The organism is Pontibacter coccineus (assembly GCF_030546575.1).
Lineage (GTDB): Bacteria > Bacteroidota > Bacteroidia > Cytophagales > Hymenobacteraceae > Pontibacter > Pontibacter coccineus.
Genome location: NZ_JAUOTN010000003.1, coordinates 519,042 through 634,023 on the forward strand (window position 1 = coordinate 519,042; position 114,982 = coordinate 634,023).

Here is a 114,982-nt window from a genome sequence, read left to right on the forward strand (position 1 = left end):
GTGGCAGCACCTGCCGCACCGCCTATCACGGCGCCTTTCTTTTTACTGCTCCAACCGTCTGAGCCAGCACAACTACCTAGTAGAAATACTGACATTATTGCAAAAGATAATATTCTTAAATTGTTCATAGTTCATTGATTTTCAAGTGAGTTTTATACGGATTATGAGTGACGGTTGTTCTCGGTGTCATCTGAAATAGTGCAATTCCAGTCGGTGTGGTAGGCCGGCTCCGGGAGGGAGAGTGAAATAATTACGGTGGGAATAAGAAATTTAAGCTTCCGGGCAGCAAAAAAACAGCTGCTGCGTAGTATATTGGCTTGAGCAATTTCTTTTACTGACACTTTATGACCGACATTGCCATATCACCCTGCCTGCTTGCAGACCTGACCGACTTACAGAACATAGCCATAGAGGCTTACAACGACCATTATACCTACCTCTGGCACGACGGCGGCGCCTGGTATCTGAACCGGTGCTTCTCGGAGGAGGCGCTGCGCGATGACCTGGCTAATCCCAATGCTTCTTATTTCATGATCCAGTACCAGGACGAGCCGGTGGGCTTTATGAAGTACAACAAAGACAAGGCGCTGGAAGGCTATACCGATGCTGAGTGCCTCGAGCTGGAGCGGCTATACCTGGTCGACCGCGCTTCCGGTATGGGTATCGGCAAATGGGCGGTGGATTTTACGGTGCAGTATGCGCTGGAAAGTGGCAAGCGCGTTGTCTGGCTCAAAGCCATGGACAGCAGCCGCTCTGTGGACTTTTATGAACAGAACGGCTTTGTGCGCTGGGGGACCGACGAACTCGATTTCGAGCAGATGAAGGAAATTTACCGCGGCATGGTCATCATGAAAAGAGACATCGCCTGATACGTTGAAACGTTTCTCATTATACCTTTGAGTCCGACAAAACCGCTCTGTATGAAGCTCCGCTTTTTAGTTGCCCTATTCCTGTGCACGCTCGTGGCCTGCAGCCAGAAAGAGGAAGCGCAGTATGAGCGGCTCGAGCAGGAAAACGCCGTTGGCGATGTGAACAGCTGGGTGAAAGCAGACCTGCAGTGCGAGGAAATCCAGAATGCCGACGAGGAAAATCCGCTGGCGGTGGTATACCTGAGTCAGATGGAGATGCAGTACGTGCTCGATACGGTCTATACCTGCTCCGTTATTGCGCCGCAGATGTTTACCTCTTTCGGGGTGCCGCGCGAGGCGCTTTCAGCCTGTGGCGGCTGGTGGGCCGGGCAAGGCAATTTTTACTATACCCTGCACGAAGGCGACAGCATCTCCGTGATGCATGCCAGCCCTATCCGAAGCGACTCTGTGGACTTTCAGTATACCTTGCTGCGCCGCGTGCCGGTTTCGCACAGCACCACCGACCTGCCCGAAGAAAACTATATGCCTTAGGCTGTTTTTTTGAGGGCGTGTTGTTTGGTGTGACTCACCAGGTATACCCCGGCAAATATCAGCAGAGCGAAGGCTGCTTTCTGCAATGTGAAAACATCCTTACCCATCGCAATCGCAATCAGAATAGCCATTACCGGCTGCAGGTAAATGTAAGCGCCCACCAACGAGGGGTTGGCATAGCGTAGCGCCCAGGTATTGAGGAGGTAGGCCACGATGGTGACAGCAAAGACCATGAACAGAATAGCCAGCCAGATAGACACCGGGAAGGCACTGTAGTCAGGCGCTAGCAGCTGTTGCCAGCCGAATGGAACCACCAGCACGGCACCCACCGTAAAGATGCGGCTCACAATGGTGATGGCCTGGTACTTCTGCATCAGCGGTTTTACCAGCACCAGGTACAGGCCAAACGAAGTGGCGTTGAGAATGATGAGGAGGTCGCCCCACAAATTACCGGTTGCCTGCCCCCCCTGCGAGGTATAGATGAGCAGAAAAGCACCCACGCAGGCCATGGCTATACCTGACACCTTCCGCTTGCCGATGCGCTCCCGCAGCAGCAGGGCCGAAAAGACCAGCACCACCACCGGCACAATCACCATCAGGAGCGCCGCATTGATCGGAGCAGTCAGGTTCAGTCCGGCAAAGAAACAAAGCTGGTTAATGGCCACCCCGGTCACGCCGCACAGAATCACCCGGATGTTGTCGGCACGTCCCACGATCTTCTCCTTCACCACCAGGCGGGCGAACAGGCCGAAAAACAGCGCCGCCGATACCACCCGGATCAGGATCAATCCGAAGGGGCCCACGTACGCGGGCATCACCTCTTTGGCGATGCTGTAATTGCTACCGTAGATCAGTGCCACCAGAAAAAGCGAGGCGTGCACCTGTACCTGTTTATTCATGCCGCAAAATTACGTGCTTATTCGGTTTGTGCCGTATAAGGAGGCAATTAAAACCCGTACCCTCAAGCTACATTACTGCATGAATCAAATACCTCTGACGGTGAGAAGAGCCATCGAAATAACAGGACTGTTTTTTCTGGGCTGGATTATAGTATTGGGAAAGGGACTGCTGGCGCCGCTGCTCATGGCCTTTTTCATCAGCATCATGCTATTGCCGCTCTTCCGTTTTTTCAGGAACAGGAAAATGCCGGAGGCGTTAGCGATTGGACTCAGCCTGTTAGCGATGATTGTGGTGCTGGGCGGCATTATCTGGTTTTTCTCCTCCCAGATCAGCGTGCTGATACGTGATTTTCCGACCATCCAGAAAAACGTGATGAACCACCTGAACGCGCTGAGTACCTGGGTCGGGAGCAAGACACCCTTTTCGTCGCAGGAGCAGATCAATTTCGTTAAAGAGCAGAGCAACAACCTGCTGACCTATGCCGGTACCCTGTTGGGCGGTGTGGCTGGGGGCGTGACGGGCACGCTGATATTCCTGGGGCTGTTGCCGATCTACATCTTTTTGCTGCTCTTTTACCGCAACCTCCTGCTGCGCTTCGTGTTCCTGTGGTTCCCCCGCGACAACCACGAGAAAGTGGAAGAGACACTGCGCGAGATGCAGGTGATCATCAAAAGCTACCTGTTCGGCCTGCTCATACAGGTTACTTATATGACCGTGCTGCTGGGCGGCCTCCTGATGATCATCGGTATTAAGCACGCGCTGCTCATCGGTATTATTTTCGCCTTTCTCAACCTTATACCTTACGTGGGAGCGTTGTTGGGCAACATCATCGGGGTGCTGCTCACGCTGGCCTCGTCACCTGAAATTTGGCCGATCTTTGTGGTATTGGGTACCATTGCCGGTGTGCAGTTCCTGGATAACAATATCCTGATGCCGCGCATCGTGGGCTCAAAAGTTAAGATCAATGCCCTCGCCACCATCGTGGGGGTGGTCGTGGGCGGCGAGATAGCAGGTATAGCAGGCATGTTCCTGTCGCTCCCCATTATTGCGGTGCTGAAGGTAGTGTTCGACAGAACGGACCAGTTCAAGCAGTGGGGCGTGCTGTTTGGTGATGAGCGCCCCTCCCGCAGCCCCATGGAAGTGTCGGTGCTGCGCTGGAATACAAAAGCCATCCGCCGGAAACTGGAGAAGGAAAACGAGATAGAGTCGCCACATGATGGAGAGGAGAAGAAGTAGCGGTCGCGGTAATTCAGTCCTTCGGCTTTGCCCTCAAATTCGTAACTTTGTTTAGACCGAACTCCCAAGAGAGAATAAGAGCAGATGAATCACCCGAACGTACCGTTGGCCGAGCGCATGCGGCCACACAACCTGGACCAGTATTACGGACAAAAGCACCTGGTGGGGCCTACCGGCATCCTGCGTCGCTACATTGAGGGCGGCGTGATACCGAGCATGATCTTGTGGGGGCCTCCGGGTGTGGGCAAAACTACCCTGGCCAACATCATTGCCAACCAGATGAAGGTGCCTTTCGTGGCGCTGAGCGCCATCAATGCAGGTGTAAAGGACATCCGGGAAGTGATTGAGCAGGCCAAAAAACGGCAAGGTACGGTACTTTTCATCGACGAGATCCACCGCTTCAACAAGTCGCAGCAGGACGCTTTGCTGGGCGCTGTCGAAAAAGGAACAGTGACATTGGTGGGCGCTACTACCGAGAACCCTTCCTTTGAGGTGATCTCGGCCCTGCTGTCGCGCTGCCAGGTATACATCCTCAAGCACCTCACCAAAGATGAACTGATCGAACTGGTTGACAAAGCCCTGGAACAGGACGAATGGATGCGCCACCGCAAGGTGCGGATAGAGGAATACGAGGCGCTGCTGACTATTTCGGGTGGAGATGCCCGCAAGCTGCTCAACCTGCTCGAGATTGTGGCCGAAGGCATCAAAGCCGACGAGGTGGTGGTAACCAACGAGTTGGTGAAGCAGGTGGCCCAGCAGAACATCGTGATGTATGACAAGTCCGGTGAGATGCACTATGATCTGGTGTCGGCCTTCATTAAATCCATCCGCGGCTCGGACCCCAATGCGGCCGTCTACTGGCTGGCCCGCATGATCGAGGGTGGCGAGGACCCTAAGTTTATTGCCCGTCGTTTGCTCATCGCGTCTTCTGAGGACATCGGTCTGGCGAATGCGAACGCCCTGCTTATGGCCACCAACTGTTTCCAGGCGGTGCAGATGATCGGTTATCCGGAAGCAGAGATCATCCTGTCGCAATGCACAGTATACCTGGCCACTTCGCCCAAGAGCAACGCGAGTTACAAGGCCATCAAGCAGGCAAGGCAGCTGGTGCAGCAGACCGGCAACCTGCCCGTGCCGCTGCACATCCGCAACGCCCCGACCAAACTGATGAAAGAGATTGGCTACGGCAACAACTACAAATACGCCCACGACTACGAAGGCAATTTCGTGCAGCAGGAGTTCATGCCACAAGAGCTTACCAACACCGCCCTCTACCAGCCTGGCGATAACGCCCGCGAGCGTGACTTGCTCAAGCAACTGCAGGCACAGTGGGGAAAGAAGTATCGGTATTAGAAGTTTGGGAGTTGAGGAATTAAAGAGTTTCGGAGTTAGAATTGTATCGACTTTACACAGTAACTTCTTTCATGCATGAACCCAACTGAACGCTCTTCCGGACATCTGTGTCCGGAAGCATTTCTGCCGGGGACATCCTTGTCCCCGTGTACCTGCAAAACAGGCAAATGGACAACAGGCCTCAACAGGCTCATTCGGATTTATCAATCCGAAAGCAAACGGCAGGGGATTTCCTAATCCCCGTATACCTGCAGACCCACGCACGGGGATGTGGACATCCCCAACAGAAAACTTCGGGACATGGATGTCCCGAAGAGCCTTTCAGAAAAGAGCGCAAGACAGATCGCGGTCTGTCCGAATCGTGCAACAGCAATTATGCCCCCGTATACCTGACCGAATCGGTGTACCTCTATACCTGACAAAGTCCCGCACTAACACAACTGCCTGAATCGTGCAGGAAAATCCCCTCCTCTGAAAGGCAGGTTAATCGTGCACCCAACAATTAGCAATCAACAATCCAACAATTTAGCATTTCAACCACCAACAATTCAATTAGTCTATGAAAAGGCCCGATTGGTCGAGATTGCTGTATATTGGGGTTTGGTATTGAACTTTAAGCGCTATTTTTGTTTATTGTATGCAGGGACCTATACTTTCTGGTGCCTTAAAACAGAACCTTAAAAATAAGTAGAACCTATGTTGAATTTCCTCAGATATGTGCTGGCGACCATCCTTGGCCTGTTCATATTTTTCTTTCTGGGCCTCCTGATCATGGTCGGCGTTATTGCGGCATCTGCCTCTAAGGGGGATGTCACGGTAGCCGAAAACTCCGTGCTGGAGCTTAAACTGGACAAAGCAATTGTAGAGCGCGAGCAGGAGAATCCTTTCGGTGATTTTTCCTTTGGCTTCTTCTCTATGAGTAGCGGCGACGGATTGGATCAGATCAAAGCCTCTATTCGCCGCGCCAAAACAGACGACAATGTAAAAGGCATCTTCCTGAACATGCGTTTCGTGGATGCCGGTATGGGCAAGCTGGAAGAGATCCGCGACGAGCTGATCGACTTCAAGGAGTCGGGCAAATTCATTGTATCGTACGGTGACATGACCAACGAGAAGGCTTACTACCTGTCTTCTGTGGCCGACAAAATATACCTGAACCCGATGGGCACGCTGGAGTTTAACGGCATCAGCTCTGAGGTGTTCTTCTTCAAAGGCACCCTGGAAAAACTTGACATCCAGCCTGAAATTTTTAAAGTAGGCGATTTTAAAAGTGCGGTAGAGCCTTTCTTCCTCGACAAGATGAGCGAGGCCAACCGCGAGCAGATGACCTCCTTCCTGAACTCGATCAACGACTACCAACTGCGCAAGATCGCAAAGGCACGCGGCAAGACCTACGAAGAGCTGAAAAAAGTATCGGATGAGGTGCTGGTGCGCGAAGCCGAAGACGCTAAAACGCATGGTCTGGCCACTGACATTGGCTACTACGACGAAGCCATCGATTACATGAAAGAGCAGCTTGGTGTCGAGACTGACAAGAAACTGCAACTGATTAGCCTGGCCAAATACAAAAAAGTGAAAGACGCTGAGAAGACTGGTTCCGCTAAAAACCGCATTGCCGTGATTTACGCGGAAGGCGATATTGTGGACGGTGAAGGCGATGACGACCAGATTGGTAGCACTCGTTATGCAGAAGCGATCCGCAATGCCCGTATGGACAAGAACGTGAAGGCGGTGGTGCTGCGCATCAACTCTCCGGGTGGCAGCGCGCTGGCGTCTGATGTGATGTGGCGTGAAATCCAGGAGACCCGCAAAGTGAAGCCGGTGATTGCCTCCATGTCTGACATGGCTGCCTCCGGCGGTTACTACATGGCCATGGGCTGCGATACGATCGTGGCGCACCCGAACACCATCACAGGCAGTATCGGTGTGTTTGGCATTGTTCCGAACTTCGAAGGCTTCTTCAAGAACAAGCTGGGCATCACCGTGGACCGCGTAAGCACTGGCAACCACTCAGATCTGCCAACAGTTACCCGCGCCATGACGCCGTTTGAAAAAGAGATCGTGCAGCGCGAGATCAACAAGATCTACGAGGTATTCACGCAGAAAGCGGCTGACGGCCGTGGCATGTCGCAGGACGAGCTGAAGAAATTCGCTTCGGGCCGTGTGTGGTCAGGTATAGAAGCCAAGGAGCGCAACCTGATAGACGTACATGGTGGCCTGGAAAAAGCCATCGAGATTGCCGCTGCCCGTGTAGGTATAGAAGATGACTACCGCATTAAGGAGCTGCCGCGCCGCAAAAATTTCTTCGAAGAGATGCTCGGTGAGGCTGGCTCACAGGTAAAAGAGCGCGCTGTGAAGGCCGAACTCGGTCAGCTATACCCTGTGTACAACATGTACAAGAAAGTAGAGAATATGCAGGGTATCCAAACCCGCATGCCGTATGAGCTGATCGTACAGTAACAAAGCTGGCCAGGTATAACCTGCTGCAAATGCAATATTTGAAAGCCCGTTGGTGTAAACCAGCGGGCTTTTTGTTTCAGGTCCGTTCCTTTTTTTGCAAATTGCGAAGAAGAGCGAAATCAGAGTGTCATGCCCACACATGATTAAAATCATTTATTCTCTCAGGATAAATGCCCTATTTCGCGAACCTTAAAACAGCATAAAAAACGATGAACGATATGATGCAGCAATTACGAGAGTCCGCTTCTTATATACAGGACCAGACAGGCAATTTCCAACCTGAGTTCGGAATTATACTGGGCACGGGCCTGGGCGCTTTGATCAAAGAAATTGAGATAGAATATAGCCTCGATTATGCCGATATCCCGCACTTCCCTGTGTCAACGGTGGAGAGCCATACCGGCCGCCTGGCTTTTGGAACGCTGGCCGGGCGTCGCGTGATCGTGATGCAGGGACGCTTCCATTTCTACGAAGGCTATACCATGCACCAGGTGGTGCACCCGGTGCGTGTGATGAAATTGCTGGGCGTGCAGAAGCTGTTCATCTCCAATGCCTGCGGCGGCCTGAACCCTGCTTTCAGTACCTCTGACCTGATGGTGATCACCGACCACATTAACCTGCAGCCATCCAACCCGCTGATCGGTCCGAACCTGGACGAACTGGGACCTCGCTTCCCAGACATGAGCGAAGTGTACGATGAGCAGATGGTGCGCCAGGCAATGGTCATCGCCGAAGATGCCGGCTTCACGCTGCAAGAGGGTGTTTACGCCAGCGTACCAGGTCCTATGCTGGAAACTCTGGCTGAGTATACCTACATTGCCCGCATAGGGGCCGATGTTGTAGGTATGTCGACCGTGCCGGAAGCCATTGCGGCCCGCCACATGGGCATGAAGATTTTTGGCATCTCTGTCATCACCGACATGGGTACGCCCGACCGCATCAAGAAAGTGAACCTGGCCGATATTCTGGAAGCCGCCGCTATTGCGGAGCCACGCATGACCCTGCTGATAAAAGAACTGGTGCGTCAGCAATAGTAGCCTTAACAATTAAGTAAAGCATATAAGCACAAGCAGGGGCGGCCAAATTGGCTGCCCCTGCTTGTTTTGAGACTAGTTATAGGGTTAAGAATGCGAGGGAAAGGAGTAAGGTTTTGACACGCCTTGCCTGATTACCTCCCAGGTCAGGTTGAAGCAGTGCCGGATGTAGGTCCGGTACAGAACTGGCCGGGAATAAAAATGCCTCCTAATGATTCTTACTTTTCTATCACCACTGTTTTGCGGTTATAAGAGAGGTTCGTAAAGATGCCGATGCCGCCTTTCACCGAGGAGACAATGCGCGAGGGCTGCGCAAAGGGGTTACCGTTGGCATTGCGCGCATCCGATATAGAGCCTAAGAAATCGTAGTACTGCTGCTCGATGTGGAAGAGCGAAACGACCAGTGTATCGCCCTGCTCGTAGTCGTAGCCCGAACCGTAAGATACGCGCTGGCCATTCGTGAGCTGGTCGCTGGATATGAAATCACGCTGAGAGGAATTGGAAAGGCTGTCGCGGTGCACCATGTAGCGGTAGAAGTTAACAGCATCCGGGTCGTCCTGGTAGGAAGTGAGCAGATAGGCTTTGTTCTTTTCATTGAACTTCCATTCCACTGCCTCGATCGGCACCTGGCCCAGGATGGTAGTGGTGCCAGTTACGTGGCGCCCTTTCTTGTCTTTTACCTCCAGCGTTACTACATCGCCGGGCTGCAGGTCCAGCTTTTCGCTTATGCGGTGAGTGTAGTACTTGCCGGTTTGCTTGTTCTGAACAGGGCTGAAAGGCAGCTTGATCGTTCTGCCCTTGTGCGTAATAAATACCTCAGCATCAGGTACAAGCGGCAGCTCCGGGTCGTTAAAGTAGCTCACGCTTTCCAGTACCACGGCCCGTAGAGTTTTGCCGGGCTCCAGATAGCACTCCACTACCAATTGTGACTCGTGGGGTGGCAGTTTTACTTCCACTTCCTGCTCCATGTCGCAGGAGGCCAGTAGCAAAAGCAGGGGCAACAGCAAGGTATAGATCGTAGGTCTGGTCTTCATCAGAACTTGAAATTATAAGTAACAGAAGGTATAACCGGAAACAGGGACACCTGCTTGGCCCGGAAGCCGAGCGTCTCATTGTCATCCTCATCCTTCACCTGTTCAAAATACACAAAGTACGGGTTGCGACGGTTGTAGGCGTTGTAGGCACTGAAGGTCAGGTCTGCCTCGCCGCGCTTCGGGTTGAGCTTAAGCACCAGGCCCAGGTCCAGGCGGTGGAAAGCGGCCAGCCGGAAGCTGTTGCGGTCGCTGTACACGGGCACTACGGTAGCACCTTTGCCCTGCACATCCTGAAACGCAAAGCGGGCCACGGGGAGCGAATAGGCATTGCCGGTGCCATACACAAAGGCGCCGGTCAGGTGGATGCGCTTGCTCAACTCGTGCAGCACTACCACGCTTACGTCATGACGGCGGTCGTGGCGGGTCGGGAAGCGGCGCCCCCCGTTGATGTCATCGAACTGGCGGTAGCTCCACGACAAGGTATAGCCCACCCATCCCGTGGTGCGGCCCTTTATCTTTTCGAGGTATACCTCATTACCGTAGCTCTCGCCTTTGCCAAACAGGAATTCGTCCTCCAGGTTGTCATTCACAAACAGGTTGGCGCCGTCGCGGAAATCGATCTGGCGGTGCATCCACTTGTAGTACAGTTCGTTCGTGATCATGTAGCGGCCCCCGCCAAAAAGATGGCTTATACCTGCGGCCACCTGTTGCGAGCGCTGCGGCTTCACGTAGTCGTTGGAAGGATACCAGATATCGGTCGGTAGCGAGGCGCCGGAGTTGGCTACCAGGTGAATGTACTGCATCATGCTGGCATAGCTGGCCTTCAGCGACGTTCTTTCGCTCAGGCTATACCTGGCAGAAGCCCGGGGCTCAAGTGCGCTGTAAGTCTTGCCTCCGCTGTTGAAGGCTGAGAGCCGCACACCGTAGTTGAGCGAAAACTGGCTGTTTACCTGGAAATCATCGGCTACATAGGCTGCAGCTTCCGTGGCCTCATAGTCGTTGCCTGCACTGAAACTTTGCCGGTCGTCGTCAGAGTCGAAGTTGAGGCGGCCGATGGTAAAATCGTGCTTAGTGGCCATGGCGCCGAATTGCAAGGTATGGCCCTTGTCCAGGATCAGGCTGAAGTCCGTTTTCAGGGCCAGGTCGCGGATGTCGGAGGTCAGGTTAAAGCTGAACACGTCGATCTTGTTGCTGACGTTGTACTGGTAGCTGCTGCCCGAAAGCGTGGTGTTTACCCGAAAGCGTGGATTGAACTTATGCTGCCAGCGAAGGGAGCCCACTTTGTTACCCCAGTCGAAGCCAAACTCAAAATCAGCGTCATTGAACCCAAAGAAGTCGCGCCCGTAATAGCCGCTTATGAACAGTTCGTCTTTCTCGCCCAGCTTGTAATTGGCCTTGCCGTTGAGGTCGTAGAAGTAGTAGTCAGGTATAGGATTGAAGTCTTCCTTGCCCTCCTGCAGGCGGTTAATCTGGCGTGTGAACACATCGACATACGTGCGCCGGCCGGAGAGGATGAACGAGGACTTGTCTTTCACGATCGGCCCGTCCACCGTCAGGCGCGAGGCAATCAGGCCGAGGCCGCCGGTTACGCCGATGCGCTCCTTGTTGCCCTCCCGCATCTTCACATCCAACACAGAAGACAGCCTGCCGCCAAACTGCGCCGGAAAGCCCCCTTTGTAGAGCTCCACACTTTCCACGGCATCCGGGTTGAAAACCGAGAAGAAACCGAACAGGTGAGAGGCATTGTACACCACGGCATCATCCAGCAGCACCAGGTTCTGGTCCGGCCCGCCGCCGCGCACGTAAAGGCCCGATGCGCCTTCACCACCCGACTGCACCCCGGGCTTGAGCTGCAGTACCTTGATCAGGTCGACCTCCCCGAAAAGTGCCGGCAACAGCTTGGCCTCCCGCGTGGTCAGCGTCTCGACGCTCATCTGACTGGCATTGAGCTTCTGCTGCAGGGAATTGGCCTCAATCACGACTTCGCCCAACTGGCTGTTGGCAGGCAGCAAGGCAAAGTTGACGGTCAGGTTTTGGCCAGAGACTTCGATGCTGCGGGTAGTGGCTTCGTAGCCGATGTAGGTGGCCTGCAAGGTATAGCTGCCCTCGGGCAGTTGCAAGGTATAGAAACCACGGCCATCCGTTACAGCGCCGGTGCGCAGCTCAGGAACCGATACCGTAGCCCCGATGAGTGCGTCTTCATTGCCGGTGCCGCGCACGTAACCACTGATGGTATAGGTGCTCTGAGCAAACACATCGGCGGTTATGAGACTGAGTAAGCAGAAAAGGTATACAGCAAAAGCTGGTAAGCGCATCTAACTAAATTTAAAACGGGAGGCTTTGAAAATCAGGTACAAAGGTACACAAATAACCTGATCGGCCCTGGTAAAACGATCATTGTCAGATCATTTAAGACAAATTCGCTTTGTTGAAACAGCGGGATAGTTAAAATGTTGCTTTAAGGTATGGTTTCTTAGGGCATGGTCTCGTTCAGCCAGGAGGCACGCAGGCGAAGCTGTCGTTCGGTTGGCGACTCCACAGGCTCGAGCAGGTGCAGCACTTCCCGCTTGACAGGGGTTACTTTACCCGTGAGTTTTTTGGGCTTCACAACACCCTTGGCATCTTTGCGCCCTACGGTGATCTCTATTTTGCTGCCCGGCTTGGCCTCTTGCAGCTCTTCGCCTATGATGTCGCGGATATTCATCGTGGTCACTTCCTTACCATTGAAAGCCAGCAACTGATCGCCTTCCTTGAAGCCCATCTGCTTCCCGAACTCGTCCATGTCGTCGGCCTCGGCCACTGTGATCTTGTCGGCCTCCCGGTCATAGCCCGGCACAAATCCTCCATAGGAGTTCACCAGCTGCACGGCCACTGGCTCATACTTCACGCCCACTTTTTCGAACAGCTCCCCTAAAGGCAGGGGCTCACTGCCTTCCACATAGCGGGCAAAAAAGGTCCGTATCTCGGGATAGGTCAGTTCGGCTATTTTATCGAAAAGCTCGTCGTCTTTGAAGGGTTTGCCTTTGCCATAGGTTTTGGCCAGGTCCTGCATCAGGTTCACCAGCCCGTATTTGCCATCCGACAGGTCGCGCAGCTGTATGTCCAGTGCCATCCCGATCAGGGCACCTTTCTGGTACACGTTGCCATACTGGTTTTCGTACTCATCCAGCACTTTGGCACTCATCTCCGTGAAAGGCAGCGTGTCGTTAAAGGCCATGGAGTTGAAAATATACTCCCGGATCTTCTGCATGAATTCGTCCACCGAGATCAGGTTTTCGTGTACCTGCACATGCGAGGCAAAGTATTCCGTTACGCCCTCATAAAGCCACAGGTGCTTCGACATGCGGGGGGTGATGAAGTCGAAATCATGGATCTCCTCGGACTGGATGGAGAGCGGCGTCACGATATGAAAGAACTCGTGGGCCGCCACGTCGCGCATGGTGCTGTTGAAACGCTCCTCAGGCATTTCGGGCAGATAGTAGACAGAAGAATTTGAATGCTCAAGCGCCCCATAAGAGCCCGACTTGCCCGGCCGCTCCGGCACGTAGATCAGGAAAGCGTACTTATCGACGGGCAGGGTGCCGCCGAGGTAGCTGCGCTGCGCTTCGAGTATGTCGCGGATGTTATCGGCGATGGGCCTGGAAGTAACCCGACCGGTCGGGGAGTAGACGGACACCAGCACTTTGGTTTCGCCCAGATGGAGCACCGTGGTGTCAGGTTTACTATACATCAGCGGCGAGTCAGCCAGCTCCACGTAGTTGGGCAAGGTATAGGTGTCGGTAGTGGCGGTACTGGAACTGGCCTGCAGCGCCGTGGAGCCATAAAAGCCCTCAGGTTTGGTGACGGTAAGTTCGTAAGGCACCTGCTTGAGTCCGTCGAAATAACCCACGAAGCCAAAGGTGTTGAGCAGGAAATTCTGGCCTTCTTCGATGTTGGTGCCGCCCGGCTCAAACACCACATCCTGCCGTCGGGCAGCATCGAAGGTGTCATCTACCCAATATGTGATTTTATCCAGGTTCTGGGCCTCCGAAATGCGCCAGCGGTTGGTGTCGATACGCTCGACTGGCAACGGCTTGCCCTGCTTGTCCAGTGCCTGAAACTCGGACACGAAATTGCCGAAATTGGATACGGAGTAAGTGCCGGGCACGATCTTGGGCATGTTGTAAACGGCCTCGCCTTGCTTGATGGCCGGCGGGCGCACGCTGACCGGCACCTTGTCGCCTTTGACTTGCGTGAGGTCGATCGAGACAGTATAGTGAGTTTCTGAACTCGACTGTGTGGCAACGGAAGAACAGCCGAAATGCAGGCTGAGCAGCAGCAACAGGATTGTTTTGGTTAATTTCATGTATGCGGACCTGAGTTAACAAATTAGTTAACGGTCACAGGCTGCTTTTGGGTTTGCACTTGCCTTTTCTCCAGCAAAGAATCGACGAAAAGAGGGCCGGCGCCCCCTGCCTCCCGCTATCGGAGGGCGCTGATTACTTTGTTTTTCTCATAATCAGAGCCGATGGTGTTGGCGGCTTTCTCAACCTCTGCCCGCAGGCCCTTGTCATCGGCAGGTATGGCGCTGGCAATGTTGCGGAGCACTTTGCCCTTCTCATAGTCAGAGTTGATGCGGCTTACAACCGGCAGTAGCTCCTTGTACTGGGCCTGTGACAGTTTGTGGTTCTTTAGAAGGAAGTTGACGATTTTGGCCTTCTCATAATCTGACGAAAACTTATCGATGATGGAGAAGGTCGGTTTGTAATTGTGCTGGATGAATTCAGGCTGATTGGCGAGTTGCTGCAGTACTTTAGCCTTTTCGTAGTCGGAGGAGATTTTGCCAGACTGCTCCAGCGCCATTGCCGTGCTCTCTTTGCTCAGATCAGGCGTCTCCAGCAGGTAAAGCAGGGTCTTGCGACGTTCATAGTCAGATTGGATTTTATCGCTCACTTGCAGATAACTGCCTGTAACGTCTTTGTTTTTGAGGTGCGAAGCTGACACACTCCCCAAGGCCTTGCGGCGTTCGTAGTCAGAGGTTATGTGCTTGTCCACAAACTGCAGCGACTGCTTCACGTCGGTAGGCTTCAGGCCAGGTTGCTGGAACAGGTAATTCACAAAGCGCATCTTAGCATGTTCGCTGCCAGCTTTTTCGGCCTCTGCCAGCACTCCTTTCGCACCTGATTTACCGTATAGGTCGCTCACCAGTTCGGCTATGCCTATACCCGTATTTGCCATCAGGTCTGGCATTACCTGCTGCAGCCACTTTCTGCCAGCTGGCTCATAGGCCACCTGTTTACCGTTCTCCGAGTAGGTGCGGGTCAGTTTGCCATTAGCATCGCTTTTGATCTCCAATCGCTTGGTGTCGTCATTGACAGAGCGCATGTACTGGATGTAGCCGTTCGGAGAGATACTTTTGATGTCTTTCAGGTCATCGGTGAGTGTTACAGTTCCCTGGCTTTTCAGTTCTTCCCGCTTGTTGTCATTCGAGTTGATGTATACCTGCTCCCCGTTCTTACCGTCTTTGCCCTTGCCGCCTACCTGGATCCGGACGCTCTCGTTTTTCTTCTTTGTCCTGATTGTATCCTGCTGCATAACTTCCACGCCGGTTATGAGTCTAAGGCTGGTAGAAGCGGCAGGGCGCAGGTCAAGCATACTGAGCACACCGGCGGCAAGCGAAGCAAAAAAGACAGTAGATGGCTTTGTCATAGTTTTTATTTTCAAAGATGCTTTTTTGTGTGAAAAGGATGCTTCAGCGGGTATATTTAATTAACAACCCGCTGAATTCACCTTTCAATTAACAATACAAACACAAACTCAATCAGATTACTCAGTGCGCAGCGCCTGCACCGGGTCTTCCAGTGCGGCACGCATAGCTTTGAAACTAACAGTAAGAATGGCAATGAAAAGCGCCAGCAGCCCGGAAACGATAAACACCCAGATACTGATCGGCGTGCGATAGGCGAAATCCTGTAGCCACTGCTGCATGCCGTACCAGGCGACCGGGCTCGCGATAAGGATAGCCAGGCATACCAGCACGACAAAGTCTTTGGTTAGCAGCACCACTATACCTGAAACCGAGCTGCCCAGTACCTTGCGGATGCCGATCTCTTTGGTGCGCTGCTCTGTGGTAAAAGAGGCAAGCCCAAACAGGCCCATACAGGCAATGATGATGGTGAGGAACGTGAAGTACCCGAAAATGGTCAGCATCTTCTCTTCTGCCCTGTACTGCTCATCAAAACTCGCATCCAGAAAAAAGTAGTCCATCGGGTGAGAAGGAGCCAGGCGCTGCCAGACGTTTTCCACGTGGGCCAGGGTTGCCTCCATGTTCTCGGGGTTGATGCGTGCCATCAGGTAGCCATTGTTCTGAGGGGCGAGCATGATCACGAGCGGTTCTATCTGGCTGTGCAGCGAGGTATAGTTGAAGTCCTTCACCACCCCGATCACTTTGGCCCGTGTTGTATCGGAGCCCCCGATGCGCTTGCCAATCGGATCAGTCCAGCCCATCACTTTGGCGGCGGCCTCATTCACCATAATACCGTACTCCAGGTCGGTGCTCATGTCTTTTGAGAAGTTCCTGCCGGCTACCACAGGTATAGCCATCAGGTCGAAGAATTCATAATCCACCCAGATGGTGTTGAAGGTCTTTTCCACCATCTGGTTATCGCGCTCCACATTGAAAATGATAACCCCTGTGCTTGTACCCGGAATCATGGCGCTAGTGGTAGCGCTGGTGATGCTCGGGTGCTTGAGCAACTCGGATTTCACGACAGGCATTTTGTTGACAATGGTTGTATCCCCGCTTGGAATGTCAATCACCAGCACCTGCTCTTTGTCGAAGCCGAGGTCCTGGGTTTTGAGGTAATGCATCTGGCTGTACACCACCACCGTGCCGATGATGAGTACCAGCGAGATGGTGAATTGCACCACCACCAGTCCTTTTCGTAGATAAGCACCACTGCCCGTTGGCATTTTGCCGGTTTTCAGGATGTCAACCGGTTTGAAGTGCGACAGCACCAATGCTGGGTAACTGCCTGCCACCAAGCCGATGAAAAAGCCTACCCCCAGCAGTGTGAGGGCAAATGAAGACTCAAGGAAATAAGTGCCGGGTATATTTTTATCGGCAAGTGTGTTGAAAGTGGGCAGTATCAGTTCGACCAGCACCAGGGCCAGCAGCACGGCCAGCAGGGTCACCAGGACCGACTCACTGAGAAACTGCGCAATGAGTTGAGAGCGGTTGGCCCCCACTACTTTGCGTAACCCTACCTCTTTTGCTCGCTTGGTTGCACGCGCCGTAGCCAGGTTCATGTAGTTGATGGAGGCAATCAGGAGAATGAACAGGCCAACAAAGGAGAAAATGTAGATGTAGGATTTTTTGCCAACCGGAAACACCTCCCAAAGATAGTCTGTGTTCAGGTGAATGTCTGGCAGCGCCTGCAGGTGCAGTTGCACCCGCTCCGTCGTGTTGGGGCGCCCTGGCGCCACCCGGCGCTCCACAAAGGCCGGTAGTTGTGCCCGAAGTGCCGTGGCATCGCCAGCGTTTCTTAGCAGCACATAGGTATAGCTATTCGTGTTGCCCCAGTTTGTGCGCATGCTGCTACGTAAATCCGCAGGGATGGTGCTAAATGAGGTAAGCACGTTGGGCCGCATATGGGCCGCATCCACAGGCTCGAATATACCTGTCACTTTATAGGATTGGCTGCCAATACGAAGGGTACTGAACATGGCATCCAGCGGATCGCTAAAGAACTTCGCCGCCACATCCTTCGAAAGCACCATCGTGTTTGGCTCCATCAGGGCTGTCTTCGGATCGCCCTCCAGCATTTTGTAGTCAAAGAGCTGGAAGTAGTTGCTGTCCGCCCAAAAGGTGTGGTCTATGGTGATGGCTTTGTCCTCTAAGCGGAGCACCTGCTTGCCGCGGTTGATCATGCGGGTAGAAGCTTCCACTTCGGGGAAGTCTGCTGCAAGGGCAGGAGCCAGGGCCGCGTGCGTAACGGAGGCTTTCTCGACCTCATCCTCTACGATCAGGTCGTTGACGACGCGGTAAATCCTGTCGTGCTTAGAAAAGGCCTTGTCGTAGCTGAGTTCGTGCTGCACATACAGGTAAATGAGTATGCAGGAGGCGATGCCGATTGCCAGGCCCACAATATTGATGGCCGCATACACCTTGTTCCGTGTCATGTTGCGCCAGAAGATGAGAAGGTAATTCCTGAGCATAGATGTTTGCCGCTTTAGTCACGCATTAATTTGGTCGAGAGTCCAAGGCTATACCTGCTCTACTGTCCAGCTTCCGGCGCCTCCGTTCACATGGCTGCGAGGTGTAGGTTCGGCACTGCACAAGTTGCCGCTATCAGCCTTAGAGCAGCTCTGCAGCCTGCCTTCTGGCATTGAGGCTTTCTGTCACGATCTGACCGTCAAACAGGTTCACGATGCGGTGTGCGTATTCAGCATCCGACGGCGAGTGCGTAACCATGACTACCGTGGTTCCTGCGTCGTTGAGCTCCGACAGCAAAGACATCACCTCCCGGCCGTGTACCGAGTCCAGGTTACCGGTCGGTTCGTCAGCCAGGATCAGGCTGGGGTCGGACACGGTGGCGCGGGCAATGGCCACACGCTGCTGCTGCCCACCGGAGAGCTGCTGCGGAAAGTGGGCGTGGCGGTGGGCGATGCCCATGCGCTCCATAGCCTCTTTCACACGTTTGCTTGCCTCAGCGCGCGGAATACCCAGGTAGTCCAGCGGAAGACTGATGTTTTCCTCTACCGTCAGCTCATCTATCAGGTTGAAGCTCTGGAACACAAAACCCAGGTTCTGCTTGCGGATCTTGGCGCGCTGCCGCTCCGATGCGTGGCTTATGTCCTGGCCCAGGAAGCGGAAAGTACCACTTGAAGGACTGTCAAGCAAACCAAGAATGTTCAGCAGCGTGGACTTGCCGCAGCCGGATGGCCCCATCACCGCAACAAACTCCCCTTTTGCAATGCGCAGGTCCACCCCCGCCAGGGCGGTGGTTTCTACCGTGTCGGTAATGTATTTTTTCTCCAACTGCTGTGTCTCGATGATGAATTCTTCCTTGCTCATGATTTCTATATCGTTAATTGTTTAATTGCTATATTGTTGAGGGTTAGATTGTTGTAAGAATTGAGTGTTGTAGAGCTATCCACTTAGCCATTTATTTACTTTAACTCCAGCCTGTCTATGTCGCCATAGCTTTCATATGAGGACAGCACCACCCGTTCACCCGGCTTTAACCCGTCCAGCACTTCGTAATGCCTGGGGTTCTGGCGTCCTAGTTTGATGGAGCGTTTGGTCGCCTGATCACCAGACTCATTTACCACGAATATCCAACTGCCACCTGTACTTTGATAGAATCCACCGCGTGGCAGAAGCACCGCCTGGCCCCCATCATTCAGGTTCAGCCTGATCTGCAGGGTCTGACCACGGCGTATACCTTGCGGAGTAGCGGCATCGGCAAACTCCAGGTCTACCTGAAAAGTACCACCCTGCACTTCCGGAAACACTTTGGCTACTTTTAGTTTATAATTCTGGCCGTTGAAATCGAAGTTGCCCTCCAGTCCGGGGTAGATGCGGGAAATGTAGTGCTCATCTATAGCGGCTCTTACCTTGTAGCCGCTCATGTCATCCACCTGGCCGATGTTCTCACCCGCGCCTTTTGACTCGCCTACCTGCGCCTTCAGGGTAGACAGCTGACCGGAGATAGGGGCGGTGACATAGAGGTTGTTCAATGTGTTGCGGGCCATGTTGATGTTGGCCTGCATTCTTCTGATGGACTCATCCAGCTGGCGCAGACGGTCATCCAGCAGCTTTGCGTCCTGCTTTACGGAGCGGTCGCCGAGAGCCTTGCGTTTTTTGAGGAAATCGTACTGATCCTTGGAGGCTTCGAATTCCTCCTGCGAGATCGCTTTTTCAGCGATCAGCATCTTGTTGCGGTTGTAGGCCCGCTCTGCCAGCGCCAGGTTGTATTCGGTTTCGGCCAGTTGGTTCAGCTGCCTGATCTGGTCCTGCTTCATCGTGATTTCGGAGTTCTGACGCTCGTTCATCAGGTCGTAGAGCTGTGTTTCGCGGGTCATAAAGTCGATCTGGAGCGTTGTATTGGAAAGCTTCAGGATGGTATCGCCCTTCTCCACCATGCGGCCATCATCGGTATAGATCTTTTCCACGCGGCCACCTTCTGTTATATCCAGGTAAAATGTTTTGAGGGGCTCCACTGCACCGTCGATGGCGATGAACTCCTGAAACACGCCGTTCTCTACGGTGCCCAGGGTAATGCGCTTGCTGTCAACATTGAGTTTAGAGGAGTGCTCGGCGAATAGCAGGTTGTATAAAACCACCACCAGCACCAGTGTAGCACCGGCAACAGCAGCGATTTTTTTAGGCGTATATTTTTTCTTTTCTATGACGCGATCCATAGCGGGGAAAGGATTTCTGTATGATGCTGAATGGGGACGCCAATAAGTATGCCATTGTGTTTAATATGCTTGCTTTCAGTCGTTTACATGAATATGTAAAAGCGTTGATAGGATGAAGTGTACGGTATCGTACAGCCGGTTGTCTGTATGCGGACACTTAAACACGCGTAAAATAATACCGTGCTGTGCGCCTCTGGATTACTGGCCGGAAAGGTCTATTTTAACTTTTGGTATTGTGAACCAGAAAGTTTTTCTTTACCTCGAATAATTTGTGAATGCCCTTGTTGCTTATGCGGAAAATCGATTGTAAAATACTGGTTGTAGATGACGGAGAAGACATTCTGCTGGCAAGCAGGCTGCTGCTCAAGCAGCACTTTGCCACAGTGGTGACGACTTCGGATCCATACAGCATCCCGGCGCTGCTGCAGGAGCACCAATTCGACGTGGTACTCCTGGATATGAATTACAGCACCGGGGCCACCTCCAGCAAAGAAGGTCTGCACTGGCTGAAACAGATCCTACAACTGGCACCGGCAGTCAAGGTGATTCTGATGACAGCGTATGGCGACATTGAGCTGGCAGTCCGTGCCCTTAAAGAAGGAGCTACTGATTTTGTACTGAAGCCCTGGCAGAATGATAAACTTGTGGCTATTCTGAAAACTGCCTGTCACCCCAACAGGCAAGAAGGGAGACGCAGTGCAGGAACAGCTGACCAGAACAAGACAGCCTTCCACTACGCTGATTTTATTGGGGTGTCGGCAGCTATGCAGCGGGTGTACCAGACCATAGAAAAGGTGGCCGGTACGGAGGCCAATGTACTGATACTCGGGGAAAACGGAACAGGCAAGGAGGTGGCGGCACGTGCCCTGCACCGCAAGTCGAAGCGCGCCGACAAGGTATTTGAAAAGGTGGACTTAGGCGCCATCAGTGAAACACTCTTTGAAAGCGAACTGTTCGGCCACGCCAAAGGCGCCTTTACTGATGCCAAAGAAGAGCGCATGGGGCGGATGGAAGCGGCAAATGGCGGTACCTTGTTTCTAGACGAGATAGGCAACCTGTCGCTGCCGCTTCAAGCCAAGCTCTTATCTGTGCTGCAAACCCGCCAGGTGATCCGGCTTGGCTCCAACAAGCCCCGGCCCATCGATTTTCGCCTGATCTGTGCGACCAACATGCCCCTCTACGACATGGTGCGGGCGGGTTCCTTTCGGCAGGACCTGCTTTACCGCATCAACACTGTAGAGCTATACCTGCCTCCACTGCGGGAGCGTCGGGAAGATATCCGGTTGCTGGCACAGCACTTCCTGCGCGTATACAGCCAGAAGTATGAGCATGAAGCGCTGGGTATAGCGCCTGACACCATCCGCCGGCTGACCGAGTACCGCTGGCCGGGCAATATCCGGGAGCTCGACCACGCCCTGGAGCGGGCCGTCATCCTCTGTGACCAGCAGGAGCTGCAGCCAGAGGACTTTTACTTCGCGCCGGGCGATGTGCCAGGCAAGGCCGCCAGCAACGAAACTGTTCTGGAGAGCGACTATACCCTGGAGGCTCTCGAAAAAATGATGGTGCAGAAAGCCCTTGTCAAGCACGCAGGGAACATTACGCATGCAGCAAAAGAGCTCGGCATCACCCGAACCGCACTTTACCGCCGCATAGAGAAATATGGTTTATAACCGCTTCCGAGCGAACCTGCTGCTGCGGGTGGGGCTGCTAAGCATCAGCATTATTGCCTTGACGCTCGTCCTCTTCCGCACCGAATGGTATGTGACTGCCGTGTGCATTGGCTTGCTGCTGCTCCTGCAGCTTTACGACCTGGTGCGTTACGTGGAGCGGACTAACCGCGACGTAGCGGGCTTTCTGGAGGCCATCCGACACTCGGACTTCACCCAGCGCTTCGCTGTAGCAGGGAACAATCCGGCATACAAAGCGCTTTATCAATCATTCAACGATGTATCCGATGCCTTCCAGCGCATCAAATCGGACAAGCAGGCGCACCACCTATACCTGCAGACAATTGTGGAGCATATTGGCGTAGGCATCATTTCTTATGATGAGCGCGGTCATGTGCTGTTAGTGAACAACATGATCAAAGAAGCGCTGCACTTGCCCCATTTGGAACACATCGGGGCATTAAGCCGCATCAGTGAGGAGCTCGTGGAGGTACTGCAACATATCGGGCACCAGGAGAGGAGGCTCGTTACCCTGCAGGTGCGGGATGAGCAGTTGCAGTTGGCCTTGCATGCCACCACTATGGTTTCACAGGGGCGCACGCTGAAGATCGTGTCATGCCAGAATATCAAATCTGAGCTGGAGGAACAGGAACTGCAAACATGGCAGAAGCTGATCCGAGTACTCACCCACGAAATAATGAATACCATCACACCGGTCATCTCACTCACTTCCACTGTTTCGCAGCTGATGGAAGAGGAAGTCGTGCGCAAGGCTGTTGCCGGCCAGGTGCCTGAGGAGGAGGTGTTGGAAGATATACGGGCTGGATTGCAGACAATAGAGAAACGGAGTGCCGGGATGCTCCATTTTGTGAAGAACTACCGCCGCCTGATGCGGGTGCCAACACCAGAGGTCCGGACCGTGAAAGTAAAAGACCTGCTCAAAAGCGTCTATACCTTGTTGCAGCCTGAAATGGAAGCGAAGCGCACAAAGCTCACCATTTACCTGCGTGAAGAAAAAGCTGAGCTGCAGGTAGATCCGGAACTGATCGAGCAGGTGCTGATCAACCTGATCAAAAATGGGATGGAGGCAAGCCATCAGGCAGCGACTCCCCTGGTAGAGGTGTTTGCCTATCAGGATGAGCAGGACAGTAGTCGCTTCCGGATTGATGTGCAGGACAATGGCAGCGGTGTTTCCCCTGAGGATCTGGATAGGATCTTTATTCCTTTTTTCACTACCAAAAAGCAGGGATCAGGTATAGGCCTCAGCCTCTCCAGGCAAATCATGCGCCAGCACGGCGGCAGCATACGTGTCAGCAGTTCACCGGGCGGCCCCACCACCTTTAGCCTCACTTTCAGAAACAAGCATTAAGATTAGTTTTGAAAACGGTGCATGGGTTGGGATTACCGCCCGGGCACCTTTCAGTACTAGTCGCAGCTACAGATCCTGCCTGACGAAGACTTCTAACTCCTGACTAATCTAAATGTTTTGCTGTATAATCTGGCTGAGTTGGTGACCCGGGACGGCGCCGGCTTGTTTCCAGACTACCTGCCCGTTCTTGAAAAGCATGAAGGTCGGCACACCCTGTACGCGGTACTGCTGGGCAGCGGCCTGGTTCTTGTCCACGTTTATTTTGATGACCTTCAGCTTGCCCGAGAAGTCTTTTGCCAGTTGTTCTACCACGGGGTTCATTGTTTTGCAGGGGCCGCACCAGTCGGCGTAAAAGTCCACAAGTACCGGCATGCCCGGGCTCTTTATCAGTTCAGCGAATGATTTCTTTGCCATAGCTCTATTGTTTAACCTGTTTTTACGAAGCGCAAAGTTAAAGGATAAACTGCTTAGGCTCATCAAGTCCACTCTTTTACTATCCTTACAATACTGAATATACCGGACTGTTCGTGCTGCATTGCACAGGTCAGTTCATGGGTTGGCCGCAGCTTGTGATCGGGCTAAACCTTTGGCTGCCAATCGGGAACTATAGACGGCGTGGGAAGATTATTGTACTGACAAGATCCTCCCGATAAACATGACAAACCTAAAATATAAGCTGAGACGCTGGATCAGCACCCTTACCATTGTCGCCCTTTTGGTAGTTGCCACGTTCCCGCTCAGTTCCTGCAGCAAAAGCGATGCGGCTATACCTGAAGATTTGGCGGAGCGCGAACGACTCGTCTCAGCCGAGAAAGTAGGCACCCTGTCTGCGGGCATGCTCAAACAACTGGCCGGAGCCTATGCCGGCAGCTTCCAGAGCCAGATCAAGCACGACGTGGCCATTTACAAAGTGCATTACCGCACCACCTTTCAGGGCCGTGAAACCGAAGCTTCCGGCTTGGTAGCCCTGCCGATGAACCTGAGCACGCCAGCCCCGTTGCTGAGCGTGCAGCACGGCACCATCTTCGAGCACGACGAAGCGCCCTCTGCCATGAACGGCGGCCTCACGGGCTTTGAGGTCTTTGCATCAGGTGGCTATATCACCCTTATACCTGACTACCTCGGCTTTGGGGCTTCCAAGAACCTGTTGCACCCTTACTACCACCGGCAGTCCTCAGGTATAGCCGTGGTCGACATGATCAAGGCAGCAAAGACCCTGTACGCTCAGGAAGGTATAGCAGACAATGGCCAGCTGTTTCTGGCGGGCTACTCAGAAGGCGGCTACGTAACGCTGGCTGCACAGCAAGAGATTGAAACCAACCCGCAGCATGGCCTCAAAATCACCGCCTCTGGCGCTGGAGCCGGTGGCTACGACCTGACCGAAATGCTGGCTGATGTAGTGGCGGGCAAGCCCTATACCTATCCGGCCTACCTGGCGTATGTGCTGATGAGCTACAACAAAACCTACGGGTGGAACCGTCCGCTCAGTGATTTTTACCAAGAGCCTTACGCCACCCGGCTGGCTACTATGTTCAACGGCCAGCACAGCGGCAGCGCTATCAACAAACAGCTGACCACCCAGACAGAGCAGTTATTTGCAGCCTCTTTTCTGGAGGGGCTCCGTGGGGATGGCGAGCGGGCCCTCAAAAAGGCCCTGCAGGAAAATAGCTTTAACAGTTGGGTGCCGCAAAGCCCGACGCGCCTCTACCATGGCACTGCTGATGTGATCGTGCCGTTTGCTAACTCAAAGCAGACGTACGAGCGCATGAAAGCAGCCGGCGCCCCGGAGTTAGAACTTATACCTATCCGGAATGGCACACACAGCAGTAGCCTGATTCCGATGCTCACCGACCTGATCCCCTGGATGCAGTCATTTAGGACAAATCCGTAAAGGTGCATTGCATGATAGCTATGGCTGGTCTATGGCGCGAGCGTCCACGCTCGTGTCTACTATGGTGGGGCATCCCCGAGACTGCGCTCGGGGTAGGCTGGCCCAGGTATGGTTGCTTCTGCTTATGCCCTCGCTCGCGTCCCGCGAGTGTGCGGTATACGGCGGACTCTGGCCGCTGAAGCATGAAGGCAAGTTTGTAGCTGGTGTAGCTACTGCTGTTGCAGGTATAGCGAACTGTCTTGTCTTATAGCTTCGCCTGTGCAGCGGGCACCTACTTTTTTTCTTGATAAAAAAAGTAGGCAAAAAAATCAAGACGCTCCAAACTCGCTGAACGCTCGAACAGTGGAGCGTCATTTAGTGCACCTGGCTAATGCTAATTGTTTCATAGCTTACGGGGCAAGTTACTTTTGCTATACCTGCCAGCGGTGCGCTACAGTACCGAAACCTATAGTACTTATTCCTATGAATTGGCAGCTGCCAAAAGTCCCCCTTCGAAGGGGGCAGGGGGATGACAATCGTGCATAGAAAACCGGAGCTAAATTGGTTATAACTGGCAAATGGCAGTTACATGCTCCCCTCCTTGGATAAGGAGGGGCAGGGGTGGTTGGACCCGGTATAGTGAAAAAGCAACGCAGCTATACCTAAGAACTAGCAGCTACAGAAAAGTCCCCCTTGGGGGTAGGGCCCCTCGTTTTGGGAGAAATCTGATTGAGTGCGCAAATATTGAAAAGATCCAGATATCTCCTGTCGTCGAGATGACAGCTTGATTTAATCTTGGTTTAAGTTGATGGCTTTAGGGGTAGGTGATGTGTTCCCCTCTCGGGAGGGGCGGGGGTGGGTTAAATCAGAAGGAGCCTAAATTCCAGAAGCTACATAGTTATACCTGCACATTGCTCGCAACATCAGTGAGGTCCCCCAGGTGAAAGCTCCTCGTTAAAGAAGAGGGCAGCGGAAGATAACAACCGTGCAAGCCCTATACCTTGGTACATTTCAGCGAATACACCATCGGGATCAGATTTTGCAGGTGCCTGATGCGCCAGTAGCCGTCCGGGCCCTGCACGGTGTGGCTGAAGCAGTTGTAGGGGGAATAGGGGAACTCATGGAAAAGCTCCAGCTTCAGCCCCTGGTTCAGCAGCGCAGTGATCACTTCGCTCAGGCTGTGGTTCCAGGAGTATTCTTTGTACTGAATAGGTGCATCCCGGTCTGCGTAAGTGCCCGTCTGTACTTCTATAATTGGCTCGGGGATGTTGTGGTAGGGGTACTGCACTTGTGTAAAGTCGTTATCGAACATCCAAACCACGGGATGGAACTCGGCCATGTAAAAAGTGCCCCCCGGCTTCAGGAAATGCGCAATCACCTCAGCCCAGCGGTTCAGGTCGGGCAGCCAGCCAATTACGCCGTAGGAGGTGAACACAATATCGAATTGCCCCTGCAGGTTTTCTTTCAGATCATACACGTTGGAGCACACGAAGCGGGCATTTAGACCAAGCTCGTCGTTCAGCTTTTTTGCTTCCCTTATCGCCTCGTCCGACAGGTCTATACCGGTGACTTCAGCCCCCATCCTAGCCCAAGAAAGAGTGTCCTGGCCGAAGTGGCACTGCAGGTGCAGCAGGCGCTTGCCAGCAACAGGCCCCAGTTCTTCCAATTCGATGGCGTTGAGGCTGGATTTTCCTGCCTTAAAACCGGCGACATCATAAAAAGCGGAGTCCTTGTGCACGGCAGTGCGCAGGTTCCAAGCCTGTCTGTTCGCTTCAAAATATTCCTGTTCCATCCAGTCTCTGTGTGAAATGTTAGATTAGTTGAAAGATAAAAATACAATAAATAGCTTTATCTAAAATTTTATATATTTACATTTATTATTACCTACGAACAAATCAATTTACATGAAAATCACAGGAAATGAGGGCGGTCCGATAGACCGTGACCAGGCTATAAAATGGACAGCTAACTACAGATCGAGCGGCAGAGGAAAAACGAATTGCCATCTGTTTGGAGGTGAAACTGTACAGCAGCTTCTCGATCAGGAAGGGTGTGTGGCAATGCGCATCTATTATGCTCTGGATGACAATGGACAGCAACAGTTGCTGCTGGTAGGAACAGACGCAGAGGGAAATGATCTGACGGAAGGCCTGATTCTGGACTTATCCAGCCCATGCCCTCCAGACTGTTCAGTTAACAGCAGCGAGTTGGCTGGCTAATGGAGGTTTTTATAGGACATATTTATCCTTGGTTGAAATGGGTTGCTGTACTGAGCCCTCTTTTGCCTTTTGTGATTGGTCTGTGGTTGATCAGAAAACAGAAGGACACACGATTTACGCTGCTGTTTCTGTTCATAGCCATTGGGGTGCTGACAGAAGCTGTATCCAGGATTACAGTGATGATCGGTACGACAAATAATCTTTGGTTGGCCCCTGTGTATACCTTGCTGGGCTTCAGTGTACTTGCAGGTATATTTTATTATAGTTTTGATAAAATACTTCTGAAACGAGCCATCCTAGTTGGGATTGCAGGGCTATGTATACTCATTTATTATGATGCCTTTGTCACGTACGGAATAACGAAAATGAATTCAGTGTCCAGGATAGCGGCAAATGCGATGTTGATCGTGATGGCCATCACTTATTTTTACAAGGTCGCAAACAATGCTAAAGTCATTTACCTGGACCGCGACCCCATGTTTTTGCTGAGTTGCGCCATCCTTATTTACTACGCCGGAACAAGTATGTCGTATGCTATTTTTAACGAAGCACTGGCTATTTCAGACGATGCGGCACGCATCTGTTTAGCCATCATCATGGTACTGAATGTACTGTTCTACATAAGCCATGCATTTATATTGAGGAGAATGGCCGCATGATAGAAACGTTAACCCCGCTGCTGATCATCACACCGGTACTGCTGGTGCTCTCCATTGGCATCATCATGTTTGTGTTTGCCTACCAGCGGCGCATGCTGCAGCACCAGGAGCACCTGCGCGAACTGCAGGAGCTTCGCCAGAGACAAATGCTGGAGGCAGCCCTTGACGCGCAGGAAGAAGAGCGCCGCCGCGTAGCCCGCGACCTGCACGACGAAGTGGGCGGTATGCTGGCCCTTATCCGGCTCAACATCGGTCAGGTGGAGCGCAAGTGTGCCGAAAACGAAGCTGCCGCCGAAACTGCCCACCGTTCCAAAGAACTGCTCGATGAAGCAATACACAGCGTGCGCCGCATCTCCCACGACCTGCTGCCAGTGGTGCTAGACAAAATGGGACTGGTGCAGGCCATTAACAGCCTGGTGCACTCAGTGCCGCCCGACAGCGGCCTGGAAGTGAGGTTCACCCACAACCTGGAGAACTTCCGGCTACAAGCCCGGCAGGAATTGCTGCTGTTCCGCATTCTGCAGGAGCTCGTCAACAATACCCTGAAGTATGCCGAGGCGACGCAGATCACGATCAACCTACACCGCGAAGACGATAAGCTGACCCTGCGCTATACCGACAACGGCAAGGGCTTTGATTACGACGCTACCCTGGAGGCGGGAGGGGGAAGCAGTGGGCTTGGCCTGAAAAACATGCAAAGCCGCGTGGACCTGCTAAATGGGGCCATTCACTTCTTTTCGAAGCTGGGAGCAGGTATAAAGGCTGAAATAGTGGTCCCTGTTGCTTATCTTATCATTATTATTTATAACTTTGGTTTGCTAACCTAAGCTTTACTTTATGGAGCTGCAGCCACTTACACTTGCCATCGCGGATGATCATACCCTTTTCAGGAAGGGCGTAATCGAGATTCTGAAGAATTTCGAGGAGATCACGGTGATAAGTGACGCGGCTAACGGGGCAGAACTGCTTGAGAAAATAGAAGGCAACCTGCCGGACATCATCATGCTGGACCTCGAGATGCCTGATATGGATGGCATTGCCGTGGCCCGCTACGTGCTCAGCAAGTACCGCAAAGTTAAGATCCTGATCGTGTCCATGTATGGGGAAGAAGAGCTGGTTAAGAAACTGCTCGACGAAGGCGTACACGGTTACCTGCTCAAGAGCGCTGACCCTGAAGAACTGCGGGAAGTACTCCAGTTGCTACGGAACGGCAAAACACACTACCCGGTCTTCTCTCCGAATTATTTCACACAACGAACGCTCCGATAATAATAAAAAAAGCCGCCCTTACGAGCGGCTTTTTTTATACCTGTCAGCCTACCACCCGGATGCGGCTCACGGTCCACACGGCGACCAGCGTTACCACACACGCCATAATACCCACCCAGTTGAAGTGCGCGAGCGTGCCACTGGCTGTTTCCTCCACAATAAGACCACTCACGAAAGCCGCTATACCTGCCCCCAATTGCTGTACCGAAGAGTTGATGCTCATGAAACTGCCACGCAGCTCCGGCTCCACGCTGGACGTGACCAGCGACATGGCCGGCACAAAGCGGGCTCCAAACAGGATAAAGAAGAAGGTAGAAACAGTGAGTGCGAGCACCATGCCCACGGGCGGCAGGTTCGTAATGAGCACAATCGGGATAATGGAGAGAATGGCAGCCCACCGGAAAATGAGGTGCTTGCCATGCCTGTCAGCCAGGCGGCCCGCCCACTGGGAGGTGAAGACCGTGGCGAGTCCGCCGAACAGGTAGATGTAGCTCAGGTCACGCTCGGTAAAACCCACATTGGCCACCATATACGGACTGATGAACGGCACGACCAGGAAGCCTGCCATGGTGAGCGTCATCGTGAGCGCCATCGCCCACTGCAGATTAGGTTGCACCACCATCGCCTTGAGCGCACGAAACGGATTGCCGGGTCTGGCATTGGTCAGGTGACCGCGCATGGCCGGCAGAAAACGCACCGCCACCAGCAGGATAACCACGCTAAGACCCACGAGCAGGTAAAAGGGAGCATGCCAGCTCATTTCACTGGCCAGGTATAGCCCGATGGGTATACCGGCAATGGAGGCCACCGAAAATGCCGCCATTACGCGCCCGGTAGCCGCGCCACGGCGATGTTCCGGTATGGCATCGCCGATAATGGCCAGCACCAGCGCACCCAGCACACCGCCAAATCCGCCGGCCACCACCCTAGCCACCAGCAGCAGCCCATAGTTAGGGGCAATGGCGCAACCCAGCGTACCCACAATAAAGCCCACGTACAGCGCCAGCAAAGCATGCTTGCGGTCGAAACGGTCGATGAAGAGGGCGCTCACAAAACCGGCGATGGCCGCACTAAAGGTATAGGCCGACACGAGCAGGCCGAACTTGCTGGGGGAGATGCTGAAGACCCGCATCAGTTGCGGACCGAGCGGCATCATGATCACAAAGTCCATCATGTGCGTGAACTGGATCGCGGCCAGCAAAAAGATCAGCAGCCCCTCCCGGATCTGGTCTTTTGGTACCAGGGTTTCCTGTAGAGGAGCAGTTATCGGAGCAGGATTATTATCCTGAAATCTATTCATAGTTTAAACATTGAAATCAAAACAGGGCGCCAATGTACTAATAATTTGCGTCTGCATAGAGGTTAATTTTATTTCTGTTCACACTTAGCGGTTTCTACGGAGGGTGAACATTGTGTCGGTGCAGGCGCCCTATCAGTTGCTAACCAAAAACCTAGTGTATACGCAATTCGACCCCCAAGTGCTATACCTGTTCAGTAGATACTTATCTGTTCATGTTAACGGGCACTTGAGCATAACTGGATGTGATTGATGCTAGCTAGGCGCAGGTCTTGTAAACCTTGCAAGCGGGACAAATGTTTTAGACAGGGAAAGTGTAGTTACCCTTTAGAAATGAGGTGTGCAGGCTGACAATTGCCTCTTTCGTACTACATGATCGTAAACAGCAGCCGGGACGTGCGCGCTGTAGCATTTTCCGGCCTAAGCAACGCTCACGTGTAACTGAGGGCCTGCGCACAAAGTAAAAACCTTATGGCAAAGAAAGAAGAGGAACTGGTCTGTGAGCTCTGCGGCCGGGAGGTGCAGTACCTCACGCGGCACCACTTGGTTCCCCGCGAGGAGGGAGGCCGCTATGGGGCCACGGCCGAGCTGTGCCAGCCCTGTCACAGCACCCTGCACCTGACCTTCAGCAACCGCGAACTGGCCCTGCAGTACAACTCTATCCCTGCGCTGCAACAGGCCGAAGACCTGCAGAAATACCTCAAATGGGTGCGCAGCAAGCGTGTTGAGCGGATCTCCAACAGGCGCGGCCGCAGGCGCTAAGGTATAGCACCCGCTAATGTGCCTGGCGCTCCTTCAAAGCAGCCTCGCCTTTCTCGCGAATGGCCAGCACCAGGTCGGTTTTAAACTGGTGGAAGCCCGCCTCCAGACCGGCCGGATAGCTGTGCGGGTTCAACAGGCGGCGGATGCTTTCGTGCAGCTTGCCGATCTCTTCTTTACGGTGCTTCCGGATGGCTTTCAGGTCAGGCAGCTCCTGGATGAGCTCTCCCTTTGCCAGTACAGGCTGCAGCAGGTCTTTGTAAGAAGTGCCTTCCGGCACAGCTTTGCGGCGGGTGTTGTCGAGCGGATTCACGATGAGCATCTTTTCTGGCAGCGGTTCTGCTTCGTTGAAGATCATGTCTCCCACAAAGCCATCTTCATCGTAAAAGCGGCGCACCTGCTGTATACCTGGGTTAGAGGTTTTTTCGAGTTGCTCCGACAGTTTCAGGGTATAGTTCCACTCCCCGTTCTCCTGTTTAAAGGCTGCCAGCTTGTATACCCCGCCCAGCGCAGGCTGGTCATAGGCTGTCACCAGTTGCGTACCGATTCCCCAGACATTGATTTTGGCGCCTTGCTGTTTGAGGCTGTTCACAATGTTTTCGTCCAGGTCGTTGCTGGCTACAATGTTGGTATCGGTCATGCCCGCCTCGTCGAGCAGCTTGCGGGCCTCGATGCTGAGGTAGGTCAGGTCGCCGGAATCCAGTCGGATGCCCTTTAGCTTAAAGCCAGTAGCATACAGCTTTTTGGCTACCTCAATGGCGTGGCGCACGCCTTCCAGTGTGTTATAGGTGTCCACCAGAAACACCGAGTCGTGGGGGAAGGCCTTGCCGTAGGCTTCAAAGGCGTCTGCTTCGCTTTCAAATGCCTGCACCCAGCTGTGGGCGTGGGTGCCGCTCACTGGTATACCGAAGAGCTTGCCGGCCAGCAGGTTGGAGGTGGCATCCACTCCTCCCACATAGGCGGCTCTGGCAGCGGCCAGCGATCCGTCTATACCCTGGGCACGGCGCATGCCGAACTCACTCACCAGGTCATCTTTGGCCGCTTCTTTGATGCGGGCCGCTTTGGTCGCGATCAGCGTCTGAAAGTTCACGATCGTAAGCAGGGGCGTTTCCACGAGCTGCGCCTGCAGGAGCGGTCCGCGGACCCGGATCAGGGGCTCACTCGGAAACACGACACTTCCCTCCGGTATGGCATCCACGTCGCAGGTAAAGCGAAGGTCGCGCAGGTAGTCCAGGAAAGCCTGCTCAAACAGCGGCTCGTTGTGGCCGCTGCGCAGGCTGCCCAGGTATGCCAGGTCCTCTTCCGTGAATTGCAGCTGCTGCAGATACTCCACCACATGGGCCAATCCGGCCGCCACCGTATAGCCTCCTTTAAAAGGCGCCTTGCGGAAATAGAGATGAAAGACGGCCTCCCGCTCTGCTATACCTTCTTTCCAGTAGCCGTAGGCCATGGTAAGCTGGTAAAGGTCGGTCAGGAGGGAAAGGGAACTGCGGTATAGCTGCTGAAGGGTTGACATGTTGCTGTGTATTGATAATGCTGTAAAAAACGAAAGGCAGGATAACTGGATGTTCCGGCAATCTGGTACAATGGTCCTGCTGTTAAGAACGCCCTAATTTAAGGGATGACATCAGATTTAGCTATATTTAAGGCATGATAAAGCGACAGTTTATACCTTTTGGCGAAGTAAAAGAGAAGAAGGCCATCATCGTAGACAGCATGCACCCCAACGGACTGGTGCTCTCGCATTGGCGCGGTGCGCCCACCCCTGCTGAAGTGCGTGACGATACCAGCGCTGCCATGGTTCTGCATGCGCTCCGCCTCAACCTGCCCGGTTTGGAGCTGCCTTACGTCACGGCCAATCACTTCGACATCGACGGATTTGTGGGCGTGTGGAGTCTGCTGAACCCGGAGGTGGCGCTGGAGAACGAGGAGCTGCTGCGCCTGATGGCCCACATCGGCGACTTCCGGGAGCTGGACCTGAACCACCCGCTGGCAGGGGAGGCCCTGAAGCTGGTCTGCTGGCTCAACACCCGCGAGCGCGACATGTTCTACGCCCCCTTTGCCGCCGACGAGTCTGAGGAGAAAGAAGCGAAGCGCTGCGTCGATAAGTTCAGGTATTTCCTGCGGGAGTTCGGCCGCGTGCTGCAAGACCCGGACTGGGAAAAACCAGTTTGGGAAGAGGAAGTGGCGGACGTGCTGCTCGGCTACCGCGACATGTACAAGCCCGACACCAAACTGCAGCGCTTTCCTGACGTGGGCCTGATCGTTATCAATACCCAGAAACCGGTGCATTACTATGCCTTGTTTAGCCGCACGATCGGCTTTGACATCGTGCTGAGCTGCTACGAAGGCAACCGTTACGAACTGGAGTATAAGTACACCACCTGGGTGGACTTTACTTCAAGGCCTACGCTGCCCCGCATCAGCCTGAAGCCGCTGGCCGGACAGCTCAATGCCCTGGAAACCTCCGGCTATACCTGGACGGCGGACAGTTTTACCGAAACCGGACCGTTGCTGCGCCTCGAAGGAAAAGACCTCTCGCGTACGGAGCGCTACGACCATCCGACCACCCGTGAGATCTATGCCTCGTCTATACCTGCTGACGAAATGAAGCAACTGGTCGTGGACTACTTCCGGGAAAAGTACGCAGGTATAGTGCCAAAGCACTACTGGACCTGGGAGGAAGTGAAGGGACTGAACAAGGAGATAGGCAAATAGCAGCCATCCCTGGTGCCTCTACCTTAGCTTTTTCTAGAACAGAAGAAACTGGAAAAAAGGGCGTACTCATTGTCTCTTTAATAATGGATTTTTACAAGTTAAACTGTCTAGCCGCACAGCTGAGTTTTGTATTTGACTCGGGTCCTTTGTTCAGCTTTCTGTTATCATACGAACAGACCAAAGCGTCTATAAGTCAAGTATAGGCGGGCGGGCTTTTTGTGTCTGAGATGATGCCGGTCATTTTTATTGGCAAGATTAAAGCGCATTTTTGCTTCGGTACGTATACATAGTGAATCTCTGATATAGACCGCCTACCAACCACCAGACAACATGAAAAAAATACTTTGCCCCACCGACTTTTCTAAAACAGCAAACAAAGCGCTGGAATACGCTGTGCTGATCGCCCGTCAGTCAGGAGGGCACCTCACCCTGCTGCATGTGGTGCACCTGCCCATTGTCGATACTTCTGAAACCGCACTGGTGGCCAGCGAGTTGCTCGGGGAGCAGATGCGGGATGCCGAAGTGCGACTGGTAAGCCTTTGTCGCGAAATAGAGGAGCGGCATGGCGCAAACCGAGCTGACGGGTTTACCTGCGACTACATCATCAAGGAGGCCTTGTTAACTGACATTGCCGAGCACCTGACCAAGACCGTCGGGTACGACCTGATCGTGATGGGCACAACGGGCGGCGGCAATGCGCTTGAGGAGCTGTTGATCGGAAGCAATGCCGAAGCGGTGATGGAGCAGGTGAAATGCCCGGTATTGTCTATACCTTCCACAGTCGCACAACCGCACATCAGCAAAATTATTTATGCTTCGGACTATGCCGCCGATGATATAGCCACCCTGCGCGAAGTGTTGGACTTTGCAGCCATGTTCGGGGCTAGCGTCGATGTGGTGCACGTAAACAAAGCAGGACGCACGAGCGACAGGAAAACCGGTTTTATGCAGGAGATTGCGCAGGCTTTCCCGGGTGCTCCCATCCATTTCGAGGAAGTGGCCAGCAAGCACCGCACCGACGGTATAAAAGAATACTACAACGCGTCAGGCGGCGACATGGTCGCCATTCTGCGGCGTGAAAAAGGCTTCCTGCGGGAGCTCTTCTCGCAGAGCCTGGCCGAAAAAATGACATACCAGGCAGAAGTGCCTTTGCTGGTATTGAAAGGCAGAAAGTAAGGTATAAGCCGATAAAAAAAGTGGCCGCCCCGAAAGAGGCGGCCACTTTTTTTATATCCTTTTGCTAGTTTGGCGCTGCTCTCAAAGGCCTGTCTCAAACTGGACGGAATTCTCGTCGAAAACATAGGCAAGGTCGGCGCTGCAGGTTTCGCAGTTGTAGCGGTCAAAAGCCTCGACGGCGCGTGGCAGCGACAGGTTGCGGAAAGTGCTCGCGCAGCTGATCAGCACCGGGCAATCGTGTTTCTGGTGGAAAGTATCCTCGGCTGGGTCCATGCAAATGTATACCCGCTTTTTCTCCACTCCTTTGAAAGAATAGAACTCAGGCTTTGGACGGGGCTCGCGCTTTACTGTGTCGGCAATTGCACTTGTCTCTTGCACGGCAGTTTGCTCTGTTTGCGCGTTGTCAGGTGATTGGCAGCCAGCCAGCGAGATGAGCAGGCCAAACATACCTGCCAGGGTCTTCTTGAACATATCAGTGTTAGGTTGGATAGAATGCTATACCTAAAATAGGCGGAATTATTTAGGGCTGCAAGATTTATCAGCCCGTCTGTTGTGTTGGCGGATCGCCTCGGCTTCTGTAACCGTGATGACCTGCTCTTTGCAACGCTTCAACACGGAGCAGTTCGTGCTATAGTGGTAAACAGATGAGCCAGAGCTATCGCAAAGGTATACCTGGCGTTTGGAGGCGCCGGCAGGCACAGGGGCCTTGCTGTTGTCCACGGGAGCAGGCTTTTGCTTGCGGAAATCCCAGGGAGCTACCGGGTTCGGGTCCTGCCAGAGGCCACGCTTAAAACGGCGTGCATCCGCTTCCAGGTTAGCCAGGGTTTTGTCTTTGGAGTAGGCGGTGTAGTGCCAGGCAAAGCCTTCGCGCACCAGTTCCTCGTTCAGGCTTCGGCCATCCGGCAGGATGATCGTGCCCACGGTGCGGCCGTAGCGATCTTTGTTGCCTTCGATCAGGCGCACGTTTTTGCCAAAGGCCAGGTCAGAGGCGAATTGCTTGGCCCGCTGTCCGTAGGCCTGGTTTTTCTCAGGCGTATCGACGCCAAGCAGGCGTACCGTAATGGTTTGACCGTTGCGCAGCAGTTCAAAGGTGTCGCCGTCTTTCACACCCACCACCCGGTCGCCCGGCACCGTCGGAGCTTCCGTTTCCGGCACTGCCTCCGTTTTATCCCGTGGGACTACATCCGGCCTGGTAGGGTCTTCTGGTGGTGCAGTTGTTTCGGGTGTGTTTTGCTCCACAGCACCGCGGCGCTGACGGAATTCCTCCCGTGCTTTTTCATTGTCCTGCTTGCAGGCAGGCGCCGCCAGCAGGCTGGTGAATAGGAGTAGGTATAAGATGGACTTATTCATGGGGCAAAGGTGCTGCTATTCTCCTTTTACCGCAAACAGAAGTATTTGTTTTTATGGAAGCCTCCATTAAAAATGGCTGCCTCTTTTCAGAAGCAGCCATTTTTATAAATCTTAGAAAAGCCCCTAGGCTAGTTGCAGCTGTTCCGCTGCTTTTTCTTCTTTCTCCTGCACCGGAGGCGCATCACTTTCTTTCTCTTCTTTCTTAACGGAGCAGGGGAGTGTGAACATGAACGTGCTGCCCATACCTGGTACACTTTCCACCCAGATCGCGCCGCCGTTGTGCTCCACGAAGTCTTTGCAGAGCGCCAGGCCCAGTCCGCTGCCTTTTTCGTTGGCTGTACCCCGGCTGGAGTAGCTGCCGCCACCAAACAGCTTCTGCTGCACCTCCGGCGTCATGCCTATACCTGTATCTTTGACCGATACCAGCACATGGTCGTCCTGCAGCCTGGCTGAGAGCGTCACGATGTCGCCGGCCTTGCAGAACTTGATGCCGTTGGAGATCAGGTTACGCAGCACCAAACGAATCATTTCCTTGTCGGCACAGCCAGCCAGGCTCGGATCGATCCGGTTATCCAGCACCACCTCTTTACTGCTGGCCACAGGCTGCAGCAATCGGATGTTCTCGTCAGCCAATTCGCGCAGCGGAAGTGGTTTCGGGTCGGCCTCGAAGCCTTCCATTTGCGCCCGGGCCCAGTCGAATAGGTTGTCGAGCATCCAGAGTACGTTCTGCTGTCCTTTTACTAAGCTATTGAAAAGTCCTTCCTGTTTGTCGGCCGGTACTTTGCCCATGGCCATCACATGCAGCAGTCCTTTGAGCGCCACCAGCGGGCCACGCAGGTCGTGGGCGATGACGGAGAAGAGCTTGTCCTTGATAGTGTTGAGCTGCGTAAGCTTTTCCTTCTGTATGTTGAGCTGCTGGGCCTGTTCCGTCAGTGCCTTCTGGTGCTGGTTCAGTGCTTGGTTCTTGTGCATGATCAGCTCGTTCTTCTGGGTGAGCAGCTTGTTAATGCGGCTCTGGTGCTGTCGTTCTCTGAAGAACACATAAGCCATGGCACATACCAACAACAGCAGTGCAATCGTGAAATATTGCACAATGCTGCGCTGCTCCAGTTTGCGCAGGTTCAGTTCCTGCTCGGCGCGGAGCAGCAGGTTTTCCTTGTCTTTTTGGGCGGTTTCGTACTTCACACGCTCCTGCGCGATGCGATCTGCTGCCCGTTCGTTGTGCAGGCTATCGTTGTAGGTGGTGTGCAGTGTCAGGTAGTAGTGGGCCATTTCAAAGTTGCCCATGGCCGTGTAGATACGGTCCAGGATGGCGGCATTCTCGCGGAGCACATACTTGCCTTCGTACGCCCTGGCAAGTTCCATGCTGGCCAGCGCGTTATCGAGCGCTTTCTCGAATTTGCCGGCCTTTAGGTACGACTCGGCTTTGCCGCGCAGCACATACACCTCATCATGCTGACTGCCCAGGTCATTGGCTATCAGGTGGGCTTTGTTTAGGTAAGAGAGGGCGGTCTGGAAGTCGTTTTTGCCGTTATAGGCGTCTCCGATGTTGATGAGCGAGATCAGGATGCCCTGTTTGTCCTTCAGTTTTTCCTGGATAGGCAGTGCTTCCCGGTAGTAAACCAGCGCCAGGTCATACTTGCCCTGGTCCAGGTATACGCCACCGATATTGCTCAGGGCGCTGCTCATACGCAGGGTGTCCTGTGCCGTGGTGGCGAGTGAGAGTGATTTTTTATAGAGCGGCAGCGCCTCTTTGTGGTTATGCTGGTCGGCATACACATTGCCGATGTTGTTGTAGCTGGCACTCAGGTCTGACGGATCGCCCAACTTCTCGCGGATGCGGAGCGCCATGTAGTAAAACTGGACGGCCTTGTCGATATCGCCGAGCAGGTAGTGGCCGGAGCCGGTTTCATTGTAGGCCAGGGCCAGTAATTTGTCGTTACCCGCCTCCCGTGCCAAGTCCACCGCCTTGTTGCCGTACGCAATGGTGGTTTTCGGATTGATGCTGTTATGCGCCTTGCTCAGTTCACAGTACAACTCAACTTTACGGGTTATATCCTCCGTCCGGTCCAATTCAGTCTTCAAATCCTGGATCAGGATTTTTTGCTGCGGCTGAGTCAGGCCGATAAATAGGAATAAACGAGTCAGGAATAGTAGAAGCATAGGTACGTCTCTACAGTTTGGATTACCGTAAATGATTCATTAGCAGGGAGCAATATAAGAATTTAATGGTTAATAATGCTAATACGGATATGGGAATAGAAAGGCTCTTTGGAAAAATGCAATTTGCTAAAAGGCAAGGTGCCCTCACGCAGCACAAGAGGGTACAACTGCCGGATTCGGGCAGTTGTAGTCCTATGTTATGAAGTGGAAGTTTATGGGCCAGACCACGCCACGACGCGAACGGAGCTTAGGCCGCCCGGCTTTTTGGTCACCACGATCTGGGTGCTAATGCGCTCCTTTAATGCCTCCACGTGCGAGATGATACCGATCGTTTTGCCGGCCGCGTGCAGGTTGTCGAGCGTCGAAATGGCGGCTTCCAGCGTGTCGGCATCGAGGGTGCCAAAGCCTTCGTCGATGAAGAGCGAGTTGATCTGGGTGCGGCGACCGGCCAGGTCCGAAAGGCCCAGGGCCAGGGCCAGACTCACCAGAAAACTTTCGCCTCCGGATAGCGTGTTCATCGGGCGCACCGCCTCTGCCTGGTAGGTGTCGACGATCAGCAAGGCCAGGTCCTCGTCCGCTGACTTGAGGATACGGTAGCGGTCGTTTAGCTTGAGCAGGTGCCGGTTGGCCAGTTCCACGAGTCGGGCCAGGGTGAGACCCTGCGCAAAGCGACTGAACTTAGACCCGTCTGAAGACCCGATCAGGTCGGCCAGCTGGCTCCAGCGGTGGCATACCTGCTGCTGCGTTTTCAGCTGTTCGGCCAGTGCTTTGTTCTTCTCGCGCTGCTGGGCATCCTGATCCAACAATAATTGCTGGCGTGCCCGTTGCGAGATCAGCTCCCGCTGTAGTGCTGTTTTTTCTTGTAGCTGCTCCTGCAGCGTGGCTATACCTTCATCGGTCAGCTGTTTTTGCTGCAGCTGCGTCAGTTCCTGTTGCACATCGCTCAAACTTTTGCGGAGCTCGGTCAGGTGCTTTTCGGTCTGCGCTTTCTGGTTTGCCAGGCGGTCGGCTTCGTCGCGGTGGAGGAGCATCTGGCTCAGCACCTCGATGGTTTCAATGCCTTTCTGCTGCAGCACGTGGAGCAAGCCCTGGCGTAGCTCTTCCAGTACCGAGGTGTTCTGTTGGTGCTTCTGCTGGCACTCTGTCTGGCGGGCACGGGCTTCACGCAACTCCTGCTGTTTCTGCAGTTGGTTGCGACGGGCCTCTTCGGCATGCCGGGCCCTGGTGCTCAGTTCTTCATGGGCCGACTTGCGCTCCTGATCCGGGTCTTTGTCACCCAACAGGGTATAGCGTTCGGTCTTCAGCTGCGTCAGTTGCTCGTGCTCTTCGGTTAGTGCCTGCTTTCGCTCTTCCAGTTCTTTCTGCTTCTGGGCCAGGTTATCTTTCAGGTTCTTAACCAACTGCTGTAAAGCAATGTACGCTTCGCGCATCCCTTCCACCGCTTGCTGCTTTTGGGCATAGGAAGTGGCTTGCTGCTCTAACGTTTGCACCAAGCTGTGGCGCTCTTCAGCTTTGTAGCGCAACCCGAACGTAGCGGCAAAGGATTCGGCGGTTTCGGTATGCGCCTGCTGTTGCTCCAATTCGTCCGCCAAAGTCGCCTGTAGCTTCTGAAGCTGACTTTGCAGCATTTTGTCGGAGGCCTGCAACTGGTTAAAGGTCGACTGGGCCTGCACCTGTGCTTCGCGTAGTTGCTGCTGCTGCTGGTTTATACCTTCCAGTTCACGGCTCAGTGCCCGGGCCTGCGCCAGTTGATGCTGCAATACCGTGGCAGCTTCTTGCTGCTTATGCAACAAGAGCGCTAACTGGGCTACGTTGTCTATACCTGTTTCCTGTGGCAACCCTGCGGCCGCCTGCTTAAAGGTATGGCGGAGTCGCTGCAGTCCCGTTTCGGTTTCCGTTTTGGCAATCTGTTCCAGCTGCTGTTTTTGATCCAGGGAACTGCGTTGCACTTGTAGCTTTTGCAGGCCTTGCTCCAGCTCCTTCACCAGCGCCTGTTGCCTGTCGCGTTTCTGCACTTCTTCGGGCAGGTCGAAGGTATAGCCGCTCTCCGCAAAAGGGTGGTGGGTGGAGCCGCAAAGCGGGCAGGGCTCGTCCTGCGTCAGGGTATGGCGTGCCTCCTCGTACTGCTGGATCTGCTGTTGCAGTTGCACGAGTTTTTGAAGTGCCAGTAGGTGTTCGCTTGCCTGGCTATACCTGTTTTGGTTATCCTGAAGAGCGGTGTCGGTTTCTTCCAGCTGTTGCTTCAGCTGTGCCAGATTTTCATTCGTCAACTGAAGCTTTTGCTGTTGAGCAGCGTGTTGCTGTGCTACTTCATGCAGACGCTCATGGCGGGCGAGCAGGGCGGGCTGTGCCTGTGCCGCCTGCTCCAGTTCCTCCATGTTTTTATCGGCCAGTATACCTTGGAGGGCAGTAAGCTTTTCACTTTTTTGCTGCTGTAGTTGCTCCTGAAGTGTGTGCTGCTTTGCTTGTTGCTCTTGCAGGGTGGTTAACTGAGCTGCTTCTAAAGCTCGTTGCTGGGTCAGTTCCTGCTGCTCCTGCTGATGGCGCCGGATGCGCTGTTCGACCTCCTGCAGGTCGCGCAGCACGGCTTTGAATTCAGGCAGATGCTCTTTCAGATCCTGCAACTTTGCATTTTGCTCCAGCCAGTTTTTAATACCCGTTGCTTCCTGCGTCAGTTTTTCCAGTTCGGTTTGCCTGGTTTGCAGCTGCACCTGCTCCTGTTGCTGTTGTTGCTCAAAAGTGACGTAGGAGTTCTTATTTTTAGTGTAAGCATCACGAATGCTATTTAACTGATGGTCGAGCCGGACGGTCTGCGTCAGAATTGGGTCCAGCTTCTGGACAGCTTCCTCTTGCTGCTGAAATGCTTTGGTGGCCTCTATTGCAATTCTTCCGGCAGCTTCCAGCTCCGTCTCCAGCGTGGGCACTCGTTTTTGTAGGGTTTGCAGCTGCTCATGTGCTTCCACCACTTTGGAGTTGGCGCTTCGGATCTCGGCCAGTTCGCCTACAAACTGATGGGCCTGCTGGTGCTGGGCAAGTTTCACAAAGTCTGGCTGCAGTTGCTGTAGTTTCTGCTCTTGCACTGCGAGGGACTGCTCATGTTGCTGCCGACGTGTTTGCAACTGCGCTACCTGCTGCAGCCACTGCACCTTCGCCTGCAAGGCGGTCAGGTCTTGCTGAAGAGTTGCTTCCTGACTTGTTAGTTCCCGTATGCTGGTTTCGTAGGCTGCACGCTGCTCTTCGGGCAGTAGTTGTGTGTTCTGGAGCAGTTGCTCCAGGCTTTCGTATCTCAGTCGCTCCTGCTTGGCCTTTTCAAACGCAAACTTCGAGATGTCGGAATAAATGCCCGTATCGGTGATCTTCTCCAGCAAACTGCTGCGCTCGGTCGGGCTTGCCTTGAGAAAACGGGCAAAATCCCCCTGAGAGAGCATCACAGAACGCAGAAACTGGCTGTAGTCAAGACCACAGATCTCGGCCACCATGGCGGGCACTTCGCTGGGTTTCAGGTCCAGCAGTTCGTCTTTGTCGAAGTCGTACAATTCCATGTGTACGGGCTGTATCTTGCCATCGGCTTTCCCCCGGCTGCGGCGCAGGTGCCATTTCGAGCGGTATACCTTGCCGCCTGCCTCAAACTCCACCTCAGCGTAACACTCTGCCGTGTGGCGGGTCATCAGCTCCAGGGGGCGCTCGTTGTTATGCCGGTGCGCCATACCGTAAAGCCCTACCGTGATCGCATCCAGGATCGTGGTCTTGCCTGCTCCGGTCGGGCCGGTAATGGCAAACAGCCCCGCATCAGCCAGCGGGCTCTGGTCGAAACGGATCTCGTGCTCACCTTTCAGCGAGTTGAGGTTCAGGAAGCGGACGGCGAGGATTTTCATGGGGGTATAAGTAAAGTTCACAGCTCAGTTAGGATAGCACTAACTGTAAAAAATTAATGCTTCAGTGTCTTTATAGACCATCTTGTCCATATTATCATGAAGCGTATTGGATAGAGTATCGTGAATATGATGGAGATAAGTATTAGAAGGATTTTATGTTGAAGCAAATTTGAACCTAACATTATACTATCTTCAGAAATGAGTTCAGAGAAGTTTCTTATTTGTTGCTCAATTTTATTCTTCTTTTCAATGATTAAGATGTCATGATGAGTTAAAATATTCTCCTCTATCAATTCTTCAAACATATGACCATTGTAAAAGCCTTTTCCTTCTAATAATTCTTTAAACTGTGGGGTGAAATTATTGTCATAGGCATATATTAAACTATCCTTCTGAACTAAGGCTTCAAATCTTCCCCATAAACTGGCTACTGTGGGATAAGCACTATTTTTTAGGTCGAATTGTTGATCCATGTAAGAAAACAGCTTCTTCCTTAATAAGATTTTACTAAATGTAGCTTTAGGTATAGAATCTTTCTCCTCCTTCAAATTCAGGAGCATTAGCTGATTTTTTTCTATTCGACTTGTTAGATAGCCCTTGTAAGTATAATAACTTAAGACTAACAAGCTTACTAGAAGAAGGCTCCCGATAAAAATTAAGGATTCTCTAGCTATTGTTTTCTTTTCGATCATCATGTAAACCGGCAAGTAAATTTCTAGAATATCTATGTTTATAATTTAGGTGAGTACATCTGGATTGAATTGAATTTATGTTACTAAGTCAGGACTCCTCCTGCCGCATCAACTCCATCAACTCCGCGAAGGTATGGCGCAACTCCGTATGGTCGCTTTCCGGGAAGGCGCTTTCGCAGCGTTTCAGGAACACGTCTTGCTCGCTCAGGGTATGGAGGTCCACTTCCTCGCGCACTTCCTGCTCCAGGGTTTTTCGGCCGGTTTTGATGAGGGGCGGACGGTGGATCAGGAGTTGCAGCTCGTTGCTTTTCAGGCTCAGGATTTCATCTAATTGCTGGTTGAGATCAGGTATAGCGGCATAGAGCTCTACCTGCAGTTCGGCCCAGGCGGGCAAAGTATAGCTGCTGTTATCGTAGATCGCAATTTTCTGTTTTACTTCTTCGAGTTCACCCTTAAAGCGCACCAGTTTGCGGCAGACAGGTATAGCGATCTCTTTCAGGTCCGTGAGTTTTCCAGCCTCAAAGTCCAGCACATAGACTACTTTTTTGTCGGCCACTTCGCTGAAGCTGAGCGGAATAGGGGAGCCGGAGTAGCGGATGTGGTGCGTCTTGTTCACTTGCTGCGGACGGTGCAGATGACCGAGCGCTACGTAGTCGAACTCTTTTGGGAACTGATCGGCCCCGATCTGGCCGAGATTGCCGACATGTATTTCCTTTTCACTGTCGGAGGCCGAGCCGCCGGCAGCAAACAAATGGCCCATGGCCACCACCGGTATACCTTGCGCTTTGTAAGGCTGCACGTGTGGCACAAAGGCGGCGTAGTGGGCGGCTATACCTTGCTTGATGCGCTGCTCGCGCTCCTCGTAGCTTTCGCCAGGTATGGAAAGGCGTATGTCGCGGTCGCGCAGGAAAGGCACGGCGCAAACCACCAGCTCCAGTTCGCCGTTTTCGTCCCTTAGTTCGATTAGTTCGTCCAACAGGTCAGAAGTGGCGCCGCCTATCACTTTTATGTTAAAGCAGTCGAGCAGTTCTTTGGGTGCGTTGAGCGTGGAAACCGAATCGTGGTTGCCGCCCGTGATGATGATGTGGCGGCAGCAAGTGGCACATACCTTCGTCAGGAAATTATAATATTGTTTGAGGGCGGTGTTGGAGGGAGCGCCCGTGTCGAACACATCGCCGGCCATTAGCAGCACGTCAACTTTTTCGGCTTCAATGGTTTGCAGGAGCCAGTCCAGGAAATGCTGGTGTTCTTCGGTTCGTTCGAGGTTGACGAGTCGCTGGCCGAGGTGCCAGTCTGACGTGTGTAGTATGCGCATGTCCCTATTCCTTTCTCCTTTGCACCACAAGTTACATTAAGGCATAGCTATACTGCAAGTTTGTGATATAAATTTTTCCGGATCAGGTATAGCCGTTTTTCTATATAGAACCGGTTAGTTCGGGAATCAGAAAGGCGGCTAACAGGGGTTTGTGTCGCAGGCGGGCATCTTTGGGATCAGAGTTGTCGCTCTACTCGTTAATCCAGATCAGGGCGTCTTTCTGGTTGGAGAAGTTCTTGAACTGGAACCGGTTGATGCTTAGCGCCTCAGCGCGGGTAGCGACTGCCTCGAGGGACAACCTCGCGAAAAGGCTGCTTGGCAGTACTCTGGCCAGCTTCTCAAGTGGGGTTTGGGAAAGCAATTCGTAGAAATGTTTAGACATCCACTCCTTGGTAGGTGCGTCCAGCAAGATCAGACGTTCCGCATTGGCTACTGCTCTGGTGATGCCGGTGTCACGGAGGGTCTCGTATAATTTGGTACCGCCTATGACCATTTCTTCGTGTTTCACGCCCCGCAGCCACTCGGCCAGCAATAAATTATTTTCCCGGTCAATCTGTATCTTGTAGAAATCAGAGGAAAATATCGTTTGGTAAGAGGGGTACATCAACAGCATGTTATCAAATAAGTCATGTAAAGGTACGTGTAAATACTATGTGACGTTCATGCTGCTGTAATAATTGCCCCTACTATTCTTTTACCGGAAGACCGGCCGCTTTCAGGTTCTGGTACCCCCCGATATTATAGACATTTTTAAAACCGGCTTCTTCCATCAGTTTGGCCGCTTTTCCGCTGCGGTTGCCGCTGGCGCAATACAGGTAGTAGGTTTTGTCTTTGTCCCAATGCTGCATTTCTTTTTCAAACTCCCCGCTCAGGAAGTCGGCGTGCTGCGTCTTTTCGAGGTGTCCTGCCGCAAACTCAGTAGCAGTGCGCACATCAACCAGCATAATTTCTTTGTTGTCGATCTTTTCATGATGGGCTTTGTATTCGGTGGCAGATATGGTTTTCACTTTAGCATCGCCCTGCTGTGGGCTGCTGCAGCTCAGTAAGCCAGCTGCCAGTAAGTTTATCAGGAATAGTTTCATGGAGGTTGCGGTTTGACCTATGTTAAATAAACGTTTGCAAGAAGCTTTCAGTGCATCGGCTCCGTTGGGAGTTCAGTTTAAAAAGTAATGATATGAAAATAATTTCATTTTACTATGCTGTCTTCTGTACCGGTTTGCAGCCCTTAATGCAATCGATGATGTTGGAGATGCTGGAATCTGTCAGAAAATAAAACACATTTTTGCCCTGCCGACGGGTTTCCACCAGACCCTTGTCGCGCATGTTGGTGAGGTGATGGGAGAGGAGCGACTGCTCGATTTCCAGCACTTCCTGCAGCTGGCTCACGGTGAGCTGGTCCTGCTGCTCAAGTAAGTCAATGATGCTGATACGCACCGGGTGGGCCACGCATTTGAGTACATAGGCCGTTCGTTCCAGCTTCTTCTTGTCTACCCTTACTTTTAGGTCGTTCATGCGCGTGTTAATAATAGGTAATTGCAATACATGATCATTTATTCATGTATAAGTTTTAATACAATTCTCAGCGGCTTTAGGTTCCGGGAAAGTTGACAGTAGCACAGGCAGGTCGAAACGGGTCAGGTATAGCGAAACAAAGTGTTTGCAAGCCCGGCGAAGACCGTGGGGGGTATGGAGGGGACCAGGGTTCCTGAAACAGGAAAAGCCGGCACGGGGCCGGCTTTTCCATAGCACAAAATAGCGTGTCAACTTAGTGCGCTTGCACGCCGCCCGTGTGGGCGCTTACGTCAACGCCCAGGCCTTGCGCAACACCCAGTCCAAGACCGATGTCGGCGCGGAAGAAGTGACACAGCTGACGGTTTATAATCTCTGCCCGCTTCGGTCCGTCTATACCTTGCATGGCTCCCACGATATTGCTGATAGTGTTTTTCTTGTCCTCCGGCGTCATCAAACGGAACAGGTCACCCGGCTGGGTATAGTGGTCGTTCTCGCCCTCGGCGTTGCGGTCGTACCAGTCGGCCACTACGTTGGTGCCCAGGTTTTGCGCCGGCTCTTTGTAAGTTTCATCTGCCTTGATGTTGTCGAAAGAGTTCGGGAAATAGTTGGGGGTGCTGCCGCCGTTGCCGTCCACACGCATGGCGCCGTCGCGCTGGTAGTTGTTTACCGCAAACGGACAGCGGTTTACCGGAATCTGCTCGTAATTCGCTCCAATGCGGTAGCGCTGCGAGTCCGGGTAAGACAGGATGCGGCCCTGCAGCATGCGGTCAGGCGAGAAGCCGATGCCGTCCACGAGGTGCGCCGGAGCGAAAGCAGCCTGCTCCACGTGCGCGAAGTAATTGTCCGGAATCTCGTTCAACTCCAAAACGCCCACATCGATCAGCGGGTAGTCTTTCTGCGACCATACCTTGGTCAGGTCGAACGGGTTCCACTTGTAAGTTGCGGCTTCGGCCTCCGGCATAATCTGCACTTTCATGGCCCAGCGCGGGAAGTCGCCCCGGTCGATGGCCTCTACCAAATCGCGCTGCGCCTGGTCGGGGTCCATGCCCTTCATCAGAGTCGCTTCGGAGTCGGTGAAGTTCCGGATGCCCTGCAGCGTCTTGAAGTGGAATTTCACGAAGAAACGCTCGTTTTCTTTGTTGATGAAGGAGAAGGTATGGCTGCCGAAACCGTGCATGTGGCGGTAAGAAAACGGGGTGCCGCGGTCGCTCATCAGTATGACCACCTGGTGCAGACTCTCCGGGTTCAGGGACCAGAAGTCCCACATCATGGTGGCGCTCTTGGTATTGGTGCGCGGGTCGCGCTTTTGGGTATGGATGAAGTCCGGGAATTTTTTCGGATCCTTGATAAAGAACACCGGCGTGTTGTTGCCCACCAGGTCCCAATTACCTTCCTCGGTATAGAACTTCAGGGCGAAGCCACGTGGGTCGCGCTCCGAGTCGGCACTACCTTTTTCGCCGCCTACTGTCGAGAAGCGCAGAAAAACGCGGGTTTCTTTGCCGATCTCGCTGAACAGCCTGGCTTTTGTATATCGGGTGATGTCGTGGGTAACCGTGAAGGAGCCGTAAGCGCCGGTGCCTTTGGCGTGTACCACACGCTCTGGGGTGCGCTCACGGTTAAAGTGCGCCAGTTTTTCGTGCAGGATAAAGTCTTCGAGCAGAATCGGGCCACGTGGACCGGCGGTCATGCTGTTTTCGTGCTCGTAGTAAGGCTTACCGGAAGCGGTGGTTAATTTGGCAGGTTGATTTTCGCTGTTCATATCCAAGGGTTTTGAGGTTGCTGTGTTTGAATGCCTCAAAAGTATAGCCCCTAGCTATATAGATCAAATCAATTAAGTTTATGGTGTGATAGCTTTTGTCTATTATGTGCCAGGCTTAGCCTAATCCGTAGATAACGGCCAACGAAGTCACCGAAATAAAAAGCCAAAGAAGAAGGCCCTGCCAGAAAGGCTTTGGACTGATGGCTTTTAACGCGCTTAGGCTGATGTTAGCACCGATCAGGAAAAGGCTGAGCAGCAGTCCTTTTTTGGCCAGCATCACGAGGATGGGAGAAACAGCTTCCATGGCAGGTATAAACGTGCTAATGACCGAAGCCAGGACGAAAAGCAATATAAAGGTCGGGATGCTGAGTTTCTTTTCCCCGTCTTTGAACAGCAGGCTGGAGACCAGCACCAGGGGCACGATCCAAAGCGCCCGGGTCAGCTTGAGGGTGGTGGCGATCTGCAGGGCTTCGTCGCCGTAGCGCGTGGCGGCGCCTACCACCGAGCTGGTATCGTGTATGGCAATGGCTGCCCAGGTGCCAAACTGCTCCTGCGACAGGCCAAGTGCATTTCCGATGGGCGGGAAAACAAAAAGCGCCACCGCATTGAGTACGAAAACAATGCCGAGCGCTATAGAAATCTCCTGATCGTTGGCCTTGATGGCCGGTGCCACCGCTGCAATGGCGCTGCCTCCGCAGATGGCCGTGCCTGACGAGACAAGGTGCGTGAGGCGGGACGGGGTACCGAAAACCCTGCCAAGCAAGAGGCCAACCCCCATGGTGGTGGTCAGCGACACCAGGGTATAGACTGCCCCAACGAGCCCTGTTTCAGCCACCTGGTACAGGTCTATTCCGAAGCCCAGGCCTACCACTGCCGCCTGCAACAGGTATTTGGAGATTTTACCGGTATGCGCCTCAAACGGATTGCCCAATAGCAGCCCAACCACCAAACCTGCCCCCAAAGCCATCGCCGAATCGAGTAGTGATGTGAACAGGATCAGGAGTACAAAGGCAATGAAAATAGTTTTCTGGAGCAGGGGAGAAGGGAGCGGAAACAGCTTGGGCATGCTTTAGGAGCGAATAGGCTTGTTGCAGACAAATTTACGCTACTTTCTACTTAATGTAGGCAAATTTTGTCGCAATTAGACGGAATCCCATTCTGTATAGCCTCAGCATAGGTATGATCAGGCGAACTGGAGGCAGAGATCAAAGCGCCAGCCCGCTGCCGAAAACAGCTTTGTAATTTATAACCACAAGAAAAATGGTAATAGGGGAGGCAGTTAGGAACCAGTACATGATGATGAGGGCTTGTTGCCTGACTAAGGGCCATTTATAGATGGTTAAGCCAATGATAGCAAGCAAAGTGAGAATTGTAACGAAAAAGCAATGAAGTATAATGCCGAAATTGTCGTCATACGCATGGAACTGGGCGCTGTATAGTCCATGCCAGATATAGGGTATTTCTATAAACAGGAAAACAGGCAATATGTACTTTGTCAATTTCATTTCAAGGCACTACTTCATCTATTAAAACGCTTCTCCGATCATCACATAAAAATTCACGCCTTCACGCCCATACCCAATGTCAGCCCGGATGTTCAGTTTTTGCTCCGGGTTCAGGGCATAGCGCAATCCCGAGCCGATGGAATATTTCAAAGTGGAGAAGCTCACATCCCTTGGTTCGTCGAACACATCGCCCACACCGGCAAAAGCCGCCATGCCGAAGCGCCAGAACAGCGGGAAACGGTACTCCAGCTGCGTTCCGGCAAAGTTGTCTTCCAGGAAGCGGTTTTTGGCGTAGCCTCTCAGGATGCGGTCGCCTCCGGCCATGGCCATGCGCATGACGGGTATGTCGCCGCTATTGAGGTTAAAACTGGTGTTATGTGCCAGGATATGGTTCGGCTTCAGCTGGAAATATTTGCGGAAATCGAGGTTTAAGTTGTTGTAGCCAAAATCTCCCCCAAGTGTGCTGCCAAAGCGGTAGCCCGACATCTCGAGGTAAGTTCCGTTGCTGGCAAAAGCCACGTTATCACGACTGTCGAGCAGAAAGACAAGCCCCAGGCCGCTGTTCAACCCACCCTTGTAGCCTGGAATTTGCTGGGAGAGCAGCTGGCTCTCCCGATCTTCGTTGATCGGGTTAAGTTGCAGGTCGTAGTAGTTTGCGATCTGGAAGTCCGGCCCCAGGAAGGTGCGTGTGCCCACTTTTTTCAAGGCAGCCAGGCGTGCGCTCACATAGTCGTATTCATAAATCTCTTCGTCCGATAGCGGCGTGTCGTTGCCGATGCCATAGAAGCGGTCCGTGTATACCCGGTGGCGCAACTCGCCACGCAGCAGGAATTTTTCATCGCGCGTGAAAATGGCCCAGTCCAAGAGTTGGTCGGTTTGCTTGCGCAAGGTATAGTCGACTATCAGGCGCGCGGTGGAGAGACGGGTATAGCCTTCGTTCTCGCTGTTTTTCAGTTTGAAGAACCCCAGCAAGGCCGCCCCAAACCCGAGTTTCGTGTCGGGGGTATAGTAGAGCACCGGGATAGGTATAAGGCCTCGCGTTTTCTCCGCTTTAGGTGGGGTGGTATCAGGTATAGCATCGGCCTGTTGATCCTGCGCGAGAACACGGTTAGTCGTGCCCAACAGCAAACAGAGCCCCAGCAAGCAGCTGGCAAGTGCATGTGGTTTCATAAAGCTGATAAGGTATAGGGTGAGGGGCAGGTTCTGTGTTGTAACAGCTGTAAAGCAGGACTTTGCCAGTAGAAATGTAGGGAAGTTTCAGGGAAATCTGCTAATGAAAAGGTGGTTTTTTTCGTCTGGCTGGCGGGGGTGGATTGCTTTGTAGTTACTGGCTGTTGCAGGTATAGCAACCTGTGTTGTTTTATAGCTTGCCCTGGCCGGGCGGGCCTTACTTTTTGTCTTGACACAAAAAGTAAGCAAAAAAGTCAAGACGCTTTTAAACTCGCTGACCGCTCAAACACAAAATCGTCGATTATGCACCGGGCAGATGCTGTTTGTTCCATAGCTTCCGGGGCTAGTTAGCCTTGCTATACCTGTCAGTGGTCTGTGACACTCGCAATAAGACTTATACTTGACACTGACAATGGCCAAAAGGTCCCCCTTTGAAGGGGGTAGGGGGATGTTAATCGTTCCCTGATCTTCCTCTTAAGATGGGCAGGGGCATGTCAATCATGCACCGCTCCTTCCCCTGTTGTTAGGGGAAGGCCGGGATGGGGTGATTAACTACAACGCCTGTACCTTAAATTGGCAGTAGCAGAAGTTCTCCCCTCTAGGACCAGGAGCCCTCCATGAAGGGAAGAGCAGATCAATTATGCTTGAGAATCCTGAGAATCTTTTAATCCTGTAAATCCTGCTCCTAGAACGCTTCCCCGATCATCAGATAGATATTAATCCCTTCCCGTCCATACCCTACATCCAGCCTGGAGTTGAGCTTCTGATCGGGACGAATGGCGTAGCGTAGGCCGGCTCCTACGGAGTATTTCACAGTCGAGAGGCTGATGTCGGAGGGCTTGTCGAACACGTCACCTATACCTGCGAAGGCCGCCCCGCCCAGGCGCCAGAACAGCGGAAAACGGTATTCTGCCTGTGTGCCTGCGAAGTGATCGTCGTGGAAGCGGTTGCGGGCGTAGCCGCGCAGGATCTTGTCCCCCCCGGCGGTGGCCAGGCGCTGTACCGGTACATCCCCTTTGTTAAGGCGGAGCATGGTGTTGGTGGCCAGCACGCGGTCATTGCCCAGGCCGTAGTAGCGGTTAAATTCAAAGTTGATGTTGTTATACCGGAAGTCGCTGCCGAATGTCTTGCCGAAATGATAACCCGATAGCTCCAAGTAAAAGCCTTTGCTCGGGTAGGAGGTGCTGTTGCGGTGATCGATCAGGAAAACGGCGCCGAGGCCCACATTACGGCCCTTTTTGTAACCCGGTATCTGTTGCGAAAGCAGCTGACTTCCCTCTTCCAGCTTCACGTCGTAATACTCGGTGAACTGCAGGTCCGGGCCTAAAAAACTACGGAACCCCACATGTTTGAGTACCGCTATTTTGGCGCTGATCATGTCGTAGTCATACAGCTCGCGGTCCTCTTTGCGAGTGTCGTTGCCGATGCCGTAGAAGCGGTCGGTATAGATGCGGTGGCGCAGCTCGCCGCGCAGCATCAGGCGTTCCTCACGCGTAAAAATGTTCCAGCTCAGCCATTGGTCCGTTTGCTTGTTCAGGGTGTAGTCTACCACCAGGCGTGCCAGCGAGAGGCGGGTATAGGTGGTGTCGGTGTAGCTGCGCAGGCGGAAGTAACCCAACAGGGAAGCACCGAAGCCAAACTTGGTATCGGGGGTATAGTAAATGACGGGAGCAGGTATAAGGCCCTTTACGCTGCGCATGTCCGGCTTGGGCGGATCAACTGTTTTGTTCTCCACCGTCTGCTCCTGGGCCAGTAAAGGAGATGATTTCAGAAGGAAAAGTGCCAGAAGCAGAGAGGTGAGGTATAGGTATAGGCGCATGCAAACATTGTTTCTACAAGGGTTCTCAAAATATCAGAAGTACATACGTAATGCAGCGTTTCTGGTCTATACCGGGGTACTGTACCTGTAGATTATGGACGTTTCTATATTAGATAAAGTATATGGAGGCTGATCCTGAATATTTTATGAAGTTTTACAAGGAATTTTAAAGTGAAGATGTCTATATTGTGTGTTTAAACCTAAACTAACCTCTACTTCACCTTCACAGAACAATGAGAAAAATCTTAACCATTGCAGCCTGCCTGGCACTGGGAGCAGCAGGTAGTGCGATGGCGCAGGAGACCTTTCCGCGCAATGGCGTGTATGACGAGCGCACCGGGCTGGTAGCGCTTACCAACGCCACCATCCACACCGATTACAAAACCAAAATCGAAAACGCGACCCTCCTGATCCGCAATGGCAAGGTAGAAGCTGTGGGTACCAAAGTACAGGTGCCGGTTGGCGCCGTAGTAGTCGATGCCAAAGGCAAGCACATTTACCCGGGACTGGTGGATATGTTCACCAGCTATGGCCTGCCAGAGGTAAAGGCAGAGCGCCGCAGCTGGACCGCACCACCGCAGGAAGAATCCACGAAGCAGGGCGCCTACAACTGGAACCAGGCCATCCGCCCGGAAACCAATGCCGTGGAGCTCTTTAAAGTAGACAAGAAGCAGGCCGAGGAACTGCGCAAGCTGGGCTTCGGTACGGTGCTGGCGGTGCACCGCGACGGCATTGCCCGTGGTACGGCCACGCTGGTAACACTGGCTGACAAGCGCGAAAACGAGGTGATCCTGCTCGACAAGGCAGCTGCTGCACTGTCGTTCGAAAAGGGATCTTCGCCGCAGGATTACCCCAACTCCCTGATGGGTTCTATTGCCCTGTTGCGCCAGACTTACCTGGATGCGCAGTGGAACAACATGAACCCGGGCCGAGAGCAGAACATTTCATTGGCTGCTTTCACCGGCGCCAACAACTACCCGCAAATATTCGAGGCCAACAGCAAACTGAACATGCTGCGTGCCGACAAGGTAGGCGATGAGTTCAAAAAACAATACATCATCAAAGGTGGCGGCGATGAGTACCAGATGATCAAAGAGATCAAGGCGACCAATGCCCCGGTTATCGTTCCGTTGAATTTCCCGGAGGCTTTCAACGTGGAGGATCCGTATGATGCCCGCCGTGTGCCGCTTGACGCCATGAAGCACTGGGAAATGGCTCCGGCTAACCCGGCCGCGCTGCAGAAGGCAGGTATACCGTTCGCCTTCACCACAGCCGACCTCAAAGACAAAAAAGACTTCCTGCCCAACCTGCGCAAAGCCATTGAGTATGGTCTGTCAGAAGAAGAAGCCCTGAAAGCGCTAACCGCTACACCGGCGCAGCTTTTAAAGGCCGACAAGCACATAGGTAGCCTCGACAAAGGCAAACTGGCCAACTTCATCATCACAAGCGGCAGCCTGTTTGCCGAGGACAATGTGATCCTGGAGAACTGGGTGCAGGGCAACCAATACAAGATCACCGAAGTGCCAGCCGATTACCGTGGCGTGTATACCTTAAAGATAGGGCAGCAGCCGGAGCGCAAGCTGCAGATTGCCGGTACGCCTGAGAAGCCGGAGCTGAAAGTGATCGGTCAGGACACCGTGACAGGCAAAATCTCTGTGAGCGGCAACCTGGTGACGCTGTCGTTCAACAAAGACAAGAAAAGCAAAGAAGCCATCCGTTTGAGCGGCTGGTACGCGGATAAGAACCTGCAGGGCGAGGGCCAGTTGCCGGACGCCACGCTGGTGAAGTGGTCGGCTAAGTTCTCCGAAGCCATGACCGAGAAAGCCAAGAAAGACGCCGCTAAAGAAAAGCAGGCGATTGAACTGGGCAACATGATCTATCCATTCCAGGCCTTCGGTCAGGCTGAGCTGCCCAAGCAGGAAACGGTACTGATCAAGAATGCCACGGTATGGACGAACGAGAAAGAAGGTGTGCTGCAGAATGCGGACGTACTGTTGAAAAACGGTAAGATCGCGAAAGTAGGCAAGAACCTGAGCGAGTCGGGCGCCCGCGTGATTGACGGCACAGGCAAGCACGTAACAGCTGGTATCATCGATGAGCACTCGCACATTGCGCTGCAAGGCGTGAACGAAGGCACACAGGCTGTAACCGCCGAAGTGCGCATGATGGATGTGATAAATCACGAAGACCCGAACATCTACCGTCAGTTGGCTGGTGGCGTAACTACCTCGCAATTGCTGCACGGTTCTGCCAACCCGATCGGTGGTCAGTCCGCTATCATCAAGCTTCGCTGGGGCAAGAGTCCGGACGAGCTGTTTGTGGAGAATGCCGATGGCTTCATCAAATTCGCACTGGGTGAGAACGTGAAGCACTCCAACCGCGCTCCTGCACACAACGTGCGCTTCCCGCAGACCCGTATGGGGGTGGAGCAGGTATACGTAGACGCTTTCCAGCGCGCCAAAGAGTACGAGCAGACCTGGAAGAACTACAACAAGCTATCGAAGAAGCAGAAGGCCGCTGCCGGCGAGCCGCGCCGCGACATCGAGCTGGAGACGCTGGTGGAGATTCTGAACGGCAAGCGCCACATCACCTGCCACTCGTACGTGCAGTCTGAGATCAACATGATGATCAAAGTGGCCGATCAGATGGGCTTTAAAGTAAACACCTTCACCCACATTTTGGAAGGTTATAAAGTAGCCGACAAAATGCGCGACCACGGAGCCGGCGGCTCTACCTTCGCTGACTGGTGGGCTTACAAAATGGAGGTGAAAGACGCTATCCCGCAGAACGCCGGTATCATGCACCAACTGGGCGTGACCACGGCCATCAACTCCGACGACGCCGAGATGGCCCGTCGTCTGAACCAGGAAGCTGCCAAGAGCGTGAAGTACGCCGGTGTAAGCGAAGAGGACGCCCTGAAAATGGTGACCTTGAACCCTGCCAAACTCATGCACCTGGACGACCGCATGGGCAGCATCAAAGTGGGCAAAGACGCCGATGTGGTGCTGTGGAACAACCACCCGCTCTCGATCTACGCCCGTGCTGAGAAAACCTTTGTGGACGGCATCGCCTACTACGACCTGGCGCGTGACACGCAACTGCGCACCGAGTTGGAGAAAGAGCGCATGCGCCTGGTGCAGAAGATGCTGCAGGCCAAAACTACTGGTGCCAGAACACAGGGCCCGCCGATGCGCCGCGCTTCTGTAGTGCACTGCGAGGACGTAGAGCACCACGCGGAAGAGGACTACATGGCTTACTAAATTGTTAAATTGTTAAATGGCTAAATTGCTGTTTGGGGATTGTGAAAATCGCACTGCGGACCAACAATTTAACAAGGCAGCAATCTAACAATCAAAAAGATGAAAATTCACAAAAGATATATTTCGGCTTTCGTGGCGCTTATGCTGAGTGTGCCTGCGGTTGCGCAGGTGCCGGTGCCAGCCGCGAAGCAAAGTAAGCCGATACTGCTCTCAGGTGCCACCCTGCACGTGGGCAACGGCAAAGTGGTAGAAAACGCCGCCGTTGGTTTCGACAATGGAAAGATCACGTACGCAGGTCCGATGAGCGGGGCCAACCGCAACGGGCACGAGGTGATCGACGTGGCCGGGCAGCACATCTATCCGGGCCTGATTCAGCCGAACTCCCAGCTGGGTCTGAACGAAATTGAGAGTGTGCGTGCCACCCTGGACATGCGCGAAGTGGGGCAGTTCAACCCGAACGTGCGTGCCGTGGTAGCCTACAACACTGACTCCGATATCGCTCCAACCATCCGGGCCAACGGCGTTTTGATGACGCAGGTAACGCCGGTGGGCGGTACCATTTCCGGCTCGTCGTCGGTAGTGCAGCTGGACGCCTGGAACTGGGAAGATGCCATTGTGAAAGCTGACGTAGGGATACACCTGAGCTGGCCGAACATGATCATCAACACAGGTATGGCACCTAATCCGCGTATGGCCAGTATGGGCCAGGATCGCGAGCAGGCCATCGCCGAACTGAGTCAGTTGCTACGCGATGCGTCTGTGTTCAAGCAGGCCAAAAATGAAAGAGAGAATCTGAAGCTCTCATCGCTGACGGGTTTGTTCGATGGTTCCAAGAAGCTATACCTGCACGCCAACTATGGCAAGGAGATCATCGAAGGGGTGAATTTCGTGAAGCAGCACGGTGTGAAGGATATCGTGGTCGTAGGTGCCCGTGACGCGGTGGCCGTAGCCGATTTCCTGAAAGCCAACAACATCGCGGTGATCTACTCCGGTGTGCACGCCCTGCCTTCCCGCTCTGACGAGGATGTGGACATGCCCTACAAAACGCCCTACCTGTTGCAGCAGGCCGGTATCCCTTTCGCCCTGGACTATGATCTGAGCACGCACGGTATCCGTAACCTGCCGTTCATAGCCGGTACAGCCGTAGCCCACGGTTTGGATAAAGAGCAGGCACTATCAGCGATTACGCTGAATACGGCTAAGATCCTAGGTGTTGACAAAGAGGTAGGATCCGTAGAAGTTGGCAAGGACGCGACCATCGTCGTTTCTGCCGGCGATATCCTCGACATGCGCACCAATAATGTGACGCACGCCTTCATCCAGGGCCGCAAGATCGACCTGAACGACAAGCAGAAATACCTGTACGAGAAGTTTAATGGCAAGTACAAGACCGAGCAGCCTGCCACCACAGGTCCGAAAGCTCAGAAATAAGATATTTTACTCTCTCACCTTAAACTAAAAAGCGCTGCCCTGTTGGGGCAGCGCTTTTTGTTTTTTGTTGCTTTCGCATTTGCTATGTTAGCGACTGTTCTGCTGGCGCGAGCGTCCTCGCTCGTGTCTACTATGGTGGGGCCTCTGGCCTAGGTATAGGTATAGGAGCTTTGTAGCTAACGCCGTTTGTAGGTATAGCTTCCTTATTTGTTTTATAGCTTCGCCTGTGCGGCGGGCACTCACTTTTTGTCTTGACACAAAAAGTAAGCAAAAAAGTCAAGACCCTCCAAACTCGCTGAACGCTCGAACAGTGGAGTGTCGTAAAATGCACCTGGCTCAGGATACTTGCTTTGTAGCATCCGGGGCAAGTTAGTCTTGCTATACTTGCCAGTGGACTGTGACAGGTGCCACGAAGCTTATACCTGTAACATAGTAATTACAGATTCCCCTCCTTGGATAAGGAGGGGCAGGGGTGGTTGGACCCGGTATAGCAAGAGAATTACAGACATCACAAAGCTTACACCTTAAAATGGCAGTGTCAATAATTCCCCTCTTGAGAGTGGCAGGGGGCAAAGGTGTCGACTTAAGGCCTTTTTTGTCATTTCGACCCTTGGGAGAAATCTGAATTAGCGCATAACCTTTGAAAGGATCCAGATCTCTCCTATCGTCGAGATGACAGCTGGAGTTGATAATTGCTTAAGTTAATGGCTTTGGGAGTAGGGGATGGGTATAATCAGTGAGAATACTAAACTGCAGAAGCAACAAAGCTATACCTGTAAATTGATAACGGCCAAAAGTCCCCCTTGGGGGTAGGGGCCCTCGATAAAGAAGGGGGCAGGGGGATGACATTTATGCATCTGAATCCTGAAAATCCTGATCCAGACATCCCCTACAAATCCACAACCAGTGCCCCTTTTTCCGTCACATCATAAAACGCTATACCTGCCTCTACTAATTGGGGCTTTAAACGCTGCAGGTACCAAGGCGCATTAGACGCATCGAGCACCAACTGTTTGAAGCGGAAAGGCTGTAGCTCCTCGGGTCTTACCCGCACGTTCTGGGTGAGCAGCAGGTAGTCGACTTCAAAACCTTGCCTTGGCTGTACTTTAATCGGTTTCGAAACGACGAGCAGGCGTTTGCCCTGCCATACAAGCAGGCTGTTGCTGTCTGGCAAGATCGTGTGGTTTATACCTGGAATCGCTGCATCGGTAAAGGTATAAGCTGCAGCCTGCGGTACACCTTTATGCCAGAGGTAGGGCTGTATGTTAAAAGTGAAGTTCTGAGGAGCCAGCGGTTGGCTGCTGACCACCATTGCCTGCTGGCCCTGTAGGAAGCTGAATGCAGTGGCGTTGCGCATGTTGTAGACCACCAGACTACGCTGGTACCGCTGTGAATCTATTTCCAAGATTTCCTGCACCGCCAGCACGGCCACCACCACGGTAGCTAAAGCAAAGTAGCGGAGCTGCTTGTAGGCGAAAAACAAAATCAGGAAGAGCATCAGGGTGTAAAGGAGCCAGGCCTGCGCATAGCTAATGTCGATGCCATTGATCAGGGCCTGCGGGAGCTGGTGTACCCGAATGGTGAATTCGTTCATGAACCAGATGGACCAGAAATGGGATTGGAACGCCAGGTACGACAGAAAAGGCACCCACGAGAAGGCCAGCGCCGCTACACCGGTATACAGCGCCAGCGTAGAAAGCGGCACGACTACTAAATTAGCCAGCCAGAAGTAGACCGGGAACTGGTGAAAGTAGAGCAAACCCAGTGGAAACGTGATTAGCTGCGCGGCCACTGAAATTGTGAACAAGGCCCATACCTTATCCAGCAGCCGGTTATCAATCGTCACGATCTTGTAAAGCAAAGGCTGTAGGTATACGATACCGAGAACAGCCAGGAAAGACAGTTGAAACCCAACGTCCAGCAGGTAGTAGGGGTCGTAGAGCAGCAGGAAAAAGGCCGCTATACCTAGCGTGTTGTAGATGTTAGGCCGACGACTGAAGGTGCGCGCTACCGTTACCAAACTGAACATAACCACCGCCCGGAGTACCGAAGGGGAGAGGCCCGTCATAAAGGCATACATCCAAAGAAAAGCGATCAGGAAAGCTGCTACGGCAATTTTTTGGTGGCGCGTGCGGTTCACATAGACCAGGAACAACATCAGCACACCATAGATCAGGCCCACGTGCAGCCCTGATACGGCCAGCACATGCGTGGTGCCAGTGTTGTTGTATACCTGTAGAATCTCATTGTCCAGCTCGTCCTTTACACCCAGCAACAGCGCCGATGAGATGCCGTACTCGCGGCGCTCCTCCATGGATTCCCGAAGCAATGCATCCAGTTTTCGACGAAGTTGAATGCTGTAGTGTAAGACCGGATTGGGCGGATCGGAGCCTAAAAACTGGTATTGCTGCGGCTGCAGGAAATGGCGGTGGTATACCTGTTTGTTGGCTAGGTACTGACGGTAGTCGAACTGGTTGGGGTTGGCGGGCGGGGCTACAGGCAGCGGCGCGCCTTTTATCAGTAGCCGGTCGCCGTAGCTTACTTCATATTCCCGGTTGGAGTCGTGGGGAACGGAGAGCTGCACCCGGCCTTCAGCGGGCTGCCACTGCCCGTTTACCTGTACCTGCTCCACTTGCAGCACCGTATTCTGGTAGCCGGGTTTCTGCACTACATAATCATCCACCACACCGACATAATAAGCGGGCGTAGTGGCAAGCTTGTTCAGGTGGCCAGTATAATGCGCCTCGGTGTGTAGGTGCGTGACCCATATACCGCCGGCCGCAATACACAGAAGCCCGGCTATACCTGCCAGCGTGTTGGCATCGGCTGACTTCAAGCGGCGTGAGACAAGGTATAGCACCAGGTATAGGGCAACAAAAAAGGCAAAGAGCTCAAGGCTATACCTGAACTCTTTGCCTGTGTACAGGTACACGAGTATACCTGCTATAAAGCTAAGGGCAATGCGGACAAACGGGTAGGGAGCCCACCGTTTCATCAGCCCTTATACACCATTTTGTAGTGCTGTATGTCGCACTCGGTGAACATATCGCCTTCGGCTTCAAAGCCGTGGCGCTTGTAGAAGTTAACGGCCGGCAACTGGGCATTCAGGTATACCTTGCTGTCGGCATGGTCAGCCTGCACATCCTGCAGCACGGCCTGCAACAGCGCGGCACCCACCTGCCGGTTACGGTAGCTGGCCAGCACGGCAAAGCGCTCCAGCTTTATACCTAGCTCCGTCTGGCGCCAGCGTGCGGCCCCGCAAGGTACACCCTCGCAGGTGGCCAGGTAGTGGCGGGCCGTCGACTCAAACTGGTCACGTTCGGCCTCGCGGGGAACCTGCTGCTCTTCTACAAAAACCTGTTCACGTATGTTGAACGCGGCAGACCTATCCTGCTCGCGTTCAGCACGTATCACTTCAATCATCTTATGTTATCCGATCAGCTGCTATACCTTTCTTTTGCGACCGTTCACCGCTACTGGTGTGCCTTCCTCAGCGGCTTCAGCCTCAAGTCTGGCAGCCAGGCGCTCGTCGTCGGCTTTGGTGTAGGCATCCACGATATCGCGCACCAGGCGGTGACGCATTACGTCCTCCGGCTGCATCTCAATGAAACCAATGCCTTTCACGTCGCGCAAGGTATGGAGGGCATCCATCAGGCCGGAGCGCTGGTGGCGCGGCAAGTCAATCTGCGAGCGGTCACCGTTGATCATCACCTTCGAGGTAGGGCCCATACGGGTCAGGAACATCTTGATCTGCGCCGGCGTGGTGTTCTGCGCCTCGTCCAGCAACACAAAGGCGTTGCTCAGGGTACGGCCACGCATATAGGCCAGCGGAGCGATCTCGATGATCTTGTTTTCCTGGTAGTATTTGAGCTTTTCCATCGGGATCATGTCCTCCAGGGCGTCATAGATCGGGCGCAGATACGGATCCACCTTCTCCTTCATGTCGCCGGGCAGGAAACCGAGGTTCTCGCCGGCTTCCACCACAGGGCGGGAAATGATGATCTTGCGAACCTCCTTGTTCTTGAGCGCGCGCACGGCCATGGCCACCGAAATATAGGTCTTACCGGTACCGGCAGGCCCCAGTGCAAACACCAGGTCATGAGTCTCTACCAGGTCCACCAGTTTTTTCTGGTTTGGCGTCTTGGCTTTGATGATGCCGCCCTTGCTGCCGTACACGATCACGTCCGGCGAAGTCACGATCACTTCCTCATCCGTAAAAGGATCAGAAGAAAGGTATCTATTTACGCTGTTATGCGTAATCTTTCCGAACTTGTGATAGTGATCGATCAGTGAAGAAAGGATCTCGTGAATTTTGGTTATCTCAGGCGTTTGCCCCTGAATTTTGATTTCGTTGCCTCTGGATATGATCTTGCTGCTCGGGAATGCGGCTGCAAGCTGCTTGATATTCTGATTCTCTGTCCCCAGAAAATCGATAAGAGAGATGTTCTCTAAAGTTATTACTTTCTCTACCAAATGTTTAAGCTTATATAGTACGTTGGTAATATATTCTGTAAATTAGCTAAAATTGTTACACAATGATGACAAATCTACACAAATTATAGTTCGCTCTATGGCTGTAATTACATTCACCTCCGACTTTGGTTATACCGACCATTATGCGGCTGCCGTTAAGGCCGCCATGCTGTCGCTGCAGCCTCAGGCCCAGATTGTGGACATTTCGCATGGCATCGAGCCGTTCAACATCCCGCAGGCGGAGTATGTGATCGGGTCTGTGTTCCGGGAATTTCCCGAAGGCACCGTGCACCTGATCGCCGTAGACACGCACGGATGCAAACAGGGCAAATATCATGCTGCAAAATACAAAGGGCACTACTTTTTGCTGGCCGACAACGGCTTGCTCTCCCTGCTGACCGAAGGGCAGGCCGAGATTGTGGTAGAACTGCAAACCGATGAAGATATACTGCCTTTCCCGGCCAAAGAACTGCTGGCTCCTGCCGCGCTCTTCCTGGCAAAGGGTGGCGACATCGATGTGCTGGGCGAACGCACCACGAGCTACAAGCAGCTCCTGAACCGCCAGTTGCGCCTCAACGACCACTCGGTAACAGGGCACGTCATCCATGTGGACCGCTACGGCAACCTGATCACCAACATCACCAAAGACAGCGTGGAAACCATCGCCCACGGTCGTACCTACACCGTGCACTTTGGTCGCGAGACGGTGGGCCGCATCCACCAGAACTATACCCAGGTAGAAGACGGTGACTGCTGCTGCCTCTATAACCACCTCGGCCAGCTCTGCATCGGCATCAACAAAGGCAACGCCTCCGAACTGCTCGGCCTCGGCTTCGACTCGCAGGTTGACGTGCGCTTTTATCCGGGAGGATGAGGGATTGAGTGATGGCGTGAATGAGTGATTTAGTGGTTGTATGAATGAGGGATTTATTAATTGCTTATTTTTGGGAGTGAGCCTGAGTGGCTAATTTATCCAATTAGCAATCATTCAAAACTCACTCAATCACTCATTCGCTAAATCACTCAATATGTTAATTCGCATCGTACGCATGACCTTTCAGCCGGAGAAGACCGGCGATTTTCTGGAGATTTTCCGCAATTCGAAAGACAAGATCAGGGCTTTTGAGGGCTGCCACCATGTAGAGCTGCTGCAGGACCTCAACCACCCGAATATCTACAGCACCTACAGCCTCTGGGACTCCGAGGAGCACCTCAACAACTACCGCGACTCTGAATTATTTGGCCAGGTATGGAAAGCTACTAAAGCGCTTTTTGCCGATAAGCCGCAGGCCTGGTCGCATCGGTCGGTGCAGGTATAGCCAGGTAGCAGTACATATTTACAGGTATACGATCAGCAATTCCTGTACCTTTGCTACGTATACTGTTTACTTTATACCTGCTAACCGAATACTGCGAACTATGAATTACTTTGAGTTTTACCATATACCTGAGAGTTTTTTGCCGGACGAGAAAGCGATCAAGCTTCGCTATTACGAGCTGAGCCGCGAGTACCACCCGGACTTCTATGCCAACGAGGACCTGGGCACGCAACAGCGGATACTGGAGCTTTCCACGCTCAACACCAATGCTTACCGCACCCTGAGCGATGCGGACCTGCGCATGCAGTACATCCTGAAGGAGCACGGACTGCTGGAGGAAGGCGGCAAAAACGAGATTCCCGGCGATTTTCTGATGGAAATGATGGAGATCAACGAAGAGCTGATGGAGCTGGAATTCGATTTCGACGCCGCCAAGCTGCACGAAATAGGGGAGAAGAGCACGGGCACGATGGCGCAGCTGGGAAATGATGTTTTGCCGGTGCTGCAGCGATACCCTGAGCTTCATGGAGTTATCAAAGAAGAGGCCCTGCAGGAGGTGAAAACCTACTATTTGAAGAAAAAATATTTGTTGCGTATTCAGGAAACTTTATCTAAGTTTGCAACCCGTTCCTGATAGAAGTTCAGGGACAAAAGTTCGACTCCGGCCCAGGGTGCTATACCTGAAACCGGCTAGAACAAAATGCCTTGGTGGCGGAATTGGTAGACGCGTTGGTCTCAAACACCAATGAGGTTACACTCGTGCCGGTTCGACTCCGGCCCAAGGTACAAAAGCCCTGCAGATGAAAATCTGCAGGGCTTTTTTGTTCAAGGCTGGTGTAGTTAATTATAATGTGTGCGGCTCAACCACCTTCTCAAACCTCAGCATTGAGTTGATTAGCTGTTCTGAATAATCATAAATATCATCAAGAGAGCTAATTTCTACTTTTGCTTCTTTTCCAGCTTCGTCAGTCCAGGTTAAGTACTTCTTAGAGGCATTTAGGTGCAGCCGGCAAATTGTTTTGCGGATGTTATCATCAAGTAAAATGTTGAGGTAACGCTGTGTGTCGCGGTAATAAATTCTATTACCGTCCATCTTGGTTCTGAGTATCGACTTAACAATAAAGAATCCTTCCCGCTCTAGGTCTGTATATTCTAATACATTGTCTACAACTGAAGTAGTGGTAGCTGCTGGAGATTGTTCTTCTTTAGGTTCCTCTTTGGTTGAGTTAGTCTCATTTGAGAGAGCTGACTTTAATCGATCGCTTATAAGCTCGCTTACATATTGTTGAAGGGATTTCTTAACCATGGGAGTAAATTGTTCCATCACTTTAGAAGTTACCATACCCGTATGGATCTGCTTCGCAAAGTACCGAACGAAACCCTCCGTAGGATTGCTAAACTCTGAACCGACTATCTTCTTAATCTCGCGGGTATACTTAAGCTCAGTCGCAGCATTTACAATTTGATCTACATCAAAAGCATTCTTCTGGTATTTCTTTAATTCATGAACAGCAGCCTCGTTCATATCAGAAATGTTGAACTCCCAGAATGGCCTGTTATCCATTTTGTTTGCTTCCTCTAAGTCAGTGTAGAAGCGGTAAATTATACCATTTGTAAGAATACCAAAACGGGTACTGCACACATGGAAATACCGATGAAGCTGGGAGTTGTGAACATTTAATTCTTCCTTCCAATGTTTACACTCTACTATAATAATTGGCTGCCCATCTTTCTGGATACAGTAATCAACTTTTTCTCCCTTCTTGATACCTAAATCCGCAACGAATTCAGGTATTACCTCTAGAGGGTTAAACACATCATAACCAAGGGCAGCGATAAAAGGCATTACAAATGCATTCTTAGTTGCTTCCTCAGTTTGTATTGTGTCCTTCATTCGACTTACTTTCTCGCCGAGTGCTTTAATTACATCAATAAAGTCCATAAGCAGTTTATTTTATAGCTTCAGTAAAACATATATAAATATATTTAATATTATTTATATTTAAGTGATTTTTATAATTATATTTTTATTTAATTTGATATTATAATATCGGAAGCTTCAGGTCGGACAAAACACAATGTTCCTAAACTAAGTGGCACTTCTTTTATCTTATTCTTCTCTATTGCCCATAGCATTTCTGTTCCACTTTTGAAGGCACTCGTACAGGATTGGCTCCGGTATAGGGAAATGTATAAACAAAGGAGCCCTGAAAGCTAAATGCTTACAGGGCTCCTTTGCTTTCAGGAAATGGGATGAGCAGATAATTTAACTCAACAGCTTGGCTAAAGCATGTTTCAATTAGTCTTAGCCAAAGATCACACCTCCACTAACTTTATATCTGCTCTACAAAGTCCTTAAAGACTTTTTTATGAAGCTCCAGGTCCAAATCAGGAGACAAAGATATCCGGGCAATGTAATCTTTGTCGTCTTCTTTGGTCGTGCCTTGCGTGGAGGTGGCAGGTATGGTCCAGTAACTTCCCTTTAACTGCCCGTAACTCACACAGTATTTACTTTCATGGGGGATTTCACCGATCATCATGTTGATCAGTTTATCATTTAACGCCCGCTTGTAAGTTTCCTTTTCTTCATGCGTATTCCCTTTTGTTGGAAGATCCAGTGAAAACACGGATGGCGTGAATCCTTCTTGTGCCAACTCTTCTGAAACAAAATTGATTTTCGCCTCCGGCAGCGTATCCTTTATGAAGTTTACAAACGCACGCGTATTCTTGTAAGCATCTGCAATTCTCTGATTCATGGATGGCAGCTGTTCTGCCAGTATTTCCATTTGAAGATCCGTCGCTTCGTTATCGCAAAGTCTTAAGTGGGTATCTATTTTTTCCAGCAAGGCCTCCGCTTTTGTGTTTGCTACACAGTAGCCGGCTGTCGCTTTTCCGCCACTCGGAAATTTCGATCCGCTCGCATAAGATATGGTCCTTATCGGGGAGAGTATTCCGTCCTTGCTTACAAATTGAACATTAGGGCAGAACGTTTGATCTAAAATGAAAACCGGATCAACCGCAACCTGGCCGGTTGGCGTCTTACGCTCTTTGCTTAGCACCTCCCTTAACTTAACAAGATCCGGAACTTCCACCCTTGGGTTTGTAGGAATTTCAGCGATAATGTAAGGGACAGCATCCAGGCTGGCAATTTTCTCCAGCACGGTGTCAATGCTTTGAACCATATCATGATCCCTGTCGACCAGTAAATCCACCACTTCCACATTGTCCAGGCAAGCTGCTACCCGCCTGGCCTGGTCGTTTGTTCCGCCATAGCAATTTGGAGGAACAACAAACTTAATGTCTTTTCCAGGGTGTTTTTCCAGGGCATCATGAACGAGTCCCATCATGATCGCATATTGCATAGACAGTCCGGAGGAACCGATCAAAGCTTCTGAGTTTGTGCCTGTGATCCCTTTAATAAGATCCACTACCTTTGCTTTGTTAGCCGCGGCATTTTGCTTTTCCTGATGTAAAGGAGGCTGCTTTATCAGCAGCTGCAGGGCAGCGAAGCAATTGGCCGGCGTCATGGCAATGCTCTCTCTTCTTCTAACGTGTTGAATTTCTGAGATATAACCACTGTTCTGCTCGCCATTTACCAGTATAATGCTTCCAAGGTGAGCATGAACACTTACATAGAAGTCAATTGCTGGGGTGAGATTAGCCTGGCCAACTTCATCCTCTTGTGAAAATAAAATGGTACTGCCGTCATACTCAGAAACCTCTCCCAAATTCCCAACATGCTCCAGGTCGAACGTATACCCATAAACACGCGCGAGTACTTCGGCGTCAAAAAATGCCGGTAAGGCACCGGTATAAACGATGCGGGTATTCTTATGCGCTAGTAAGTTTTTCCTTAGAACGGCCAAAACAGGCATCGTACGGGAGGAGAAACTGATGACATGTTCCGGCTTCAGGTTGTGCAAGCTGGCAATTGCCCACTCCAGCACTGAAGATAGCGGGTGCCCTAACCGAATGTAGTCGAAAGCTGTAGGTAAAGCACTGAGAGCTGCTGTCTCCGCATTACGGTCTTTAAACAGGCTTTCGAACTGCTCCAGAAATTCGGTTTTAGCCAGTTGTTCATTATAAATATCCAGTCGATGGGTGGTTAGCCGTAACCAGTCAGCTGGCATGTTCTCTAATACCTCTTCAATATAATTCAGCACTTTATTGTCTTCCATAATATTTGTATCGTGATAAGCCCTAGTATAATTGGCTCAAATTTACTGTAAAAATGCTACTACACATATGATATAGCGTAGTACTTTGGTGCATTACCACCGTTCCAGGCTTCTTGCTTCTAAACCCCACATCAGGTGTTAAGTTCAAGTAGTCGGCACACAAGTAGCATTGTCACTAAGAAAAGCAGTGACAGGGTTAGGTCTTTTATGCAAACGCCAATCCGCTATTTAGAAAATGGAGACACCAAATCTTTTCGACAGCAGATTGTCGAGTTGCTCGAGATCCGATTTCAAATTCAGGTGGTTTTGCGTCAATGATGCAGGCTCGCTTTTCTGAAACAGGTTTTTCAGTCCGACCATTTTAAAGTAAAAGGATTGGGATTGAATTTCGATCTGCAGTAGCGCCAACTGTTTTTCTATAGAGATCCTTCTCTGTTTAAGCTCCTCGACTATTTCAACAGCCGAATCATAATCCAGCTCCTTTTGCTCGACGGATTTCAAGAGTTCACAATTGAAACGGGCACATTGTTTCGGTCTTCTGGAATAGATAGTGCAACCATCACAAAATTTTTTGCAAGGCTGAAGAAAGAACCCTTCACCATTTGCATTGTCAACATCCACTAGCTCAGTCAATGCAGGCAACTCTTCCCGGTCAAGCTGTACAAAACCAATCATGGTACCATCACAACAGCAGCCACAAGACAAACAAATATTTGTTGAATCACCCATTATTCATGTATATAAATGCTTTCACCGTTGCCGGCTTTTTCACCAACAACAGCTACAAAACTGCCTAAACTTTACGTAAGCAACTAACATGCTACTTTTAAATTCCTGGAAGGGTGGCCCACAACCACGGCGGCAGGTAGTATAAGCTGTTAGTGCCGCAGCACAAGCGCCAGTACCTGTTTACGCTGTAACAGGGAAAAAGCCGTTTATTATACCTTAAACGAACACACATGCTACAGAACCCGCTGGAGGTAGACCCAACTGTGGATGTTATCTTGAAAGTATGCAGTGGCATCTTTTGGTCGCTGGCGTACCTGCTCATCCTTCGGCGGGGCTTTCTCGACAAAAGCTACGGCATGCCGGTGGTGGCGCTTTGCGCAAACCTCTCCTGGGAGTTTATCTTTTCCTTCGTGCATCCTCACAGCAAACCGCAGCTCTACATCGATTATGCCTGGCTCTTGTTGGATGCCGGCATTCTGGTACAGTTCCTTATGTATGGGAGAAAGGAATTTCCGGAGCATCTGCCCGGCAGGCTCTTCTACCCCGCCTTTCTGCTCACCCTGCTCTTGTCCTTCCTGTTTATTTTGCTCCTGTCGCGCGAGTTTAACGACCTGAACGGGGTGTATGCGGCCTTCAGCCAGAACCTGCTCATGTCCATACTATTCATACACCTGCTGCTAAGGCGAAACAGCCACGCTGGGCAGTCGCTCTATATTGCGCTTTGCAAGATGGTTGGCACTGTGTTTCCGTCCGTACTGCTCTACCTATACTTCCCTGAGTCATACTTTTTGATTCTGCTGTATGTGAGCATCTTTGTTTTCGACATGATCTACCTGCTACTGCTCTACTTTAAGCTCAGGGCGGCAGGCAAAAGCCCCTGGGCCAGGGTATAGCCCGGCAGCAGTTTGTGCGTATTGTCCGGCTATACCTTTGTCTCAGGCCTGAGGAAGTAAGTTATTGGTATACAGCTTTAAAGAAGACAGGCAAAAGCGCTGCTTTTTCGGATTCGCAATCTTGTAGTATGATGAACCCAGATTTGTAATCCGCCGGAGCAAAAAGCCGTAGCTGCTTCGGAAACGCCAACTGTAAAAAGTCCCGTGCGCACCACTGCCCCGTCGCTGGTGCTTTACAACGAGTTCAACCGGGTGCACCTGAGCCTGAGCGAACTGGCTGGTTTGTCGCGCTTCCTGCGCCAGCAGCCAGAAGGAGTATTCTTTGTGATCAAAGGCTATTCCGATGTTTACGACGAGCCTGCGGCCAAGCAGCGGGTGAGTGAGCAGCGCGCCCGGGGTGTGAAGGAGTACATTCAGCGCTACTTTGCAGGCAAGGGTTTCCAGGTAGAAACAGAGGGAGAAGTGCTCCCGGGCAAGGGCAAAGTTCACCGCAAACCAAGCTATACCTGCTGCAAAAGCGCTTCATTATTTTCCTCTAGCCTGATATGAATGCAAGAGGTCACTCTTCAAAGAAGTAGCCTCCTGCTTTTTTTATGTAGCACGGCTTGTTTCAAAAAGGCTGCTCTTACACGTAGTCCGAGCAGCGTACACAAGCAGGAAGTATAAATTCTTTCCGGATCAGATGTATACTTGAAAACAACCTCTATACCTGTAATTGACAACCTTTGCGCGTTAAAAAACTTCAATATACCCAGTCCAAAAAAGTGAAGCACCAATATCTTATTTTTAATATATATAAAGTATATGTATTTTGTAGTACTATTTAGGTTGTCAATAGATCTGCGGTAAAGTTTGTATGCAGATTTCCTGTCTGCCTGCAAAGCAAACTTAACCTATTCTCTATGAAATACATGCTGCTCTCAGGTCTGTTCCTGTTCTCGTTTTTTATTCCGGAACTGAAGGCCCAAAGTCAGAAAGGGGAGTTGAAAGGCATACTCCTTGATGAAACATCCAAAGGAGCTCTCCCTTACGCCACAGTCGCTGTGTATACAGCTGCAGACACTGTAATGGTAACATACAGGATGAGCGACGAGAAAGGCAGCTTCCGTGTCCCTGGTCTTCCGCTGGACAATCAGCTCCGGGTAGTAATTACCATGATGGGCTTTAAAGTATACAGAAAGGAATTCAAGCTCACACCGGACCAGACATCGCTCGACCTTGGTGTCATCAACATGGAACAGTCGTCTAACCTGCTTCATGAGGTGCTGATTGTAGCTGAAACTCCCCCGGTTCTGGTAAGGAACGACACACTTGAATTTAATGCCTCCTCTTTCAAAACCCTGCCCACCGCGCTAGTGGAAGACCTGTTACGCAAATTGCCAGGTGTTACGGTCGATCAGGAGGGTAACATCATGGTGTATGGCAAGTCAGTACAGAAGATACTCGTAGATGGTAAAGAGTTCTTTGGCAGCGACCCTAAAATAGCCACACGCAACCTGCCGGCAAATGTGATCGACAAAGTACAGGTAATGAACGACCCGGAAGCGCTACGCCGCGACCCCGATATGCCTTTTATGGAAATTCCGCAGGTAATTAACCTGACCTTTAAAAAGGGAATCAAGAAAGGGGCCTTCGGCAAAGTTTATGGCGGTGCGGGCACAAAAGAAAGATATGAAGTAGGGGGTATTGTCAATATGTTCCGCGACACCTCGCAGGTCAGTATAATTGGGTACTCCAATAACCTTAACAGGGCCGGTTTTGACTTTGCCGATATCAGGAGAATAGGAGGTTTTGCCCGTAGCGGCTTTAACAGTATTGGGATTACGAGTGAGGGAGGAATCAGGGTTAACGGAATTTCTTTTGGAGGTATGGGCCAGGGTATACAACAGTCTTCGGGTGGGGGCGCCAACTTCAACACGGTAACAAAGCGGGGTACCAAAGTGAACCTGCAGTACTTTTTTGGCGACAGCAGAGAAGATCTGAACCAGGTGGTCAATTCAGAGCAGTTTCTGAAAAGTGACACCCTCAACAGCCGTAGAAACAGAAAGCAAATCAGCAGAAGCGAAAGCCACCGAATTGGCGGAAAGATAGAATGGAAGCTCGGCCCCCTTACTACCTTAAGTATAAATCCAAGTGTTCAATTCTCTTACCAGAACGCTAACCAAAACGCTTATACGAACACCTTCCGGAACAACGGAAACCGACTGAATGAAAGTACCAATGAAGAAAATATAAGCGGAGAGGGCATGGGCTTTGGCAACATCCTTAGTTTCGAACGCAGCTTCGAAAAGAAAGGAAGGCGACTGACACTATTCAACAGAATGAACCAGTATGCTTCTTTACAGGACCAAATTAACGAAGCGGAAAACATCTTTTACCAGCCCGACCCAACAGCAACTCTACTCAATCAGTTGCGAAATACCGATCAGAACGATTTTGAGGTATACAATACGCTCTCGTACACAGAGCCTCTCAATGAGGCAGTAAGTGCTACCTTCACGCTAAATTCAGAGTATTTTAACAATGACAATGTGTTAGCCACGTACCTGGCAGATCCCGAAACCGGAGCGTATGATACGATTGTACCGGGGCTGTCGAACGGACTCGATAGAAGGGGATGGCGAAATTATCTTACCTCAGGCCTTAAATGGAAGATTAAGGATGTAACGCTTCAGCCTGGTCTCCGCTTTACTGCATTAAACATCAACAACAGGTTTCAGATTATCCCCGACATTAAACAGAACTACTATTATGTATTTCCTAACCTCAATGTCAACTGGAAGCAATTTAATTTAAGCTACAATGTAAATCTGCAGGAGCCCTCGGCAACCCACCTGCAACCCGTAGTGGATAATACAAATCCGCTGTTTATTTCTTATGGGAACCCATCCCTAAAGCCCACGGTAGCCAATACGCTTAGCATGAACTACAGAAAATTCGACAATAAGAAATCTATCAACTATAATGGTAACGTGTACGTCTCTGTCCGAAACAATTTCATAACCAGAGCCCGAACAATTGATGAAAACGGTGTGCAGACTAGCAGACCTGTTAACACAGACGGTAACTGGATGCTGAGTGGAAGTGGAGGTTTGATGAAGGACTTTAAGTATGACAAGAATAAGTTCTCGATCGGAGCCAACATGCAGGTTAACTATGATAGATCACTTCTATTGTTAAACGGTTCTCAAAACTTCAGCCAGAGCTGGAGTTTCAGACCTAGAATGGAGGCCAGGATGAATCTGGATGATAAGCTGGAATTGAGCCAATCTTTTGATTTGAACCACAGACGGAGTACGTACGAAAATAATGCCTTTAATAATTTAAGTATGAGCACCCGAACTTCCAAATCGGAGATAGTGGTGCGAATGCCGAAAAGAATTGTTTGGGAAGCTACTTTCGATTACTGGTATAATTCCAACGTGGCTCCGGGCCTGCAGAACAGCTATGGCAGGCTGAACGCAGGGGTTACGTTCCTGTTCATGAAAAACGACCGTGCCCAACTGAAACTATCGGTTTATGATCTGTTAGACCAGAATATTTCAGCCAACAGGTTTATAAGAGAAAACCTGATTGAGGATTATCAGACCGAAATGCTAACCCGGCACGGCATGCTTACTTTTACCTACAACATCCGCAACTTTGGCGACAAAGTTGGTGGTAGACAAAACTCTCTTTTCCGGTTTTAAAGTAAATAGCCAGCTCCAGCTAAACCTCATAATTAGAAATCCTGCAAAATTATTTTTTGCAGGATTTCTAATTATGAGTTATAAAGGAATGAACGCGCTGCAGCTTAAGCTTCCAAAAGCCTCCTTTTCTACACCCAAACCATACCATTTAAAATTTCGAACGTACTAAGTACCTTTGATTGCAATCTGATTTCTTTATATTTAAACCTTGTTTTCACTTTGTCTAAAAAAAGGAGTGGGACAAACAAAATCCAAACTAAAACAAAACGAATGGCGACAGGACTACTCGCACTATTGGATGATGTGGCGGCACTGGTGAAAGTCAGCGCGGCAACCCTGGATGACGTACCGACGCAGGTAGCAAAAACGACCGGCAAAGTGTCCGGCATCGTGATCGACGATACAGCCGTGACACCGAAGTATGTGGTGGGCCTCGATCCGAAACGCGAACTCTCCATCATCTTCCAGATCGCCAAAAAGTCAATTATCAACAAAGCCATTTTTCTGGGGCCGGCCGCGCTGGTGCTCGGCTACTTTGCACCGGCGGTTATACCTTACATCCTGATGCTGGGCGGTGCCTATCTGTGCTTCGAGGGCTATGAAAAGGTGCACTCCATGTTCAGCAAAAGCCACGAACCTACGGATGCGCCGACTGAGGACATGAAGGTAATTACCCCGGAGGAACTGGAGAAAGAGCGGGTGGGCAGTGCCGTGCGCACAGACTTTATCCTCTCGGCAGAGATTATGGCCATCGCCTATGCTACCGTGGCCGATAGCCCCTTGTTGAACCAGATCGTGGTGCTGTTTACGGTCGCGATCTTCATTACTGTTGCCGTGTATGGTTTCGTGGCCCTGATCGTGAAAGCCGATGACATAGGCGTGCACATGGCCCAGGATAAATTTCACCCGACTACCCAAAAGATCGGGCGCAGCATCGTGAAGTCCATGCCGAAATTCCTGGTGATACTAGGGTATGTGGGCACAGCTGCCATGCTGTGGGTGGGCGCTGAGATCATTGCGCACGGCTTGCACCTCCCGCTGGAAGTGCTGGAAGGTCCCTTTGCTGATATACCAGCCCTTGCCTGGTTCATAAAAGTGCTGGTGCTGGCCCTGGGTGGGTTACTGCTAGGTGCTGTCATCGCGCAGGTGATCAACTTAGGCAAAAAGTTATTCAGGAAACCAGCCGAGAAGGTAGCACATTAAGCCCTAGCTCCCTTTGGCAGCATACCGGGCAGCCGTTTCCGACACCAGCTTCAGTATGTTTTTCAACACAGGGCTGTTGTCGCTTCTCCGCCAGGTCACATACAGGTTGGTGTTATAGGGCAGGGTGATGAAGCGTACATTGGGCAGGTTGCCGAACGAATAGGAGTAAGGCAGAATCGTCACGCCCAGACCCTTGGACACCAGCCCGAGCACCATGCCCCCGAAGTCGGTTTCGATGCGCACGTCCGGCGTGATGCGGTAGTCTTCGAAGATCTGGCGAAGGCCTGCAGTATAGTAGGTCGTTTGCGCCAGGTTCGACAAGATGAACTTGTCATTCTCCAGATCGTGCATCCCTGTGAAGTTCTGCTCGGTTAGGCGGTGGCTTTGGGGCACGACCAATGCATAAGGCTCCGAGTAAAGCCACTCCGACTGCAAAGCCGGGTTTTCGGCGGGATCGCGCCGGAAGGCGATGTCCATCTGGTAGCTGAGGAGCAACTGCTCAAAGCTGATGTCGGTCGGCTCCACCAGGTCCACCTTCAGCTCGGGCAGCGCTTTGGAAATGCCGGTGATCAGATCCGGCATGAAACCATAGGCGATAGAACCCGGGTAGCCGATCCGAACGGTGCCGAACGCGCCCTCATGTATTTTGCGCGCCTGCAGGTGCACCCGGTTTATCTCATCAAGCAGCGGCGTCCACTGCTCGCGCAGGAAGGCCCCGGCCTCGGTCAGCTTCACGCTCCGCTTGTTTCGCTCAAACAGCTGCACACCCAGTTCGTTTTCCAGGGCTTTGATCTGCCGGCTGAGGGCAGACTGCGTGATGAACATGCGCTCGGCCGTGTTCCAGAAGTGCAGCTCCTGCGCCAGTGCCAAAAAATACCTGATCTGCTGTAGCTCCATTCGCTGTGATTCGTTTTTTGCATTAGTCAAGCGAATAAAAGCATTTTTTAGCCCATTTGCACCTGTTTACTTTGCATGCATCAATTTAATGTGGAATAAACGATGGCCATACTACGCAAATACATGGGAGAGGCAGTTGGTTGGGCGGGGGCGCTCTTTTCGCTTTTGGCCTTCAGCCTGAACAGCCTGGGGCTCACACACGGGCAGTCGGTAGAATACCTGGGTATGAACATTGTCGGGTGCCTGTTCCTGATCTTTTACGGCCTGACCAAGAAAGCCCATGCCAGCTATGTGCTGAATACCATTTTTCTGCTTGTCGCCGTCATCGCCCTGGTCAGGGCCTACCTGCTGCAGGTATAGCCGTGCTTCCTTAAAGATAGAACTAAGCGCTCCCCAGAGCACACCATCCCTGCAACTGAAAGGCTGCAGGGATTTTTTTATGCCAATAGAATAGCTGGCCCGCTTCGTTCTCTGCTGATTTCCTGTGTTTATTTGTGTTGCGCCTTGATTAACAATGTTTTATAAACGTAAAACAGAGGTATGGTATCCTGATTATTTTTCAATCCTGAGGCAACCCTTTCAGAAGATAGTCCGTGATGGGTACGCAAATTCTGGAACAGTGAGCAAAACAGAAGGCGAAGTATTGGATGAGCTGCTACGCCAGTGTCTGAAACAGGACCGCGGAGCGCAGAGAGAGCTTTACCGGCTCTTCTACGGATATGCCATGAGTGTATGCATTCGCTACTCGCAGGACGCTGAAGAAGCGAAAGATGTGCTGAACGACGGGTTTATGAAGGTGTTCACCAGGCTAGATCAGTACCATCAGCCCAAGCCGTTCAAAGGCTGGTTGCGGCGGATCATGATCAACACTGCGCTGGACAACTACCGGCATAATCTGAAGAACTATCACCTGCAGGACATCGACAAAGCAGCGCCGGCGTCTGATCCGTTTGATGTGGAGCAGCAGCTCAACTACGAGTACCTGATCTCACTGGTGCAGCAACTGTCACCTGCCTACCGGGCTGTCTTCAACCTGTATGCCATCGATGGCTATACCCACGAAGAGGTAGCGGAAACGCTGGGTATAGCAGTGGGCACGTCGAAGTCGAACCTGGCCAAGGCGCGGGCAAATTTGCGGGAGTCATTACAAAGAAGCAAAATCGATGAGCGCAAACAATATGTCTGACGAGGAGCTGGACCGGCTGTTCAGGAAATCAGCTGGGCAATACGACCCTCCCTTCGATGAGGAGGCGTGGAAGGCGATGGAGCGGAAGCTGAACGGGGAGCAGAGCGGCTGGGCAGGTATAAAACGCTCCCTGCCCCTCGTGCTGCTGGCCTTGCTCGTGACCGTGGGCCTTGTCTGGAAGTTGATGGATAGAGAAGCACCACTTCGGGAAAACGTTGTTATACCTGCGGAACAGGGACGGAGAGAAGCTCCGGCAGTCACTGCTATACCTGACCACACCAAGCCAGCAGTGCATACCCCCTTGCCGGAGCCCGCTTCGCCCGCTGCTGCGCCATACCCTGCCGTGCAGCCAGGTTCCGAAGCCCGATTAGCACAGAAAACTGAACGGGGGCGGAGCGCTATACCTGCGCGCACTGCTATACCTAGGGCTGCTATACCGGCCAACAGGGCCGCTACCGTAGAGGAGCCGCTGCAGACAGTAGCGACAGTTCTGCCAGAGACTCGACATGTTGCGCCAGAGTCGGTTGCAGGTATAGCCCGGCAGGTAGCGGTGCTGCCTCTGCCTGTACATGCGCCACTACCTGCCGACAGCAGCCAGTCAGGGGAGCAGCGGGAGCGGATGTTCCTGCGCCATATCACCGTGACGCTGGTGGCGGCACCGGACATCACAACCGTGCTATTTAAAGATCCGGATGCGGTGAGTGCCAATGCGGGAGTGCTGCTGAGTGTGCCCATCACCAACAGGCTGCGGCTGGTGTCGGGTGCGGTATGGGCGAACAAACTCTACAAGGCCACACCTGAAAACTACAAGCCCTCGCCCGACTATTGGGACGGAAAGCGGCAACCGGATGTGATTGCTGCCCAATGCAAGGTGTTGGATATACCCGTTAACCTGCAGTACCAGGTGCTGGGCTGGGGCAGGAACATGCTCACCGTACAGTCGGGGCTCTCCAGCTACCTGATGCTCAATGAGGAATATACCTATACCTACTACTACCCTGCAAGAGAGCCCTACCGTAAAACCCAGGAATTCTCTAACGAGAACAGGCACTGGTTCGGGATACAGAATCTGTCTGTAGGATATACGCGTCAACTGTCTCCTGCCATCACGATCGGAGCAGAGCCATTCGTCAAAATACCGCTAGCAAGTATTGGCGAAGGGCGTGTGAAGCTCACCAGTGCAGGAGTGTTTTTTACAGCCGGCTTTACATTGAGATAACACCGTCAAATTTTTATGGAGGCTTAACACACCACGACATGACACGGCCAGGGCTGTGTCAGGAAGAATCTCTATGCTTTAACTTTATGAATCAGTTCTCCTTAATTTTTAACTAAAATGAAAACGTATCGAATCAATTTCGGAATACTGCTCGGCGCGCTGCTGAGCCTGTCATGCATGCTTACCGCCTGTAATGACGACGACGATGACAACACCGTGATACCTGGCGATGAGATCGTGACCCTCAACGAAGTGGCACTGACCGGTGTCAACGAGGTGCCGGCTGTCACTACCCAGGCGACGGGCACCTTCAAGGGTACTTACAACATGGATACCAAAGTGATGAACTACACCGTCACTTTCCAGGGGATCACGCCGACTGCCATGCACTTTCACAAGGGCGGAGTGGGAGTAGACGGTCCGATTACAGTGCCGATTAACCCGGGTACCAGCAATGACCCCTATTCGAGCGCCAATCCTTACACGAGCCCGATGACAAGATCCACTTCGCCACTCACAGCTGCGCAGGAGGCAGAGTTGCTGGCCGGCGAGTGGTACATTAACATCCACAGCGACCAGTACCCTAACGGAGAAATCCGGGGACAGATTACCCGCTAAGGGGATGACATGTTGCCTGGCTGTTCTGCTCACTGGCAGCCGGGCAATTATGTCAGACCAGGTGAGAAGTGCCACTGACCATCTTTCGTGGCGTGAATTTTATTTTTTATACTTTTTTTATTATGTTTAAACATACAATGAACAGTAGCTTACAGATAGCATGACGATGCGACTCTGAAAAGACACCCTCTCAAATGATTGAAACCCAAGACGAGCTGTTGAAAGACCTGGAGGCCATCAGGCAGATTCCCATCGTACCTACCATGCTCGAAGTTATATGCCAGACCACCGGAATGGGGTTTGCGGCCATTGCACGCGTAACAGAAGACAAATGGCTGGCATGCAGCGTGCGCGACGAAGTGAACTTTGGCCTGGAAGCGGGTGGAGAACTGCAGATCGGGACAACGCTCTGCAACGAGATAAGAGCGCACCGCAACCCGATCGTGATCGATCATGTGGCAGAAGACCCGCTTTACAAAGACCACCATACGCCCCGTATTTACGGACTCCAGAGTTACATCTCTATACCTATCATCCTTAAAAACGGCGACTTTTTTGGGACGCTCTGCGCCATCGATTCCAAGCCAGCTTCTTTGAATAACTCAAAGGTAGTCAACACCTTTAAACTGTTCGCAGAGCTGATAGCCTTTCATCTTCAGAGCAGAGACCTGCTGGAGCACAGCCATAAGATTGCTGCCGAACTGAAGCAGGAGAACGAAGGCCTGGCCAGTGCCAATTTCGACCTCGGCAACTTTGTCTATACCGCCTCACATGATTTGAAATCGCCTGTAGCCAATATTGCCGGGCTTATAGAGGAGCTCTCGGACTCTGTTTCAAGAGAAAACTTAGACCGGGCAGAGATCAAGCACATCACGCATCTGATAAAGTCCTCGCTCAAGCGGTTTTCCACTACCATTAAAGACCTGACCACGCTGGTAGAGATTGACAAGGGAAGCGCCGAAGAAAAGACAGAGGAGCTCGATTTGTTTGAGGTGGTGGAGGCTGTGAAACAGGATCTGCAGAGTTTAATTTTAAAATCCGGTGCCCAGCTTGACATAAGCACCCAGCCCCGGCAGGTGATTGGCTTCTCGAAGAAGAACTTCAAGAGCATCATCGGCAACCTGATCAGCAACGCCATCAAATACCGCTCGCCCGAGAGAGCCCCCGAAATCACGATTAAGCTGGAGAAGTGTGACGGCAGGTCCTACCTGTCGGTGCAGGACAACGGACTAGGTATACCGGCGGATAAGCAGGAAAGTATTTTTACCATGTTCGGGCGTGTTCACAGCCATGTAGAGGGCAGCGGCATTGGCCTTTACATCGTGAAAAGGATGGTGGACAACGTGCAGGGAGAAATCAAGGTTGACAGCGTGGTGCACAAGGGCACTACCTTCACGGTCATTTTTTAAGCAGGCCGGTTCAGCACTCCACAGCATCAAGCTCTGCAAAAAAACATGCCACTGATCTTCAGCCAAATCCCTGTCCCGGGTTTCGCGGTAAGCAAATCATTTACCCCCTAATTGCTTGGTTTTAGCAGCCTTTGCGCAAATTATCCGCATAGGCATCTGGCAATTCGGATTCCTCAACGGCACTGGCGGCCTTCTCGAAGTCATACGCGAAACGGATGAACTCCACCCCTATACTGTCTTTGTCCAGCACCGAACTCTGCTCGTCAATGATCAGCATCACATAGCCGCCGCGGTTGTCGGCGTCTTTGGGCTTGCCCACCGAGCCGATGTTGATGGCATGCCGGAAATAGAACTGCTCTCCTTCGCTGTTGTCGAGGATGCGGTGGTAGGGTTTGTGTGTGTGGCCGAAGCACATGATATCGGCGTCCGCGTCTTTCATGATGCGCAGCAGGCTCTTCTCGTCACGATCTTCAAACAAGTACTCGTTGATTCTGCGCGGACTGCCGTGCACCAGCAGCAAGTTCAGCTTGTCGTTATTCAGCTGAAACTCTACTTTAATATGGGCAGGTAAGGTGCGCAGGTAGCGGCGCTGCGCAGACCCGATGATCTTGTTGGTAAAAGCGATTGAAACGGCGCCGTTGGCTTTTTCCTCCTCCGTTTTGTAGGCACAACCGCAGTCGTCGCTCTCCCGGCCGATGCCAAAGTCGTAATTACCCGCTATGGTCGGAATGTTGCGTTTGCGGATTTCGTCGATCACCTCGTTTGGCCAGACGTTATACCCCACCAGGTCGCCGAGGCAGTAAATAAAGTCAGGCTTGCGGGCCTCCACATCTGCAAAGAAGGCCTCCAAAGCAGGCAGGTTGGCGTGTATATCGCTGAAAAGGGCTATCCGGGTCATGGTTGTCGGGATTACTACTGGACTGTGTCAGGCCTGGCAAACTAGCATTTATATATGTACTCTGAAGCCAGCCTGGTATCCAGTATCGGTTTTATGATTGCAATATTACGATTAATCATTGCTCCCGCAAGAGTTTGCCGTTAACGAATTGTTACGAAGGATTACAAAACTTTTGGTGCACCTATAGTAGACGTTAACCCCGCTCCACCACGATATACCTGGCCGAGAAGCCGTTCTGTTTGTAGAGTAGCTGAAGCGCGGTAACCAGAGAGGCTATACCTGTCGCTTTGGTTTGCCGACCGCCCAGTGGCCGAAGATAGTTCTGGAACCCGCTGCCTGGCACGCGCATCACCACACGCCGGGCCTCAGCCTCTTCCACTTCGGTCAGCGCTTTGGCGAGCACTACCTGGCGCAAGTAGGGGAGGGCCGTTTTCATGCTGCGGTAATCCGAAAAAGCGTAAAGGCGGCAATAGGAGCTGAGCTTGACAGAATTCACGCTTCAAAAATAGCATATAAATCTTTACCAGCACATCATATCCCACAGGTCGATCTTGTTCGTGTAGGGCTCCAGGGCACGCTTGGAAGCCAGCCCCCTGATCAGTCCGACGATGTGGGATTCGGGGTTACTCCATACCTCCGCAAAGAAATCGCCCATATCATACAGTTGTATGCGGTAGCCACGGCGGCCCCTTTCGGCCAGAAAGGTCCCATGCGCCCATATCATCTCCAACCTCCCGGCCAGGGTGTGGGTGTTAAAAAAGCTGAGACTCGGGCTGTGGTAAGGGTATTCGGGTGTAGATGCTGTATTAATCACTGCAGGACTCCTCAGGGTTGTCGTAATCCCAGTACACTTCGATGGTGGCGGGCTTTTCCAGGTAGGCAGGTATAGGCGTGTAAATGATCAACTCCCAGCCAGCCTTTTGCATGTCCTCCCGATGCAGACGTCTTACCTGCCACATCAATCGCTCATGAATTTCCAGTCCGACAGGGCGGTGACTCCCCACATACGGACTTCCCTCCTCAAATTTGAATGTGGTTGTATGCATAAACTCCAATTTTTACAACTATACCTTATACTACGTAAGTTGTTATGATTTGAGGTGCAGATTTCGAAAGATTTATCCGGTAGGTTAAGGTATAGGAGCGCTGTAAAACCCACAACAGCCTTCAGCCACCAGACTCCTCCACCTTCTCAAAGAGCATAAAATGCTGAATCGGTAGGAAATCCTCCTGGCGTTGCAGGCGAAAGCCGTTGGCCTCCAGCTCTTTTTTGATCTGCTCCTTCGTCATCTTGTGCAGCTCCCTGATGCGCACATCGGGGTCTTCGGCCTTGTACTCGAGTAGCAGGAGTTTGCCGTCTGTCTTTAAAGCCTGGTGGATTGACTTAAGAATCTCTTTTGGATAAGCCAGTTCATGGTAGACGTCCACCATCAGGGCAATGTCAATCGTCTGCGCCGGCAGGTTCACTTGCAGACTATCTCCCTTAACAATTGTTACATGGTTAGCCCCTACTTTATCCCGGCGAGACTCCAGCGATTTGATAAACCGATCCTGCACCTCCACTGCGTATACCTTGCCCTTCGGTACCCTTGGGGCTAGCTGGAAGGTATAGAAACCCGTGCCGGCTCCAATGTCGGCGACCACGGTATTCGGTTGCAGGTTCATATTTTCGATTGTCCGGGTAGAATTCTCTTCCTCCTGCCGGGTGTCGCGGTCCAGCCAGTTGCTGCCGGTCGCCGACATAATAGCGGCGATCTCCCGGCCCATGTATACCTTGCCGGTGCCTCCGGATGTGGGGGCTTTGTAGGTATAGCTGTCCTGCGCTGCCGTGGTTGGCTGCTGGGCCTGGCAGGCGTGGCAGCTGCTCAGGCAAACGGTTGTCAGCAGGGCAAGCAGCAAAGCGGAGCCGGGGAAGCGGGAGTGTCTTGTCATCGCGTGAATTTTTCCAGTCGCTGGGTCAGGTCGTCTATCAATTGCTCAGTCCACTTCTCGGCCACGAGTTCGTAGTCCGCATTGTCCCAGTTTTGCAGGTAGGCCTTCTCCAGCCATACGTTGTCCTGATCCGGACCGATGGTGTAAAAGTTACGGTCCAGTCTGAAAAGCAGGTCTTTGGTCAGGTCGAAGTTGTCAGCACCCACCCGCTGAAAGCCTTCCAGGCGCAGGCGCAGACCCATCTGGTTGACGTTTCCTTTTTCGAGGCTGATCTCGGTGGTGGCGTCGGAGCCCGGTTCGCGCGTCCAGGTGTCTACCAGTTTCTCTAGTTTGAAGTCATGAAAAAGCGGGATAACGTCCGCCAGGTGCTGGTGGATGTGCTGCGCCAGTTCGGGCAGAACAGATTCGTAAAGCTTACGTAAAGCGTTTTTGTCTTTGATGGGGGAATCTTGCATGTAAAAAGAGGTATACTGTCTTTCCTATACGTGCGGCTCCTCGTTTTTGCCGCCCCGCCGGAAGGATACTTTAGGAACGTATGCAGGTGCCACTTCAGGTATAGCAGGCGGCCTCAAAATTGCTTGGTGGGGTCTTTGGCCTATTTTTTGTATCTTGTGCTGAAATTTCTCATTCACTTTAAAATTCTATGAAAGAACAGATCATATCGGCCGGAAAGGTATCCGGCCTTGTGGCCCTGTTGGCGCTGGCAAGCTGTACCTCGGTGCAAACACCACAGACCCAGGACACGCAAGCTGCCACCGAGCAGAAGCAGGCAGAGACCAATGTGCTCCTGCAGGAGTGGAGCGGCCCATACCAGGGCGTTCCCGCCTTCGATAAAATGAACCTGGCCGACCTGAAGCCGGCAATGGAAAAGGGCATGGCCCTTAACCTGGCTGAGATCGAGGCGATTGCCAACAACCCGCAGCCTGCCACCTTCGAGAACACGATCGAGCAGATGGAAAGAGCAGGCGAGGAACTGAACCGTGTGTTCACGTACTACGGCATCTGGGGCAGCAACATGTCTACGCCGGAGTTCCGCGAAATCCAGAAGGAGTTGGCTCCGAAGATATCTGAGTTCAGCTCCAAGATATCTCAGAACGAGAAGCTTTTCCAGCGCATCAAAACCGTGTACGAAAACTCGCAGAAGAACCCACTGCCAGCTGACCAGCAGCGTGTTGTGGAACTCATCTACAAAAACTTCGCCATGGAAGGTGCTGATTTGAGCCCGGAAAAGAAGCAACGCTACGCTGCCATCAACAAGGAGCTTTCTTCGCTGTACACCGCTTTTGGCAACAACATCCTGGCTGACGAGGAGAAGTATGTGGTATACTTCACCAAAGACCAGCTGAGTGGTTTGCCGGAGTCGTTTGTGAAAGCCGCTGCCAAAGCTGCCGCAGACCGTGGCAAGCCGGGCCAGTATGCCGTTACCAACACCCGTTCTTCCATGGACCAGTTCCTGACGTACTCGGACGAGCGCGGCTTGCGCGAGCAGGTATGGAAGAACTACTACTCTCGCGGCGACAACAACGACGCCAACGACAACAAGCAGAACATCGTCAACATCCTGAAGCTGCGCAAAGAGCGTGTAGGCTTGATGGGATACGACAACTATGCTGAGTGGCGCCTGCAGGACCGCATGGCCAAAACGCCTGAGGCTGCGATGGAGCTGATGATGGCCGTATGGCCTGCCGCTACTGCCCGCGCCCGCGAAGAAGTGGCCGACATGCAGAAACTGGCCAACGCCACGAGCAAGACCAAGATCACGATTGAGCCCTGGGACTACCGCTACTACGCCGAGAAAGTGCGCAAAGACAAGTACGACCTCGACTCTGACGAAGTAAAGAACTACCTCGAGTTGGGCAACCTGACGCAGGCCATGTTCTTTACGGCAGGCGAGCTGTTTAACTTCAACTTCAAACCAGTACCGGAAGGAACTGTTCCCGTTTTCCAGGAAGATGTGAAGGTATGGGAAGTGACGGACAAGACCACCGGCGAGCACATCGGCCTTTGGTACCTCGATCCGTTCGCACGTCAGGGCAAGCGCTCCGGTGCCTGGGCTACTACTTACCGTGCCCACACCACGTTCGATGGCAAGAAGAACGTGCTGTCGTCTAACAACTCCAACTTTGTGAAGCCTGCGCCGGGCGAGCCTGTGCTGGTGTCGTGGGACGACGCGACTACCTTCTTCCACGAGTTCGGCCACGCGCTGCACTTCCTGGCCTCTAACGTGAAGTACCCGACGCTGAACAGCGGCGTGCGCGACTACACCGAGTTCCAGTCGCAGTTGCTGGAGCGCTGGCTGTCTACCGACAAGGTGATCAACCAGTTCCTGAAGCACTACAAGACCGGTGAGCCAATGCCGAAAGAGCTGGTAGCCAAGATCAAGAAGGCGGCCACTTTCAACCAGGGTTTCGAAACAACGGAGTTCCTGGCTTCTGCCCTGATGGACATGCACTTCCACCTGGCCGACCCGAACAACCTAGATCCGGACAAGTTTGAGAAGGAAACGCTTGCCAAACTAGGTATGCCGAAGGAGATTGTGATGCGTCACCGCTCACCGCACTTCGGACACGTGTTCTCTGGCGAGGGCTATGCCACCGCTTACTATGGTTACATGTGGGCCGACGTGCTGACTTCGGATGCCTCTGAGGCCTTCACAGAGGCGCCGGGCGGATTCTATGACAAAGACGTTGCCGCCAAGCTGGTGAAGTATCTGTTTGCACCACGCAACTCCATGGATCCGGCTGAAGCCTACCGTATGTTCCGTGGCCGCGATGCCAAGATCGATGCGCTGATGCGTGACCGTGGATTCCCGGTGCCGAACGAGCAAGGTAAGAAGTAAAATGCCACTCGATAAGCTTAACAGCCTTATCAGATTATAAAGTAACAGCCAGGGCCCCTGCTATGCAGGGGCCCTGGCTGTTTTATTTCGATACCGTCAATAGTAGTGCAATTTTGCTTAACACGTTGAAGATCAGCCTAATCGCAAAAAGCATAGTGAAGGGCCTCCGGCAGCGGGGATTTATCGTTGGAGGGACTATTTTTTTGAAAAAGAAGATAAACTAAAATCGGGGCCAGGCTGATAATTGGGAGCGTTTATGAAGAGATGATGACAGGTTTGTCAAAATATTTTCGAAAAGGAGGTTTTATTTTAAACCTTTCTGAAACACTGTCGTATGCTCAGAGTTAATAAGCATGCCGGGCTTCCGCATGAGTAGGCATATTGTCCAAACTCACTGCCCCTTGCTTCCAGATTACCTATTGCCTCTTATGGATGAATTCTCTCTATTTACCAGCAAGCTGCAAACTTGCGATTTGATTGTACTGACAGAAGCGGACGAAATCCGTACCTATTGTCGTTTCTATGCCAACGGCCTTTACCAGGACCGAATGTTTATTTCGGATATCTCTGTAAAGGAAAACCTGACGCTTCTCAGCAGTGAGGAAGACGTCATCGATTGGAATGGGGTACAAAATCTTCGGAAAAAATACTGTGAGTCGATGCAGACGGGCGAAGGCCTGAACGCTGCGCCGACTGCAGAGGCTGTCTAGAATTTTTAGCAAAGCGATTTTAAGGAATTATCTCCTAAGGAAAGGCCGTCAAAAGCGTGTTTCAGGGGCAGGTATGGGGTATAAAAAGCAAAGGCTCCCTTGTGAGGAGCCCTGCTTTTCAAAGGATTGCCTGTAAGGCAACCTTCAACTTTTAGCCGGTGCAAATATAGTGATAATTATACCTGTAATTGGTGCATTTTGATAAAAAAAATATTCTTTTTGAACTATCTTTACAAGATGTTATTAAATCTGATTTTGGTGATAATAGCAGGCAGTATTTGGTAGCAGGGAAATGACCATAAAAATGTAACAGAAAGAGGGAGCCTGCGCTCCCTCTTTCTGTTTCTCGTCACGAGATTATAGCAGATGCTGCTTACTTGTCGCTTTGGTAGCCTACAAGTTTGATCATCTTATTGTAGTTGCCCAGCAGTAAGAAAGAAGGGGCCCACTGGCCTACGAATAAAGCTTCCTCGTCTTTCTTCATAATCTTCAGGGTCGCCGAAACAGCCATAGAGCCCAAAGCAGCCCATAAAAATATATCGGATGGGATACGGGAGGTATAGTCTTCGATAGCTGAAGCGACAGGTCCTTCCTTATGCTGGGGATTGATTCTGTCAGCTTTGTTTTTCAAATCCTGTGCGTCTCTTTTAAGATCTTGTGTGTCCATAGTTGTTATTTTGTTTAGATGGTACAATACCATACAGAACGAAATAGAATTATGATTGTTTGCAAAAATTGAAAAATATGGGGTATACATAGCTAGCCAGAGCCATCAGGCGCTATATTATTGCAACAATATATGTAAATTGGCAGCCTGAAACTGAGGAACACCTCAGGGTGTCCTCTTTTTGAGACCGAACCCCATAGACAGCCTATATTTTGGAGCTTTCCGCACTTCTTGAACCACTGGCCGGCACGCCCCAAACCACTCTGGCATTAGCAGTGCTTCTGCTCCCGCTGTTGGCTTTCGTGCTGCTATACCTGGCGGGCAAAAAGCTGCCCCGGCAGGGCGACTGGCTGGGGATCGGCGCCACCGGACTCGCCTTCGCACTCTCGATCTACCTCTTTGCCCAAACCTGGAACACGGAAGTATACCATAGCCGAACCGTCTGGTTTAGTTTGCCCTCCAGCTTCATAGCCGATTTCACAGCAGGTATACTGCTCGATAACCTGACAGTACTGATGCTGGTGATCGTTACCTTCATTTCCATGCTGGTGCAGCTCTTTTCGGTGGGCTACATGCACGGTGATAAAGGGTATAGCCGCTACTTTGCCTACCTGGGCCTCTTTACTTTTAGCATGCTGGGCATTGTGCTGGTCGACAACCTGCTGCTGCTCTTTATGTTTTGGGAACTGGTGGGCTTGTCGTCTTATCTGCTCATCGGCTTCTGGTATGAGCGTCCGGCTGCCATTGCGGCCAGCAAAAAAGCTTTTCTGGTCAACCGGGTGGGTGATATCGGGCTGCTGCTCGGTCTGTTTGCCTTCTATACCTATTTCCGGACGTTCGACCTGGAGGCCTTGCGCACCTTGATGGGGGCAGGGGAATGGGTGAACGGAGCCTTTGTGACAGGCTTTACCTTTCAGGGACAACTCTGGTCTGTAGAGTTGAGTCCGCTGTTTCTGACGCTCGCCGGGCTCGGCCTGTTTATGGGCTGTGTGGGCAAGTCGGCGCAGTTCCCGCTGCAGGTATGGCTACCCGATGCCATGCAGGGCCCGACGCCAGTATCTTCGCTGATCCACGCCGCCACCATGGTAGCGGCTGGCGTATACCTGGTGGCACGCTGCTATGCTTTCTTTACGGTAGATGCGCTCACGGTCATCGCCATCATTGGCGCCATCACAGCATTACTCGGCGCCCTGGCCGCGCTAACGCAGTACGACATCAAAGCCGTGCTGGCCTTCTCCACGATCTCACAACTGGGTTATATGGTAATGGGCATGGGCACCGGCGCGCACGATGCCTCGCTCTTCCACCTCACTACGCATGCCTTCTTCAAAGCAGCCCTTTTCCTCAACGCCGGTATCATCATCCACGCCATGCACCGCGGGCTGCACCATACGCACCAGCCTGCCGGGGTCGATCCGCAGGATATCCGCAACATGGGTGGCCTGCGCAAGGCCCTGCCGTTTACCTTCTATACCTACCTGCTGGCTGCTGCCGCACTGGTCGGTTTACCCTTGTTTTCAGGCTTTCTTTCCAAGGATGCCATTCTTTCGGGCAGCTGGGCCTGGGCGCAGACAATGAGCCAGGCCCATGGAAACAGCCTGTACTTTATCGTGCCGGCAATCGGTTTTCTGGTGGTACTGCTCACCGCCTACTACATGGGACGACATCTGTGGTTTATGTTCTTCGGTTCGTTCCGTCTGCCATTCAATGTGAAGGCGCTGCGACTCTCAGCTGGTCAGGAGATGGAGCGGGTGATGCTTATACCTGTTGCCTTGTTGGCGGTGTTATCGCTGGGCATCTTCTTTTCGCTCAACCCGCTGTCCTTTGCCGGAAGCTGGGTGATGCAGGGAGTAAGTTTGAATCAACTTTCGCAGGAAGGCGCTTTGCTTGCCAGGAGTCTGGTCGAGGCCGTGACGTTGCAGGATGCTGCCAACGGTACGGCGCACCTGGTGATCGGGCTGCTCTCGGCTTTGCTGGGAATAACAGGTATAGCCCTGGCCATCGGCAGGTATAGGGGCAAAAGCAGCGAGGCGCTGCTGCAGGAACAGCCACGCGGTACATTGGCACTGCTCACTTACCATCATTATCACTTGGATGATGCGTACGACAAGGTATTTGTTCGCCCTGTGTTGCGGATGGCCCGCATGCTTTACCGTTTCGACAAACGCGTGATTGACTATACCCTGGACTATGCCAGCAAATGGCTGGTGGTGTTCTCTAAGATCGTGAAGTGGTTTGATAGCTGGGTAGTGGATGGCAGTGTGTGGCTGATCGGGGCGCTGGCCAAAGTGCTCGGCCGCTTCGGGCGCGGACTCCAGAATGGCAAGGTGCAGTCTTACTACGCCTATTCCCTTTTCGGATTTATTCTGATAATACTATACATCATGCTGAATTGATGTTAATTTCGCGATCAGTATGCTGATTTGAAGCTGTGCATACTGAATGTGAAGTTTTGGCAATTTGCAGATGTGAGGTGCGGACTTGAGTGGATTGCCAGGTGAGCGATGGTACGTGAAATTAGAAGGTATACCTGCAGCTGTGCCCAATGGAGCAAATTTGGATCAGCCAAGGTCCTTCCGGAAAACCAAGCTCTTCCGGCTTCCGGAGCAGATGCGGAAGATTCGCACCAGTACTTATAGATCTGGTAAAGGGACAGTTTTTTACTCATGCAGGTACACGCCCATTTGGTCGTGCTACTTGATACAGGATACTTGTGTCGTAAAATAGTGTCGTAACATATTGATGAATTATACTCTTTCCAGCCTTATTTTTCTTCCCTTGCTGGCAGCGCTTGTGGTGTTGCTGCTCCCGGTGCGCCTGGAGCGGGGCATAAAAGCGGTAACGCTGGGCGGCACGCTCCTGCAGTTGGCCGTGGCCCTGTGGCTATACCTGGGCTTTGACGGTACAGCAGTAGCAAACGGACAGACAGGCTATCAGTTTGTGGAAAAGCTCGACTGGATCGGCTTTTCGCTGGGCAGTCTGGGGCGCTTCCAGATCGAGTATTTTGTGGGCGTGGATGGCGTGAGCATCGGTATGGTGCTGCTGACAGGAATAATAGGGGTGATCGGTGTCATCTCGTCCTGGAACATCACCAAAAACATAAAGGGCTATTTCTCGCTGTACCTGCTGCTCATCACGAGCGTGATGGGCTGTTTCCTGGCGCTGGATTTCTTTTTGTTCTACCTCTTCTTCGAGTTCATGCTTCTGCCGATGTACTTCCTCATCGGTATGTGGGGTGGTCCGAAACGGGAGTACGCCGCCCTTAAGTTCTTCATCTATACCCTGATCGGTTCGCTCTTTATCCTGATCGTGATGATCGGGCTCTATACCTCGGTGATCGATCCGGAGGCGACCGCGCAGCAAATGGGCCTGATCGGGCAGAGCGTTCCGGCCAGTCTGGATTTGATCCGGCAGGTACAACAGATGCTGCAGCAGGGTGCCATCAGCCAGGCCGACTTGGTGCGGACCTTCAGCATCCCTGCTATGATGGAACCGGCCAACTTTATACCGGGCAGTCTGCTCCATGTATTCTCAGGGGTTTCCCTGTTTGATCTTCCGATTCGTTTTGTGGCCTTCCTACTGGTACTGGCGGGCTTCCTGATCAAAGTGCCGTCGGTGCCGGTGCATACCTGGCTGCCGGATGCGCACGTAGAGGCGCCAACGCCGATTTCCGTTTTGCTGGCGGCTATCCTGCTGAAAGTGGGCGGGTACGGTCTGATCCGGATCGTATACCCGGTTTTCCCGGATGCAGGCGCTTACTTCTCGACCTTCGTCGGCGGGCTGGGTGTGCTCTCTATTATTTATGGAGCCCTCTGTGCGCTGGCCATGAACGACCTCAAAAAGCTGATTGCCTACTCCTCCGTATCGCACATGGGCTTTGTGCTGCTGGGACTGGCCTCGCTGACGAATGAAGGGGTGAATGGCGCTATTTACATGATGTTCAGCCACGGTTTGATCTCGGCTATGCTCTTCCTGGTGGTAGGTGTGATTTACGATAGAGCGCACGATCGCATGATCCTCAATTTCCGGGGGCTTGCCAAGCGTATGCCGGCCTATACCGCCTTTGTCGTCGTAGCTTTTTTTGCCTCGCTTGGTTTGCCGGGCTTCTCGGGCTTTATCGCCGAGTTGCTGGTGCTGCTGGGTAGTTTCAGTGCACCGGAAGCGACCGGTATGCTGCCGCGCTGGATGGCGATCGTAGCGGTGATCGGCTTGCTGCTTTCAGCGGCCTATTACCTGTGGGCGCTGCAGCGCATGTTCTTCGGCAAGTACTGGATCTTCCCGGAGTTGCGCGGAAAAGCCCGGCTCACTGATCTAACCTCTCGCGAGTACCTGATGCTGTTGCCGCTGGCCGTGCTGGCCTTTGTTTTTGGCATCTTCCCGCATCTGCTCCTCGACAAGACAGGTATGACGGTGACGGGTTTTACGGAACTGGTGCTGCGCAACGGACAGGAACAGCTCAACATCTTGCAAGCGATTTTACACAAATAATATCTGCCCTGATGATTTAAGCTTCATCAGGAGCACTACTATACCTTATACCTACACGTGGAAGAACAGGCAGCACAACTCACCCAGGCCATCGACAGCATTTTAGCTGGAGCAGGCTCGCTGGTGCCCGAACTGCTGCTGGCCCTCTTTTTCCTGCTGCTGGTCACGCTCGATCTGTTCAAATCAAAAACAGTGAAGCGGCTGCTGCCCTGGGTGGCGCTCACCGGGCTGTTCTCGGTGATGGTGCTGCTGGTGCTGGACAGGCATGTGGCGGAAGTGCAGTTTTTGAATCTGTTGCGTTCCGATGGCATTGCCCGCTACGCAGGTATACTCTTCAGCCTGACAGGTATCTTTACCATCCTGCTCTCTCTGCAAAACCCGAAAATAGAAAAGCGCAAGCAGGGCGAAGGCCGGGGTGAGTATTATGCCCTGATCCTGATGCTGGTGCTGGGCCTCAACCTGATGGCCAAATCCGTGAACCTGCTGATGGTTTTCCTGGCGATCGAGGTCGTTTCCATTGCCTCCTACATCCTGACGCTTACCCTCAAAGAAGAAAAAAGAGCCGTGGAGGCGGGTCTGAAGTATGTGCTCTACGGCACACTGTCGGCCGGTGTGATGCTCTACGGTATGTCCTTTTTCTATGGCCTGACTGGCTCACTGGACTATACCCTGGTGTCGTTTTGGCGCAGTCTGCTCGATGCCAGTCCGTTGATGGTAACCGTAGCGGCTATATTGGTGTTTGCGGGTTTTCTGTTCAAAATATCAGCGGCTCCTTTTCACTTCTGGACGCCTGATGTATACCAGGGAGCACCGATGCCGATTGTGGCGCTTTTCTCCACCGGGCCCAAAATGGCAGGCATCATTGTGATCATGCGCTTCGTGGCCGCCTTCGCCGACCCAACCATCGCCAGCGCTTTCTCGGATGTGCAGCTCTTCTTAGGTATAGCGGCATTGGCTACGCTGGCCGTCGGCAACTTTACCGCGCTCTGGCAGCGCACTCCGCGTCGCCTGATGGCTTTCTCTTCGGTATCGCATGCGGGTTTTCTGCTGATGGCTCTGCTGGCTTTTGGCAGCGACTATACCGCGAGCGTGCTCTTTTATATGACGGTGCTGCTGTTCATGAACTTCGGCATGTTCCTGTTCCTGCAAATGGCCGAAGAAGACTGGCAGGTGCGCACGCTCGAAGATTTTCAGGGAATGGGCCCTCGTATACCTTTTGCCGGCATCATGGCGCTGCTCTTTCTGCTCTCGCTGACGGGGCTGCCGCCACTGGCCGGCTTCATGGGCAAGCTGCTCGTGTTTAGCAATGTGTGGGAGGCCTATACCGCCACCGGGCAGCCGATGCTTTTGGTCTTGCTCGTGGTGGGAATCCTGCTCACCGGGGTGGCTTTGTTCTACTATATCAAAATACCGTATCACCTTTTCCTGAAAAGGAATCAAACTGCCGAAAATTTAGTTATTTCACTGTCAAATAAGCTGCTGCTGGTTTTTTTCGCCCTGCCGCTGCTGGTCTTCTTTTTCAAACCGGACCTGCTGCTGCACTGGATAGAAAAACTGCTGGCCTAGATACTTTTACAACCCTATGAGCGATTCCATTAAGCACGAGTGCGGTATAGCCCTGATCAGGCTCCGAAAACCAATCGAATATTACGTTGAAAAGTATGGCACTCCCATGTACGGTGTCAACAAACTATACCTGCTGATGCAAAAACAGCACAACCGTGGCCAGGACGGAGCAGGGGTAGCCAGTATCAAGATAGATGCCGGTCCTGGTATGGAGTATATCAACCGCTTCCGTTCCGTGAAGACCCGCGCCATTGACAGCATTTTCGGGAAGATCGGCAAGGAGTTTAAAAAGCTGAAGGAAGAGGAGCCTGAAAAAGCACTGAACACAAACTGGGTATGGGAAAACCTGCCTTTCCTGGGAGATGTATACCTGGGCCACCTGCGCTACGGCACGCACGGCGGCAACAGTATAGACAACTGCCACCCGATGGTGCGCGAGAACAACTGGCGCAGCCGCAGCCTGGCCGTGGCCGGTAACTTCAACATGACCAACGTGGATGAGCAGTTCCAGAAACTGATCGAGTTGGGCCAGCATCCAAAGCAAAAGACTGATACCATTACGGTGCTTGAAAAGATAGGCCACTTCCTGGACGAGGAAAACCAGATGCTGTTCGAGTCTTACAAAGACGACTACTCCAATAAAGAAATCACTTCCCTGATTGAAGATAACCTGAGCCTGCAGCGTGTGCTCAAGCGTGCCTGCAAGGACTTTGACGGGGGCTATGCCATGGCAGGCCTGACCGGGTACGGTGCCTCTTTTGTGGTGCGTGACCCGAACGGCATCCGTCCGGCCTACTATTACATGGACGACGAAGTGGTGGTGGTAGCCTCCGAAAAACCGGCGATCAAGACCGCTTTCGACATTGAATACAGCGAGATCCAGGAAATCACGCCGGGCCATGCCCTGATCGTGGACAAAGCTGGCAACGCCGATCTGAAAGAGATCATTCCGCAGCTCGAGAAAAAATCCTGCAGCTTTGAGCGCATCTATTTCTCGAGAGGCAACGACCCGGAGATCTATGAAGAACGCAAGAACATGGGCCGCCGCCTGTGCCCGCAGATTCTGGAAGCCATTGACTACGACCTGAAAAATACGGTATTCTCCTACATCCCGAACACGGCGGAGTCGTCCTGGCTCGGTATGATGAAGGGGATTGAGGATTACCTGCGTGCCTACCGCAAACAAGCCATCCTGAACCAGGAGCTCAACGAAGAACAGCTTGACGAGATTCTGCAGTTTAAGCCGCGTGCCGAGAAGCTGGTGATCAAAGACGTGAAGCTGCGTACTTTCATCACCGACAACGACAGCCGCGACGACCTGGTAACGCACGTGTACGACACGACTTACGAGGTGGTGAAGAAAGGCATCGACACGCTGGTCGTGCTCGACGACTCCATTGTGCGCGGTACCACACTGGAGAAAAGTATCATCCGCATGCTCGACAAGCTGGAACCGAAGAAGATCATCATCGTGTCATGCGCCCCGCAGATCCGCTACCCGGACTGCTACGGCATCGATATGTCGCGGGTGAAGGAATTCGTGGCCTTCCGTGCCATGCTGGCTTTGCTGAAAGACCGTGGCCTATACTACAAAGTAGACGAGGTATACGACAAGATTCAAGCAGTGCAGGGCACGCCGGCGATCATGGAGACCAACTATGTAAAGGAGCTGTTCGACCTTTTCACGCATGACGAGATTTCTGCGAAAGTGTCAGAGATCGTGAAAGCGCCGGAGGTGAACGCTGAAGTGCAGGTGATTTACCAGCGCATCGAAGATCTGCACCTGGCCTGCCCGAACCACAGTGGCGACTGGTACTTTACCGGCAACTACCCAACGCCGGGCGGTACCCGTGTCGTGAACCGCGCCTTCATGAACTTCGTGGAAAACAAGGCCGTTCGCGCCTATTAACAGAGAGTCAATTTTATTTCAAAGGCCTGTTCTGTAAAAGGACGGGCCTTTTTGTTTTGCACATCCGCATAACGCGGGGAATAGGACAGCACCGGGCCAGGGTACAGTGGCAGACGCACTAGCGGTTGGTCACATAACCTCTGTTCTGCTTCTAGTCGCTAAAGCAGTGCATAGCTATATCTAGGCAGGGTGAAAGTGGGCAGCTTTTAAGCAGACTTAATTTTCGCTCACCAATTCCTCTATCTGATTGCTTATTTCGTCAAATCTGCGAAAGCCATAATAGCGAAGGCAACGGTGCCGCCATAAACGGCAAACTTGGTGATGGGGGAGGCGTTAGCCAGAAAGGCAGTGTGCTGGTTGTATTTGATGACGCCCATCAGCGTAAGAGACAGGTATAGGAAGAGCGCCAATGGGATGATGTTGAAAAGGATTTCAAAGATGTCACTTGCCATGGGTACTCCTGAGTTTTGATGGGTATGATGCAAATATAGGTATAAATGGCAGGCGAGCGTATCTTTGCCTGAAACAATAGCCAACATTAACCCCCTTACCTGCATGGCCCTCATCCAAATCTGCAAAGCCTTTCACGAACTGACCCCTGACGAACTCTACGACATGCTACGGCTCCGGAGCGAGGTGTTCGTGGTAGAGCAAAACTGTGTGTTCCCCGACATGGACGATAAGGACCAGTTGTGCCACCACATCCTGTTCTACAACGAGGACCGGGTACTGGTCGCTACCTCCCGGCTGGTTCCGGCAGGTATAGCTTACCCGGACATGATGTCGATTGGGCGGATCGTGACGAGCCAGTTGGTGCGTGGCACGGGGGTAGGCAAGGAACTGGTCGAGTTTTCGATCGGGGAATGCTTCCGGCTATTCGGAAAAGGGCCGATCCGGATCGGAGCACAGCTGTATGCAAAGGAGTTTTACGAACGCTTCGGCTTTGAGCAATCGAGTGAGGTATACGACGAGGACGGCATCGACCACATCAAAATGGAGAAGCAGGTATAGTGAGCAGTTGAGATAAGTGGTTTTTTATTATCTTGTTCTGGAATTAGTGCTGCTCTTCATGAAAACAAAACTCAGATACTTGTATGGACTAGGAATCCTGTCAATGCTGTTGCTGACCGGCTGCCTTGTAGAAGAGGACGACTACATCAGCAAATACTGCCCCGGCTCCTGCACCGAGGTGAGCGGGCGGGTGTTGGAGGCCAGTAACCGACAGCCCATACAGGGCGTGCAAGTGATGGCCAACTGGGATAACCGGAAGAGTTTTAAGGGGGGCATGGGCGGCACTGTGCGGAAAAAAGCTGTGGCCTATACTGACGAAAGCGGAAGCTATACCTTGCGTTTCCTGCTGCGCGATGATGAAATGCAGGAAGGCGAAATAGAGATATCGCCGCAAGGGAAGAACTGCGACCAGGCAACTTGCCGAATCTATACCTTGTACTGGGATGAACTGAAGCGCGATACGGCCTTTACGCACGATTTCCTGATCGATTAAAGCACCCGCCTTGGAGGCTATACCTGTCTAAGATGTCAGACCTTATGTATTATTCGCTATACCGCTACCTGCTCGTCTTTGCCTTTCTGGTATGCTTTTGTGCTGCAGCTCAGGCACAACGTACGCAACGCATAGGCCTGCAGTTAGGCTCCGCTTCCCCGATCGGCGACTTCAAGAAAGACCGATTCGAGGACGACTACCCGCCAATGGCCAGGAGAGGAGTGAACGTGCAAGGCACTTACCGGGTGGATGTAAAACCTTATCTGGCAGTGGGCGCCTCGGCAGGATTTCGCTTTCACCGCTTCGATATGGACGCCTTTGCGGCACCTGACGACGAACTGGCGCTGCGCCGGGTTGCCACCGGCTGGAAAAGTACTTATGCGCTGGCCGACCTACACCTGCAAACTCCTCCCGGCCAGTTGTACGGATTTGTGAAAGGCTCTTTGGGAACCGCCCGCAATAAATCACCTGAAGTGCAGGTCGATACGCCCTACGGCCCCATCCGCCGTAGTTCCGACACGACTCTGGCACTTGCGTATGGTATAGCCAGCGGCTTCACCATACAGAATGGACGGTTTCTGCTTACTGTAGACATCGGCCTGCTCGCCACCCAGCCTACCTTTGTTGTAACCAATGCACAGGGTGTGAAAAGCACTTTGAAGCAACCCATGCACACAATCAACTCCATGCTGGGCCTGAGCTATACCTTGTAAATGAACTACGCAAACAAAAAGTCCCGGGCTAAATTGCCCGGGACTTTTTGTTTGCGTAGAGTAAGCTGCTTATATCACCATCACTAGCCTTGCAAAGGCATCCATCAGTTGCAGCACCCTGCTCGTCAACGCCATTTTCTGTGCTGCTGCCGGCTCGGACACTTCCTTGAAAACCGCAGGGGTACCAAGCGCTTTGTGGTTGGCGACATCGCCAGACGCATGGCAGCCAGATGCATGGCTGTAGGAAACAGCAGCACACGGATTTTGCCTGGCAGCTTTGCTGTCGCTCCCCTGCGACAGGCTTATAATGAGCAGCCCTCCCAGCAGGAACAGCACTGTTTTTTTCATAGCAGGGCAGAATTTATTTGCGCAGAATGGCCAGGGCTTCACCGGAAAGCTCCACCTGTGCCTGCTCAGACAAGGTATACTGCAGCGCAGGTATAGCCACGTTTAGCAAGGTCAGGTGACTGCGGTTGCGAATATCCAGGTTGGCCTGCTGAATCTTATTGTCCGGATTGATGAGCAGTTTGGACCCACTTTCCGGGCTGGAGCCCGTCACGGCGTATAGGTACTGTATCTGATTTCCGTCCAGTTGTACCAGCACCCCGTTGTCAAGTTCCAGCCGGAGGCTATCCTGCTTAAATCCTTTCAGCGTTGTGTTCAGGTAGTTGGCTGCGTTCATGCGCTGCACGTTGGTCACCTGTTCGCCATTGGAGGTATGCGTCGCGTTGGCGCGCAGCGTCTTCAGCAGAGGGGTTTTGATGATGAGGTGTGGGGAGCCCCAGCCGCGCACGCCTTTTTGCGTGTCATGGGTAGTCACATCGATCTGCAGCGTTTTGTTTTCCTGGCTGATCTGCACCACTTCCTCGTTGCCCTTGTAGAGGTATACCGCATGCTGGTCGCCTGGCTCAAGCTGCACTTTGAGCATATCGCCGGCATGCACCTCCACCTCATCAAAGCCATTGAAATCCAGGGCGACGTAGTTGCGGTAAGGATCCTGGTAAGACCCTGTGTTGTACTCCGCCTTCAGGGCGATGTTGTAGGTGGCCAGTGCGCTTGCGAGCACCACTAGAGCGAAGAGTAAGAGTTTATTGCTGGTTTTCATGGTTTCTGCTCAATTTCTTGTTCGTAATTCTCTGTTTTGTATGCTTCGTAGCGCTTCTGAATCTCCTCCAGGCCGATTTCCAGCAAAAAAATGTTTCTGAAAAACGCCGGTAGGTCCTGCTGCAGAAAGCGCTCTTTGCGTTGCGCCTTTACTTTCTGCACAGCATCCGGCGTCACAAAAAAGCCGATGCCGCGCTTGTTGTAGATCACCTCCTGGTTCTGGAGCTGCTCATAGGTGCGCATCACCGTGTTGGGATTCACCTGGAAGGTAACCGCCAGGTCGCGCACCGAAGGTATTTTGTCTTCTGATGCCCACTTGCCCAGCAGGATCTGGTCGCACACGTGCGCCGCGATCTGCAGGTAAATGGGTTCGTTTTCTTTAAATTCCATAATGTTTCCTCCCCGCTATACCTGCTTTTCCTTTATTTTGAAATAGGCCGCAACCCAACTCACCAGTGCCAGCACGACCAGCAGCAACAGCATAAGCGACTCGTGCCCTTCGTAGGCGCCTACATCGAAGCGCTTGTCATTTTCCATAAAATAGGCCGAAGAGAAAGGAGTTGCCGAAGCCAGGTCGCGACCGAGCATGGCCTGCACCACCTGCTTGTTCAGGTTGTAAAGCAGCAGGATACCCACAAAGCCGGCAAAAGCGGTTTTGATAAAATGATTCTTGTTGAAGTAAGCCGAGCCTACCAGCATCAGGGCATTGAACAGCGCATAGAAGGTCAGCAGCACGTGCAGGGGCGGCTCAGAAGTAAGGATGTTGATTACTTCATGTTCAGGTCCCACACGCGGGTCGATGCTGAGCACAAGGTAGACGATCAGATAGAAGGAAGGGATGAACAGCAGCAGGTAGATGGGGAACGAGTACAGCCAGCCCACCAGGTATTTCTCCAGTTGCGAAGCGGGGAGGGTCAGGAAAGCAATCGCCTTCTTCTTATCGCCCAGCTGCGCAAATACGGTGCTCGAAAACACCATACCTGCCCCGATCAGAAAGAACAGGAAAAAGATGGACTGTTCAGTAGCTGGCATTGGGCTTACAGCCATATAACTGGCGGTGCCCATAACCAGGAACATGGCGCCGAGCAGCACACCCAGCGACAACAGGTAGGTTTTGTAGTGCTCCACCGTATGCTTGCGGAACAGCAGCGCAAAGCGGCTCAGGTTAAAGTGATTGTTCATAGTGAGGTCTTTGAAGGATTCCGGTAACAGATGTATTTCCACTGGTGATGGCGTTGAAGAGCAACTCCATGTCCACTTTGCTGTAGTTGCCCATCACGTTCGGCAGGATGGCCTGCTTGCCCCGCAGCGCGTCTTCGGCATAAAGGGCCTGGAGGGCTTCGGATTCAGGTATAGTGGTGAAGGTAAGGCGTTCGCTGATGGCATCCAGCGACTCGTTCAGTACGATCTCCCGGTTGTGCACCACCACCAGCGTATCGATCAGGCTGTCGAGGTCGCGTACCTGGTGGGTGGAGATGATGATGCAGCGGTTCTCGGTGAGGGCCGAGGCAATGATGCGGCGGAACTGTACCTTGGAAGGTATATCCAGGCCGTTGGTTGGCTCATCCATGATCAGCGCGCTGGTGTTGGTGGCCAGGCCGAAGGCGATGATGGCCTTCTTCTGCTGCCCGAACGACATCTTGCTGAACACGGCATGCGTTGGCACTTCAAACTCGGAGAGGTAGCGGTAAAAGGCGTCTTCGTCGAAAAAAGGATAGAAGGGCGCCGTGTTCGCCACAAACTGTTTGGCTGTGAGCGAAGGCATGTAGATTTCCTCGGGAATGAAATAGAGATTCTCCAGCATGGCCGGTTGCCGCTTGCAAGAGTCGAAACCGTTGACCTGGCAGCTGCCTTCCATCGGCGAAACAAGTCCGACCATGTTTTTGAGCAGCGTGGATTTCCCCGCGCCATTCTTGCCAAGCAGCCCGTAGATATGGCCCTCCTGCAGTTTCAGGTTCAGGTTCCGGAACAGCAGCGACTTGCGGCTATACCCGAAACTGAGGTTCTCGATCTCTATCATTTGTGTTTGTTTTAGTGTATTAGTAGAATAGTACACTACAAATGTAGATAGAGTTTTATCATTACCAAATTATTTTTAAAAAATATTCAGGTAACAGTATGTAAGCTTTGCACCAAGCACTTAGGTATAGCGCTATACCTGGGTATCAAAATAAGCTCAGGGGCATTTAGGGGAAAATAAAAGCGACTAAGAGGGATATGGTCTACAGATCAGGTAGGTCTATACCTGGAAAGAGGGATGCTTGGAAATGGCAAGGTATACCTGCTCTGCGTCCTGCTTTTCAAATACCTTCTGCGATGCCCCGAAGTCAAGCACGAGCTTGGCAGTTTGCTGTTCCGTCTCCGGTTTGAAATAAGCATAGCACAATTTGCCGAGATCCAGCAGGAAGACAACACGCGTAGCGCCTCTACCGAGTTCTATACTTAGAAAGTTGCTGTTATCGTGCTGCATGGCTATACCTTGGGTCTGCTTAGGTATACGTTAGTCCCTGAAATTCTGCGTGATCATCAAACCATGTTCCTCGCTTTGCAACACGCCTATACCCACCCGCCCGAAACGCAGGTGCAGGATGTTGGCCCGATGGCCCGGCGACTCCATCAACCCTTCGTGGGCAATGGTAACGGTGGGAGCCAGCGCCAGGTTCTCGCCGGCCGCCCTGAACGGGATATGGGCAGCCCGTATTCTGTCGGCAGCGCTGGCGCCCTCCGGCGAAACATGCGAAAAATAGCCGCGCGAGAACATGTCGGCCGCGTGGCTTCGGGCCACAGTCCGCAGAGCCGTGTCTGCCTGCAGCGGCTGCAGCCCCCTGGCAATGCGTTCCTCGTTCAAAAGCTCGAGCATGCGGGCCTCCATTGCCGGTTGTGGCTGGTAGTCATTAGTCTTGAAAGGCAACTCGATGAACTCCTCCGTCTGCGTTGCAATGGTGAGTTCGTTGAGGGTGCGCTCCGCCACCCGGTCAAACACCGAAGTCAGTTCCTCTTCTGCCAGGTGGGTATAGTCCCCAAACCTGCCTGCCAGGCTACTGCCCTGCACAAAGCTCTGAAAACGCTCCGGAAGTGGAAGCAGCAACAGCAGCACGGAAATGATGGCGATGGTGATGGTGCCGCTCAGCAGCCCCGGTAAAGTGCCAAGCGCTTTGTTCACGGGGTGGGTGTGCAGCTCATCTGAGAACTGATCCAGTATAAACGACCCGATGAACTGAATGAGCATGCTGGAGAGCACCGCGATGACAAAAAAGGAGATGGGCGGAATCCAGTACACGTTCCAGTCGGTGGCGCGGCTGAGCCAGTCGGCAAGCGAAGGGTAGAGCCGGAAGCTCAGCACCAGGCTTCCCACCCAGCGCACCAGGTCCAGCAGACTGAAGGCAAAACCGCGACGCCAGCCCATGTAGGCACTGAAGAGCACAAGCAGGATGAGGAGGATGTCAAGGGCGTTCATTCCGGCACTTTTTAGGAGTAGTACGAACTGGGATCACACAAAGATAAAAGCATCTGCGGCTCCTACCTTAGATGTTGGTGAAGATAAAACAAGGTATGGCGCGACTCTTTCCGGGCTTTCTGCGTAGACGAAGAAGTCTTGAAAAGACATCATCAGCTACCTAAGTTACAAATTCCATATGAATATTACCGTATACCCTGGCAACCCCTACCCGCTGGGTGCCACCTGGGATGGCGAAGGCGTGAACTTTGCCCTGTACGCCGACAATGCCACTGGCGTAGAACTCTGCCTCTTTAACACGATTGAAGACGAAAGCGAGTCGGTGAAGATAAAACTGACCGAGCGTACCCACCAGGTATGGCACGCTTACCTGCCCGAGATCAAACCCGGCCAGCTCTACGGCTACCGCGTGTACGGACCCTATGAGCCGTCCGATGGCCACCGTTTCAACCCGAACAAGCTTCTGATCGACCCATACGCCAAGGCTATTTCGGGCACGATCGATTGGCACGACTCCCTCTTCGGCTACGAAGTAGGCGGCCCTGAGGAAGACCTGAAGATGAGTACCCTCGACAGTGCTCCCTTTATACCTTTCAGTGTAGTGGTGGATCCGAATTATGACTGGGAAGGCGACAAAGCACCGAAGATTCCTTACCACAAGACCATCATTTACGAAGCCCACGTCAAAGGCCTGACTAAGCTGCACCCCGAGATTCCGGAGGAGATCCGCGGCACCTATGCGGCCATCGGGCACCCCGTTACCATCAAATACCTGCAGGAACTGGGCATCACGGCCATCGAATTGATGCCGGTGCACCACTTCATCACCGACCGGCACCTGGCCGACAATGGGCTCACGAATTACTGGGGCTATAACTCGATCGGGTTTTTTGCGCCGGATGTGCGCTACTCGAGCGGCGGTACGATGGGGGAGCAGGTGGTGGAGTTCAAAAACATGGTGAAGGCCCTGCACAAGGCAGGTATAGAAGTGATCATGGATGTGGTGTACAACCACACCGGCGAGGGCAACCACATGGGGCCCACGCTGTCGTTCCGGGGCGTTGACAACGCATCTTATTACCGCATGGTAGAGGACGACAAACGTTTTTACATGGACTACACCGGCACGGGCAACACCCTCAACGCCATGATGCCACCCGTGCTGCGCCTGATCATGGACAGCCTGCGCTACTGGATCCTGGAGATGCACGTAGATGGTTTCCGCTTCGATCTGGCCGCCACGCTGGCTCGCGAGCTGCACGAAGTGGACCGCCTGGGCTCTTTCTTCGACATCATTCACCAGGATCCGGTGATATCGCAGGTGAAGCTCATCGCCGAGCCCTGGGACATTGGGGAGGGCGGCTACCTGGTGGGCAAGTTTCCGCCGGGTTGGGCCGAGTGGAACGGCAAGTACCGCGACTGCATTCGCGACTACTGGCGCGGAGAAGGAGGCACCCTGGGAGAGTTTGCCGAGCGCTTTACGGGTAGCTCCGACCTGTACCGCGACGACTTTCGCCGTCCAACGGCCAGCATCAACTTCATCACGGCCCACGACGGCTTCACGCTGCACGACCTAGTGTCCTACAACGAGAAGCACAACGAGGCCAACGGCGAGGACAACAACGACGGGGAGAGCCACAACCGCTCCTGGAACTGCGGTGCCGAAGGGCCAACCAGGGAGCAGAAGATCATTGATTTACGCAACAGGCAGAAGCGCAACTTCCTCACCACGTTGTTTTTGTCGCAGGGGGTCCCCATGCTCGTGGCCGGCGACGAGATTAGCCGGACGCAGCAGGGCAACAACAACGCCTACTGCCAGGACAACGAGATATCCTGGATCAACTGGCTTAGCCTCGACAAAGAGCTGCTTGCCTTTACACAGCAGCTGATCGAACTGCGCCGCAGCCACCCGGTGTTCTGCCGCCGTCGTTGGTTTCAGGGCCGGCCTATCAAAGGGGTGGGCGTAGAGGATATAGCCTGGTTTCAACCGGATGGATCGGAGATGACGGAAGAACGCTGGAATCTCGACCATGCCATGTCGTTGGGCGTGTTCCTGAATGGACGTGGTCTGCACTCGGTTGGTCCCAAAGGCGAGCAGATCGTAGACGATAGCTTTTACCTGATCTTCAACGCCCACCACAAAGACGTGGACTATACCATTCCCGAAGCCAGGTATGGCGCGAGTTGGGTCAAGATACTGGACACGAGCAACAGTGAGATCAAAAATGACGGACCTACTGTGCAAGCCGGTGAGAACATACGGATCGGAAGCCGCTCCATTGTACTGCTGCATCATCCGACAGGGCAATTGGTGACGGCATAATATCAACTAAAGCAAACAACCATGGAACTGAACATCAAACACGACAAAGAATACCAGCAGTTTACAGCACGCCTGGGCGAAGAAGACGCTGAACTGGCCTATGCCACTCCCTCTGAAGAGGTGATGGATTTTACGCATACCTATGTGCCGGAGTCGGCGCGGGGCAAGGGCGTGGCAAACAAACTGATAGAGGAAGGCCTGTGCTATGCAGAGGAGAACGGGAAAAAAGTGGTCGCTACCTGCCCGGTGGTAAAGAAATTTATCGACAGAAACTCAAACTATCAAAAGCTGCTGCAGCAGTAGCCTGCACCCGAAAAAGAATGAAAGGTATACCTGTCCGTCAAGGGGAAGGGTATACCTTTTATTTTTGTCAGGACTTGTAGCGTGCTATGTAGGCAATGGCCGAGAGAACGAGTGGGTGCTTGGCCTGCATCTTCTCTATGAGTTGCTCCATCACCAGGTAGTCGCTCACCGAGGTGCTGATCTCACCGCAGAGCAGCAGGTACTTATACCGGATGACGCTGATGTAGCACTTATCATCGTTATGAAGCATAAAGTTACAGATGTTCAGGTATAGCTCCTGAGCCGCTTTATCGCTTAGTTCGATGTTCAAGGTATCTTTAATTGCTTTTCTGGCGCTTTTCTTTTGCATAATAGTAGGAGGTGTCATGCAAACAGGCATGCTGAGGTATGGGCGGCCGTACAGCCGGGTAAAGCAGAGCAAGTTTTACCGGAAGGAAATACCGGTAGAGGCGCTTGCCAGCGGTTGGTGGGCAAAGCGAACGGGAGTATGCTGCTAGGGTATAGGGTGATTTGATAGCTGCGCCAGCCGGGGCGCCAGAGGCTGGCGCAGCTATCCTGTTACTGTTTCACGAGTTGTATTTCGCAGTGAAGGCGTATTTCGTCGCTCACCACCACGCTGCCGGCTTCGGTTACGGCATCCCAGTTAAGGCCGAATTCTTTTCGTTTGATCTTGCCCTCCACACTGAAACCTGCCTTGGTCTGGCCGTAAGGGTCCACCACAGTGCCGTGGTATTCCACATCGAGCGTAATGGGTCGCGTGGTGCCGCGGATGGTCAGGTCTCCTTGTAGCTTCTCGAAACCCGGTTTCAGCTCTTCGTAGTTTTTGCCTTCAAAGTGCACCTGCCCGTGATTATCGGCATCAAAGAAATCAGCAGACTTCAGGTGCGTGTCGCGCTGCTCGTTGTTGGTGCTGATGGAGTTGACATCGGCTGTGAACACGATCTTTTTGGTACTGTGAAAATCCTCACCGTCGGTCTCAACCTCCACATTGAAATTCTCGAAATAGCCGGTCACCGTCGTGATCATGAGGTGACGGACCTTGAACTGCACTTCGCTGTGCGTGGGATCTACGATCCATTTAGTTGTTGCCATAGGTATACGTGTTTTAGCTGCTCAATAAATTCGTTACTGTTGGTGCCTTTAGCATACTGCTTACATGCTAATATGGTTATAATCTGATAGTTATTCTCTCATCGCACTTCCGGCATGTTGGGCTCTGAACTTGTCCTGAAAGTGGCTACGGCTGTTTTTTGGTGGAAGAGCGTGAGCACATCGCCCGCGATCTCATACGAGTCGACCTTTTTGAGCACGGCCATCAGCAGGTTTTCCTGCTCTATGATCGGGCACATGGCCCGGGTAGTAGCCAGGTTGGTGAGCTGCAGGGAACCGTCAGTCAGGCTATACCTGCCCGTCAGGCGGTTGCAGCCAGTGAAGCCTGTCAGCTCATTATTATCGGACTCGAAGCGAATGTAGGCGGTTTGGTTTTCGGGGTTATCCTCAAACTGCTGGTCCTGCAGGGAAAGCAGAATCCAGTAAGAACTTTGCAGTTCTGTGTCTCCCTCAACGCCGTAACGTCTGTTTTTTTTTTCGCTGAGGTTACAGGCAGTCAGGCTCACGAAAAGCAGCAAAAGCCAGCTGGAGCGTAATATTTTTTCCATAGTGTCTTGTTAAAGGGTTTGCGCTATACCTGTGCTTTGTCCGGGTATGGAACTGCATACGCATCAGCGCCAAATAGGGTAGATTGGAAGGGTAAAGCAGGAAGTCCACCGAGATAGTGGACTTCGCTTTCGCTTTTACTTTTGATGCCCGCGAACCCCTGGACCATAATTGGTGATGGGGGAACTGGCCGAGTAGTCAGGGCCCGATGGATAGCCATAACCTCTCGGACTGCGGCTTGGAGAGTCATCGTGGCCGGAGCGGCTTTGTCTGGCCATGCGATTTGCCTCGTGGTGGTCGCTACGCTGCTCGCGGTTGCTGTTGCGGTGCTCGTAGCTGCTGCCATACTGTCGGCCGTAGTCATTGTCGCTGCTGCTGCGGGTGTGTTCCCCACGGTCGTAGTAGCTGTCGTCCAGGTTTTCAGGATTGTCAATGGTCCTGCGTCCGTCCTGCCGGCCGTGTGCGTAGTTGTAGCGCTCATCCGTTCCGTACTGGTCGAAGCGGCGGCCGTGGCCGGTCTGGCGGTAGCTGTTCTCCTGGCGCGCGTAGCGGCGGTTGGCATGGTCAACGTCGCTCTCTCTACGCCAGTCCGTGTCGCGGTCACGTTCGTAGCCTCCCTGGCGCTGGTTGTTCATGTAGGGGTTCGGGTCGCCGTAGCGGTAATGGTCGCCTTGGGAGCTGGCAGAGCCGTAGTTGTAGTTGTCTCGGTCCCTGCCGCTTTGGGATCTGCCGCTGCCCCACTCGTTCTGGTGCATTTGGCCTTGAGTATGGCGGTCGTCCTGATCGCGTTGGCTGCGCCAGCTGCTGGCACCGTATCCGCCGCCCGGTCCGGAAGAAGAGCCACCGTAGTTGCGGCCCTGGCTGCTCACGTTGCGGTACGCTTGGCCTTGGTCGGGCATGCCGTAGTAATTGCCTCTGTTTTCGTAGCGGCTTTGGTAGTTCGATAAATTGTCACTGTCACCGGAGCGGCTGCCACGGTTACGGTAGTCGCTGTCGTAATTTCTTTCGTTGTGTCTCATAGTTTTTTCTGTTTTGGGTTGGTATACCTTATGCCTTATAAACGGGCTTTGGCCCGCAGTGTTTGCAATGCTTATCAACAGTGCTGCTATACCTTATACCTGCGCTTGCTGCTACACACGCACTTATCGGCTTGGTGAGGCGGATTCTGCGAATGGAGCCGCTGCTATACCTTCGTTGCTGTTCGCACAGCTTCAATCACAAAGAGACCCTGATTTAACTGTCCCGCCACCGGGGCCTGTACCCGCACGCGTGTAGGCAAAGCCACAGCGGGGTTCTGAGTGGGAAACCAGGGCCTTTGCTCCTGCACCACGATAAAGAGGCCCTCCGCGTCCCCCACAGCCTCAAACAGGGCATTGGCCGACTTCCAGCGGGGTAGCTTCAGTTTTTCTCGAAGCTCCTGGGCAAATCCCGCCACATCTTTTACCGGCAGTCCCACCTCGGCTATACCTAGCAGTTGCGTTGGTCCGAACGGGATGTGGCCGGCAGGGGTAGCGCTATGCGCGATGAACTCGAGCAGGTTAAAGGCCGGGTCGTAGAAATAGAGCGCCTTCGCCTGCCAGGTTTCGTGCACGACTACCGGAGAGTCCGCCCCGGGAGCGTACAGAAAAGCCACCCGTTCCTGCAGCCAGGCGGCAGCTTCTGCCAGTTGGTTGCCTGGCACATGGAACGCCAGGTGATAGCCCCCTTTCTGTGAGTCCCCGGCAGTCCGGAATGTCAAGGTGCTATACCCTGCCCGCACGTTGAACGATCCTTCATCTTCTGACAACAGGGGTAAACCGAGCAATTCCGTGTAAAATAGTTGGAGCGCTTCGGGCTGGCTGGCTTGCAGCTCAACTGAGGAGATTTTCATCGGACTGGTTCATAAGATAACAGTAATACGAGGTATACGAGGGCTAAGTGGACTTAGACGGTGCCTCTGACAAAACGGCGCTTAAGTGGTTGATGTGGAGGCAATAGCCGTGGTTTTAACGGGAGTTCATCAACCCTTCTGTATTGGTTCCGTTAAATACTATCTGGAAATCTATCAAAAAAAAGTAGCGAGTCATGAAGAAAAATGAAAGTACGAAAGGCAATGGCCAGGATAAGTCAAAATACGCCAAAGCCGATAAACCCCGCAATGCCAGCAAAGGCAACACCCTCACCACACGACAAGGGCACCCTGTCACCGACAACCAGAACATCAGAACACTTGGCAGCAGCGGCCCGGCTACCATGGAGAACTATCACTTCATAGAAAAGATATCGCACTTTGACCGGGAGCGCGTGCCGGAGCGCGTGGTGCACGCCCGTGGCGCCGGTGCCCATGGTGTATTTCAGGCTTACGGCACAGTAGGCAATGACCCGATCGAAAAGTTTACCCGCGCCAAGGTATTTAAGAAAGGGAAGGAGACTCCCACTTTCGTGCGTTTCTCTACGGTAGGCCATGGCACGCACTCTCCCGAAACCCTACGTGACCCGCGTGGCTTTGCCGTGAAGTTCTATACCGAAGACGGCAACTGGGACCTGGTGGGCAACAACCTCAAGATCTTCTTTATCCGCGATGCGATGAAATTTCCTGACCTGATCCACTCGCAGAAGCCAGATCCGGTGACCAACATCCAAAGTGCCGAGCGAATCTTCGACTTCTTCTCCGGCTCTCCGGAGGCCACGCATATGGTCACTTTCCTGTACTCGCCCTGGGGTATACCTGCCAACTACCGACAGATGCAAGGCTCGGGCGTGAATACCTACAAGTGGGTGAATAAAGATGGCGAGGCGATGCTGGTGAAGTACCATTGGGAGCCATTACAGGGCATTCGCAACCTGACGCAGAAAGAAGCGCAGGAGGTGCAGGGCAAGAACTTCAACCACGCCACCCAGGATCTGTATGAGGCCATTGAGCGCGGCGATTTCCCGGAGTGGGAGTTGAACGTGCAGCTCATGAGCGACGATGAACATCCGGAACTGGACTTCGATCCGCTGGATGACACCAAGCTGTGGCCGAAAGAGCAGTTTCCGTGGTACCCGGTGGGCAAAATGACCCTGAACCGCAATCCGGTGGATTACTTCAATGAGGTGGAACTGGCCGCTTTCGGTACCGGTGTGCTGGTGGACGGCCTGGATTTCTCTGATGACAAGATGCTGCAGGGCCGTACCTTCTCGTACTCCGACACGCAACGCTACCGCATTGGCGCCAACTACCTGCAGTTGCCCATCAACGCACCCAAGGTGCACGTGGCCACCAACCAGCGCGGCGGACAAATGGCCTACGATACCGACTTTGCCGAAGGACAAAACATCCATGTAAACTACGAGCCGTCCATACTCGGCGGATTGAGCGAGGCGCCGAAGCCGTCAAAAGAGTATACTCCGCGCTACGAAGCCAACCTGGTGCGCCAGCCGATCGAGCGGGCCAATCCGTTTAAGCAGGCCGGTGAAACGTTCCGAAACTTTGAGGACTGGGAGCGCGAGGAGCTGATCAACAACCTGGGCAACGACTTGGCCAAATGCGACCCCCGTATTCAGGAAAGAATGCTGGATCATTTCATGCAGGCCGATGAAGACTATGGACGCCTGGTGCGCGAGCGCATCGAGCAGGTGACGCAGCAGATGAAGAAAATGGACAAAGGTATGGATGGCCCAATGGGAAATGTGACCGGAGAGGAAGGCGTGGAAGACGCGAAAAGCAGATCGCACGAGTCCAGGCCGTATTAAATTACAGCGAAGCGAAGAATAACGTTAGCGTATCAAGAATAGCTCAAAAGCCGTGACCAGTTAAACAGAAACTGGTCACGGCTTTTTATTTCAAGGAAGCCGGCAATGCATACCTATGCTCCAGGCAAAATTCCTGCCTGGTATCGTGCCTGCTCCTGTAACGGGTTCCGGCATGCGCCTATACCTTGTTTGTATCGTTCAAACTATATATTTATAGGGAGGTATGAAAAAATGAAGATACGATTGCTAATTTAGAGCGATTTTAGACCAAAGCCAGTATGAAAAAACATTACCGCGTGGACCAGAACTGCCTCAATTGCGGGGTTACTGTAACAGATAAATTTTGCCCGAACTGTGGCCAGGAAAACCTGGAACTGCGCGAGGATTTCCTGCATCTGGTGCTCCATAGCGTCGGCCATTACTTCCACTTCGAGTCTAAATTTTTTAACAGCCTGGTGCCGCTCTTCACAAAGCCGGGTTACCTTACCAAGGAGTATTTTGCCGGCAGGCGCGCGTCGCACCTTAACCCGATCAGCTTGTACATTTTTATCAGTATCCTCTTCTTCTTTCTTTTCACGCTTAATTCTAACAGCAAGAAAAAGGACATTATAAAAGAGCAGGCTGCAGAAGAGAACACGATTACCAAAGCAGAGGCCGAACAACTAAAAACCGTGGTAGGCAATGCCATATCTCAAAAAGCAGGAGAACAAACCTACGCCATGCTCGGCCAGGCGCAGGCTATTTCAGACGCTGCCGGCAAGCCGAGGGAGGCCGCTGTACCTGCAAAGCCTGGCGGCACAGGCGAAGATGATAGTATGAATATAACTGTTTTTGGGAGCAAGGATAATGTGGTGTCCAACTCGTTGCAGACCAAAATCAGGACGGTGATGGATGATGACCTGAAGCGGGAGCTTTTCAAGAACAAGCTGGTCAGCCACCTGCCCAAAATGATGTTTATCCTGCTGCCCCTGTTTGCTCTCATCCTGAAGCTGGTGAGTTACAGGTCGAAGAAATACTACGTAGAGCACCTGATCTACTCCATTCACGTGCACTCGTTCCTGTTCCTGTTTGGCGCTGTCCTTATCGTTCTAGACTGGATACTGCCTTTCTTTTCGGACTGGATTGAGTTATTCGGGCTTGTGGTCATATTTTGGTACATCTATCGGTCAATGCGCAACATTTACCGGAGCTCGCGTTGGCGCACGATCTACAAATTTTTCCTGTTAGCGTTTGCCTACAGTTTCCTGATGCTGCTCAGCGGCACTATTGTGGCGCTTGCTACCCTGTATACAATGTAGGCCGTTGCTGCTGCTAGCATAAGAAGTTAAGAGAAGCAGCGGCGATGCTGGAAAGCATGCTTCACAGACAGGAGGGCACAATGCCAGAAATGAAAGCATAGAAAAGATGATTGCGAAAGAAAGGCAGCTACGAAGTAAAGCCTTATAGAAAGTATGCATGCAGCATTACAGCATCAAGTACAGCTAACGAAATGCCTGTGTTGACAAAAATCCCACAACCTCATCTGTCTGCTAATTTTTAGTTAATTTTGCAGTACTGTGAGAAAGCAAAAGAAGAAGATCAATTTCGAGATACTCGAAAACATACGAATAGAGGAGATGGTGGCCGAAGGCAAATGCCTCGCCCGTCACGAGAACATGGTGGTTTTTGTCGGTGGTGTGGCCCCCGGCGATGTGGTGGACCTGCGCATAACCCGCAAAAAGAAGAGCTTTATGGAGGCGGAGGCGGTGCGTTTCCATGCGTACTCCGATGTGCGCGTGCAGCCTTTCTGTGAGCATTTTGGCACTTGCGGTGGTTGCAAATGGCAGCACATCGGCTACGATACGCAGCTGTTCTACAAGCAGAAGCAGGTACAGGATAACCTGGAGCGGATCGGGAAAGTGGCGCTTCCGCCCTTCGACCCCATTCTGGGTTCTGCCAAAGACAAGTTCTACCGCAACAAACTGGAGTTCACCTTCTCCAACTACGGCTGGCTGACCAACGAGCAGATCAAGTCAGGGGAGGAGCACGAGCGCCGGGCGCTGGGTTTCCACATGCCGGGCCGCTTCGACAAGATACTCGACATCCGGAACTGTTACCTGCAGCCGGAGCCGTCTAACAGCATCCGGCTGGCCGTACGCGACTATGCGCGTGCCAACAACCTGGTGTTTTTTGACAAGCTCCGCATGACGGGCTGGCTGCGTAACCTCATCGTCCGGACAGCCAATACCGGCGAGCTGATGGTGATCCTGCAGGTATACCACGACGACCAGGAAGCCCTGACAGGTATAATGGATCATCTGGCGGCAGAATTCCCCGAGATCACTTCGTTGCAGTATGTGGTGAACGGCAAAGGCAACGAGACTTTCCACGACTTGCCGGTGATTTGCTACAAAGGCCTGCCCTACATCCACGAGGAAATGGAAGGTATACGCTTCCGGGTGGGGGCAAAGTCTTTCTATCAAACCAATGCAGACCAGGCCTACGAGCTCTATAAACTGACCCGCGAATTTGCGGGCCTGACCGGAAACGAACTGGTATACGACCTCTATACCGGAGCCGGTACCATTGCCAACTTTGTAGCCCGTCAGTGCCGCGAAGTGATAGGTATAGAGTATGTGCCGAGCGCCATCGAAGATGCCAAGATCAACTCCCAGATAAACGATATCACGAACACCACTTTCTATGCCGGTGATATGAAAGATATTTTGTCGGATGAGCTGATCGAGCGGCATGGCAGGCCGGATGTGGTGATCACAGACCCGCCACGTGCCGGCATGGATGAGAAGGTAGTGGCTAAACTGCTGCAGGTGCATGCGAATCGCATTGTGTATGTGAGCTGCAACCCTGCCACGCAAGCCCGTGACCTGGAGCTACTTTCCGAAAAATACAATGTAACGCGTGTGCAGCCGGTGGATATGTTCCCACAGACCCATCACGTAGAAAATATTGTTCTGTTAACAGCTAAATAAAAGCGAATGGAAAACGATCCTGAACTGAACGGTAAATACCTGGGCACCATCTCCAGAGATTTCGTGGTGGTGGCCGAGACCCTGCGTGAGGCATCTTATCAGGTGCGTAAGCGCAATATTTCCAAGTATCCGATCTTCGTTTTTGCCCGGACGGAGGTGCCTGTCGGCTCACTGTTCCTGGCCAAAGAAGAACTGGCGCTGGAGTGGAATATCAACGCTTCTTACCTGGAGGATTTCGTCAAGCACAGACTCGTAGACGAAGAAAGAGTAGCTGATTTCGCAGCGGCCTATAAAGACCCGGACGAGTTTTGCTGCCTCTTTGTAGTAGACGGCGAGAACTTCACCAACTTCGTGTTTATACCTTATCCGGAGGATTAAATTTGCGTTGCAAATTTCGTATCAGGACACACGTACCAGATAGCACGACGTAGGTGTGTTCCTGATGTTTATAAACATAATGGAATTGATCTGCAGCAGGAGTAGTTCATACCCAACAAAAAAGGAAAGCCAATCAGCTTTCCTTTTTTGTTTTCAAAGTCACGATACGTGATACGCAGATCTAAAAATGCTGCCAGCCCTGTGCCTGCAGCGGGAAGGATTGCCCGTGTTTGTTGGCCATGTTGATGCCTTCGCTCTTGTCGGTGATCTTGCCGATGATGCTGATGTCGGGGTGATTTTTTACTTTATCGTAGTCGGATAGCGGTACGGTGAACAGGAGCTCGTAGTCTTCGCCACCGTTCAGGATGCAGGTGATCGGGTCGAGCTTGAATTCCATGGCTGCCTCCAGTGTCTGCTCATCTACGGGCAGGTTGTCTTTGTAGATGGTGGCACCCACTCCGGACTGCGCACAGATATGGAACAGCTCAGAGGCCAGCCCGTCCGACACGTCGATCATGGCAGTTGGTTTGATGTCGCGCTCCTTCATGTCGTGGATCACGTCCATGCGTGCCTCCGGGCGCAGCTGGCGGCCCACAATGTATTGCTTGTCTTCGAGCTGCGGTTGCATTTCCGGATCGGCCATAAAAGCCTGCTTCTCACGCTCCAGTATCTGAAGACCGAGATAGGCAGCGCCCAGGTCGCCGGTCACGCAGATCAGGTCGTTCTCTTTGGCGCCGTTGCGCAGTACCGCTTCGCCTTTGGCTACTTCGCCGATCGCCGTGATGCTGATCACCAGGCCGGTGCGGGAAGAAGTGGTGTCGCCGCCCACCAGGTCCACGTTGTAATTTTCGCAGGCCAGGCGCATCCCCTCATACAGTTCCTCCACGGCTTCAACGGTGTACTTGGCACCCAGCGCGATGTTCACCGTGATCTGAGTAGGCTTGGCAAACATGGCCGCAATATCCGACACGTTCACGGCCACGGCTTTGTAGCCCAGGTGCTTCAGCGGGCAGAAGGTGAGGTCGAAGTGCACACCCTCCAACAGCATGTCACTCGTTACCACGATCTGCTTTTCGCCCGGCTCCAGAATGGCCGCATCGTCGCCGATTCCTTTGATGGTGGAGGGTTGGCGCAGCTCTATTTTTTCCTTTAGTCGCTTGATGAGGCCAAACTCGCCTACTTCGCTTAATGGGGTATAGTTACTCATCTTGTCTCTGCTTTATACCTGCAAAGGTACGCAAATTCTAAGGTATAGGCGTAATCCGCCCCTGGCAGAATTCCTAAACGATATTTACCGCAGAAGTAGTAGTTTTGTATCTGATTCCTGTACAGTGCGGGAAAGTAGTTAACAAGCTGTCTGCTAAGTAAAGTGGACAAGGTATACGCTGATTTGACAAAGATGAAAAATAAGGTAGTGCTCGTGACGGGCGGCACATCAGGTATAGGCAAGGCGCTGGTATTTGCTTTCGGGAAAGCAGGAGCGAAGGTATCCTACTCGGGTCGTAACCAACAGAACCTCGACCAGACCGCGCAGGAACTGGCGGCAGCAGGTATAGACAACCTGGCCATCAACGCGGATGTGAGCGTAGAGGCTGACTGCGAGCGCATGGTGGCAGAAACCGTGAGCAGGTATGGCCGACTGGACATTCTCATCAATAATGCAGGCATCTCGATGCGGGCCCTTTTCAAAGACCTGGACCTGGATGTATTGCGCAAGGTAATGGATATCAACTTCTGGGGTACTGTCTACAGTACCAAGTTTGCACTGCCTTACATACAAGCGGCCAAAGGTTCTGTCATCGGTATTTCCTCCATTGCCGGTTACCGTGGCTTGCCTGCCCGCACCGGTTACTCCGCGTCTAAGTTTGCCATGCACGGCTTCCTGGAAACACTGCGCACCGAGTTGCTGAACTCCGGCGTGCATGTGCTGATCGCCTGTCCGGGTTTCACAGCCTCCAACATCCGCAACACGGCCCTCGCCGCCGACGGGCAGCAGCAGGGCGAAACCCCGCGCGACGAACAGAAGATGATGAGTGCCGAAGAAGTGGCCGACCGCATCCTGCAAGCTACAATTAAACGCAAGCGTGACCTCGTGATGACGACCCAAGGCAAAATGGCGGTATGGGTGAACAAACTCTTCCCTAGCCTGGCCGATAAGTTGGTCTACAATGTAATGGCCAAGGAGAAGGATTCGCCGCTGAAGAAGTAGCTTGTTCTGACAAAGAATGCTTTAACTAAGGACTTTCAATAAGTCTAAAAATATAAAAGAGAGGCTTGCGGGCTTCTCTTTTTGTTGCTATCGGTTACAAAGGTTCTTTACCAAACCGTCCTTTTTCATGCATCACAAGAACTAAGGCAACTCCAGCAGATTGTGCTTCCGCACGTAAGCTTTCTCGCCTTTCCAGCGGATTTCGTACCAGATATCCTGCTCACCTGTAATGGGTACCTTATGCCCCTGTGACACAGTGGCCAACCAGGTGGCGCCAGCCGATGGCGCTGACATGATGGCCACCTGATCGTTACGGATGATGCCCGCGTCGCCCAGGTTGAGGAAGTTGATGTAGTACAGGATGAAGAGCAGGTATAGCACAAAGCCTACCTTGAATGTCTGGCTGAACCGATGCCCTTTGCGCCAGCTCACGAACATGACTGTCACGGTCACGACGGCCACCAGCAACATCAACTCCAGAATGCGCATATAATGTTTGCTGAACTGGGTCTTGAAGAATTGCAGGTCATTGTACTCATAGCCGCTCAGGCGATGCGTTTGTCCAAGTTCCTCCATCTTCTTCAGCACTGAACGGCTGGGTTGTTTTTTATAGAAGAGATGCAGGTAGTACATGGCCACGGTATAGTCGCGCGCACTCTCTTTGATGTAGGCCATTTTGAGGAGCATCTGCGGCGTGTATACCTGCTGGTGCTGCAGCAGCGAATCGTAGAGCGTGAAAGCTTCGGTGTACTGCAGGTTGTTGAAGAGTGAATCAGCCTGAAAAAGTGCTCGATTATCTGTCTGACTATAAACTGGTTCGGTGTTCAGCGCCAAAAAAAGGAGCAAAAAACCAGAGATTTTGAACCAAAGATTTTGCATTTAAACAGATAGCTATTACTTTTGCAACGCAATTAAGGGAAACGTCCCTGAGAATGCAAGTTAGTAAAAGATTCTGTAGCTCAGCTGGTAGAGCAATACACTTTTAATGTATGGGTCCTGGGTTCGAATCCCAGCGGGATCACAAATGCAAGCGCTTTGTTTCGATAGAGCGCTTTTTTAACTACTAACAAACAGTACCGATTCTGTAGCTCAGCTGGTAGAGCAATACACTTTTAATGTATGGGTCCTGGGTTCGAATCCCAGCGGGATCACAAA

102 protein-coding genes and 3 tRNA genes (1 of these 105 running past the window's edge) are annotated in these 114,982 nt (G+C 52.4%); 50 read left to right on the forward strand and 55 right to left on the reverse strand.

Features of this window, described 5'->3' with window-relative positions:
• Positions 1-95, reverse strand: the 5' portion of a protein-coding gene (locus Q4E40_RS09385; RefSeq protein ID WP_303411676.1) for a glycine zipper domain-containing protein. Its footprint begins 151 nt before the window's first position; the window shows 95 of its 246 coding nt (coding positions 1-95); it begins with the start codon at positions 93-95; its stop codon lies off the left edge, out of view.
• A gap of 249 nt (positions 96-344) precedes the next feature.
• On the opposite strand from Q4E40_RS09385, the gene Q4E40_RS09390 reads away from it, so the two are divergent.
• A complete protein-coding gene (locus Q4E40_RS09390) occupies positions 345-869 on the forward strand; it encodes a GNAT family N-acetyltransferase (RefSeq protein ID WP_303411678.1) in 525 nt (174 codons plus the stop codon).
• A 51-nt stretch (positions 870-920) separates the two neighbouring features.
• A complete protein-coding gene (locus Q4E40_RS09395) occupies positions 921-1,400 on the forward strand; it encodes a hypothetical protein (protein WP_303411680.1) in 480 nt (159 codons plus the stop codon).
• On the opposite strand, the gene Q4E40_RS09400 is transcribed toward Q4E40_RS09395, so the two are convergent.
• Positions 1,397-2,299, reverse strand: coding sequence for a DMT family transporter (locus tag Q4E40_RS09400; RefSeq protein ID WP_303411682.1), 903 nt, complete (start codon positions 2,297-2,299; stop codon positions 1,397-1,399). The genes Q4E40_RS09395 and Q4E40_RS09400 overlap by 4 nt on opposite strands.
• A gap of 79 nt (positions 2,300-2,378) precedes the next feature.
• Here Q4E40_RS09400 and Q4E40_RS09405 point away from each other — a divergent pair, with 79 nt between their 5' ends.
• The 4 genes from Q4E40_RS09405 to Q4E40_RS09420 all read left to right on the forward strand — a co-directional run bounded on the left by Q4E40_RS09405 (position 2,379) and on the right by Q4E40_RS09420 (position 8,383).
• On the forward strand, positions 2,379-3,536 hold the full coding sequence (locus Q4E40_RS09405; RefSeq protein WP_303411684.1) for an AI-2E family transporter: 1,158 nt from the start codon (positions 2,379-2,381) through the stop codon (positions 3,534-3,536).
• Positions 3,537-3,620: 84 nt separating this feature from the next.
• On the forward strand, positions 3,621-4,889 hold the full coding sequence (locus tag Q4E40_RS09410) for a replication-associated recombination protein A (RefSeq protein ID WP_303411686.1): 1,269 nt from the start codon (positions 3,621-3,623) through the stop codon (positions 4,887-4,889).
• 696 nt (positions 4,890-5,585) lie between these two features.
• Positions 5,586-7,349, forward strand: a complete 1,764-nt coding sequence (gene sppA / locus Q4E40_RS09415) for a signal peptide peptidase SppA (RefSeq protein WP_303411688.1) — start codon at positions 5,586-5,588, stop codon at positions 7,347-7,349.
• A 218-nt stretch (positions 7,350-7,567) separates the two neighbouring features.
• Positions 7,568-8,383, forward strand: a complete 816-nt coding sequence (locus tag Q4E40_RS09420) for a purine-nucleoside phosphorylase (protein WP_303411690.1) — start codon at positions 7,568-7,570, stop codon at positions 8,381-8,383.
• 218 nt (positions 8,384-8,601) lie between these two features.
• Here the strand turns inward: Q4E40_RS09420 and Q4E40_RS09425 are convergent, their stop codons facing one another.
• The 7 genes from Q4E40_RS09425 to Q4E40_RS09455 form a co-directional block, all read right to left on the reverse strand.
• The gene (locus Q4E40_RS09425) at positions 8,602-9,417 is read right to left on the reverse strand and encodes a DUF4249 domain-containing protein (RefSeq protein ID WP_303411692.1); all 816 of its coding nucleotides are present in this window, start codon (positions 9,415-9,417) and stop codon (positions 8,602-8,604) included.
• Complete coding sequence (locus tag Q4E40_RS09430) at positions 9,417-11,732, reverse strand: TonB-dependent receptor (protein ID WP_303411694.1); 2,316 nt, start codon at positions 11,730-11,732, stop codon at positions 9,417-9,419. The genes Q4E40_RS09425 and Q4E40_RS09430 overlap by 1 nt, the downstream gene beginning before the upstream one ends.
• 158 nt (positions 11,733-11,890) lie before the next feature.
• Positions 11,891-13,762, reverse strand: a complete 1,872-nt coding sequence (locus Q4E40_RS09435; protein WP_303411696.1) for a M61 family metallopeptidase — start codon at positions 13,760-13,762, stop codon at positions 11,891-11,893.
• 116 nt (positions 13,763-13,878) lie between these two features.
• Positions 13,879-15,105, reverse strand: a complete 1,227-nt coding sequence (locus tag Q4E40_RS09440; protein WP_303411698.1) for a hypothetical protein — start codon at positions 15,103-15,105, stop codon at positions 13,879-13,881.
• A 117-nt stretch (positions 15,106-15,222) separates the two neighbouring features.
• Positions 15,223-17,613, reverse strand: a complete 2,391-nt coding sequence (locus Q4E40_RS09445) for an ABC transporter permease (RefSeq protein WP_303411700.1) — start codon at positions 17,611-17,613, stop codon at positions 15,223-15,225.
• A 139-nt stretch (positions 17,614-17,752) separates the two neighbouring features.
• On the reverse strand, positions 17,753-18,472 hold the full coding sequence (locus Q4E40_RS09450) for an ABC transporter ATP-binding protein (protein WP_303411702.1): 720 nt from the start codon (positions 18,470-18,472) through the stop codon (positions 17,753-17,755).
• A 95-nt stretch (positions 18,473-18,567) separates the two neighbouring features.
• On the reverse strand, positions 18,568-19,821 hold the full coding sequence (locus Q4E40_RS09455) for an efflux RND transporter periplasmic adaptor subunit (protein WP_303411705.1): 1,254 nt from the start codon (positions 19,819-19,821) through the stop codon (positions 18,568-18,570).
• Positions 19,822-20,111: 290 nt separating this feature from the next.
• Between Q4E40_RS09455 and Q4E40_RS09460 the strand changes: the two genes are divergently transcribed.
• Together Q4E40_RS09460 and Q4E40_RS09465 are read left to right on the forward strand one after the other, a co-directional pair.
• Entirely contained in the window at positions 20,112-21,491 is a 1,380-nt protein-coding gene (locus Q4E40_RS09460) for a sigma-54-dependent transcriptional regulator (RefSeq protein WP_303411707.1), read from the forward strand.
• Positions 21,481-22,857, forward strand: coding sequence for a sensor histidine kinase (locus Q4E40_RS09465; RefSeq protein WP_303411710.1), 1,377 nt, complete (start codon positions 21,481-21,483; stop codon positions 22,855-22,857). The genes Q4E40_RS09460 and Q4E40_RS09465 overlap by 11 nt, the downstream gene beginning before the upstream one ends.
• Positions 22,858-22,965: 108 nt before the next feature.
• Here the strand turns inward: Q4E40_RS09465 and trxA are convergent, their stop codons facing one another.
• Positions 22,966-23,271, reverse strand: a complete 306-nt coding sequence (gene trxA, locus Q4E40_RS09470; RefSeq protein WP_303411712.1) for a thioredoxin — start codon at positions 23,269-23,271, stop codon at positions 22,966-22,968.
• Positions 23,272-23,512: 241 nt separating this feature from the next.
• Between trxA and Q4E40_RS09475 the strand changes: the two genes are divergently transcribed.
• The gene (locus Q4E40_RS09475; protein WP_303411714.1) at positions 23,513-24,748 is read left to right on the forward strand and encodes a lipase family protein; all 1,236 of its coding nucleotides are present in this window, start codon (positions 23,513-23,515) and stop codon (positions 24,746-24,748) included.
• A gap of 31 nt (positions 24,749-24,779) precedes the next feature.
• Positions 24,780-24,998, forward strand: a complete 219-nt coding sequence (locus Q4E40_RS09480) for a hypothetical protein (protein ID WP_303411716.1) — start codon at positions 24,780-24,782, stop codon at positions 24,996-24,998.
• 723 nt (positions 24,999-25,721) lie between these two features.
• Here Q4E40_RS09480 and Q4E40_RS09485 read toward each other — a convergent pair.
• Positions 25,722-26,519 carry a class I SAM-dependent methyltransferase gene (locus Q4E40_RS09485; protein ID WP_303411718.1) on the reverse strand — a complete coding sequence of 266 codons (798 nt, stop codon included), beginning with the start codon at positions 26,517-26,519 and terminating at the stop codon, positions 25,722-25,724.
• A 112-nt stretch (positions 26,520-26,631) separates the two neighbouring features.
• On the opposite strand from Q4E40_RS09485, the gene Q4E40_RS09490 reads away from it, so the two are divergent.
• From Q4E40_RS09490 to Q4E40_RS09505, 4 genes are all read left to right on the forward strand, one after another.
• On the forward strand, positions 26,632-26,946 hold the full coding sequence (locus Q4E40_RS09490) for a hypothetical protein (RefSeq protein WP_303411720.1): 315 nt from the start codon (positions 26,632-26,634) through the stop codon (positions 26,944-26,946).
• 365 nt (positions 26,947-27,311) lie between these two features.
• Positions 27,312-27,605, forward strand: coding sequence for a hypothetical protein (locus tag Q4E40_RS09495; RefSeq protein WP_303411722.1), 294 nt, complete (start codon positions 27,312-27,314; stop codon positions 27,603-27,605).
• Complete coding sequence (locus Q4E40_RS09500) at positions 27,602-28,432, forward strand: sensor histidine kinase (RefSeq protein ID WP_303411724.1); 831 nt, start codon at positions 27,602-27,604, stop codon at positions 28,430-28,432. Before Q4E40_RS09495 ends, Q4E40_RS09500 begins: the two co-directional genes overlap by 4 nt.
• A gap of 10 nt (positions 28,433-28,442) precedes the next feature.
• Positions 28,443-28,874 carry a response regulator gene (locus Q4E40_RS09505; RefSeq protein ID WP_303411726.1) on the forward strand — a complete coding sequence of 144 codons (432 nt, stop codon included), beginning with the start codon at positions 28,443-28,445 and terminating at the stop codon, positions 28,872-28,874.
• Between the two features lie 43 nt (positions 28,875-28,917).
• Here the strand turns inward: Q4E40_RS09505 and Q4E40_RS09510 are convergent, their stop codons facing one another.
• Entirely contained in the window at positions 28,918-30,174 is a 1,257-nt protein-coding gene (locus Q4E40_RS09510) for an MFS transporter (protein WP_303411727.1), read from the reverse strand.
• A 468-nt stretch (positions 30,175-30,642) separates the two neighbouring features.
• On the opposite strand from Q4E40_RS09510, the gene Q4E40_RS09515 reads away from it, so the two are divergent.
• The gene (locus tag Q4E40_RS09515; RefSeq protein ID WP_303411729.1) at positions 30,643-30,933 is read left to right on the forward strand and encodes an HNH endonuclease; all 291 of its coding nucleotides are present in this window, start codon (positions 30,643-30,645) and stop codon (positions 30,931-30,933) included.
• Positions 30,934-30,946: 13 nt separating this feature from the next.
• Here Q4E40_RS09515 and Q4E40_RS09520 read toward each other — a convergent pair whose 3' ends face one another.
• Positions 30,947-32,446, reverse strand: a complete 1,500-nt coding sequence (locus Q4E40_RS09520; protein ID WP_303411731.1) for a nicotinate phosphoribosyltransferase — start codon at positions 32,444-32,446, stop codon at positions 30,947-30,949.
• Positions 32,447-32,580: 134 nt separating this feature from the next.
• Between Q4E40_RS09520 and Q4E40_RS09525 the strand changes: the two genes are divergently transcribed.
• Positions 32,581-33,648 carry a DUF6687 family protein gene (locus Q4E40_RS09525; protein WP_303411733.1) on the forward strand — a complete coding sequence of 356 codons (1,068 nt, stop codon included), beginning with the start codon at positions 32,581-32,583 and terminating at the stop codon, positions 33,646-33,648.
• A 330-nt stretch (positions 33,649-33,978) separates the two neighbouring features.
• On the forward strand, positions 33,979-34,824 hold the full coding sequence (locus Q4E40_RS09530) for a universal stress protein (protein ID WP_303411735.1): 846 nt from the start codon (positions 33,979-33,981) through the stop codon (positions 34,822-34,824).
• Between the two features lie 81 nt (positions 34,825-34,905).
• Here Q4E40_RS09530 and Q4E40_RS09535 read toward each other — a convergent pair whose 3' ends face one another.
• The 13 genes from Q4E40_RS09535 to Q4E40_RS09595 form a co-directional block, all read right to left on the reverse strand.
• Positions 34,906-35,295: a hypothetical protein gene (locus tag Q4E40_RS09535; protein ID WP_303411737.1), complete on the reverse strand. Its 390-nt coding sequence runs from the start codon at positions 35,293-35,295 to the stop codon at positions 34,906-34,908.
• 45 nt (positions 35,296-35,340) lie between these two features.
• Positions 35,341-36,174: a thermonuclease family protein gene (locus Q4E40_RS09540; RefSeq protein WP_303411739.1), complete on the reverse strand. Its 834-nt coding sequence runs from the start codon at positions 36,172-36,174 to the stop codon at positions 35,341-35,343.
• A gap of 123 nt (positions 36,175-36,297) precedes the next feature.
• Positions 36,298-38,337, reverse strand: coding sequence for a tetratricopeptide repeat-containing sensor histidine kinase (locus tag Q4E40_RS09545; protein ID WP_303411741.1), 2,040 nt, complete (start codon positions 38,335-38,337; stop codon positions 36,298-36,300).
• A 212-nt stretch (positions 38,338-38,549) separates the two neighbouring features.
• Positions 38,550-42,212, reverse strand: coding sequence for an AAA family ATPase (locus Q4E40_RS09550; RefSeq protein ID WP_303411743.1), 3,663 nt, complete (start codon positions 42,210-42,212; stop codon positions 38,550-38,552).
• A gap of 53 nt (positions 42,213-42,265) precedes the next feature.
• Positions 42,266-42,907 carry a hypothetical protein gene (locus Q4E40_RS09555; RefSeq protein WP_303411745.1) on the reverse strand — a complete coding sequence of 214 codons (642 nt, stop codon included), beginning with the start codon at positions 42,905-42,907 and terminating at the stop codon, positions 42,266-42,268.
• Between the two features lie 85 nt (positions 42,908-42,992).
• Positions 42,993-44,219, reverse strand: a complete 1,227-nt coding sequence (locus Q4E40_RS09560) for an exonuclease SbcCD subunit D C-terminal domain-containing protein (RefSeq protein ID WP_303411747.1) — start codon at positions 44,217-44,219, stop codon at positions 42,993-42,995.
• A gap of 190 nt (positions 44,220-44,409) precedes the next feature.
• Complete coding sequence (locus Q4E40_RS09565) at positions 44,410-44,832, reverse strand: hypothetical protein (RefSeq protein WP_303411749.1); 423 nt, start codon at positions 44,830-44,832, stop codon at positions 44,410-44,412.
• A gap of 73 nt (positions 44,833-44,905) precedes the next feature.
• On the reverse strand, positions 44,906-45,301 hold the full coding sequence (locus tag Q4E40_RS09570) for a rhodanese-like domain-containing protein (RefSeq protein ID WP_303411751.1): 396 nt from the start codon (positions 45,299-45,301) through the stop codon (positions 44,906-44,908).
• A 112-nt stretch (positions 45,302-45,413) separates the two neighbouring features.
• Positions 45,414-45,731, reverse strand: coding sequence for an ArsR/SmtB family transcription factor (locus Q4E40_RS09575; RefSeq protein ID WP_303411753.1), 318 nt, complete (start codon positions 45,729-45,731; stop codon positions 45,414-45,416).
• 253 nt (positions 45,732-45,984) lie between these two features.
• The gene (locus Q4E40_RS09580) at positions 45,985-47,490 is read right to left on the reverse strand and encodes a catalase (RefSeq protein ID WP_303411755.1); all 1,506 of its coding nucleotides are present in this window, start codon (positions 47,488-47,490) and stop codon (positions 45,985-45,987) included.
• Between the two features lie 115 nt (positions 47,491-47,605).
• Positions 47,606-48,556, reverse strand: a complete 951-nt coding sequence (locus Q4E40_RS09585) for a YeiH family protein (RefSeq protein ID WP_303411757.1) — start codon at positions 48,554-48,556, stop codon at positions 47,606-47,608.
• A 460-nt stretch (positions 48,557-49,016) separates the two neighbouring features.
• Entirely contained in the window at positions 49,017-50,165 is a 1,149-nt protein-coding gene (locus Q4E40_RS09590; RefSeq protein WP_303411760.1) for a BamA/TamA family outer membrane protein, read from the reverse strand.
• 685 nt (positions 50,166-50,850) lie between these two features.
• Entirely contained in the window at positions 50,851-51,984 is a 1,134-nt protein-coding gene (locus tag Q4E40_RS09595; RefSeq protein WP_303411762.1) for a BamA/TamA family outer membrane protein, read from the reverse strand.
• A 233-nt stretch (positions 51,985-52,217) separates the two neighbouring features.
• Here Q4E40_RS09595 and Q4E40_RS09600 point away from each other — a divergent pair, with 233 nt between their 5' ends.
• Both Q4E40_RS09600 and Q4E40_RS09605 read left to right on the forward strand, forming a co-directional pair.
• Entirely contained in the window at positions 52,218-55,244 is a 3,027-nt protein-coding gene (locus Q4E40_RS09600; protein WP_303411764.1) for an amidohydrolase family protein, read from the forward strand.
• Positions 55,245-55,343: 99 nt separating this feature from the next.
• Entirely contained in the window at positions 55,344-56,675 is a 1,332-nt protein-coding gene (locus Q4E40_RS09605) for an amidohydrolase family protein (protein ID WP_303411765.1), read from the forward strand.
• A gap of 889 nt (positions 56,676-57,564) precedes the next feature.
• Here Q4E40_RS09605 and Q4E40_RS09610 read toward each other — a convergent pair.
• Genes Q4E40_RS09610 through Q4E40_RS09620 form a run of 3 tightly spaced genes read right to left on the reverse strand, consistent with a single transcriptional unit; the run spans position 57,565 to position 61,148 of the window.
• Entirely contained in the window at positions 57,565-59,670 is a 2,106-nt protein-coding gene (locus Q4E40_RS09610) for a ComEC/Rec2 family competence protein (protein ID WP_303411767.1), read from the reverse strand.
• The gene (locus tag Q4E40_RS09615; RefSeq protein ID WP_303411769.1) at positions 59,670-60,098 is read right to left on the reverse strand and encodes a GNAT family N-acetyltransferase; all 429 of its coding nucleotides are present in this window, start codon (positions 60,096-60,098) and stop codon (positions 59,670-59,672) included. Before Q4E40_RS09615 ends, Q4E40_RS09610 begins: the two co-directional genes overlap by 1 nt.
• Positions 60,099-60,119: 21 nt before the next feature.
• Positions 60,120-61,148 carry a PhoH family protein gene (locus tag Q4E40_RS09620; protein ID WP_303411771.1) on the reverse strand — a complete coding sequence of 343 codons (1,029 nt, stop codon included), beginning with the start codon at positions 61,146-61,148 and terminating at the stop codon, positions 60,120-60,122.
• A 97-nt stretch (positions 61,149-61,245) separates the two neighbouring features.
• On the opposite strand from Q4E40_RS09620, the gene Q4E40_RS09625 reads away from it, so the two are divergent.
• The 4 genes from Q4E40_RS09625 to Q4E40_RS09640 all read left to right on the forward strand — a co-directional run bounded on the left by Q4E40_RS09625 (position 61,246) and on the right by Q4E40_RS09640 (position 63,253).
• Positions 61,246-62,022, forward strand: a complete 777-nt coding sequence (locus Q4E40_RS09625; RefSeq protein ID WP_303411773.1) for an SAM hydrolase/SAM-dependent halogenase family protein — start codon at positions 61,246-61,248, stop codon at positions 62,020-62,022.
• Positions 62,023-62,176: 154 nt separating this feature from the next.
• Positions 62,177-62,467 carry a putative quinol monooxygenase gene (locus tag Q4E40_RS09630; RefSeq protein ID WP_303411774.1) on the forward strand — a complete coding sequence of 97 codons (291 nt, stop codon included), beginning with the start codon at positions 62,177-62,179 and terminating at the stop codon, positions 62,465-62,467.
• 100 nt (positions 62,468-62,567) lie between these two features.
• Positions 62,568-63,101, forward strand: a complete 534-nt coding sequence (gene hscB / locus Q4E40_RS09635) for a Fe-S protein assembly co-chaperone HscB (RefSeq protein ID WP_303411775.1) — start codon at positions 62,568-62,570, stop codon at positions 63,099-63,101.
• Between the two features lie 68 nt (positions 63,102-63,169).
• A tRNA-Leu gene (locus Q4E40_RS09640) sits at positions 63,170-63,253 on the forward strand.
• A 58-nt stretch (positions 63,254-63,311) separates the two neighbouring features.
• Here Q4E40_RS09640 and Q4E40_RS09645 read toward each other — a convergent pair.
• The 3 genes from Q4E40_RS09645 to Q4E40_RS09655 form a co-directional block, all read right to left on the reverse strand.
• Positions 63,312-64,409, reverse strand: coding sequence for a type I restriction endonuclease (locus Q4E40_RS09645; protein WP_303411777.1), 1,098 nt, complete (start codon positions 64,407-64,409; stop codon positions 63,312-63,314).
• 391 nt (positions 64,410-64,800) lie between these two features.
• On the reverse strand, positions 64,801-66,645 hold the full coding sequence (locus Q4E40_RS09650; RefSeq protein WP_303411780.1) for a PLP-dependent aminotransferase family protein: 1,845 nt from the start codon (positions 66,643-66,645) through the stop codon (positions 64,801-64,803).
• A gap of 228 nt (positions 66,646-66,873) precedes the next feature.
• The gene (locus tag Q4E40_RS09655; protein ID WP_303411782.1) at positions 66,874-67,374 is read right to left on the reverse strand and encodes a YkgJ family cysteine cluster protein; all 501 of its coding nucleotides are present in this window, start codon (positions 67,372-67,374) and stop codon (positions 66,874-66,876) included.
• A 230-nt stretch (positions 67,375-67,604) separates the two neighbouring features.
• Between Q4E40_RS09655 and Q4E40_RS09660 the strand changes: the two genes are divergently transcribed.
• The 4 genes from Q4E40_RS09660 to Q4E40_RS09675 all read left to right on the forward strand — a co-directional run bounded on the left by Q4E40_RS09660 (position 67,605) and on the right by Q4E40_RS09675 (position 73,159).
• A complete protein-coding gene (locus tag Q4E40_RS09660) occupies positions 67,605-68,267 on the forward strand; it encodes a transmembrane-type terpene cyclase (protein WP_303411783.1) in 663 nt (220 codons plus the stop codon).
• A gap of 204 nt (positions 68,268-68,471) precedes the next feature.
• Positions 68,472-68,816, forward strand: a complete 345-nt coding sequence (locus tag Q4E40_RS09665; protein WP_303411784.1) for a hypothetical protein — start codon at positions 68,472-68,474, stop codon at positions 68,814-68,816.
• A gap of 353 nt (positions 68,817-69,169) precedes the next feature.
• Positions 69,170-71,956 carry an outer membrane beta-barrel protein gene (locus Q4E40_RS09670; RefSeq protein WP_303411787.1) on the forward strand — a complete coding sequence of 929 codons (2,787 nt, stop codon included), beginning with the start codon at positions 69,170-69,172 and terminating at the stop codon, positions 71,954-71,956.
• Between the two features lie 270 nt (positions 71,957-72,226).
• A complete protein-coding gene (locus Q4E40_RS09675; RefSeq protein ID WP_303411789.1) occupies positions 72,227-73,159 on the forward strand; it encodes a DUF808 domain-containing protein in 933 nt (310 codons plus the stop codon).
• Positions 73,160-73,162: 3 nt separating this feature from the next.
• Here Q4E40_RS09675 and Q4E40_RS09680 read toward each other — a convergent pair whose 3' ends face one another.
• Positions 73,163-74,056 carry a LysR family transcriptional regulator gene (locus Q4E40_RS09680; RefSeq protein ID WP_303411791.1) on the reverse strand — a complete coding sequence of 298 codons (894 nt, stop codon included), beginning with the start codon at positions 74,054-74,056 and terminating at the stop codon, positions 73,163-73,165.
• Between the two features lie 102 nt (positions 74,057-74,158).
• Between Q4E40_RS09680 and Q4E40_RS09685 the strand changes: the two genes are divergently transcribed.
• The 5 genes from Q4E40_RS09685 to Q4E40_RS09705 all read left to right on the forward strand — a co-directional run bounded on the left by Q4E40_RS09685 (position 74,159) and on the right by Q4E40_RS09705 (position 78,488).
• Complete coding sequence (locus tag Q4E40_RS09685) at positions 74,159-74,416, forward strand: CBU_0592 family membrane protein (RefSeq protein ID WP_303411793.1); 258 nt, start codon at positions 74,159-74,161, stop codon at positions 74,414-74,416.
• A gap of 259 nt (positions 74,417-74,675) precedes the next feature.
• Positions 74,676-75,242: an RNA polymerase sigma factor gene (locus Q4E40_RS09690; protein ID WP_303411794.1), complete on the forward strand. Its 567-nt coding sequence runs from the start codon at positions 74,676-74,678 to the stop codon at positions 75,240-75,242.
• A complete protein-coding gene (locus Q4E40_RS09695; protein WP_303411796.1) occupies positions 75,220-76,461 on the forward strand; it encodes a hypothetical protein in 1,242 nt (413 codons plus the stop codon). The genes Q4E40_RS09690 and Q4E40_RS09695 overlap by 23 nt, the downstream gene beginning before the upstream one ends.
• A 117-nt stretch (positions 76,462-76,578) precedes the next feature.
• Positions 76,579-77,079: a CHRD domain-containing protein gene (locus tag Q4E40_RS09700; protein WP_303411798.1), complete on the forward strand. Its 501-nt coding sequence runs from the start codon at positions 76,579-76,581 to the stop codon at positions 77,077-77,079.
• Positions 77,080-77,273: 194 nt separating this feature from the next.
• Positions 77,274-78,488, forward strand: a complete 1,215-nt coding sequence (locus Q4E40_RS09705; RefSeq protein WP_303411799.1) for a sensor histidine kinase — start codon at positions 77,274-77,276, stop codon at positions 78,486-78,488.
• Between the two features lie 121 nt (positions 78,489-78,609).
• On the opposite strand, the gene Q4E40_RS09710 is transcribed toward Q4E40_RS09705, so the two are convergent.
• The 6 genes from Q4E40_RS09710 to Q4E40_RS09735 all read right to left on the reverse strand — a co-directional run bounded on the left by Q4E40_RS09710 (position 78,610) and on the right by Q4E40_RS09735 (position 81,773).
• A complete protein-coding gene (locus Q4E40_RS09710; protein WP_303411801.1) occupies positions 78,610-79,386 on the reverse strand; it encodes a metallophosphoesterase family protein in 777 nt (258 codons plus the stop codon).
• A 193-nt stretch (positions 79,387-79,579) separates the two neighbouring features.
• Positions 79,580-79,822 carry a hypothetical protein gene (locus Q4E40_RS09715; RefSeq protein ID WP_303411802.1) on the reverse strand — a complete coding sequence of 81 codons (243 nt, stop codon included), beginning with the start codon at positions 79,820-79,822 and terminating at the stop codon, positions 79,580-79,582.
• A gap of 84 nt (positions 79,823-79,906) precedes the next feature.
• Positions 79,907-80,200, reverse strand: a complete 294-nt coding sequence (locus tag Q4E40_RS09720; RefSeq protein WP_303411803.1) for a hypothetical protein — start codon at positions 80,198-80,200, stop codon at positions 79,907-79,909.
• Complete coding sequence (locus tag Q4E40_RS09725; RefSeq protein ID WP_303411805.1) at positions 80,193-80,432, reverse strand: hypothetical protein; 240 nt, start codon at positions 80,430-80,432, stop codon at positions 80,193-80,195. Before Q4E40_RS09725 ends, Q4E40_RS09720 begins: the two co-directional genes overlap by 8 nt.
• Before the next feature lie 121 nt (positions 80,433-80,553).
• Positions 80,554-81,318, reverse strand: coding sequence for a class I SAM-dependent methyltransferase (locus Q4E40_RS09730; protein ID WP_303411806.1), 765 nt, complete (start codon positions 81,316-81,318; stop codon positions 80,554-80,556).
• Entirely contained in the window at positions 81,315-81,773 is a 459-nt protein-coding gene (locus Q4E40_RS09735) for a hypothetical protein (protein ID WP_303411808.1), read from the reverse strand. The genes Q4E40_RS09730 and Q4E40_RS09735 overlap by 4 nt, the downstream gene beginning before the upstream one ends.
• Positions 81,774-81,961: 188 nt before the next feature.
• Here Q4E40_RS09735 and Q4E40_RS09740 point away from each other — a divergent pair, with 188 nt between their 5' ends.
• On the forward strand, positions 81,962-84,157 hold the full coding sequence (locus Q4E40_RS09740) for a M3 family metallopeptidase (RefSeq protein ID WP_303411810.1): 2,196 nt from the start codon (positions 81,962-81,964) through the stop codon (positions 84,155-84,157).
• 473 nt (positions 84,158-84,630) lie between these two features.
• A complete protein-coding gene (locus Q4E40_RS09745; RefSeq protein WP_303411811.1) occupies positions 84,631-84,867 on the forward strand; it encodes a hypothetical protein in 237 nt (78 codons plus the stop codon).
• 373 nt (positions 84,868-85,240) lie between these two features.
• Here Q4E40_RS09745 and Q4E40_RS09750 read toward each other — a convergent pair whose 3' ends face one another.
• Positions 85,241-85,534, reverse strand: coding sequence for a hypothetical protein (locus Q4E40_RS09750; protein WP_303411813.1), 294 nt, complete (start codon positions 85,532-85,534; stop codon positions 85,241-85,243).
• Positions 85,535-85,746: 212 nt separating this feature from the next.
• On the opposite strand from Q4E40_RS09750, the gene nuoL reads away from it, so the two are divergent.
• The 4 genes from nuoL (at position 85,747) to Q4E40_RS09770 (ending at position 93,497) form a co-directional block, all read left to right on the forward strand.
• A complete protein-coding gene (gene nuoL / locus Q4E40_RS09755) occupies positions 85,747-87,930 on the forward strand; it encodes an NADH-quinone oxidoreductase subunit L (RefSeq protein ID WP_303411815.1) in 2,184 nt (727 codons plus the stop codon).
• A gap of 346 nt (positions 87,931-88,276) precedes the next feature.
• Complete coding sequence (locus tag Q4E40_RS09760) at positions 88,277-90,022, forward strand: complex I subunit 4 family protein (protein WP_303411817.1); 1,746 nt, start codon at positions 88,277-88,279, stop codon at positions 90,020-90,022.
• 57 nt (positions 90,023-90,079) lie between these two features.
• Entirely contained in the window at positions 90,080-91,588 is a 1,509-nt protein-coding gene (locus tag Q4E40_RS09765) for an NADH-quinone oxidoreductase subunit N (RefSeq protein ID WP_303411818.1), read from the forward strand.
• 16 nt (positions 91,589-91,604) lie between these two features.
• Positions 91,605-93,497 carry an amidophosphoribosyltransferase gene (locus Q4E40_RS09770; RefSeq protein WP_303411819.1) on the forward strand — a complete coding sequence of 631 codons (1,893 nt, stop codon included), beginning with the start codon at positions 91,605-91,607 and terminating at the stop codon, positions 93,495-93,497.
• Between the two features lie 251 nt (positions 93,498-93,748).
• On the opposite strand, the gene Q4E40_RS09775 is transcribed toward Q4E40_RS09770, so the two are convergent.
• Entirely contained in the window at positions 93,749-93,949 is a 201-nt protein-coding gene (locus tag Q4E40_RS09775; RefSeq protein WP_303411821.1) for a hypothetical protein, read from the reverse strand.
• Between the two features lie 103 nt (positions 93,950-94,052).
• Here Q4E40_RS09775 and Q4E40_RS09780 point away from each other — a divergent pair, with 103 nt between their 5' ends.
• The 3 genes from Q4E40_RS09780 to Q4E40_RS09790 are packed head-to-tail and all read left to right on the forward strand — an operon-like array spanning position 94,053 to position 95,714.
• Positions 94,053-94,508, forward strand: coding sequence for a GNAT family N-acetyltransferase (locus Q4E40_RS09780; RefSeq protein ID WP_303411822.1), 456 nt, complete (start codon positions 94,053-94,055; stop codon positions 94,506-94,508).
• 58 nt (positions 94,509-94,566) lie between these two features.
• Positions 94,567-95,001: a carboxypeptidase-like regulatory domain-containing protein gene (locus tag Q4E40_RS09785; RefSeq protein WP_303411824.1), complete on the forward strand. Its 435-nt coding sequence runs from the start codon at positions 94,567-94,569 to the stop codon at positions 94,999-95,001.
• Positions 95,002-95,033: 32 nt separating this feature from the next.
• A complete protein-coding gene (locus Q4E40_RS09790; RefSeq protein WP_303411825.1) occupies positions 95,034-95,714 on the forward strand; it encodes a hypothetical protein in 681 nt (226 codons plus the stop codon).
• A gap of 69 nt (positions 95,715-95,783) precedes the next feature.
• Here the strand turns inward: Q4E40_RS09790 and Q4E40_RS09795 are convergent, their stop codons facing one another.
• The 7 genes from Q4E40_RS09795 to Q4E40_RS09825 all read right to left on the reverse strand — a co-directional run bounded on the left by Q4E40_RS09795 (position 95,784) and on the right by Q4E40_RS09825 (position 100,275).
• The gene (locus tag Q4E40_RS09795; protein ID WP_303411827.1) at positions 95,784-96,062 is read right to left on the reverse strand and encodes a hypothetical protein; all 279 of its coding nucleotides are present in this window, start codon (positions 96,060-96,062) and stop codon (positions 95,784-95,786) included.
• Between the two features lie 13 nt (positions 96,063-96,075).
• The gene (locus Q4E40_RS09800) at positions 96,076-96,819 is read right to left on the reverse strand and encodes a hypothetical protein (protein WP_303411829.1); all 744 of its coding nucleotides are present in this window, start codon (positions 96,817-96,819) and stop codon (positions 96,076-96,078) included.
• Positions 96,816-97,208 (reverse strand): GntR family transcriptional regulator, encoded by a 393-nt coding sequence (locus tag Q4E40_RS09805; RefSeq protein ID WP_303411831.1) that lies wholly within the window; start codon positions 97,206-97,208, stop codon positions 96,816-96,818. Before Q4E40_RS09805 ends, Q4E40_RS09800 begins: the two co-directional genes overlap by 4 nt.
• A gap of 15 nt (positions 97,209-97,223) precedes the next feature.
• Positions 97,224-98,000, reverse strand: coding sequence for a hypothetical protein (locus Q4E40_RS09810; protein WP_303411833.1), 777 nt, complete (start codon positions 97,998-98,000; stop codon positions 97,224-97,226).
• A complete protein-coding gene (locus tag Q4E40_RS09815; protein WP_303411835.1) occupies positions 97,984-98,838 on the reverse strand; it encodes an ABC transporter ATP-binding protein in 855 nt (284 codons plus the stop codon). The genes Q4E40_RS09810 and Q4E40_RS09815 overlap by 17 nt, the downstream gene beginning before the upstream one ends.
• A gap of 219 nt (positions 98,839-99,057) precedes the next feature.
• Positions 99,058-99,288: a hypothetical protein gene (locus Q4E40_RS09820; protein WP_303411836.1), complete on the reverse strand. Its 231-nt coding sequence runs from the start codon at positions 99,286-99,288 to the stop codon at positions 99,058-99,060.
• A 30-nt stretch (positions 99,289-99,318) separates the two neighbouring features.
• Positions 99,319-100,275 carry a CvpA family protein gene (locus Q4E40_RS09825; RefSeq protein ID WP_303411837.1) on the reverse strand — a complete coding sequence of 319 codons (957 nt, stop codon included), beginning with the start codon at positions 100,273-100,275 and terminating at the stop codon, positions 99,319-99,321.
• Positions 100,276-100,453: 178 nt separating this feature from the next.
• Here Q4E40_RS09825 and glgX point away from each other — a divergent pair, with 178 nt between their 5' ends.
• Positions 100,454-102,598 carry a glycogen debranching protein GlgX gene (glgX, locus tag Q4E40_RS09830; protein ID WP_303411838.1) on the forward strand — a complete coding sequence of 715 codons (2,145 nt, stop codon included), beginning with the start codon at positions 100,454-100,456 and terminating at the stop codon, positions 102,596-102,598.
• Between the two features lie 21 nt (positions 102,599-102,619).
• Positions 102,620-102,901: a GNAT family N-acetyltransferase gene (locus Q4E40_RS09835; RefSeq protein WP_303411839.1), complete on the forward strand. Its 282-nt coding sequence runs from the start codon at positions 102,620-102,622 to the stop codon at positions 102,899-102,901.
• Positions 102,902-102,968: 67 nt separating this feature from the next.
• Here the strand turns inward: Q4E40_RS09835 and Q4E40_RS09840 are convergent, their stop codons facing one another.
• The 5 genes from Q4E40_RS09840 to Q4E40_RS09860 form a co-directional block, all read right to left on the reverse strand.
• Positions 102,969-103,250 carry a hypothetical protein gene (locus Q4E40_RS09840; protein WP_303411840.1) on the reverse strand — a complete coding sequence of 94 codons (282 nt, stop codon included), beginning with the start codon at positions 103,248-103,250 and terminating at the stop codon, positions 102,969-102,971.
• Positions 103,251-103,459: 209 nt separating this feature from the next.
• Complete coding sequence (locus Q4E40_RS09845) at positions 103,460-103,993, reverse strand: YceI family protein (RefSeq protein WP_303411841.1); 534 nt, start codon at positions 103,991-103,993, stop codon at positions 103,460-103,462.
• A gap of 98 nt (positions 103,994-104,091) precedes the next feature.
• Entirely contained in the window at positions 104,092-104,559 is a 468-nt protein-coding gene (locus Q4E40_RS09850) for an META domain-containing protein (protein ID WP_303411842.1), read from the reverse strand.
• A gap of 135 nt (positions 104,560-104,694) precedes the next feature.
• Positions 104,695-105,576 carry a hypothetical protein gene (locus Q4E40_RS09855; protein WP_303411843.1) on the reverse strand — a complete coding sequence of 294 codons (882 nt, stop codon included), beginning with the start codon at positions 105,574-105,576 and terminating at the stop codon, positions 104,695-104,697.
• Positions 105,577-105,740: 164 nt separating this feature from the next.
• A complete protein-coding gene (locus Q4E40_RS09860) occupies positions 105,741-106,427 on the reverse strand; it encodes a VOC family protein (RefSeq protein ID WP_303411844.1) in 687 nt (228 codons plus the stop codon).
• A gap of 194 nt (positions 106,428-106,621) precedes the next feature.
• On the opposite strand from Q4E40_RS09860, the gene Q4E40_RS09865 reads away from it, so the two are divergent.
• The 4 genes from Q4E40_RS09865 to Q4E40_RS09880 all read left to right on the forward strand — a co-directional run bounded on the left by Q4E40_RS09865 (position 106,622) and on the right by Q4E40_RS09880 (position 111,618).
• Positions 106,622-108,271 carry a catalase gene (locus Q4E40_RS09865; RefSeq protein ID WP_303411845.1) on the forward strand — a complete coding sequence of 550 codons (1,650 nt, stop codon included), beginning with the start codon at positions 106,622-106,624 and terminating at the stop codon, positions 108,269-108,271.
• Positions 108,272-108,549: 278 nt separating this feature from the next.
• Positions 108,550-109,569 (forward strand): DUF3667 domain-containing protein, encoded by a 1,020-nt coding sequence (locus Q4E40_RS09870; protein ID WP_303411847.1) that lies wholly within the window; start codon positions 108,550-108,552, stop codon positions 109,567-109,569.
• Between the two features lie 258 nt (positions 109,570-109,827).
• Positions 109,828-111,240: a 23S rRNA (uracil(1939)-C(5))-methyltransferase RlmD gene (gene rlmD / locus Q4E40_RS09875; RefSeq protein WP_303411848.1), complete on the forward strand. Its 1,413-nt coding sequence runs from the start codon at positions 109,828-109,830 to the stop codon at positions 111,238-111,240.
• A gap of 6 nt (positions 111,241-111,246) precedes the next feature.
• On the forward strand, positions 111,247-111,618 hold the full coding sequence (locus tag Q4E40_RS09880; protein WP_303411849.1) for a hypothetical protein: 372 nt from the start codon (positions 111,247-111,249) through the stop codon (positions 111,616-111,618).
• 181 nt (positions 111,619-111,799) lie between these two features.
• Here Q4E40_RS09880 and thiL read toward each other — a convergent pair whose 3' ends face one another.
• The gene (thiL, locus tag Q4E40_RS09885) at positions 111,800-112,825 is read right to left on the reverse strand and encodes a thiamine-phosphate kinase (RefSeq protein ID WP_303411850.1); all 1,026 of its coding nucleotides are present in this window, start codon (positions 112,823-112,825) and stop codon (positions 111,800-111,802) included.
• 192 nt (positions 112,826-113,017) lie between these two features.
• On the opposite strand from thiL, the gene Q4E40_RS09890 reads away from it, so the two are divergent.
• Positions 113,018-113,827: an SDR family oxidoreductase gene (locus Q4E40_RS09890; RefSeq protein WP_303411852.1), complete on the forward strand. Its 810-nt coding sequence runs from the start codon at positions 113,018-113,020 to the stop codon at positions 113,825-113,827.
• Positions 113,828-113,968: 141 nt separating this feature from the next.
• On the opposite strand, the gene Q4E40_RS09895 is transcribed toward Q4E40_RS09890, so the two are convergent.
• Positions 113,969-114,706, reverse strand: a complete 738-nt coding sequence (locus Q4E40_RS09895) for an SH3 domain-containing protein (RefSeq protein WP_303411853.1) — start codon at positions 114,704-114,706, stop codon at positions 113,969-113,971.
• A 69-nt stretch (positions 114,707-114,775) separates the two neighbouring features.
• Here Q4E40_RS09895 and Q4E40_RS09900 point away from each other — a divergent pair.
• Positions 114,776-114,848 (forward strand) — tRNA-Lys (locus Q4E40_RS09900).
• A 57-nt stretch (positions 114,849-114,905) separates the two neighbouring features.
• Positions 114,906-114,978, forward strand: a tRNA-Lys gene (locus Q4E40_RS09905).
• Positions 114,979-114,982: the final 4 nt, after the last annotated feature.

What these genes read in the sequence shown, in the direction of transcription:
- thiL (WP_303411850.1), bottom strand. Translation starts at nt 112,825, where the DNA reads ATGAGTAACTATACCCCATTAAGCGAAGTAGGCGAGTTTGGCCTCATC.
- Q4E40_RS09395 (WP_303411680.1), top strand. Translation starts at nt 921, where the DNA reads ATGAAGCTCCGCTTTTTAGTTGCCCTATTCCTGTGCACGCTCGTGGCC.
- Q4E40_RS09840 (WP_303411840.1), bottom strand. Translation starts at nt 103,250, where the DNA reads ATGCAAAAGAAAAGCGCCAGAAAAGCAATTAAAGATACCTTGAACATC.
- trxA (WP_303411712.1), bottom strand. Translation starts at nt 23,271, where the DNA reads ATGGCAAAGAAATCATTCGCTGAACTGATAAAGAGCCCGGGCATGCCG.
- Q4E40_RS09435 (WP_303411696.1), bottom strand. Translation starts at nt 13,762, where the DNA reads ATGAAATTAACCAAAACAATCCTGTTGCTGCTGCTCAGCCTGCATTTC.
- Q4E40_RS09800 (WP_303411829.1), bottom strand. Translation starts at nt 96,819, where the DNA reads ATGAAAACCAGCAATAAACTCTTACTCTTCGCTCTAGTGGTGCTCGCA.
- Q4E40_RS09650 (WP_303411780.1), bottom strand. Translation starts at nt 66,645, where the DNA reads ATGGAAGACAATAAAGTGCTGAATTATATTGAAGAGGTATTAGAGAAC.
- Q4E40_RS09600 (WP_303411764.1), top strand. Translation starts at nt 52,218, where the DNA reads ATGAGAAAAATCTTAACCATTGCAGCCTGCCTGGCACTGGGAGCAGCA.
- Q4E40_RS09545 (WP_303411741.1), bottom strand. Translation starts at nt 38,337, where the DNA reads ATGCTTCTACTATTCCTGACTCGTTTATTCCTATTTATCGGCCTGACT.
- Q4E40_RS09605 (WP_303411765.1), top strand. Translation starts at nt 55,344, where the DNA reads ATGAAAATTCACAAAAGATATATTTCGGCTTTCGTGGCGCTTATGCTG.
- Q4E40_RS09405 (WP_303411684.1), top strand. Translation starts at nt 2,379, where the DNA reads ATGAATCAAATACCTCTGACGGTGAGAAGAGCCATCGAAATAACAGGA.
- Q4E40_RS09560 (WP_303411747.1), bottom strand. Translation starts at nt 44,219, where the DNA reads ATGCGCATACTACACACGTCAGACTGGCACCTCGGCCAGCGACTCGTC.
- Q4E40_RS09645 (WP_303411777.1), bottom strand. Translation starts at nt 64,409, where the DNA reads ATGGACTTTATTGATGTAATTAAAGCACTCGGCGAGAAAGTAAGTCGA.
- Q4E40_RS09815 (WP_303411835.1), bottom strand. Translation starts at nt 98,838, where the DNA reads ATGATAGAGATCGAGAACCTCAGTTTCGGGTATAGCCGCAAGTCGCTG.
- Q4E40_RS09680 (WP_303411791.1), bottom strand. Translation starts at nt 74,056, where the DNA reads ATGGAGCTACAGCAGATCAGGTATTTTTTGGCACTGGCGCAGGAGCTG.
- Q4E40_RS09540 (WP_303411739.1), bottom strand. Translation starts at nt 36,174, where the DNA reads ATGAATAAGTCCATCTTATACCTACTCCTATTCACCAGCCTGCTGGCG.
- Q4E40_RS09660 (WP_303411783.1), top strand. Translation starts at nt 67,605, where the DNA reads ATGCTACAGAACCCGCTGGAGGTAGACCCAACTGTGGATGTTATCTTG.
- Q4E40_RS09795 (WP_303411827.1), bottom strand. Translation starts at nt 96,062, where the DNA reads ATGAAAAAAACAGTGCTGTTCCTGCTGGGAGGGCTGCTCATTATAAGC.
- Q4E40_RS09775 (WP_303411821.1), bottom strand. Translation starts at nt 93,949, where the DNA reads ATGGCAAGTGACATCTTTGAAATCCTTTTCAACATCATCCCATTGGCG.
- Q4E40_RS09835 (WP_303411839.1), top strand. Translation starts at nt 102,620, where the DNA reads ATGGAACTGAACATCAAACACGACAAAGAATACCAGCAGTTTACAGCA.
- Q4E40_RS09510 (WP_303411727.1), bottom strand. Translation starts at nt 30,174, where the DNA reads ATGAATAGATTTCAGGATAATAATCCTGCTCCGATAACTGCTCCTCTA.
- Q4E40_RS09400 (WP_303411682.1), bottom strand. Translation starts at nt 2,299, where the DNA reads ATGAATAAACAGGTACAGGTGCACGCCTCGCTTTTTCTGGTGGCACTG.
- Q4E40_RS09860 (WP_303411844.1), bottom strand. Translation starts at nt 106,427, where the DNA reads ATGAAAATCTCCTCAGTTGAGCTGCAAGCCAGCCAGCCCGAAGCGCTC.
- Q4E40_RS09845 (WP_303411841.1), bottom strand. Translation starts at nt 103,993, where the DNA reads ATGGCAACAACTAAATGGATCGTAGATCCCACGCACAGCGAAGTGCAG.
- Q4E40_RS09855 (WP_303411843.1), bottom strand. Translation starts at nt 105,576, where the DNA reads ATGAGACACAACGAAAGAAATTACGACAGCGACTACCGTAACCGTGGC.
- Q4E40_RS09485 (WP_303411718.1), bottom strand. Translation starts at nt 26,519, where the DNA reads ATGGAACAGGAATATTTTGAAGCGAACAGACAGGCTTGGAACCTGCGC.
- Q4E40_RS09615 (WP_303411769.1), bottom strand. Translation starts at nt 60,098, where the DNA reads ATGATTGAAGTGATACGTGCTGAACGCGAGCAGGATAGGTCTGCCGCG.
- Q4E40_RS09410 (WP_303411686.1), top strand. Translation starts at nt 3,621, where the DNA reads ATGAATCACCCGAACGTACCGTTGGCCGAGCGCATGCGGCCACACAAC.
- Q4E40_RS09390 (WP_303411678.1), top strand. Translation starts at nt 345, where the DNA reads ATGACCGACATTGCCATATCACCCTGCCTGCTTGCAGACCTGACCGAC.
- Q4E40_RS09895 (WP_303411853.1), bottom strand. Translation starts at nt 114,706, where the DNA reads ATGCAAAATCTTTGGTTCAAAATCTCTGGTTTTTTGCTCCTTTTTTTG.
- Q4E40_RS09475 (WP_303411714.1), top strand. Translation starts at nt 23,513, where the DNA reads ATGACAAACCTAAAATATAAGCTGAGACGCTGGATCAGCACCCTTACC.
- Q4E40_RS09460 (WP_303411707.1), top strand. Translation starts at nt 20,112, where the DNA reads ATGCGGAAAATCGATTGTAAAATACTGGTTGTAGATGACGGAGAAGAC.
- Q4E40_RS09430 (WP_303411694.1), bottom strand. Translation starts at nt 11,732, where the DNA reads ATGCGCTTACCAGCTTTTGCTGTATACCTTTTCTGCTTACTCAGTCTC.
- Q4E40_RS09555 (WP_303411745.1), bottom strand. Translation starts at nt 42,907, where the DNA reads ATGATGATCGAAAAGAAAACAATAGCTAGAGAATCCTTAATTTTTATC.
- Q4E40_RS09780 (WP_303411822.1), top strand. Translation starts at nt 94,053, where the DNA reads ATGGCCCTCATCCAAATCTGCAAAGCCTTTCACGAACTGACCCCTGAC.
- Q4E40_RS09770 (WP_303411819.1), top strand. Translation starts at nt 91,605, where the DNA reads ATGAGCGATTCCATTAAGCACGAGTGCGGTATAGCCCTGATCAGGCTC.
- Q4E40_RS09715 (WP_303411802.1), bottom strand. Translation starts at nt 79,822, where the DNA reads ATGAAAACGGCCCTCCCCTACTTGCGCCAGGTAGTGCTCGCCAAAGCG.
- hscB (WP_303411775.1), top strand. Translation starts at nt 62,568, where the DNA reads ATGAATTACTTTGAGTTTTACCATATACCTGAGAGTTTTTTGCCGGAC.
- Q4E40_RS09805 (WP_303411831.1), bottom strand. Translation starts at nt 97,208, where the DNA reads ATGGAATTTAAAGAAAACGAACCCATTTACCTGCAGATCGCGGCGCAC.
- Q4E40_RS09850 (WP_303411842.1), bottom strand. Translation starts at nt 104,559, where the DNA reads ATGGAAAAAATATTACGCTCCAGCTGGCTTTTGCTGCTTTTCGTGAGC.
- Q4E40_RS09625 (WP_303411773.1), top strand. Translation starts at nt 61,246, where the DNA reads ATGGCTGTAATTACATTCACCTCCGACTTTGGTTATACCGACCATTAT.
- Q4E40_RS09595 (WP_303411762.1), bottom strand. Translation starts at nt 51,984, where the DNA reads ATGCGCCTATACCTATACCTCACCTCTCTGCTTCTGGCACTTTTCCTT.
- Q4E40_RS09750 (WP_303411813.1), bottom strand. Translation starts at nt 85,534, where the DNA reads ATGGACACACAAGATCTTAAAAGAGACGCACAGGATTTGAAAAACAAA.
- Q4E40_RS09550 (WP_303411743.1), bottom strand. Translation starts at nt 42,212, where the DNA reads ATGAAAATCCTCGCCGTCCGCTTCCTGAACCTCAACTCGCTGAAAGGT.
- Q4E40_RS09670 (WP_303411787.1), top strand. Translation starts at nt 69,170, where the DNA reads ATGAAATACATGCTGCTCTCAGGTCTGTTCCTGTTCTCGTTTTTTATT.
- Q4E40_RS09880 (WP_303411849.1), top strand. Translation starts at nt 111,247, where the DNA reads ATGGAAAACGATCCTGAACTGAACGGTAAATACCTGGGCACCATCTCC.
- Q4E40_RS09455 (WP_303411705.1), bottom strand. Translation starts at nt 19,821, where the DNA reads ATGGATCGCGTCATAGAAAAGAAAAAATATACGCCTAAAAAAATCGCT.
- Q4E40_RS09480 (WP_303411716.1), top strand. Translation starts at nt 24,780, where the DNA reads ATGGCGCGAGCGTCCACGCTCGTGTCTACTATGGTGGGGCATCCCCGA.
- Q4E40_RS09520 (WP_303411731.1), bottom strand. Translation starts at nt 32,446, where the DNA reads ATGTCAACCCTTCAGCAGCTATACCGCAGTTCCCTTTCCCTCCTGACC.
- Q4E40_RS09870 (WP_303411847.1), top strand. Translation starts at nt 108,550, where the DNA reads ATGAAAAAACATTACCGCGTGGACCAGAACTGCCTCAATTGCGGGGTT.
- Q4E40_RS09500 (WP_303411724.1), top strand. Translation starts at nt 27,602, where the DNA reads ATGATAGAAACGTTAACCCCGCTGCTGATCATCACACCGGTACTGCTG.
- Q4E40_RS09735 (WP_303411808.1), bottom strand. Translation starts at nt 81,773, where the DNA reads ATGCAAGATTCCCCCATCAAAGACAAAAACGCTTTACGTAAGCTTTAC.
- Q4E40_RS09585 (WP_303411757.1), bottom strand. Translation starts at nt 48,556, where the DNA reads ATGCCCAAGCTGTTTCCGCTCCCTTCTCCCCTGCTCCAGAAAACTATT.
- Q4E40_RS09820 (WP_303411836.1), bottom strand. Translation starts at nt 99,288, where the DNA reads ATGCAGCACGATAACAGCAACTTTCTAAGTATAGAACTCGGTAGAGGC.
- Q4E40_RS09535 (WP_303411737.1), bottom strand. Translation starts at nt 35,295, where the DNA reads ATGTTCAAGAAGACCCTGGCAGGTATGTTTGGCCTGCTCATCTCGCTG.
- Q4E40_RS09580 (WP_303411755.1), bottom strand. Translation starts at nt 47,490, where the DNA reads ATGAACAGCGAAAATCAACCTGCCAAATTAACCACCGCTTCCGGTAAG.
- Q4E40_RS09490 (WP_303411720.1), top strand. Translation starts at nt 26,632, where the DNA reads ATGAAAATCACAGGAAATGAGGGCGGTCCGATAGACCGTGACCAGGCT.
- Q4E40_RS09710 (WP_303411801.1), bottom strand. Translation starts at nt 79,386, where the DNA reads ATGACCCGGATAGCCCTTTTCAGCGATATACACGCCAACCTGCCTGCT.
- Q4E40_RS09740 (WP_303411810.1), top strand. Translation starts at nt 81,962, where the DNA reads ATGAAAGAACAGATCATATCGGCCGGAAAGGTATCCGGCCTTGTGGCC.
- Q4E40_RS09785 (WP_303411824.1), top strand. Translation starts at nt 94,567, where the DNA reads ATGAAAACAAAACTCAGATACTTGTATGGACTAGGAATCCTGTCAATG.
- Q4E40_RS09465 (WP_303411710.1), top strand. Translation starts at nt 21,481, where the DNA reads ATGGTTTATAACCGCTTCCGAGCGAACCTGCTGCTGCGGGTGGGGCTG.
- glgX (WP_303411838.1), top strand. Translation starts at nt 100,454, where the DNA reads ATGAATATTACCGTATACCCTGGCAACCCCTACCCGCTGGGTGCCACC.
- Q4E40_RS09425 (WP_303411692.1), bottom strand. Translation starts at nt 9,417, where the DNA reads ATGAAGACCAGACCTACGATCTATACCTTGCTGTTGCCCCTGCTTTTG.
- Q4E40_RS09700 (WP_303411798.1), top strand. Translation starts at nt 76,579, where the DNA reads ATGAAAACGTATCGAATCAATTTCGGAATACTGCTCGGCGCGCTGCTG.
- Q4E40_RS09570 (WP_303411751.1), bottom strand. Translation starts at nt 45,301, where the DNA reads ATGAAACTATTCCTGATAAACTTACTGGCAGCTGGCTTACTGAGCTGC.
- Q4E40_RS09610 (WP_303411767.1), bottom strand. Translation starts at nt 59,670, where the DNA reads ATGAAACGGTGGGCTCCCTACCCGTTTGTCCGCATTGCCCTTAGCTTT.
- Q4E40_RS09630 (WP_303411774.1), top strand. Translation starts at nt 62,177, where the DNA reads ATGTTAATTCGCATCGTACGCATGACCTTTCAGCCGGAGAAGACCGGC.
- Q4E40_RS09565 (WP_303411749.1), bottom strand. Translation starts at nt 44,832, where the DNA reads ATGCTGTTGATGTACCCCTCTTACCAAACGATATTTTCCTCTGATTTC.
- Q4E40_RS09865 (WP_303411845.1), top strand. Translation starts at nt 106,622, where the DNA reads ATGAAGAAAAATGAAAGTACGAAAGGCAATGGCCAGGATAAGTCAAAA.
- Q4E40_RS09695 (WP_303411796.1), top strand. Translation starts at nt 75,220, where the DNA reads ATGAGCGCAAACAATATGTCTGACGAGGAGCTGGACCGGCTGTTCAGG.
- Q4E40_RS09810 (WP_303411833.1), bottom strand. Translation starts at nt 98,000, where the DNA reads ATGAACAATCACTTTAACCTGAGCCGCTTTGCGCTGCTGTTCCGCAAG.
- Q4E40_RS09825 (WP_303411837.1), bottom strand. Translation starts at nt 100,275, where the DNA reads ATGAACGCCCTTGACATCCTCCTCATCCTGCTTGTGCTCTTCAGTGCC.
- Q4E40_RS09505 (WP_303411726.1), top strand. Translation starts at nt 28,443, where the DNA reads ATGGAGCTGCAGCCACTTACACTTGCCATCGCGGATGATCATACCCTT.
- Q4E40_RS09675 (WP_303411789.1), top strand. Translation starts at nt 72,227, where the DNA reads ATGGCGACAGGACTACTCGCACTATTGGATGATGTGGCGGCACTGGTG.
- Q4E40_RS09515 (WP_303411729.1), top strand. Translation starts at nt 30,643, where the DNA reads ATGGCAAAGAAAGAAGAGGAACTGGTCTGTGAGCTCTGCGGCCGGGAG.
- Q4E40_RS09420 (WP_303411690.1), top strand. Translation starts at nt 7,568, where the DNA reads ATGATGCAGCAATTACGAGAGTCCGCTTCTTATATACAGGACCAGACA.
- Q4E40_RS09655 (WP_303411782.1), bottom strand. Translation starts at nt 67,374, where the DNA reads ATGGGTGATTCAACAAATATTTGTTTGTCTTGTGGCTGCTGTTGTGAT.
- Q4E40_RS09590 (WP_303411760.1), bottom strand. Translation starts at nt 50,165, where the DNA reads ATGAAACCACATGCACTTGCCAGCTGCTTGCTGGGGCTCTGTTTGCTG.
- Q4E40_RS09790 (WP_303411825.1), top strand. Translation starts at nt 95,034, where the DNA reads ATGTCAGACCTTATGTATTATTCGCTATACCGCTACCTGCTCGTCTTT.
- sppA (WP_303411688.1), top strand. Translation starts at nt 5,586, where the DNA reads ATGTTGAATTTCCTCAGATATGTGCTGGCGACCATCCTTGGCCTGTTC.
- Q4E40_RS09685 (WP_303411793.1), top strand. Translation starts at nt 74,159, where the DNA reads ATGGCCATACTACGCAAATACATGGGAGAGGCAGTTGGTTGGGCGGGG.
- Q4E40_RS09530 (WP_303411735.1), top strand. Translation starts at nt 33,979, where the DNA reads ATGAAAAAAATACTTTGCCCCACCGACTTTTCTAAAACAGCAAACAAA.
- Q4E40_RS09575 (WP_303411753.1), bottom strand. Translation starts at nt 45,731, where the DNA reads ATGAACGACCTAAAAGTAAGGGTAGACAAGAAGAAGCTGGAACGAACG.
- Q4E40_RS09450 (WP_303411702.1), bottom strand. Translation starts at nt 18,472, where the DNA reads ATGAGCAAGGAAGAATTCATCATCGAGACACAGCAGTTGGAGAAAAAA.
- Q4E40_RS09525 (WP_303411733.1), top strand. Translation starts at nt 32,581, where the DNA reads ATGATAAAGCGACAGTTTATACCTTTTGGCGAAGTAAAAGAGAAGAAG.
- Q4E40_RS09705 (WP_303411799.1), top strand. Translation starts at nt 77,274, where the DNA reads ATGATTGAAACCCAAGACGAGCTGTTGAAAGACCTGGAGGCCATCAGG.
- Q4E40_RS09730 (WP_303411806.1), bottom strand. Translation starts at nt 81,318, where the DNA reads ATGACAAGACACTCCCGCTTCCCCGGCTCCGCTTTGCTGCTTGCCCTG.
- Q4E40_RS09495 (WP_303411722.1), top strand. Translation starts at nt 27,312, where the DNA reads ATGAATTCAGTGTCCAGGATAGCGGCAAATGCGATGTTGATCGTGATG.
- Q4E40_RS09445 (WP_303411700.1), bottom strand. Translation starts at nt 17,613, where the DNA reads ATGCTCAGGAATTACCTTCTCATCTTCTGGCGCAACATGACACGGAAC.
- Q4E40_RS09440 (WP_303411698.1), bottom strand. Translation starts at nt 15,105, where the DNA reads ATGACAAAGCCATCTACTGTCTTTTTTGCTTCGCTTGCCGCCGGTGTG.
- Q4E40_RS09890 (WP_303411852.1), top strand. Translation starts at nt 113,018, where the DNA reads ATGAAAAATAAGGTAGTGCTCGTGACGGGCGGCACATCAGGTATAGGC.
- Q4E40_RS09725 (WP_303411805.1), bottom strand. Translation starts at nt 80,432, where the DNA reads ATGCATACAACCACATTCAAATTTGAGGAGGGAAGTCCGTATGTGGGG.
- Q4E40_RS09760 (WP_303411817.1), top strand. Translation starts at nt 88,277, where the DNA reads ATGAATTATACTCTTTCCAGCCTTATTTTTCTTCCCTTGCTGGCAGCG.